Here is a 115343-nt window from a genome sequence, read left to right on the forward strand (position 1 = left end):
ACCTCATTAAGATCGTTTTGATCAGGTCCTCGTTGTATTTTCTTCCATAAAAGAAAGAGGAATAAAGATAAGAGACAAACAAACACTAAACTAAATAAAATAAGAGTTTGAACAACCTGACCTCCACGTATTATAGGAGAAACAGCATTGCTAGTTTTTAATAAACCATAAACTACCCAAGGCTGTCTTCCCATTTCTGCAGCAAACCAACCCACTTCATTACATACTTCAGGGCAGAGAATAGAGAATGAGATTATGGATAAAATGAAGGGTTTTAATGCCCAGCGTCTTTTCTTATAAGCACACCAGGCGATGATGGCGAAGAGAACCATTAATCCCCAAAGGAGAACCATTAGATGATAAAATTGGAAAACTAGCTGCACATTAGGCCACTCATCTTGTGGTATTTGATCTAAACCAACAACGGGAGTTTTAGTATTTCTATGGACTAAGAATGAAAGACCTCCAGGAATAGGCAAACCTGTAACTTTTTGATTCTTTACATCGACATAACCAAATAAATAAATTGGGCTATATTCTTCAGTTTTAAACAAACCTTCAAAAGCCGCTAATTTTGCAGGCTGATTTTTAGCAACACCGCGTGCTGTAACATCTGCAGACCACAATTGCAAAATAAGTACGATAATCCCAGTAATCGCACCTAATTTTAATCCCTGACATGCAAATTCCACATGACGTTGCTTACGCAAATAATACGCACTAACACTGATTACTAGGAAAATCCCTGACAACCAAGTCCCTAACACAACATGAATATAACGATCTATACTTGAAGGAGAGAAAACGACTTGCCAAAATGAAGTCATTGTAGGAACAAGCTGGCCATTATGCATGGCCATTTCATAACCTGAAGGCGTTTGCATCCAAGAATTCGCACATACAATCCAGAAAGCACTCATATGAGCTCCTAAAGCCACCATACAAGTAGAGAAGAAGTGCATTTTCTTAGAAACTTTATGACGTCCAAATAATAAAACGCCTAAAAATCCTGATTCTAAGAAAAAAGCAAAAACACCTTCACTTCCTAAAAGTGTTCCAAAGACATTTCCAGTATAATCAGAAAATCTTGACCAATTTGATCCAAAAGAAAAAATTTGCATGATTCCAGTGACAACACCAACAACAAATGTTAAAGCAAAGACACCAATCCAAAACCAAGTCATCTGTTTATAAATATTCTTCTTCGTAACTAGATATAAGCCTTCCATCAAAACAAGCATCATACTGAGACCCATACTCAAAGGAACAAACAGGTAATGAAAAGCAATAAACAAACCAAATTGTATTCTAGATAAAATCACCGTGTCCATATGTCCGCCAGAAATCCGAGAACAAATAAAAAAGCTGTAATGTGAAGTATATAACAAACTATTGCAACTATAAAATACTTTGCTGTTAACCTTTTTCTCGATATACTACAGTATTATATTACCTTCTTTTAGAAAGCAGTCGCTTGCCTTTAAGGTGAGAATCTCTTCGAGTATTCTATTCTAGGAAACTAGTAAAGCTATGCCCATAGATATTACTTACTATACAACACCCTTGTTAGAAATTATTCTGATTTGGGTAATGTTAAATTATCTTCTGAAGTTCTTTTGGGGAACTCGAGCCATGGACGTTGTCTTCGGCTTGCTTGCCTTCCTGTTTCTATTTGTCTTAGCAGATAAGCTACACTTTCCTATAATCCGACGGCTGATGTTACACGTTGTTAATGTCGCTGCTATCGTTGTTTTTATTATTTTCCAACCAGAGATACGTCTAGCCTTGTCACGTGTGCGATTTCATGGAAGAAAGTTTGTTATTGATTTACAGGATCAATTTATTGAACATCTTACCTCATGTATCTATCAAATGTCAGAGAGACAAGTTGGAGCTCTTGTCGTTCTTGAAAATAAAGATTCCTTTGATGAATTTTTAAGTTTCTCTTCAGTAAAAATTAATGCAGATTTTTCAGAAGAACTTTTAGAAACGATTTTTGAACCCTCTTCTCCTCTTCATGATGGGGCGGTAATTCTCAGAGCAGAAACGATAGCCTATGCGCGTGTTGTTCTTCCTTTAGCTCATGATACCACACAATTATCACGTTCCATGGGAACACGTCACCGTGCAGCTTTAGGAGCAAGCCAACGTACTGATGCATTAATTATCATTGTATCTGAAGAAAATGGCTACGTATCATTATCTCGTGATGGGATTTTGACACGCGGAGTGAAGATGGACAGATTCAAAGCAGTATTGAGAAGTATCCTCACTCTGAAAGAACAAAAACGTAAACCGTTTAGCTCATGGATTTGGAAAAAATGATCGATTTTCTTTCTCGTTTTTTCATGCGCAATTGGCTGAGAAAAGTAGTATCTTTAGGGTTTGCCATCATCATTTGGGTGCTCGTCGGACAAACGGTAACCATTACCCGCACCTTGAATAATGTTCCTGTACGTATTATTGATCTTGATCCCGATCAAACAGTCTTAGGACTACAAAGCAATGGTCTATTAGATAAAAAAGTTTCATTAACCATCACAGGGAATAAAAATACCGTCCACGATCTCCGACCTACGAATCTAGAAGTGGTTATTAGCGCCACAGGACATACGGAAAGTTGGATAGCTGCTATTGACAAGTACAATCTTGTTAGCCTTGACGGTGAAACAAATATTCGTAGAGATATTCAAAGTGTCTCTGCTGATGATATTTTTATTCGTCTGACACAATATGTTACTGAAGACATCACGGTAACCATTACAACTCCTGTAGGAAGTCCTCCTAAAGGCTACGAGTATTTAGACGTTTGGCCTAAGTATCTTATCCAGAAAGTCAGCGGTCCTAAAGAATATGTAAACGCCCTTAAGGAACAAGGATTAGAGCTCACTTTTAATTTAAATAAGGTATCCTTCGAAGAATTAGAAAGAAATCGTATAGCTCAAGGGAATCACGATGAGATCATTTTCCCTATTCCTGAAGAATGGAAAAAAATTCTTATACCTTTTGGCAACACTAATACCTATGAAAATCTGAATGATCCTCAAGCAGATTTCTTACGTTTACTCTTTTTAAAACAGGAATTTATCCCTTTAAATCTCAATCTTCCTGTTTTACTCTTCTTCCCTGTAAAATATAGTAATACCTTCAATCCCCAGGCCTATACTTTAGAACCTTCACATCCTATTATTCTTAACCAAGGTATCTATCAAATAGATATTCCCCTATATGCAAAAGATGTCAGTAAGCTTTTCTTAGATGTTGTTAAAAATAATATCGCTCTGGCTATTGTCATGGCTCCACCACATGGGAACAATTCTGTAAACTGGGCTGTAGAATTTATAGATGAAAAAACTCTTGAAGATACCTTTGTTCAAGCTATCATGGCTCAAGAACATGGAATTCTCCATGACTTTGCTTTAATTGATGAAACTGGAATACGCCATCGATTCCGTGAGTATCTAAGGAAACTATCTTTATTTAGGAAAGATGGTTCTCCATTAAATCTTTCTGCAGAGATTTCCCATAACAAAGTAATTATTCGTTCAAAACCTATAGAAACCTCTAGGCTACATAAAAAAGAATGGTAGAACGTTAGATCCACGCATTAGATGTTCACAAATAGAAGTTTGTGTATTAATAATATAAAAATTATAAAAATAATTAAAAGAGTTATCGAAGCTACTATAGTGTCGATGATGCTAGCTCATTCAACTATGAAAGAGCGTGATCTACCATAAATAAAGAAAAATAGTACCCATTTGTTCCCAATCTCCTGTTATACTGTGTGGAGTAGGGATCCTAAATTATGTTAAAGAACATACGTCGCGCAAAACAAACTATTATAGATTTCTTCGTTTATTATTTAGGAATAACGTTAATCGGGACTTTTAAATATATTCCCCGCCCTATTCTAGGTCGTTTTGGAAGAGCTTTAGGAACTATCATTTTCTATACAATCTCTGATTACAGGAAAACAGCACTTACAAATCTCGCTCTTGCTTTTCCTGATAAGCCTTTTGAAGAAAGAAAACGCATTGCTAAGCATTCTATACAGCATGTCATGATCACTGTTTTAGAACTATTAGCAGTAGAAGGACTGATTGGAAATCTAGATAGTTTAATTTCCATAGCAACTGCGGAAACTCATCCTGAAGGATTCTGTAGCAAGGAAGTTCTTACACAAAAAGAATTAGAAGATACGTTTTCCAAATTAAGTGAAAACGAGGGAATTATTTTATTTTGTGGCCATCAGGCAAATTGGGAACTTCCTTTTCTTTATATTACCCGAGATTATCCTGGTTTAGCCTTTGCAAAACCGATAAAAAACACTCGATTAAATAAAAAAATTTTTTCTCTAAGAGAGACTTTTAAAGGAAAAATTGTTTCTCCAAAACAAGGGATACATTCTGCTCTTCAAGCTCTTCAACAGGGACATGTTATTGGTATAGTTGGGGATCAGGCGTTACTCATATCCTCGTATGCTTATCCCTTATTTGGAAATGAAGCTTTCACAACAACATCTCCAGCACTACTGGCCTATAAAACAGGAAAACCCGTAATGGCCGTATCGGTATTCCGCAATAAAAATGGATATACAATTGTTCCTAGCAAGAAGTTTTACGCTGATAAGTCTTTACCCATTAAAGAAGCAACTTCTTCGCTTATGAACAATCTTATGGGATTCTTAGAAAAAGGCATTGCTCACAAACCTGAACAATGGATGTGGATGCATAAGCGATGGAAACGAAAGCTCTTCAGCAGTCTGAAAAAAAGATATGCTTATAGCCATATTCTCGTTATCGCTAACTATGCAGAACTTAAAAATTATAAAACATTTCTTACCGATCTCGCAGATCTCTATTCAGGAGCTTTGTTAACATTAGCTTTAGAAAATCCTTCCAACAAGAAAATACTTATAGACTATCTTCCCCAATATATTATAAAAGGGTTCTCATCTCCTGAAGCTCTATATGATTTCCCTAATAGTTTCCCTGCTGTTTTTGATCTTGCAGGGCTTCCAACAACCCTACATAAACATTTCAAAACAACAGGCTCCTCGATTCTCTACACAAGAAAAGCACTAGAGAAAAAATTATCCCATCCCCAAGCATCTTTAATTACAGCATTAAGTAAATTCTCAAAAAAATCTTAATGGAAAACGAAAGGAATTTTTTGATTTTTTTCTTAGTTTAAGAGAGAATATTCTCTATAATTTTTAAATTAGAAGAATCTTATGTGCTTAACAGGATGTTTAGGATCTACTTTTGAGTGTACTCTTAACTGTGTTTGCTTTTGTCAGGACTCCCAGAAAAACAAACGTGTACTTGCATTGATTTCAGCATTAGCATTTGCAATATTAGCAATAGTAGGAATTGTTATTTTCTCATTAGTATGCGCAGGAACTATCCATGTTCCTGATACTCTATGGGGGATCAGCAAGTATATTCTCACACCGATACTGCTAGTAATAGCACTTGTTACAGCTTCACTATCTGCCGGGTGTTTTAAAGCAAGAAATCGTTTCGTGACTACCGGATAAAATTAGAGCATCAGCTTATTTAAGTGATGCTGTGATTATATCATTTACCGTTGTCAACGTAAGGTTGTTGGTATCCTTCATTTGAGCACCACGACTCAAAACTAAAATCTTATCATAATTTGATAAAATTCCTCGCTCGATTCCATATACACAAGCCTGATGTCTCCATACTGCGCGATCAGACTCTTCCGTAAGCATAGGATACACTCCCCACTCTAAAGCAAGTCTATAATACACAGATAAATTTGGAGAGACAGCAATAATCGGAAAACGCGGACGGTATTTAGAAAGGAAAATCGGAGATCCTCCCGATTCTGTATACACGATAATGGCTTTAGCATCGGCCTTCTCAGCAATTTGAATTCCTGATAAACCTATAGACTGGAGATAAGGAGATACCTTAACCGCACATTCACTATCATTAAGTTCTAAGAAAGACATGTAATTGAGATTTTTTTCCGTCTCTTGAATTACAGAACGCATAATTTTCACAGCCGCTACAGGATAACTTCCTGAAGCTGTTTCTCCTGACAACATTACTGCGGATGTACCATCATAAATAGCGTTGGCAATATCAGAAACCTCAGCACGTGTAGGTAAGACATTACGAATCATAGATTCTAACATTTGCGTAGCAGTAATGCAAAAACGTCCCGTTTCACGAGATACTTTCGCCATGAACTTCTGTAGACCAGGAACTTCAACAACAGAAAGCTCAATTCCTAAATCTCCACGAGCAATCATGATCCCGTCCGACACTTTAGCAATCTGAGAAAAATTCTCTACTCCCAAGCGATTTTCTATCTTAGCAATAATTGGCATATCCGGATGCCCAACATCTGCCAAGCACTTCCTCATACTTTCGATATCCTCAGCATAACGAACAAAAGAAGCAGCAATAACATCAACGCCCTGGGCAACCCCAAACTTAAGATCATTGATATCCTTATCCGTCATAAAAGGAAGAGCTAAATCAATCTCTCTTATACTTAAAGACTTGTGTGATTTCAATTCTCCAGAATTGATAAATTCTAATTCTAATTGATCATCACTAACAGATGTCACGACAGCTTGAATATATCCATCATCTATCAAGACATCAACACCTTCACGCACATAAGGAAAAATACATTGAGGCTGTAGGGTAATTCCACCTTCGGCAGATCCTTCAATCTCTTTTCCTGTTAAGGTAATTTTCTGACCTCGAGACACTTTAATCGGCGTAGGAATATTCCCTAAACGAATTTCCGGACCTTTAGTATCTAACATAATCGCTAAAGGAGCTCCTTTCTTATCGCGCAATTCCTTAAGAAGACGAATTGTCTCTCCGTGACTTTCATGAGTACCATGACTAAAATTTAATCTAGCAACATTCATACCCGCATCTAAAAGCTTTTCAAGCATTTCTAGATTATTTGTTGCTGGACCTATAGTACAAATGATTTTCGTTCTTGCGATCATACTTCCCTAATTTCTCAAACCAATCAAAAACTTATTTACCCTATAGCTAACAACGCTCTCTTAATACAAAAACAATTTTAAAGACTTGAGCAATATCTGACACGCCTAGCTACACAAGATAAGATACATGATTCGATCTTAATTTGTATGTTGAAATACTTAACATTATACTATTTTATGGAGAACATAGCTTATACTTATTTCTTAATCCTGGGAAATGAGTAGTTTACTTTTTTTCTTTCTATAAAGTTAAAAGTGAATCAAACTAGTTCCTACGTAGTTATACTTATTCGTGTAGAATATCTCTCCTTATTTCCTAAATTATTGTGAGATCTATGCCCAGCCTGCCTATTCATATTTCTGGTATTACAGTTAGAAATCTAAAAAATATCTCCATAGAATTTCTTCCTGGGGAGATTGTCTTATTTACTGGAGTATCAGGATCTGGGAAATCTTCACTAGCCTTTGACACCATTTATGCAGCAGGAAGAAAACGGTATATAGCTACTCTACCGTCATTTTTTGCTACAACTCTATCTTCTCTACCTGATCCTACTGTAGAAAAAATCCAAGGATTATCTCCAACTATTGCTGTTAAGCAAAATCATTTTGCCTACCATGCGCACGCCACTGTTGGAAGCACCACAGAACTTTCTCAACATCTTGCTTTATTATTCTCCCTGGATGGAGAGGCTAGAGATCCTCATACAAAACAAGTCCTTCATTTACAAAGTAAGGAAAAGATTCTCGCCATACTTGCCAATATCCCTGATGGAACACAGGTAACAATTCTCACTCCTCTGATAGATAAAAGCATAAATTCTATTCAAGAATGTGTGAGGCAAGGGTATACAAAAATTCGTATAAACAATGTCATTTCTTCTATTTATCCCTTTCTCTCTTCTCCTTTTACTGAAGATACCCCTGTAGCTATTGTTATTGATTCTTTCATTAAAAATGAAAGTAACAATGCACGTATGAAAGTTAGTTTATTTTCGGCTCTTGATCTAGGGCAAGGGCATTGTTCTGTAAATACCGAGACATCTGAAGAAACCTTTTCAACACAGGTACACATTCCTGAAACCCAACAGACATATACACCATTAACACCACAGCTATTTTCTCCTCACAATCTCGAAGATCGTTGCATGAAGTGCCAGGGATCGGGAATTTATATCAGCATTAAAGATCCCTCTCTCATTCAAAATGACTTATCTATTCGGGAAAATTGTTGTAAGTTAGCAGGAAATTGCTCTACTTATTTCTATCAAGCCCTTTATCAAGCCCTTGCGGACACTTTAGATTTTAGTTTAGATACTCCATGGAGAGATCTTCCTAACTCTATCCAAAACACTTTCCTCTATGGTCAAAAGCATCTCATTCTTCCTGTACGTCTTTTTGATCCTGCATTAGGGAAAAAATCCCTATCACACAAACTTTGGAGAGGCATTCTTAATGATATTGGAGAAAAAGTCCGTTACGGAGCAAAACCCTCAAAATATATTCCTGAAGGCACAACAGCAACACTATGTGCTACATGTCAAGGAACCGGAATTGGAGAATATGCCTGTGCAGCCATATGGCAAGGAAAGACTTTCGTAGAATTTCAGAAAATGCCTCTCGATGAGTTTTTTTCTTTTACATCTTCTATAGCGACTTCATCCAATTCCGTTCGTGAAGTACTAGACGGTCTAAATAACCGCCTTTCTACATTGATCAACTTAGGACTTTCCTATCTTACTCCAGAAAGAACACTAGCAACATTATCAGGAGGAGAGCAAGAACGCACAGCTTTGGCTAAGCATTTAGGAGCTGAGTTATCAGGAATTACCTATATTCTCGATGAACCCTCAATAGGGCTACATCCTCGTGATACACATAAACTGATTCAAGTAATTCAAAAATTACGCGATCAGGGAAATACCATTCTTCTTGTTGAGCATGATGAGCAGATGATCTCTTTTGCTGATCGCATTATTGATATTGGTCCACGAGCAGGGATCTTCGGAGGCGAAGTATTATTTAACGGCTCACCACAAGATTTTTTAAAAACCGGTGATTCATTAACAGCAAACTATCTGCGACATGAACTTACTATAGACATCCCTGCAAGACGTCCTAGATCAAAAGCCACGCTTACACTTTCTCATGCCACGACAAATAATTTAAAAAATGTCACTATCTCCCTACCTCTAGAGAGAATAACGGCAGTAACGGGAGTTTCCGGATCAGGAAAATCTTCTTTAATTAACGATACACTAGTTCCTTCTATGGAACGCTTTATTCAAGGAGATGTAGATTCCCATTTATATGTAGAAGGGCGTGCAATAGAACGTGTTGTACATATTACTCGCGATCTTCCAGGTCGTTCGCAACGTTCTATTTCTCTAACGTATATTAAAGCTTTTGACGAGCTTCGAGAATTATTTTCCCAACAACCTAGAAGTAAACGCTTAGGACTAACAAAAGGTCATTTTAGTTTTAATCTTTCGTTAGGAGCCTGTACAGAATGTCAAGGTATAGGATCTATAATTCTTGATGATCATACCCAAATTCCCTGTCCACTCTGTCATGGAAAACGATTTCAATCTCAAATCTTAGAAGTACATTATCAAGGAAAGAATATCGCTGATATTTTAGACATGACAGCATATGAAGCTGAAAATTTTTTCATGTCTACCCCTCATATTCATGAAAAAATTCATGCATTATGCTCCTTAGGTCTTGATCATCTTCCTTTAGGGAGACCTTTATCAAGCCTATCAGGAGGAGAAATTCAAAGATTAAAACTCACCTATGAACTACTCGCTCCTTCTAAAAAATCCACACTTTATATTCTTGATGAGCCGACAACAGGATTGCATACTCACGACATTTATGCCCTTATTCATGTTCTCCAATCTCTCACTCAACAAGGACATACTGTAGTAATCATAGAACATAATATGCATATTGTGAAAATCGCTGATCATGTTATTGAACTTGGCCCTGAGGGAGGAAATCTCGGTGGATATCTCTTAGCCTCATGCACACCTGAAGAACTGATTGCTCTAAATACACCTACAGCAAAAGCTCTGCAGCCCTATTTTAAAAAGACTAAAGCTCTTCCTAAGCTAACTGAGAAATCTCAAAATAAGCATCTTCTCAAAGATATTTCTATCCAAGATGCCTATCATCACAATCTTAAACACATTGATATGACTCTCGCTCGCAATACTCTGACAACAATTTCGGGGCCTTCAGCATCAGGGAAACATTCTTTGGTCTTTGATATTCTTTATGCTGCAGGAAATATTGCTTATGCCGAATTATTTCCTTATTACGTTCGCCAAGCTCTTATTAAGAAAACCCCCCTACCACAAGTAGAAAGTGTTCGAGGATTGTCTCCGGTTGTTGCAATAAAAAAAACAGGAATACGAAAAAACTCAAGACATTCATTGGCATCATCTTTAGACATTACCAATGGTCTTGAAAAACTCTTTGCTCTACTAGGAAAGCCTCATTGCCCATTAACAGGTAAGCTCCTTGAAAAAATCACTCCACAAATAATTGTAGATAAACTTTTCCAAAAGCATGAAAATTCTTACGCAACAATAACAGCACCTATATCTCCTGAAGAAGACCTGTCCATCGCTTTGGACATGAAGAAAAAAGAGGGGTATTTAAAGCTCTTTGCTAATAATGAGATATATGATCTTGAAGAACGTCTTCCAGAAATTTTAGAAGATCCGGCAATCGTTATTCAACATACAAAAATTTCTAAAAATCATGAATCCTCTTTATTATCCTCATTAACTTTAGCTTTTTCACTATCGCCAACAATACGATTGCATATTCATGATCATGGGAAAGTAAAATATTCTCTATCTTACACTCTAGGTTGGCAAGATTCCTTAGAAAACAGTTATCCAAATATCACACGCAAACTCTTATCCCGAGAACATATTGAAGGACAATGTCAGCAATGTTGTGGATCAGGAAATGTCTTAAAACTCTCTTTAATGAAACATAAAGATAAAATTCTTAACTACTCTCCTACAGATCTCTTTAGGCTATTTTTCCCCGATAGTTCTCCAAAACATGTAGTTGATCTTATTGGAGAACTGAAAATTTCCTCATCTACGCAAATTCAAGATCTTGATATCCTTACTCAGGAAAAATTATTTCAAGGAACTCAAAAGCATGCGGGACTAGAGAGAATTCTCATGGAACAATTTAATCTTGTTCCCTCATGTCCTCTTTTACATCCTCTAATTATATCCGACACATGCCCAGCATGCTCAGGATGGGGAATCCACACTTATGCACAGCATGTGCGCATAGGCAAAACTTCTCTCATAGATATCTACCAAGAAGATACTAGCTTTCTCAAAGATCTTTTAACGACTATCCATGATGATCAAGCACAGCCTATCATTCAAGACCTGCAAAACCGCTTAGCATTCATTGATAAGGTCGGATTGAGCTATATTACTTTAGGGCAACAACAAGACACTTTAAGTGATGGTGAGCATTACCGCCTACATCTAGCAAAGAAAATCTCTACAAATCTTACAGATATTGTTTATCTTCTTGAAGATCCCCTATCAGGACTACATCCTCAAGATATTCCAACAGTAATAAAACTACTTAAAGAACTCGTCGCCAACAATAACACTGTTATTGCCACAGACCGTGATAATCTATTAAAACTTTACGCAGATCATACCATAGATTTAGGTCCAGGATCGGGACCTCAAGGAGGCTATCTAATAGCTCAACCACTATCATCTATAGAAGATTCTGATCGTAAAGAAGTTCTCTTTAAAGAAATTTTAAACGTGCACCTCTCAATTCACAATATTTCTAATCTTCGTGTACAAGCTCCCCTTTATAGTCTTGTGGCCATCGCTGGGGTATCGGGGTCTGGGAAAACTTCACTATTAACCGAAGGTTTTTATAAAAAGGCACAAAAACTTATAAATGCTGGAAATGAGCATTTCTTGAATGTAGTGTTCTTAGATTCTCATCCCCTATCTTCTTCACAAAGATCAGATATCAGTACATATTTTGATATTGCTCCGTGCCTGAGAAACTTTTACGCTTCGCTCACACAAGCAAAGGCCTTGAATATTACAGCAAGCATGCTTAGTACAAATACAAAACAGGGACAGTGTTCAGATTGCTTAGGTTTAGGATATCATCTAATAGATAGAGCTTTTTACGCTTTAGAAAAACGTACATGTCCTACATGTTCAGGATATCGCATTCAACCTCTATCTCAAGAAGTTATTTATGAAGGAAAACACTTTGGAAAGCTCTTACAAACTCCTATTGAACAGATCCTTACTATCTTTCCTTTTCTTCAAAAAATCCAAGCACCTCTAGAAGCTCTGATAGATTCGGGGCTTGGCTATCTTCCATTAGGTCAAAATCTCTCTTCCCTATCGCTAAGTGAAAAACTCTCTGTAAAAATTGCTCGGTTCCTCCATTTATCTCCTAAAGAACCCACGCTATTTCTCCTAGATGAAATAGCCACTTCCTTGGATATAAATAAGAAATGCCAACTGCAAAAGCTATTTCGCAGGCTAATATCCCAAGGACACTCTATTATCTATGTTGATCATGACATACAGTTGTTAAAACATGCCGACTATATTATAGAACTTGGACCTGGATCTGGAAAATATGGAGGAAAGGTGCTCTTTTCAGGACAACCTAAAGATATAGCGACTTCTAAAAAGTCGGTATTAAAAACATATATAGGTGAATTATAAAGGACGCTCTATAGAGAGGAGATCATAAGCAATACGACAATTGTCACGTTCTTCACTATTTCCTAAACAATGGAAAAAGATAAATTTCTGTAAAAGTAGTTGCCGACGTTCTTGATAACTCAGATGCTCTTCACAAATACCTAATGGGCTACAAAACACTCCAATTAATGCTCGCGGGAATACAGAATCTTCTCGACATCCTGAAAGATGTAAATAAGCTAATGAACTGTCCTCAACAAGTGCTAACCAGTAACCATAAAGAACAAAGGCAACGCTATTATCATCTATCCACAAAGATTCGTCATAATTAGATAAGAGATCGTAAACTTTACTCGCATCTTTCATCCACAAATAAGCAAGCACTTCATAAGACAAAAGATATTCATAACGCTGCTGAGGGGAAATATACTTTTCTACTAGTGGGGTAACTTTGAGAATCTCTTCACCTCTACCACGGATCAAAGCGTCTTTCGCAAACACATCAAACAAATATAAAATCAAAACGGGATCCAAATTTTCAATACGGTCAAAAACCTTTTCTGTAGATTCTCTAAGAGAAATAATCTTTAATCCTGAAAGAAAGAGTAGAAGCTGATCAGGGAGAATTTCTACGATTTCTTCAGTAAATGTCGTTGTTTGAATATTCTCACATAAAATTGCTGAGTATACTTTAATGAACTCTTTATTTCCTGAATCTGCAGCTGTATAAAAAATATCTGCAAGAGCACGATAATCTTTTACATCCCAGGATCTTTGAAATAACCCTGGAAGAAATGATGCAAACCCTGACCAATAACTCAATAGCAATTCCATTTTAGAAGAGCGGAAACCTATAGGAGAAATATCTAAGTTACAAAATAAAGTATCTTGAATCTTTCCATGTAAATTTTGAAGGAAACGCTCTTCCTCAGAAGAATTTATAGATTCAGGAGCAACATGAAGAGCAAGAAGCATAAAAACTAAAGAGATACGATGATGGCTATACAATGCTTCATGCAAACGATAGACAACATGATCACGAACACGAGAAATTTCTGGACGTTGACAATAGCGCTTTAAAGCTAATAATAAGCTTTTAACTTCTTCATTATACTCTTCTAATCTTCGATATACTAAAGCTTTACCGAGATACTCTAAAGGAGCTGCAATGCTATTGTGTAAAGTAGAGAACTCCTCGAGAGCTTGAGTAAACCCCGCAGCATCTTTACTTTCTGAGGCTTTTTCTAATAAAGCAATTCCTATACGAAATTGCGCTTCATACCCTTCCTTACGTCGTGGGAAGGATTCAACAATCCTACGATAAAATGTAATTGCACGATCATATAACTTTTCATTAAGAAAGGCATCAGGAACCGCTAAACAACTGACTTGTAAAGATCCGCTACTTTCTAAAACAACAATATTTCCACAAACATCAGCAACATCCTGAATGATCACCCCAATGCGTCCTCCCCGTGCAGGAAGATAATCCATATGAATCATCCAGACGATATTATTGATAATCAATGACAAACGGTGATTTTGCTTTTCAAAAGCTATGAAAAACTTGGCTTTATTTTCATCTATATTTCGGGAAGTTTTTTGTATCTCCAATCCATTTTTCACCAAGGATACAGACAATACATTTTCCTTAATGTGTAGCCAAAAACCATAACCATGATAGAAATCTCCGTGATCCACATCTTCAGAAGGAGGAAGTAAAATTCCAAAGCCCTCTTCTAATCCCTTCCTTAATAATGTATATTCCAGACGGACTTCAGAAAAACTTTCTATCTTGGAAATCGCTAGGCTATACCATAAAGCTGGTGATACCTCTAGCATTGGAAAATACTTAGATAATAAAATAGGTTCATGAAACTTCCAGCACTCTGCATCTTGAGTATGTAAAACAATCTTAGGGGTCCATTCGGGACTTCCTTGTAGATGTTGTTCTATATCTGCTTTCAAAGCACTTACAGAACGATAACGCACTTTAGGATCCGATGCTAAGGCTCTCATGACTACTTGAGAAAGAAAAGGAGGAATCTCTCGATGAGGGGCAATCTCTTCAGGAAAACTAATTTGATGACGAAGACTGATTTTCTCTCCCTTTTTCTTGCGATAGGGAAAAGATAATGTCAGCATCTGATAAAGAATTACCCCTAGAGCATAAATGTCTGTACTTTCTGAAGCTGGAGTGCCTCTCAAACGTTCAGGAGCCATATAGTCAGGAGTACCCACGATCTTACCAGGAATAGTCATATTGGAAAACAACGATCCCTCAATCGGAATATCAATATCTAAAAGGAAGTCTTCCTCCATTTCTTTAGATAATGCAGCTCCCCAATCTAAAATCACCACCTCACTAAAAAGCCCAAGCAAAATATTATCAGGCTTAAGATCTCGATGAAGAATGCCTCGAGAATGTACATATTCTACAGTAGAACAGATCTTATGAAAAATGGAGAGGAAAGTTCCTACTGATGTTTGCTCAGCAAGATCTTTAGGAAGGGAATCACATTGCCATACACTCTTTAGCAAACTCTTAAGAGTGTATCCCTCTATGTAAGGCATTGTGTAATAAACGGGATCACTATCGCTACAAATCGTAAAAACTGGAACAACCCCAGGATGGACAAGATCAGCAGCAATCTTCGCTTCTCTAAGAAAACGTTTTTTTAATAACTCATTATCAGAAAGATCCTCACGGATCCTCTTAAGAGCAACCTTACGAGAACAAACGGGATCATAGGCTAAATAAACCTCTCCCATACCCCCTTTACCGATCATTCTGATAATATCGTAACGCTGCAAAAGTGCTTTGTCCTCTAGTTCTAAGAAAACGACGCTAGCTTATCAAGAATACTTTGTAATTCCATACGATTATTTTTTAAAATTTCTTCTTTAGAACGTACAAGATCCGGATTAGCCTTTGCTCGGAAATTTTCACTATCCAATAAGCGTGAGACACTTTCGATAACGTTTTCCAAACGTGTTTTCTCTTTTTCTAGTCGATTTTTTTCTTTAATAATTTGTTCTATAGGAACAAATACCCCGAGACGAATACCTTCAACAACTCCTAAACTATAGACACGATCCTTAGGCTCTTCTATCAAATACTGAAGAGAAGCTACCCCACCAAGAGCACACATCATAGGCGCATAAGCCTCGATAGAAATTCCCTCAGGGCAAATAACAAATACTTCTAAAGGAGCTCTGGGATCTAGCTGCATTTCCCCACGAATATTCCTAATAGTATAAACTAACCTTTCTGCAAGAGCGAAAGATTCATGAAGATCCTTAGGAATAGGAATATCTATAGTTTGAGGATAAGGAGCCACTACATAAGATTCTGCTCGCAACATATCTAAAGCATGCCCTGTGATAGCATCAGCACATTGCTTATTAATCTCACCTAGCCGTTCCTTCAGCTTTAGAAATAGCGTTTCTGTAACAAAAGGAGTTATAGGATGTAAAACACCTAAAATATTCACCAGCAAAGCTGTTAATAACTTTTGCTTTGTAAGCCGATCTTCCTCTCTACCCTGCCTTCCATAAAGTATAGGCTTGATAATTTCTATGTATGTAGAACAGAAATCATTCCTAAAAAATTCATACGCCATAGTTGTTATCTTATCGAAAGCATAGTTTTGATATGCAGAATCCAACTGTTGCAACAACTGATTGAATCCATCAAGAATATAGTAATCTTCTAATCCTAAAAGAGTCGTATCTATACCGCTAGCAAGGTCTTCACTCGTTATATTAGAAATATGACCAAAGATAAACCTCGCTCCATTCCAAATCTTATTCGCAAAATTTTTGTATTCCTCAAACAGACGATAGTCAAGATCTATTTGCTCACCACGATTCGCACATGAACATAATGTCATACGAACAGCGTCAGCACCGTACTTAGCAATCATCTCTAAAGGATCAATAACATTACCCTTAGATTTGGAAAGCTTTTCCCATTTTGCCACAACATCTTTAGGAAGAGATTTTCCCATATCATAAGCATGTTTTTCTTCCCCAGAAATGTACGTCCATTCCCCAAGATCATTATAACGCTTGTAAGACTTACCAAAAATTAGTCCGTGCAAGAAAACATCATCAAAAGGTTTCTCTTCAACCATAGCACTGCAAAGCAGCACCATACGCGTCACCCAGAAAAATAGAATATCATGTCCAGTAATGAGAACCGCGGTAGGATAAAATTTCTCCAAATCTCCAGATTCCACATCAGGCCAACCTAAACATGTTAATGGCCAGAGCCCGGAAGAAAACCAAGTATCTAATACATCAGAATCTTGATACCAAGAATCAGGATCTTGAGCAATCTCTTCGGGAATTCCTTCACCATCATAACAGAGCATACGATCTTCATCACTCTTATGATACCATACAGGAATGCGATGTCCCCACCACAACTGCCGGCTAATGCACCAATCACGAAGGTTATTCACCCAAGAGAGATAATTCCGTTTAAATTCTGGAGGAAAAATCTTTATAGAAGCACTGGCTACAAATTCACGTAAAGAATCTCGAAAACTATCTATAGAAACAAACCATTGTTTCGATAAATATGGTTCGATAACCGCTCCCGAACGATAAGACACACCGAACCTCAGTTTATAAGGCTCTTTTTTGACAAACAGCCCCATAGCATCCAGTGCTGTAATAATATCTTCACGAGCTTTCTCTTTACTTAATCCTGCAAATATCCCCCCATTCTCATTGATCTCTCCATTAGGAGTCAGAATATTTACCATAGGTAAATTATGATTGATTCCCGTGCGGTAATCATCTCGATCATGGGCAGGAGTGATTTTTACAGCTCCAGTACCAAACAAAGGATCTACGAATATATCTCCAATTATAGGGATCTCGCGATCTACAAAAGGTAAGTGTACCTTAGCTCCTAATAAATGACTGTAACGCTGATCATCAGGGGAAATAGCGATGGCGGTATCCCCAAGTAATGTTTCTGGACGTGTAGTTGCTACAATGATTTCTTCATCACTATCGACTACTTTATAACGAATGTAGTAAAGCCAACCATCTTTCTCCTCATACTCTACTTCATCATCAGCGAGCGCTGTTTGCAAAACAGGATCCCAGTTAACAAGATAGTATCCTCTATAAATATGCCCCTTATCAAAAAGTACCTTGAAAGCTTTTTTTACAGCACGATTCGCTAACGGTTCCATAGTGAAACGTAATCGAGACCAGTCGCAAGAACATCCCAACTGACGCAACTGAGAAAGAATTACTCCCTCACTCTTCTCTTTCCATTCCCAAACATGTTTTAGGAACTCCTCTCGAGAAAAATCTATACGACGTTTACCCAAGGAAGAATATAAATGTCTTTCTACTACCGTCTGTGTAGCAATACCCGCATGATCTGTACCAGGAACCCAACATACCTCGAATCCCGACATACGCTTATAACGAATGAGAACATCTTGAAGAGTATTCACAAGCGCATGTCCCATATGCAAAATACCCGTAACATTCGGGGGAGGCATAATAATAGCGTAAAGGGGCTTATCACTTGCTGATTGAGCATTGAACATACCCGACTCTTCCCAAAAAGCATAAAGCTTTTCCTCTAATCCTTTAGGATCATAAGCCTTGGGAAATTCATCCTCTTCCATAATTCTATATCCAAATCTTTATAATATTTTTAGATGTCGCAATGGTAAAAACCTAGATCTAAGAAGCATCTACAGAAATAACTTCCATCCAAAGATGATGGCGTCTACTGACTATTTCTCTGTCTCCGCTAGATAAAGAAACCTTATAAGAAACAATACCCTGGCGCTCTTCGTAATCATCACCTTTCAGACAGTAAATACGATAACCAGAAAGTTGACGCACTTCATACGTCAATTTTTCTATCTTTCCATCACCATAGTACACCCAAAGATGTAGAGTTGCGGGGAGCATACTCTGCATCCGATAAGGCAGACTCCAGGTAACAACAACCTGCTGACCGAATATCTCATGAACACAGGCTTGTTCTATACCCAGGTGTGCCGCAGCCCTATAATCATTATCTACAAATTCTGTAAACGAGGATAACGAAGGTTGTGAACACGCTGATAAGCATAGTACTGATACCAGAGGAAATAGAACTATGGTCAATAAGATTTTAGAATAATAATAACGCAAAAACAAAAGCAAAGAGTGCAAACGATTCAACTATCCCAATAGATGCAAAAGATTTACCATAAATAGCTGAAGAACGCGCGTATGCTTGGATAGCACTTACACAACACTTCCCCTGCATTACAGCAGATATTAATAATGCTATACCAACAGAAAGCCCCATAGCAATAGCGCCTATAGCACCAACTTTACCATCTTTAACCCCATCTCTGAGTAAAAGCATGAAAATCAGTCCGTAGATAGATTGTGATGATGGCATCGCCGATAAGCCTATAATCTTTCCATGTCCCTCGTCTATTCGGGACATCACAGCATGTGAAGCCACCCCTGCCATACCACAACCAATGGCGCTGCCTATCATTGCTAAGCCCATGGCGAAAACAGGACCAACAACCGATAAATCAATCATTATGTACCTCTATATCTCAATAATAATATCTCAAGAAAACCTCGAAGAATCAGTTCTTTAGTTATCTTGTTTATAATGTAATTTTTCCAAAGATCACGGATTCTATCAAACCGTAGAATTATTACCTAAATCTATCCCTTGGAATCCACAACCTTATGACATACTACTTTCTTTAAAGGCTGTAGGAGCTTCCCACCCCCATCAAAACTGTAGTGATACCACTCAATAAAGTTTAATCTAAGTCCATGAATGACTCCTCCCATAATGGAAAGAAGTATATTCACCGAATGACCGAATAAAATGATAATAAAAGCTATAGCAGGAGGGAAACGGTTGCTAATCTGCACAATTGTTGTTCCTACCATAGCTCCTGCCAATCCTAATGCGTAGATACGCAGATAAGACAGAACATCTGAGAATACCTGAATAATCGCTGTAATCTCATCAATACCGCTAACACCACGTTGTAAAATAGCACCAGCAACTGCAAGAACTATACCTACAAATACCCCGTAATAACCAATTATTCCTCCGAGATCATAAGGAACGTGAAATAGATAATGAATCAGAGACACGGATTGCAAATACAAAGGTAGATATAGATAGGCTCCGCACATAAAAACAATCCATCCTAAGCCTGAATAACGCTGGCGCATATAACGCAACATTCCCAGGGCCATATGAATTACTCCAACAAATAACGCTAACTCCATTAGAATGTTATCTGTAAATTTATCATAGACAACAGCACGTGCCTCCATCTCTCCACTAGATTTTTCCGTGGCAAGAAGAAACTCTTCAGGACTTTGTTTATCTTTCAATAAAGGATGTTCATTGACTAACTCCTTATATCCTTTAGGATGCTTATCCAGATAATATTCTGCCTTTTTTAAAGCCAACATATGGGTAAGAGAATATTCTCGTAAAGGATTCGAAGGACTTATAGAAATCCCAAAAAATGATGTTGTGGCAAATCCCCAGAAAATACATCCCAACCCCAAAATGGAAAACATCTTTAAGAAACGTGCTAAGGACTTAGAACCTTTAAGCGAACGACGCGCTTTAAACGTTATGAAAAGCGAAGTTGCTAAAAAAACAAGTCCATAACCGCCGTCATTGACGATCATAGAGAAGAAGAAGAAAAACGAGATAAACACCCATAATGAAGGGTCTTTATCCGAAGATGCTGGTGTATCATAAATATTCACCAGATCTTCTCCGATACGTCCAAGACCACTGTTTTCTAAATATGTAGGAACAATCTCGTTAGGATCTGGAGCTACTTTATGTAAGCAAATATCAAACTGGTCACATAGTTGCTCCAGTTCTTGAATATGGTCAGAGATTACCCATCCTGAAACAGAAAAAATCTTACCATCAAAGAGCTCTTCCACACTATCTTCAGCATGTCTTAATCGTTGTTCATTATCATAATCACAAATCCCTTCAAGAACATCTTGACGATAAGCATAAAGTTCACAAATTCTCGATTTCTTAAGATGAATATCTCTTAAAAGAACTGATTCTTTAGATCGTAATTCGTTAACAGAGTTCGGAGCATCGATCTCTGTGAACAGATCTTTTGACAAGCCAACCACACCAATCACAGCATAGTAATCGAAATTATATGCCGTAGACAAGTAGAAGACGTTAGATTGCTCTACTTCTATATCTTGACCATCTACATGTTTTCGATAGAAAAATCTGATTGTCAATCCAGTTTTCCTTGTAAATTCGATAATATCATTAGAAGAAAATACCCCTAAAGGTTTAACTCTTAGAATCTCTTTCCTTAAAGCTTTCGTAGCTTCTGTTAAAGAGAGAAGCTCTTGATGGAGAGAAAATACTTCATCTAGTATCTGCTCAACAGTTAAATCCTCAGATTTTAACAAGGATAAATTAACCGAAGGATATTCCCTTTTCAAACAATTTAGAATTTTTAAACATTCAGAAAAACGACGCAATTTTTCAGAAGTAATAAATCTTTTATCAGAGATGAATTCAACTATTCCAAGTTCTCTACAAGCAGTAAAAAATTCTGATCGATTTCTTCCAATAAAGAGATACTTATCAACATTTACGCGCATTCGGATTCCTCCTTACGCTGCTGTATCTTTTTCTTAGCCATTTTTACTTGGCCAACATCTGTAATGCTGCGATCACTTAGGAAAATCGCAATTTTCTTAATCATTCGTGTGGTCTCTGGAATCAACTTTTTCTCGAAGAGATTTACACGAATGGATACATTTCTTAATTCTTCCTCTAGAATTCTTTGCTTTTCTGTAGCCACCTCAGAACGCACTTTATTAATTACAAACTCTCTAGAGTAGGCTACAAGCATATCAATCCAAATGGGAGTATCTAAAACAGAATAGGATGATTCAGCTAGGATTATATTTCTTACTACAGGAACTTCTACTCCTGTAATATTTTCATAATCCTTCTCAACTTTCTCTATCTTAAAACTATTTGTAATCGCATTAACATAAAGAGGAACACTATAAAGTTCTGCGAAAGCATAAATACTTGCTCTGGCTTCTTCACATGCTTGTATGCTCTCACTAGCCTCTCGGATAGCATTGGCAACTTCCACTTGCAACAGCGCTTTTTTTAATTTTAACGTCGGTAAATATGTTTCCAGACGTGAGAGTTTTACCTTCTCTAAACGATAGGCATTCTTTGTTAGCTTTATCTGTGAAGACATGACTTTGGCCAATACTTATTGATCAATTGTTCCTTTATTCCCACTTCTTCGGAATGGAAACTTTGGGCAAGAATTTTCCAACCAATATCTAAAGCTTCTTCTAAAGGAATATTTACCTCTAAACTCATTAATCGTGTTTCGAAAAGCTCAGCAAATGCCAGTAACTTTTTATCCCAATTTGATAACTTAAATCCCATAGACATTCTTTCAGCAGCTTTTCTAGAATCGGCATACAGCCGTATTAAAGAGTTTGCAAGATCTCCATGATCTTCTCGAGTTACCTTACCAATAACTAATTGCTTCAAACGAGATAAGGAACCAAACGGGTCAATACGATTATTTTTCAGATAAAACTGTCCTTCTGTAATGAATCCAGTGTTATCAGGAACAGGATGAGTAATATCATCCCCGGGCATTGTAGTGACACTAATTAAAGTAATAGATCCACCGTTTGTTATATCCACAGCTTTTTCATAACGCAATGCAAGATCTGAATATAAAGATCCTGGATATCCGCGGTTTGCAGGAATTTGATCCATAGTGATGGCAATTTCTTTTAAAGCATCTGCAAACGCCGTCATGTCTGTAAGTAAGACCAACACATTTTTATTATGATCTACAGCAAATTTCTCAGCACATGCTAAAGCCATATCAGGAATTAAAACACACTCTACAGGTGCATCTACAGCTTTATGAATAAACATCACACATTTATCTGCAAATCCCAATCTCTTGGATTCATCAACAAAAAAGCTATAGTCAACGAACGTTAATCCCATACCACCGATAATTACAATATCAGCATCTGTTTGCGCTGCAATACGCATCAATAAAGCATTGTGATTCTCTCCAGAAGAAGAAAAAATAGGAATCTTTTGCGACTTAACTAAACAATTGAAGACATCAATCATAGGAATATTAGTTTTCACCATATCCCTGGGCACAACACGACAAACAGGGTTAAATGTAGGTGTTGAGATTTCAATCGGATCACCGAAGCATTCTCCCTCACCATCAATCGGCTTACCTACACCATTTAAGCGTCTACCTATTAGAGATTCCCCATAAGTCACCTCCATAGAACGACCTAAAAAGATTACCCTATCTCCTGTTGATAATCCGGAAGTGCCACCAAAAACTTGTAAAGTCACTTTCTTAGCATCAAAGCGCAAAACAGAAGCGTATGAAGATCTTCCATCTACTCTTTCGATTTCCGCTAATTCGCCTAAACGCGCTCCCTCAGCTTCTACGGTTATTAAGTTTCCTTTGATGTCGGTAATTTTTGTATATATTGTCTGCATAACCTTACGCTGTTTGTACCATCTTCGTCTCTAATAACCTAAGAACTACTTCCATCCCTTCTTTGTATTCTTCAGAAAGAAACTTCTGTCCATTTAAGGTTTTGATTTTACTTTGCAGTTCAAGGAAAAAACTCCTCGCATTATCGGGACAATCAAAGCTAAATTTCGCTTCAAAAATACGACTCATTAATGAAAATAACTCAATTTGCCGATCAAAAGGACAATAACAATCTACAGCATCAAAAGCATTCTGTTGGAGATAACAAAAATCATATAACTCAGCTTTTAGGTAGATCTCCATATCATCCATGGGGATACCTTCTTCTCCAACGACTTCCATACGTTTACCAATTTCGGATCCTTCGCGAAGGAAGTAATTTGCTTTTTTGACTGCCTCTCCCCAACCTTGAATCTTATTCTCTAATATATCCCCAACTTGATCTAAATATTTTGACCACGAAATCATCGGATCAATAGAAGGATAACGTCGAGCATCAGCACGAGTCTTAGAAAGACCACAAAAAGCTCCTACTACAGATAAAGTGGCTTGTGTTACAGGCTCTTCAAAATTTCCTCCTGCAGGAGATACAGCACTACATATTGTCAAAGAACCTTCTGACCCATCTTTCATACGCACAGCACCACCACGCTCATAAAAAGCGGCTATTCTTGATGCTAGATAAGCTGGGAAAGCCTCTTCTCCTGGAATTTCTTCTAATCTTCCTGAGATTTCTCTCAATGCTTGAGCCCATCGCGACGTCGAATCAGCAAGTAAAAGCACATGTAGACCCATCTGTCTATAATATTCTGCAATAGTAATCCCCAGATAGATTGAAGATTCCCTAGCTGCTACAGGCATGGAAGAAGTATTACAAATAATACACGTTCTATGCATTAAAGACTTTCCGGTATGAGGATCTGTAAGGTGAGGGAATTCTTGTAATACCTCCACCACTTCACCAGCACGTTCTCCACATGCACAAAGAATAACAATATCTACAGCAGCATACTTAGATAAATGGTGTTGCAAAACTGTTTTTCCCGCACCAAACGGACCGGGAGTACAAAATGTCCCACCCTTCAATACAGGAATTTGCGTATCCAAAATACGTACACCTACGTCCATAATCTCATGACAGGGCACCTTATCTCCTTGGATAAATGCCTGCTTAATTGGCCACTTCTGAACCATAGTAAAGCTGTATTCTTTCCCATCTGCATCTCGAGCTTTAGCAATTACCGTATCAACGCTATAGCTACCTTCGGAAATTACCCAAGTAATGGTTACATCTTTAAAACAAGAAAACGGCACCATAATTTTATGGTTAAAGTACCCTTCTTTCACAAAACCTAGAGCATCCCCACGAAAAAGAATATCCCCTACAACAGCTTTTGGCGTATATTCCCACAATGTATGCTTACAAAGAGCATTAACATACTCTCCTCGTTTCAAAAAGAAGCTATTCTCTGCCAACACCTGTAGACGGTTTTGCAATCCGTCAAAAATTCCTTGTAACAATCCTGGACCTAATTCTGCTTCTAATAAGTGCCCTGAGAAAGTCACTAAAGCTCCTCGGCAAACGTCTTGAGTATCTTCAAAAACCTGAATTTTAACCTCTTGACCAATAACCTCAATAACTTCAGCTTTTAACCATGTGTCATTAACGCTAACATAAGCAACTTCTCCTTGACGCACGTGTCCATCAAAACGCACACGCAATAAATTGCCGTAGGCCTCTACAACATATCCCTGAGTTGTTTGTCCTGAAGTTGCTACCATGTGATTGCCTTTTCCATAGAATTAATAATGTTTTTGCCTTTCTCTAAATTTACCATACTATTGCGAATGGCAAATAAATATGCTGCAACCCTTGCTAAAACTGCATTTGCATCAAAATATTTATCACGATACATCTCCTCAATTTTATGAAACTCGTAAAGAGACAAGGTACGGTTCAATGTATGAGGTAAACGTCCATAATCTTGTAATACATCATTCAAATCTGAAAATTCTCCTGGAAGCTCGTAATTAGGAGCATCTTTTTGCATCAAAACTTGAAGTACTACAGGATCGGAGCTATCTTCATCTCTCAATACATAAGAGACATCAAGTTTCATAATTCGAGAGCGAAATCCTGCTAGAATAATGCGTAAATTTTGCTTGAACGTAAAATACGTACGAAGAAACTCAGAAGAGCTATGTTGGTAATGTGATAGAAATTCCCTAACTAATGAAGAAAAATTGTCCACACGCTCTTTAGGAGTCTTGTATTGCAAGAGAAAGTCCTTAAAAAAATCCTCAAATTCACAATCATCCGACCATTGTTGAAGATTCACCATACTCTCAACATTCTCTTGTGTTACGATACCATAAGAATGCGGCAAAGGTTTCCCGGACCAAAAAAAGGCAAAATTTTCAAAATCAAAAAAGCGTTTTAAAATAACGTAATACCCTAGATCTTGATCAGATAAATTTAAATGAAGTAGATCATCAAGAATATCAAAAGAATAGACGGGCCGAGACTCAGGAAACTGAGGAAGAAAAAACGACGATAAAAAGTAGTATTGAGTCATGGTAATAACTCTAAAATTGGTTAGGACTCCGCATTTGAGAAAAAAAACTAAGAGCCCTGAAATATCATTTCACGAAAATCTTTTTGCAAATAACGCATTAAAAGATCAAGCAAGGTATCCGAACTAAGATCTAAAACCCAGTTCTTGTCTTCAACTTTTAATTGAACACCGCCGATAAATTTACCGATAGCTACTCCCTTACCTTTGAGTTTTGCTAATACGGATTTTCCTAGGAGTTCATTAACAGCTCTTGTCGCCACGTGTTTACCGATATAAGCTGTAAGATCCCCGGAAATGCCTTGGTCTTCTATAGCCTGTATCAACGCTGCAACAAGTTTAGCAGACGCCTCTGGATCAGCTAAAGCATTGTCTAGCCATTCCGCTAAGGATTCTTTAAAGACTTTGTTTTCTATAGCTTGTTTTAAACTTTCTAAGGAACGCTTTCCTGCTTGAGCTAAAGCAGACTCTCCTTGTTTTAGCTTACTGTCAACTTCTTGTTGAGCTGAAGCAATAACCTGAGCAGCTCGTTCCTGAGCTTCGTCAATTATCCTTTTCGCCTGTTCCTTTGCATTACGCACAATAGCGTCCGCTTCATCTTCAGCAGGCTTTAAAGTTTCTATTCGTAGAGCATCGCAGATTTGCTTTAATTTGTCTTCTGCACCGAGATCTGCCATATCATTGCTACCATGAGAAAACAGCGTTTATCTTAAAAAAAAATTCGATTATAATCCAACAGGTTATAGCATTAGATCATTTAAATAAAATTAAATAAAAGATTCCCATGAAACTTCATGCTCTTATTTCTTTTCTGTTTGCTAGTTTTTCTCTCATAGCAAGTGCAAATCCTCAAATACAAAGAATACCACAAAACAACGCAAAACAGTCTTACAGATCTCCCTCAAGCGTTTCCCAACGAAGAGCATTGAAAAGATCACAAACTATTGTTCCTAATGGAACTGCTTCACGCTATGTTGCAAAAAAAGCGAATAAAAATAGAAGAACAACAAAGACAGAAGAAGCAAAACACTTAGTTTCATGGATTTCTTATTCTAGTGATGCGTATTCAATTCGCATTCCAAATAACTGGCAATGTATAAATGATAAAACACAACTCCCTGAAAAACTGGATGTAGTGTTTATTGGACAAGGAATAGGCTCGTTAACTCCTACGATCAATATTTCTCAAGAAATTACATCTAAAAATCAAACTGAATATATTGGAGAGATCCTTGCATATCATAAAGCTAATGAAATGACGTTAGAATCTTCTGTATTCACTCACATTCAATCTGCTAACGGGGAATTCACTATTATTAAAACAGAAAAAAATTCTTCTTGGGGCAAGGTTTTTTGCCTGCAAGGAGTTGCGGTTATCAACCATAAAGCCTATATTTTTACAAGCACAGCCACCTTGGATGATTATCCCAATGTGTCTTTGATTTTCTTAAAAACAGTTTCTTCATTTAAGATTTCGGCAAAAGAAGCAACTTCTGGAGACGCAATCCTCGAAGAAGCTTTGAAAGCTCTTCAAGCAGAAATAGAATAATATTCAGAATTTTTAAACTAAGTACGCATTCTCTTTATGTAAGACTTCTCTTTTAAGAGCATCGAAAATAAAGCGAATTGCTATCTTCTTCCCTTCATCAATAGTTAAATTGAAAACCACGGGGAATCTTGAAAAGAGCAGTTGGAAAGGGATCTCTACAGCACTATCTTGAATAGAGACAGAAACAGCAGCATTTCCTAAGATAGATGAGGCTTCATGAATCCTCAAACATAATGCAGCGAATTGACGAATAGAGTTTCGCATTGATGGGTCGAAGGTATATGTAGAAGAACAACAACTACAAGCTAGGACTTCCTCCAAGCTAAATACAGAAAAAGAAACTTCTCCTTCGCAGCAGCACGGACAGGAAAAAACAAGTAACGAGTTATAGTTCATCTTATCTTCTTTAATTTGCCTTTAAAGTACTTATATCAACTCAAAGACAGTTTTTCTTACGCATCTTGGGCAGCTATTTGCTTAATGAATTCTGTAACCGCTGCTTCAAGAATTTGAGTATCACCAGAAAATATACGAATACCCTCAGCAAGTTTCTCGGTAGCCATAGCATCTTCATTCATTAAGAAACGAAATACACTTTCTGTCAATTCAACAGATTGAACATCTAATTTCTTAGCAGCTGTAACATCTAATTTTTTTGTAACCGCTGATTGATCCTTTTTCAATTCATCTAACAACTTCGGAGAAACTGTTAGCAAATCACATCCTGCTAGAGCTAATACCTGTTCTTTAGAACGGAAAGAGGCCGCCATGATTTGTGTAGGAATATCAAACTTCTTATAATATGTATAGATATTGGACACAGAAGCTACACCTGGATCGGCTTCTATAGAGTAACCCTCGTCTCCATAAGCAGCTATCCACCAATCATAAATACGACCAACAAACGGTGAAATCAATGTTGCTTTTGCTTGAGCAGCAGCAATAGCCTGAATCAAATTAAAAACAAGAGTGACATTACAAGCAATACCTTGTTTTTCTAGAACTTCTACAGCTTGAATTCCTTCCCAAGTACCAGGAATTTTAACTAAAAGACGTTTCTTATCACCACCAGCAGCAGCAAATAATTCACTTAGGAAAATAGCTCTTTGAATCATTGCTTCTGTATTAAACGAAAGGCGCGCATCAATTTCCAAAGAAACCCTACCCGGAATACAGTTAAGAATTTCCAAACCAAAATTCACCTGTATTTTGTCTAAAACAAAAGTTAAAGTTTGAATGTCATCGCCGTTTTGTCGAATTCCCCAAGCAATCGCTTCGGTTAGCAATTCTTGATACTTCGGCTCTTGCGCAACTTTAAGAATAAGAGATGGATTCGTCGTTGCATCTTGAGATCCTGAAAACTTAACTAACTCTGGATCACCAGTATCACAAACAAGAACACTCAAGAGTTTTAGTTGCTCGAATTGGCTAGACATAAGCACCCTATTATCACTATTCGTCTTTCGGTGAGGCTACCAAAAAAAAACATTACTATCAAGGAGGTTATGAATCAAAACTTAACCTCCTACTCCGATCATTAAAGCCTAAAGCCTAGCTAACAAGCGCATTCAGATTCGCTTACAAAGTCAAAAACAAGATCCTCTTGTTCTTTTTCTAAGTATTGTTTAATCCGCTTATGCGTATCGAACCCAGTACCGCCAGGAATCATATGCCCCATAATGACATTTTCTTTGAACCCTAAGAGATAGTCAGTTTTACTACTGCAAGCAGCATCAGTTAATACCCGAGTCGTATCTTGGAAGGATGCCGCAGAAATAAAGGATTCTGTACCCAACGAAGCTTTGGTAATTCCTAACAATACAGGAACAGCTTGAGCTGGTTTACCACCATCTTCTTCTGTACGTCTATTTTCTTCGTAAAACTCTTTCTTATTAACTTCTTCACCAAAGAGTAAAGTTGTATCGCCTGGATCAGTAATCCGAACTTTTTGTAACATCTGACGAACAATAATTTCAATATGTTTATCATTAATGTCCACACCTTGTAGACGATAAACTTCTTGAACTTCGTTTACCAAATACTTCTGTAATTCACGAACACCACAGATTTCTAAGATTTCATGAGGAACAACCAAACCATCTGTAAGCTGTTGCCCTTTCATCACATTATCTCCACGTTGAACAATCAAGTGTTTGGTCAATGGAATAAGATGTTCTTCTTCCATTCCTGTGATTTCATCACGAACAACAAGAATACGTTTATTCTTCTGAATTCCTTTAAAATCTACAACACCATCAATCTTAGCAATATCTGCGGCATCTTCGGGCTTTCTAGCTTCAACCAGTTCAGCAACCCTAGGTAAACCACCAGTAATATCCTTAGTCTTAATTGCTCCACGAGGTAATCTAGCTAACAACATACCCGGATCGACTTGTTGGTTTTCTTCCACAGAAATAATAGCTCCGGAAGGAATCGCGTATGTTCCAACCAATTCTGTTAAGCCAGCATCAGAGTAAATAGCAATTTGAGGATGTAATTCCCCACGATGTTGTTTAACAATAAGTTCAACTAATCCTGTATTTTTATTGACGACTTTCTCTGTAGAAATACCTTCTACTAAGTCTTCATATTTTATAAAACCAGGTTTATCGCAGATAATTGGGATATTATGTAGTTCAACTTCCGCTATTCTTTGACCCGAAGATATCTTCTCACCATCGCCAACTAAAATCTTCACACCAACCTCTACTGGATAAGTCTCTAAACTTTCTATAGATTTGGTACTTAAAAGTTTCTTATATTCTTCTAGATTACGTCCTTCGTCACGAACAATATGAATAGCTCCCTTCTTGTTCAATACAAGATGGTTTCCATCTTGACCTACAACCACTCGTAGATCCATATACACCAAAATACCGTCATTATCTGTAACAATTTCTGGAGTTGAGGATGTCGCAGCAATACCTCCAAGGTGGAACGTTCTCATTGTCAACTGTGTTCCCGGTTCCCCAATGGATTGGGCAGCAATAATACCTACAGCTTCCCCTAAACCAATAAGACGACCATTAGCGAGATTTAATCCATAGCATTTAGCGCAAACACCACGACGGCTTTCACAAGTAAGTGTGGAACGAATTTTAATGCTTTCAATACCAGCATCGTCGATAAGCTCTGCTTGAGCAGATGTAACAACATCTCCGTTCTTAGCAAGAAGCTTGCTCTTATCTCCTGGCTGATAAATATCTTCCGACACTGTACGACCATAGATACGATCTTTCAAGGGTAAAAGCTCTTCAGAGCCTTGGCGAATCGCAGAAATTTCAATATGATTCAAGGTTCCACAGTCTTTCTCTGTAATAATCACATCTTGAGCTACGTCAACAAGTCTTCGAGTTAAGTATCCGGAGTCCGCTGTTTTTAAGGCGGTATCGGCTAAACCTTTTCTAGCACCGTGAGAGGAAATGGAGTATTCAAGAACTGTTAATCCTTCGCGGAAATTCGAAGTAATAGGTGATTCAATAATTGCTCCGTTTGGCTTCGCCATCAAACCACGTAAGGCTCCTAACTGTTTTAACTGAGACTTATTACCTCGAGCTCCAGAGTCAATCATCAAGAATAAAGGATTGTGCTTACTCTTCGCTTGTTTGCTGATCTCAACATAAAGAGCGTCTGACAATAACTCGGAAACTTCTGTCCAAATACTAATAGTTTTGGAATGACGTTCCCCATCCGTGATAATACCATCATCATATTGCTTCTTAACAACTGCAACTTTATCGTAAGCTTCTTTAAGAATATCACTCTTAATTTCAGGAATTCTAACATCCTTTAATCCCATAGAAATCGCAGCTTTCGTTGCTTGGATAAATCCTAAATCTTTAAGATCATCTAAAAAACGCACAGTAGCTTCAAGACCGACTTTCTTATAACATTGTAAAATTAATTCACTGATACGCTTACTTGGCATACTATAATTTTGAAATCCTAATTCCTTGGGAACAATTCTATTAAACAGAACTCTTCCTGGGGTGGTTTCAATAATCTGACCATCGATACGCACTTTAATTTTTTCATGAATATGGATACCGCGTCCGGTTTCATCACAACGATTACCTATACGTTCATCGAGAAATCCACCTGTATACAATGCTCGCAATACTTCAGTAAGATCTCTGAAGATCTTAATTTTCCCTCCGTGATCTTCTGGGAAATACGTAGGATCAGCCATTAGATAATAAATACCTAATGTCATGTCTTTAGAAGGTGTTGCAACAGGTTTTCCTGAAGATGGTAAAAAGATATTATCAGGAGCCATCATCAAAACCTTAGCTTCTAGCTGTGCTTCGATAGATAATGGCACGTGAACAGCCATTTGGTCTCCGTCAAAGTCAGCGTTGAAAGCTGCGCATACTAATGGGTGGACACGAATCGCTTTACCTTCAATCAATACGGGTTCAAAAGCTTGTATCCCTAAACGGTGAAGAGTGGGTGCTCGGTTAAGCAATACGGGATGACCTTTAATAATTTCTTCTAAAACATCCCAAACTTCAGGAGCTCCGCGTTGAATCATTTTCTTAGCAGAACGGATAGTATAGACACTACCTTGATCTTTGAGTCTTTTAATGATAAACGGCTCGAACAATTCAAGAGCCATTTCTTTAGGCAGACCGCATTGATTAAATTTCAATTCAGGACCAACGATAATAACAGAACGTCCAGAATAGTCGACTCTCTTACCCAAGAGGTTTTGTCGGAAGCGTCCATTTTTCCCTTTCAACATTTCAGAAAGAGATTTTAAAGGACGATTTCCTGCTCCCATTACAGGATGTCCGTGACGACCATTATCAAATAACGCATCCACTGCTTCCTGTAGCATACGTTTTTCATTACGAACAATCACTTCCGGAGTTTTTAATCTTAAAATAGCCTTCAAACGATTGTTACGATTGATTACACGACGATATAAATCGTTTAAATCAGAAGTAGCAAACCTTCCACCATCTAAGGGAACTAATGGACGAAGATCAGGTGGAACAACAGGAACGCTTTTTAAAACCATCCATTCAGGATGATTAGAAGAGGAAACAAAACCTTCAATAATCTTTAATCGTTTAGCAAGTTTCATTCTAGCTTGCTGAGATTTTGTTTTTCGCAAACGATCCTTAAGCTCTTTTAATAAACTTTGAAGATCCTCTGATTTTAATAAATCATAGATAGCTTCTCCACCCATTTTAGCTACAAAAGCATCTTTACCCCACTTCTCAATGACTTCTCGATATTGAGCGTCATTTAAAAGCTGTTTCTTATTTAGATCTGTCTTACCTGGATCGATAACTACGTATTCTTCATAATAGATAATCCTTTCAAGATCAGATGCAGTCATTCCTAAGACATTACCTATTCTTGAAGGTGTAGTCTTGAAAAACCATATATGCACAATAGGTACTGCTAGCTCTATATGAGCCATACGTTCACGACGCACTTTAGAAAGAGTCACCTCTACTCCGCAGCGATCACAAACAATCCCTTTGTGTTTTATCTTCTTATATTTACCACAACAACATTCCCAATCCTTTGTAGGACCGAAAATCTTTTCGCAAAATAGTCCACCCTTTTCAGGTTTAAACGTACGGTAATTGATTGTTTCAGGCTTCTTAATTTCCCCACAAGACCACTTATCGCGAATAGTAATATCTGAGGCAATCCCAATTTCTAATTTATCAAATAGCCCCTCTTTAGATAGAGCGACATTGTCTCGAGAACCTTCTCCGAACATTATTGTTTTTCTCCAATAAGTGATTTGTTAAGCATCTACTACCATAGGACGGACATCAAGTCCTAAACCTTGCATTTCTTTAATTAAAACGTTAAACGACTCAGGTGTACCTGATTTAAGAAGATTTTCTCCTTTAACAATAGATTCGTAAATCCTTGTTCGTCCAGAAACGTCATCAGATTTTACTGTGAGAATCTCTTGGAGCATATGAGCTACCCCATAAGCTTCTAAAGCCCACACTTCCATCTCCCCAAATCTTTGCCCTCCCATCTGAGCTTTACCTCCAAGAGGCTGCTGAGTTACTAGAGAATAGGGCCCAATAGATCTGGCATGAATTTTATCTGCAATCAAGTGGCTGAGTTTCAACATATAAATGCAGCCAATAACTACAGTATTATCGAATCTCTCTCCCGTCTTTCCATCATATAGGTAAGACTTGCCGTCTGCAGGTAATCCTTGCTCGATCATCATGTCCCAAATACGAGATTCTGGGAATCCTTCAAACACTGGAGTTTTTACATGAATGCCAGCAGTTTTTGCAGCATAACCAAGATGTGTTTCTAATACTTGGCCTAAGTTCATTCTCGAAGGCACCCCAAGAGGATTTAAGATCATCTGTACAGTTTCACCATTAGCTAAATATGGCATATCAGCTTCAGGAACGATCTTAGAAACAACGCCTTTGTTTCCATGACGTCCAGCCATTTTATCTCCAACCTGAAGTTTTCTTTTTGAAGCTACATATACTTTAACCTGACGAATCACGCCGTGATCAAGATCAGCATCTCCCTCACGGATATGCTCAACTTCTGTTTTATAATTGACTTCCAGACGTTGTAGAGAAGTCTCATAATCGGAAAGCAGACCTTTTAAGACATCGTACATTTCACAAGGAGGCATAAGAAGGTCGACTAAAGACTCTTGTTCAAGAAGTTCTATAGTCTCTTGATCAAATACTGTACCTTCTTGAACCAAGATATCTGCTGTACGACGGTGAATAATCGAAGCTGGAGCTTTCTCATTAAGCAATAACGCTCCGAGTTTCTCACGATATTCAGTCTTCAATACTGAAACTTGATTCTTATAACCTTTCTGTAAATCTTTTAAATGAACGGCTTCTTCTACAAGTTCATCATCACTCTTAGAAAGCCTGTCTTTTCTACTAAAGACCTTAACATCCATGACGACCCCTTCTGTACCTGGAGGCACAGTCAAAGAAGCATCTTTGACATCAGCAGCTTTCTCGCCAAAAATAGCTCGTAGCAGACGTTCTTCAGGAGCGAGTTCTGTTTCTGATTTCGGAGTGATTTTACCGACAAGAATATCGCCTGGTTTTACTTCAGCACCAATCCGAATAATTCCGTCTTCACCTAAATTTGCCAAAACTTCCTCAGAAACATTAGGAATATCACGAGTAATCTCTTCTTTTCCTAATTTTGTATCTCTAGCTGTCAGTTCGAATTCTTCAATATAAATCGAGGTATAGGCATCTTGCTTAATGAGCTTTTCAGAAATAATAATCGCATCCTCAAAGTTGTATCCATACCACGGCATAAAGGCAACCAAGATGTTCTTTCCTAAAGCAAGTTCTCCTTGATCTGTAGCAGGGCCGTCAGCAATAACATCACCTTTAACCACTACATCTCCAACCCTACATAAAGGTCGTTGGTTGATGCACGTACCTGAATTTGATCTTAAGAACTTTTTAAGATCATAAGTACGTTTTAATGTCGGATTATGTCTAGCGGCAATAACTATCTTATAACCGTCAACATAGTCAACAACTCCGTCTTCTTCAGCAACAACAATAGCTCCAGAATCCTTAGCGGCACGAGATTCTAATCCCGTTCCAACAATAGGAGCTTCAGTTTTTAACAAAGGTACAGCTTGACGTTGCATGTTTGATCCCATGAGAGCACGGTTAGCGTCATCATGTTCTAAAAATGGGATCAGACCTGTAACAATTGACACCAATTGTTTCGGAGAAACGTCCATATGTGTAACGGTACTTGTATCAGCTTCAAAAGCCTCTCCTCGACACCTTGCCCAACATACAGGATCCACAAACATATTATATTCATCTAAAGTTGCCGAAGCCTGAGCAATCACACATTCTTCTTCAACATCAGCAGTCATGTATTCGATTTCATCTGTAACAATACCATCTCTAACAATACGGTATGGAGTCTCAATAAATCCAAATTCATTAATTTTTGCGAAAGAAGAAAGCGAAGTAATTAAACCAATATTCGGTCCTTCTGGAGTCTCAATTGGACAAATACGTCCGTAGTGACTCGCATGCACGTCACGAACTTCAAATCCAGCTCTTTCCCTATTTAAACCTCCAGGACCCAAAGCTGATAAACGACGCTTGTGCGTTAATTCCGCTACGGGATTAGTTTGATCCATAAATTGAGAAAGTTGAGAACGACCGAAAAAGTCTTTCAAAACACTTGCAAGACCCTTAGCTGAGATAATCTTTCCAGGAATTAATGTATCGGAAGAAAAATCAAATAAATTCATTCTCTCACGAACAATTTTTTCCATTCTAGCCAAGCCTGAGCGACATTGGTTTTGAATTAATTCCCCTACAGAACGCACACGACGATTTGCTAAATGGTCAATATCATCAATGGAAGCTTTTTCATCACCCATTTTTAAACGGATAAGATACTTCAAAGCACCAATAACATCTTCTTTTCTTAGCGTAACTTGTGATAGAGACTCATCATCCATTGGGAATCCAAGTTTTCTATTCAACTTATAACGACCCACTCTTCCTAAGTTATAGCGCTTAGAATCGAAGAATAGACGCATAATTGTAGATCTGGCATTCGCTAATGTTGCAGGCTCGCCTGGACGCAATCTTCGATAGAAATCTTTTAAAGCAGCTTCATAAGAGTCTGTTGGATCTTTTGCCAACATTTTGATGATAGGGTGATTCTCATCTGCCTCTAGAGCTATCTTTAAAGTTGAAATATCGGCGTCCAGCATGCGTTTTAACATTGCTGTGCTAAGTTTTTCACCAGCTTTTCCGTAAACCAGTGAAGAAACTTCGTCAAGAACATTGTCAGCTAAAATCTTACCAACTAAAAGAGTAAAATCTTTTTCACTCTTTAAAGAGCGTTCTTCTATTTGGAAAAATTCTTCAATAATATCAGCATCGGACGAATACCCTAAAGCACGAATAAACGTCATAGCTAAAATTTTGCGACGACGTTTTTTTCTATCAATATGAATATAAATTAAATCGTTGATATCAAAAATAGCTTCTAACCAACTACCTCGATAAGGAATAATTCTAAAAGAAAATAAAATATTTCCTTTAGAATGTTTTTCTTGTTCAAAGTTAATTCCTGGAGATCTGTGTACCTGAGAAACAACGACTCTTTCAGCACCGTTAATAATAAAGGTACCTTTATCTGTCATAATGGGTATAGTTCCCATATAGACTTCTTCTTCTTTGATTCCTGTTTCATCAGTCAAACGGAAACGAACTTTTAGAGTTACGCTATAGGTGATTCCTCTACGAATACACTCATCAGGGGAGTATTTTGGCACACCTAAATTATAAGACAGATACTCTAAGATAGTAGCTTCGTTATAAGATTTAATTGGAAAAATCTCTCTGAAAACTTCTTCAAGGCCGACATTATCGCGCTCTTCCGCAAGCTTCCCAATCTGAAGAAATTGCTTGTATGACTTAATTTGAATTTCAATAAGATTTGGAAGATCTAAGATATCTTCCTTTTTTTTGACGCTAACCCGCTCCGGGCATTTGAACATGCGAGCTCTCCTAAGACTATTGTGATGCCAAAAGACTTCCCTTAAACAAGCCTACGTATGCTTGTTAAGGGAGTATTACGATTGTATACATGATAAAAAAAGAAAAGAAAAATCTTATAGATTTTTCTTTTCTATAGATTACAAGCCTTTAAAAGAAGCTTTTGCTCCAGCATCTTGTAATTTTTTAACAGTATCCTCAGCATCAGACTTAGAAGTTTTTTCCTTAACAGTTTTAGGTAAGCCTTCTGTCATTTCTTTAGCTTCTTTTAAAGCTAATCCAGTAATTTCTCGGACAACTTTTAAAACACCGATTTTTTTATCTGCAGGAACATCTTCTAAGGTCACAGCGAATTCTGTTGGCTCAGCAGGAGCGGCATCACCACCTCCAACAGCAGCGCCAGCAGCAATAGCCATCATAGGAGCAGCGGCAGTGACATCCCATTTTTCTTCTAACAATTTTTTTAAAGCAGCTAGTTCTAATACTGTTAAGTTGCTTAATGTCTCTACTAAAGTTTCCAAACTTTGTGTCGTCACTTTTGTCACCCTTACTTAATTTGAGAGTTTTAACATTCTTCTTAGTTTTTTTGTGTTTTCTGGTCGATACAGGAGATAACACCAGAAAGAGCTGAACCCATAATTCCAACAACCTGAGACATAGGAGCAGCTAACAGTCCTACAATTTGTTGTCTCAATTCTTTTACTGAAGGTAATTTGGCAACAGCCTCTACTTCCTTACCCGACAAGTTAGCGCTATCAATTCGCCCGGCTAGAAAAACTAGTGAATCGTTATGTTGTTTATTAAAATCTAATACTTGTTTTGCTGCAGAAACAGCATCATCATAAGCAAATACTACGCCTAGATGTCCTCCGGCATCCGAAGAATCTATGTCAAAACCAGCACTTTCCATGGCTTTGAAAAAAATTCTCTTTTTCAACACTTCAAATTCTGCAGAAACTCCGGAGAGTGAATTGCGAAACTCTCTAGAATATGCTGCAGTAAATCCAAGATATCTTAATAAAATAAAACCCTGGGATGCGGAGATTTTCTCTTCTACCTCTTGAAGGAGTAATTTCTTTTCTTCTTTCATTTTCCCTCTTGAATTAAGACGCCATTAACTCTCTAGTATCTATAGAAATACCCGGCCCCATAGTTGAAGAAACGGTGAATGATACTAGATACTGCCCCTTAGCTGCCGGCGGCTTAGCTTTGATTAAAGCAGAACATAAAGCTTCGATATTTTCTTTAAGAAGGTTTCCATCAAATGATAGCTTACCTACACCAGCGTTGCACACTCCCGCGCGATCTGCTTTAAATTCAATTTTTCCCTTGCGCAATTCAGCAATGGCTTTAGCAACATCCATAGTTACTGTACCAGCTTTAGGTGTAGGCATAAGATTTCTAGGCCCTAAAACTTTACCTAATTTTCCAACTTCACGCATCATATCTGGAGTAGCTACAGCGACATCAAAGTCAACCCAACCACCCTTGATTCTTTCAACAAGATCATCACTACCCACGAAATCAGCTCCGGCATCCAACGCCTCTTTAGCTTTTTCTCCAGCAGCAAATACAAGAATTTTTAAAGTTTTTCCTGTGCCATTAGGCAGGGAAACAGATCCACGAATTTGTTGATCACTTTTCTTTGGATCTATGCCCAATTTGATAGATACGTCAACAGTTTGATCAAAGCGCACTGTGGGGCATTGTTTTAAAATGTCTATAGCTTCTTGCAAAGAATATGACTTTGAAAAATCATAGCTTTTTAAGATGCCTCGTATACGTTTTCCATGTTTTGTCATAATTATGCAGCCCTAGTTACAATTTACTCGACGTCTATACCCATACTTCGGGCTGTTCCTTCGACCATCCGTTTTGCTGAGTCAAGAAGAACGACGTCCATATCTTTCATTTTTTGTTCGGCAATAGCTATCACCTGTGCCTGAGTCAATTTTCCAACTTTATTTCTGTTAGGAATTTTAGATCCAGACTCTAGATTCAATGCCTTTTTGATCAAAGAAGATACGGGAGGTTGTTTGGTTATGAATGTAAAAGTTTTATCTGAATAAACAGTAATTACTACAGGCAATAAGTCTCCAGGACGATCCTGCGTTGCAGCATTAAACTCTTTACAAAATCCCATAATATTTACACCGGCGGCACCTAAAGCAGGTCCTATAGGAGGAGCTGGATTGGCTTTACCACCAGGAATTTGCAGTTTAATTAACTTAATTACCTTTTTATTCGACATACTAAACCTTACTCTATCTTGACGTCCCTCTATGAATAAAGGGGAAGAAACGAAAAACTAAAATTATAAGAAGATAGAGAATAAGAATACACAGATTTTCTTACTCTTATTCACTTTCTTGTTCCAGAGCAACCTCTTCCACTTGCCAAAACTCTAAATCATCAACACGAGTTTCTCTTCCAAAGATGGATACCATAACGCTGAGACGCCCCTTATCATGGAAAACTTCAGAAACAACACCAATGAAGTTTACAAAAACACCATCATTAATTTTAACCCTAGAGCCCACATCAAATTTATGTTTTTGTACAACGCCAGCTTTCTTCTCTTCGATATCCTTTAAAATATTTCTTACTTCATCTTCAGATAAAGCTAGAGGAACTCCTCCACCTAAAAATTCCACAACACCAGGATTATTCTTTACATATAACCAAGACTCATCCGTGAGATGCATTTTAATTAACAGGTACCCCGGCCAGATGAACTTCTCGACTACTTTATGTTCACCTTTTTTTACTTCCATAACGTTTTCTATAGGCAAGACAATTTCTTCTATAAAATCCGTCATTCCACATGATTCTTTAAAATCTTCTAAAGCTTTTTTAACTTTTTTTTCTTGAGCCGTAAAAACTTGAACGACATACCACTTAAACATGCAACTAACCAAACAAAAAGCCTGTTATACTACTTAGCAAGGTAAGTAGCTTACGAAACACTAGATCCACACAATATATAGAAAAGCCTAAGCCAAAAATACTTGCTATCACGATTTTAACGTATCTTTTTAGATCGCGCTTACTGACCCATTCAATTTTTTTAATTTCGTCTAGAAAGCCAGCCCCTGCTTGCTTTTTAGCTTTAGAGATTTTTTTAGAGAGTGTCTCTTGATGATTGCGTTGTTTCATAAGCGAATTTCTAGATCAAAAATTAAGTCTATACGGGTGCGAAGGGAGTCGAACCCCCGACCGGCGGCTTTGGAGGCCACTGCTCTACCAGCTAAGCTACACACCCAAAAAAGCATGATTAAGACCTGAGACCTCAATCATGCTTATAAATTTACCTATAATTAGGCAATAATTTTTGAAATCGTTCCAGCACCGATTGTACGACCACCTTCACGAATAGCAAATCTCATGCCTTCTTCTAGAGCTACTGGGCTAATTAATTGAACATCGAATTCAACGTTATCGCCTGGCATAACCATTTCTGTACCCTCTGGAAGAGTTACAACACCTGTCACATCTGTTGTACGGAAGAAGAATTGTGGTCTGTATCCAGTGAAGAAAGGTTTATGACGTCCGCCTTCTTCTTTTTGTAGGATATAAACAGCACCTTTAAATTGTGTATGAGATTTTACACTGTTAGGCTGGCAAATAACCATACCACGCTCAACATCATTCTTACCGATACCTCTGAGAAGCAGACCAACGTTTTCACCTGCTTGTCCCTCTGGAAGTTCTTTTCTGAACATTTCCACACCAGTAACAATAGTCTCTCTAGTATCCCTCAAACCAACGATCTGTACTTTATCACCAACTTTAACAATTCCACGCTCAATACGTCCTGTTACCACAGTACCACGACCTGAAATAGAGAATACGTCTTCAATTGGCATCAAGAAAGGTTTATCCACTTCACGTTCTGGCGTGGGGATGTTATCGTCTACAGCCTGCATTAATTCACGAATTTTTTCGACGTAGCTCGCATCGCCTTCTAAAGCCTTTAAAGCAGAACCACGAATGATTGGACAACCCTTATAGCCTTTTTCCTCTAGAAGCTCAGCTAATTCCATTTCAACTAAATCTACAAGCTCAGCATCTTCTTGAGAAATCATATCGATCTTATTAAGGAAAACAACGATGTAAGGAACGCCAACCTGTCTTGCCAAAAGAATATGTTCTTTTGTCTGAGGCATCGCACCGTCAGTAGCTGAAACAACAAGAATTGCACCGTCCATCTGGGCAGCACCCGTAATCATGTTTTTAACGTAGTCGGCGTGACCCGGGCAGTCTACGTGGGCATAGTGACGACTAGGGGTTTCGTATTCAACGTGAGATGCGTTGATAGTAATTCCTCTAGCTTTTTCTTCAGGAGTATTGTCAATAGAACTGTAATCGCAAAAATTAGCCAACCCCTCTGCTGACAGCGCACGTGTAATCGCAGCTGTTAGCGTAGTTTTACCGTGGTCAACGTGTCCAATGGTCCCTATATTGATATGGGGTTTATTACGTTGAAAAGTTTCTTTTGACATTTCAGAATCCTCATTAAATTAGTTTTACTCCAACCATTGCTTCTGCCCAGAATAGGAATTGAACCTACGACCGCTTGCTTACCATGCAAGTGCTCTACCACTGAGCTATCTGGGCCTATATTCACTGTTTCATAATAGCTCAGAGAATTGCCTAGTCTATGTCACTTATTTTAAAACATCAATAGAAAACAGTTAACGATGCCTGTATACAACCCTAGCTTTTGTTAGATCGTAAGCTGACATTTCAACGGTAACGCGATCTCCAACAAGTAAACGGATATTACTCATACGCATTTTACCGCATAAATGAGCTGTGACCGGCATGCCATTCTCTAATAATATTTTGAAATGCATCCCGGGAAGGAGTTCTTGCACCCTACCCTCAAGCACGATAGTGTCTTCTTTTTTTGCCATGTATTAATTACCCTTAAACAAAATCCTCTCGGCCACAGACATCTTAGTATTGAAGACTAGCCAGACGGGCAGATTTGGTCTTTTTTAAAGAATAGAGCTTATCCCATTCCGCTCCATCCATAAATGCAGCAGAATTATATTCAGTGTGAAGAAAAAGTCAAACGCCTTTCACGGATAGTCGAAATATTATAAAAAAATTATTGAACGCTTAGGATCAGGTGAAAAAATTTATTACAATATTTACAACTAAAATCAATTTACTTTACTATGTAGCGAGTTAATTATCTTTAATAAATATAGAATGACATCTTCTGTTACTTTTAGAGCTCCTTCTCCTAGTAGCTTGGAGGGTATCGTAAGCGTGCAAAGTCATAGTGAAACAGATATTCCTATAGAGAATCCTCAGATACCTGACAGCAAGATTAATGGAATTGCTATATCCTCTTCTATTCCACCTCTTTCCTCTTTAAAAATTTTACCCTACCGACCTGCTCCAAAAACATGTTTAGACCATGTACGTTCTGTAGGAGAAAAAATTAGTTCCTTCTTAAGGGATAATTGGAAATATATTCTATTATATATTCTTGCCTGGGCTCTGATATTAGCTTGCCACCATACTATGGCATTAACCTTAACCATCTGGCTAGGTATAGGGCTAGGCATTGGGGTAATTTTTGGTGTTTTTACCGCCAATGTTTTAGATAGAAAAAATAAATATAAGAATACGAATAGTCTTTGGAATTTGATGAATTACGGGTTAAAACAACTTGACCCAAATGGAACACGTCAAATTCTGTTAGCCACAATCATTGCCTCTATTTCTGCTCTAATTTATGCCATTCCAGAGGCTGTTGGAATCACCATTGGTGCCTGTATAGGGAATCAAATTAGTATTCTTACCTGCTATGGATTACGTTTAGGAGATGATGATAATTATGTGGCCGATCAAGAAGCTTTTGATAAAAAAGTGGCAAATATTCAAAAAGCAATTAATCAATACCAATTAATTAAAAATCAAATGATCATGCAAAAGCAGATCTCTGCAATTGCAGCACAGCAGAATAATCCTCAAATGACCAGTACCCTACATACACTGCAATTAGAGATGAATGCGCCTTTGCCTTATGTATTCGACGTCCCTACAACACAATACCAGGATCACTTACATTTCAGTGATCCCGATCTTGTTATCGCCTCAGCAAATCAAAGAATTCTTGCCCTATCGCAAACTTTAACCTACCTAAGACAAGAGCCTAATCGTGTTGTTGAGGAATAGTTTTGGAACCCTCTGTATGCCCATTACACCATTCTGGATGTTTGAAAAAACAGCATCGAATTTCACAGATGTTATTTCCTGAAAAATTTCATAAAGATGCGTTATACAACTCTCTTTTAGATATTGGATCACAATCTAAAGCTTTCGATAAAAGTAAAATTACAAGAGAAAATCTTGTATTAGGCTGTCAGAGCGATTTATACCTCTATGAGATACAGCAAGAAGGTCGGTTATTCTTTTTTACCTATACAGAAGCTTTGATCTCTTCAGGAATTGCTGGACTATTTGCTGAGGTATATTCTGGGGAAACACCTGTTACCATATTAACATGTAGACCGATATTTTTTGACCAACTCAGCCAATATCTATCCATTGGAAGGATAAATGGTGGGGAATCTCTATATATGCGTATGAAGCAAATCTCTGTACGTTATCTAAAATCTTCAGAATAGATGATGGATATCACTTGCTTGTCAGAAGGTTATATGCTACTATTCGTTCTCTTAATCACGGGGCAGTAGCTCAGCGGTTAGAGCCACGGACTCATAACCCGTTGGTCACAGGTTCGAATCCTGTCTGCCCCATGTTCTTTTTATTCATAACTCTCTTTTTTAAGTTCATTTTCTATACCACAATCTATTACAACTTGTTCATAGTGTTTGACTTATACAAAACTCCTGTCTAGCATGTATAAGCTTAATAAACAAGTCTCTTATCTTCATGCGACGAACAACCTATTCCACATCTGCTGATTTATCACACGAAGACTCTAACCCCCCCCCCCCCAACGGGAAGTTGTAAGCCCGTAAAATCAAGAATAATTCTTGCTTTAATCGTATTGTCGACATGTTTAGCATTGGCAGCATGTTTAGCAGGAGTAATCATTTTTTCTACACCGCCTAAATTTATTGTTATCGGCGGAATATTTACAGCGCTAATCAATACCCTCTGTTTATGTATATTAATCTTACTCACGCGTAATTCTGCAGTTAATTTGCATCGAGATGTGGATATTAAGTTGTACCTGTTATCTCAACACTATAGGAACTTCATCAACGAACATGACGCTTTTGTTGAAGAATATAATGCTTTCCTAGAGGAATACCGGCTCTACATTATAAGCGAGACAATAACTAATTATCAATCTCACCTCATTAAACAACCTGAAAAAGGATCTAAAAAAATGAGAAACAGAAAATAAAATCTTAATTAAAAGAGATTCCTATTGTTTTGTATGGAAACCTTTTTTGAATTATGCCTATTCTTTTGACCATAAGAAAGTTATTCTATTATTATAGCTAGATTTTAATAATAACCTTCTAGTGTTATGAAAATTCTCACTCTTCTTGAGAAGACGGGTCTTTTTCAATTAGATTTCTTAGATCCTCAGATAAGCAGACCTTCTATTGTTGTGCAAAACACAGCTCTGGTTATAACAGGTTTACTTGCCTGCCTGGGTATAACTATGATCATCATTGGCGCACAATAAGTTCTCCTACATTAAGTCCTGTTATTGCGATACTCTCTATGTTAGGAATAAGTTTTTTACTTGCCTATTTGTTTAAAAAAACAGCTGATCAAAATCTAAAACTCCCTATAGAAAACAACTCTTTACCTATAGCAAAAGCCTGAGTGCTAATCTCGAAAAATCCAGAGAACTGCATCAAAACACATCTCCGCAAGAATAAATAGGTTACAACACACCCCTCAGGCTATTTTCTTCTTATTGACTTAATAGAAAATTCTAAATTAATCTGATTTTAATCTTTCAAAATTACATACAATTTTTTCTATGAGTCAAGTTATAAATCTTAGATTATCAAGGACTTCAGCTGAAAATGCTCCTATGTTATCCCATCTAAAGTTTAAACTAATGATCACCCTGGTCGCCTTATCAATTTGCGCAGGTCTTGCAGGATGTATCGCGGGAGCTATCTTATTACCCACATTACCTATTCTGATGATTTCTGGAAGTGTTATCATCTCGTTAATTTCTATTATCTGTTTATGCTCTTTTCTTATGATCTCCAGTAAAACAAATAAAGAAATTCAACAAATTAACTACATTCTATTAAAGCAAAATCAAGAACTTTTGGAAGCTCAGGCAAATTCTCAGAACAATTATAATAATCTTAAACAGATTGTCACAAGCTCTAAGAGCCCACCGAGTATACCTACTTCAGAAAATTCAAACAGCAATGAAGAGCAATCTAACTAAAGAAAAGGTTTCTACAAATGTAGAAACCTTTTCTATAAAGAATCTTTACTAAGAAACTAAAAATATCATTTTTCGAAGAACTGAAGAGCCTTTCTTCCTTGAACAATCAGAAGTATCTTCAACGTCTCTCCAATAACAAATGGTGCAGCGCCTAATTGTAAACCCAGAACAAGATCCACTTTGTCTGTTATTGATGTCATATAAAAGTAACAAGCGAGCCACAATGATCCTAATAATAGTGTGATAAACGCTGCTCCTGCAAGGATAGATCCCAAGACATAACTATTAGGATTCTTAAATCGACGATAAAGTAGTGATATGAATAGTGCGACTAGAGGAAACGCGTAGAGGTATCCTGCTGTTGGTCCAAAAAATGTAGCTACACCATACTCTGAACTATAAAATACGGGAAAGAATAATCCTTCTAGTAGATAGGCGATCACACTACTAACAGCAATCGTCGGAGAGCACGCCACACCAATACAGTAAATTCCTAAAGTTTGGAAAGTAACAGGAATAGGAGTAAATGGCAGAGGTAAGGTAATTTTTGCTAATAAAGCTAAGAAAAGTGATCCTTCTAAAATGTTAACTACTGGACTACTTAATACCCCAAAAAGCCAAGATTTCTTCGTCTGACTATAACTCATCTCTCCCTCCTATTCGTGATATCTGATGTTCCGGGTTATTTTGTAACTTTATACCTACTCTTGTCAATTTCTGAATTTAAAAAGACATCTTTATTAAGATATGAAAAGGAAACATAACTAAAATATAGATAAATTAATTCTTTTAACAATAAATCGTAAGCAGTTAATTGTGAAATTATTATGTTTTGAATTAAAATGCGTGCGAAGGCTTTTCATTTTAGAACATATTGCTCATGTTTTACTCCTTATCTTCTACATCTATCTACCCTTTTAGTCTCTCTTCCCGTGGGGGGGGGGGGGGTTAGCTCCTACCGCCATTTTTCTTACCGACACCCTTCATGTTTCTGAATGAAAGTCGGAAAGAAAAAGGGGTAATTTTACATGTCATCATCATCAAGTAGTTCGTCTGCGGGATCCCCAGCGCCTACACCACAGTGTCCATTTCGAAATTCGACAGCTCTGGATACTAAACCATCAAATGTTATGAGTTTATCACAACGTATTGAAGGTTTCGTAGAAAACGCCATTCCTTTAACGGGTCTTCCTGGCAGCAGTGACAGTAGAGACGGATTCCCCCCGACACCTACAATAAGTCCAAGAAGATTGAGTTCTTCTGCAGGATACTCTTACGGTGATTTTAGTGAGGATTCCAACTCTTCAGGATCAAGCACTATTACACTAGCTAGCCCAGGAGTTTCACCATGCTCTCCTCTAGAACCCATATCACCAGTCTCTGGTTCATCAAGAAAACGTTCCGCAGATAGTGAAAGTAGCCAAGAAGGAACATCTACTCAGCCAACTGATGGTCCTGCTAGAGGCTCCACAACAACTCCAGGAGACAGCAACCTACCTCCTAAAAAACGCTGGAGAAACTGGCAGCCCATGTAATCGCAGATACTGAGAACAAGAACCTTTAAAAATAGCCTCGATGGGGAAAAACATAAATAAAAGGCTTACTTACAATGAAAAGACAAAGAATCTTATAAAGTCATTCTAAGATGCAAATAATAAAAATCATTTTTACAGTATTGATTATCAAAGATTAACGTTTATCTTTTCAAACTGATTCCCTAAGGTGAAAATCTACAATTTAGCTACATAAGACATGATCAGGGTATTCACAAATATTTTCCCAAAACTCTCTTTGTTGATATTTTGTATCTAAAGAACCGTAAACTAGGTAGCTCGAAGAAAAATGATTGTAGACAACAACGCCTCGAAGAAGGAAAAGGATGCTCATAATATAGAGACAAAAACCTATGACACCAGTTGTTATTGAACCAAGTGCCATGCCCACGATACTACAAATTACACCGAATACAACAAAAACAACAGAAAATACTACACCGATACGTTCCACCAAAGGGAACTCCTTCCATAAATTGATCTGTTGTTGATTTTGCACACATACATGTGTGGTAAGCGCTGCTGTCATAACCATTATCTTCTCTAGCTTTGAGGAAGCAAAGCGTAAACTGAAGTTAAAAAAAATACTATGCAGTTTATCGTCGTTGATTTCTACGTACTAAATTCACCATAATCATAATATTTACTGCTAATACGATCATACATATAAACAGACTTACTGTCTGTGATACTGCTAAAACATCCCCAGTTCGCCAGGCAACCGAAGCATTGTGCAATTGATTAGAATACACACCGGTATCTGTAGTAGAGTTTCTTCCTAGCGTGCTTGGAAGGTTAATAGTTACACCATTTAAAACTCCGATAATACAAGCTAAGAATATTCCATGCACCGTTCCTATCATCATCTGAACAGAGCTTATCCTATTTCCTTCTTGAGAACGGATAATCACCCTAGATTCTTCAGATGATCCTGTCAATCTTCGTAAAATTGGTTGTTGAATACGTCCACGTAATCCTCTCCAACAATTTCTCAACAGCTCCATAAAAAGAACACTACCACTTAATGTGGATGCCAGAACAAATATAGCTGTTAAAATTGAGGGAGATCGTCCGTATCTTCTTAAGTAGTTGATATTATCAAGTAAGGTCACTAAGAAAATCACAGGCGTTAGACCATGAGCTGCCAGTCTTGCTCCCCTAAACATATCCCGAGCAGAGCGGTAATTTGTAAACAATAAAAAAAGATAACGAACTAAATTCATACTGTAGCCGCAAACAATCACATAAGAAACTTCGACATCTGGAGATGGAAGAACAGAGAGAATAATGATCTCTTGCAGCAGACCATTAATTCTAAATATACTGAATATACTCGATAAAACCACGTCGGTTGCTGCCGTTGGAGCAAAGTTAAACTCCGCCTCTGCAGAAGTATCCCCAGCTCTTAATAATTCAGATAATCTCTCAAACGCTCCACCTCCACGACCAATCTCCACCAAAGAAATCTGATTTGAATTTCTTTCAACCTCTGTGGGGGGGGGGGGGGTTGCTGTTAAACACAAAGCCGAAAGATAGCTCGGGCAGCGTATAGTTGGGAAAAATAAACCCTCCGTTCCTGATGAGTAAGGAACAGTCGTTACATTAGTTTGTGTAAATCCATCACAGTCGAAAAGAGTGGTGAGATCTCCAGATACTCTAAAATGATGCGCATCATTTCCTCTAACGTATACCGTTGGAGCAATACCAATCACACAAATTCTATCTGCATATGGAGTTTGATCTAATACTTGCTGAACTACACCTCCCCCATCTCCGTAAAATATAATTATATGTCTTCTGTGCCGATTCCCTGGATGAGAGAAGAAATGATTCAAAGAATCTGATAAAGCCCGACACAAGGGATTGGATAGAGAAAAAATAGGTCTGCGAGATAACCGCGAACAGAAGCTCTCAGAGCCTGAATTATACAACAGGCGTACAGCTACATTACGCACTTCACTAATGTATAAGGATTCAAGCTGCGCTTCTGGTAGAGTCTGACCACTACCATTAATATAGGTAACATCAATATCGTATGCCGGAGGCATTTCTCTATTGTTATCGAAAAGACTTACGGCTTCAAATACCTCATCTAATTCCGTGACAAATGGGGTAGGCTCCCCATGAATAAATACATTTACTTGTCTAGTAGTCTGTTCAAAAAAGTGTTGCTCGGCACCATTAGAATTGATTGGCTCATCTTCTAAACTGATACTTTCTAAAGACAGATTGCTGCCAAGATCGACAGGTAAAACCATAAAACCATCCAGCCTTATAGGCATATATAGGTATTCATCAACTCTCTTGCCAAGAAAAAGATAATCCTATTTCCCAACAAGCCTTTGTACTATGCGTAGCACTTCATTCTGTAAAATCAAACCTAGAGATGTTTCCACGACGAGATCCCAATACTTTATACAAATATAATTACCACAAAGTAATGAGAATGAACGAATTTACAGACAATATTGTATCTGACGATTTGTATCTGTGAAAAAATTGACATAAGTTTTGATTCATTAACTTTATTGTATCTACTGCTTCAAAATTGTTTGGGCTTAAAATAAAAAAGTATCTGTGAAGAAAATCACAGATACTTTTATAAGCTTGCCAAACGATGGTGTTTGTTATTATCTCTTATGCGTCACCATATCTCTAGCGTACCTCTCGCGCTTCCACGCGAGTTCCTTATCTGCTTTCTCTTTCTGCCAAGCAAGAAGATCTTTTTTAAAATCCAATTCTTTTTCTCGCATTTCGAGATCTTTATAAGCATATTCCATATCTTTAGAATGGCGATAATAACGCCAGATATTGGCAATCTCATCGAGCTTCTGTAGCAAAACATCAAAAGAAAGATTCTCATTATTCAATTCTTCAGAAGATATGTGAAGACATGAGAAAATATTTCTACATGCCTGTAAAATTCTCTGCCCAGAGGGTGATTCTTTCATTAGCTCTATAGCCTGTTCGTTACTTTCTAATTCTATATTCTCGTTCTTACATACAAGAGCAAGATCATGGTATAATTCCTGACCTTCCTCTACCAAAACTTGAAATAAAGAATCTAGCTGATCCGCTAGGCATTCTCTATCTCCATCACTTATAGAATCAAAACAACAATCCATTCTAGAACTTCGTTTCTCAACAGGTTCTTGCATAATAGTCTCTATAGTCTCAGAAAAAATATGACTACAGCATATTAAAGAAAGGAATGCGGTGGTTAAACTATAAATAAAAAATCTCTTAATCATACCTACTCGTGTTCTTGCTTAATTTGAATCAACCCAGTCAAATTCATGAAGAAGTAGTATAAGAAATAAAAATCCAAAAGGCAAACAAATGTGCAAAAAAAATCCACCTTAAAATTGTTATAAATAAAAATATAAAAATTAAGATAAATATCAGTGAATATTAATATATCTTATAGATAAAAAGAGCTCTCAATAATTCCACAACACGATTTTCAATATCTGAAATATTTTCTCTGCTCTTTGTACTCTAAAGGATTGTGCATGCATAACACATGTAAAACACAAGAAATCGATATATAAACTACTGTGATAAATATCAGCATAGCATGATAAATGAACATAGAGAACCGTGTTAGCCCGATTCTTGAGAAAAACTTATAAATCCTATCTAACTTAAGCATTTCTAAAATAAAATTCAGAAAATTCGATTTGCAAATTACCTGATTTTGCTCATTTTTTAATGCAGCTACAGGTTGAACAGCTCGAATAGGTAGTAGAGGAATTTTAGTATGTCGATGCATTTGTAATTAAGTAGAGGAAAATCGCTAACAAGCAAAGGAAAATGCAATACAAATCATTTAAAATCAACAGGAAAGGGCAGCTGTGTTTTACAATACACCCTATTGAAAATGTATGCTTTCTTACCTCAAATCTATGTGAGAGTCTGCTGACACGCTGGCAACCAGTGCAACATTTTTTTCACAATGATCGGCAAAGATTCTGCATTTTGCAAGTCTCTAATAGATAGTGGCAAACGCAAAACACTGTGAGCAATATCTTGCTTATAAGCTAGCAATGCCTTGATTGCGATGGGATTTGTCGTATGAGCAAGCCAAAGAGAAAGCTCTTGCCACAATGATGCATTGCTTTCTTGATAAGGATTATCTACATAGCTACGCGCCTCTCCTGGCCAACCATTAGATAAAACAGAAACGAGCCCATGAGCTCCTGATAGATGCATTTGCGGCCACAAACCATCATCGCCACAATACAAAATAAGATCGGGATGTATCTGCACATATTCGCGACATTTTTCAACAGACCCTCCAGAATCTTTCACTCCATAAAAAGAAGGATGTGTGGATAATGCACGTACAGCTTCTAAATATAACGGTGTTCCTGCCCTAGAAGGAATGTTATATAAAATTGCAGGTTTATTCGTAGCGTTCAAAAGATGCTCAAACCATAACGTCTGACCATAAACCCCAGGTTTTGTATAAATAGGACTAGTGATTAAAAAACCATCAACAGAATACGTAGAGCATATCCTTATCCATTCTAAAGCATCATTTAGTGAAATGCCAGACACCCCAATAACTATAGGAACCTGCAGTTTCAAAGAACAAGCGAAAGAAACTAAGGCTTCTTTCTCTTTTACTGTTAACGCTAGGCTTTCTCCAGTACTTCCAAGAAGAACAACACCATTTCCTTCTTTTTCTTGAGAACGTAAAATCTTCTCAAAACTTGGAAAATCAATTGCATAATTAGGAAGAAAAGGAGTAACGCACGCAGTGAGTAATTTCATAATACTTGTTATTATACTACAGAAAACCTCTGCTTAACATAATCATTATGGAGTTGTTCTACAATATTTCCTGCTAGATTTTCAGGAACTACTAAGCTCAATGCCATGCAACTTTGACAACAGCAAAAAATGGGAGAAGGATAATTACGTAATTTATCTGTAACGGTAGTTACAACCTTTGTTGAAGCTAATCCAGAACCAATCATAGTAATCAACGCCAAATCATAAAGCATGTGTACAGTTCCTATATTAGATAGCTTGCTATAGAGATCTTGAATGATTTCTTCAGAAATATCATCATCATCTGTCGTAAAAGATACCTTAGTATCCTGAGAAGTTATCAAACCAGGAAGAATATGATAGGTATCTAGTATAGGTAAAATCTTATCTAGGTTAACGGCACCTAAAACACCACAATCTACAGACCATAATCGTTGACGTTGACGTAAAGAAAGCGCTTTTACACGAGGTGCATAGCTTACAGTTTTATCCATAGCATAGATCCAAGTACCTCCTTTAGAAACATCAAAAGTAGAGGTTACGAAAATAGGGATTCCTGCACGCACGCATGGAGAAAGCATAGGAGGATAGAGAATTTTAGCACCGAAGGTGGCAAGGTTTTGCATTTCTTCAAAACTCAACTCTGGGATGAGTTGCGCATCTTCAATGATTCTCGGGTCCATAGTATAAATACCATTCACATCAGTATAAATACGCACTTCTTGAGCATTACTCATTTCAGCAATTAATGCTCCGGAATAATCACTTCCTCCTCTGCCCAACACCGTGGTTTTCCCAAAAGCATCTGCTCCTATAAATCCCTGAGTGATATAACAAATATCACTTTTGAGGTTAAGAGCACGCCAGTTTTCTCGCATACGCGAAATATCAGGAGCAGCACGATGGTATTCACCATTTGTCAATATGACAGTTCTTGCCTCTAAAAACTCTATAGGAAAGTTATTGCTATCACAGAAAGCTTGAAATAAAGCAGCCGATATATCCTCACCTAAAGCAAGAATTTCGGCTCGATCACTAGGAGCAATTTCTTCTTTATCTACATAACTGTTCAACTTTTCTATCCAAGAAGATAGGGAAAATGTGATTTGAAGTTCATGGATAATTTTATTGTGTCTCTTTACAATATCAAAAACAATTTGTTCACGATACTCACTAGAAACACAGCAAAACATATCTAGTAAGTCTGTAATTCCCGCTACAGCACTAACAACAATAAAATGCGGTGTATTTTTAGAGACAATAGCATAGACCTTGCGTATACTTTCTGCTGTTCCTAAACTAGTCCCGCCAAATTTATATACTACTGGAGGCATGTATATTCTCCAGAATTCTGACAACAATAGTTGTGCATATTTGTCAATAAAGCTCCTGCAGCACCCCGAACAAGATTGTGTATCAATACATTCATTTTTATTGTTCGAGAATCACTCCCATGAGTAATGGGTCCTATATGCACACGCATGTCATCATCTGCAAGATCTTTTCTTGCTTGTGGATGCCAAGGAGAATCATAAAGTTTATACGTACCTGGAAAGGCTTCATTTCTATGATGATAGCAATGAAGAATATCCTCTATATCGACAGGATCAAGAAAAGTCACATGTAAAGTTAGAGTATGTCCATAAACTACAGGAACACGATGTACAGTAACCGTTATGGAAAACTCTGCAGGTTCATCACATTTGCCTAAAATCTTTAGTGTTTCTCTAAGGATTTTTTCTTCTTCCCCTACTATATGAGGAATCGTATTTCCTAAAACATCCATGGAAGAAACTCCAGGATGACCAGCACCACTTGCCGATTGCAAAGTGACAATATTCACACGGTCAATCCTAAATTCCTTCAATGGAGCTAAAGCTAAAGCAATGCCAGAGACACAACAATTAGAATTAGTGATGATTCTTCCCGGGAAAGGCTGCGCAGCAATAAGACTAAGATGATCCTGATTTACTTCAGGAATAATAATGGGAACCGCGGGATGCATTCTAAAGGCAGATGAATTAGAAAAAATCAATTTTCCCTTAGATAGACAATATGACTCTAATGATTCCGCTATCTTTTCAGGCAAGAAGGATACAATAATATCCGATTCGATCTCTTCGATTCTACGAACAGGCAGATGGACCATACTTTCCGGCATAGGACTCAAAGACTCTTGCCAAACACACGCAGAACCATAAGTCTGACTATATTTTGTCTCGGAGGCAACAACTTCACAAATATGCCAAGGAAACCATTTATGCAAAAGAGCTACGAATTTTTGACCAACCAGCCCGGTAGCTCCCAAAACAGCTACACGCATGTGTTGCCTCCTGAAATCATACTATATCATCACTGATAGTGAATAAGAAAGCAGGTTAACAAAACAGCCACTTAATCTAGAGTATCGGCAAGACAAAATACGCACTCCTCTTATTCAAAAATCAAGGAATCTTAGAGGCCGCATTGTAATAACGGTTTTGTTTTTTAAGCAAGAACTGTTCATTCACACAGAAACCTTTAGCCCTACTTCAGGTCCATAACATCCGGGAGGCGGGGATTCGTTTAACAACCAATCTAAAATTCTCACAACTCCCTCAGCAAAGACTTCACGGGAAAAGACAGTATGCCGTAAAGTGATTTGCTCTTTATCACTGATAAAAGCTATTTCATGCTCCCCCGAAATATTGCCAACACGTGAAGCATGTAACTCAATATTTTTTACATTGTCACAGTTAGACCCGACACTATAGTTCTGTTGCCACTCCTTCTCTTTAGCATCACAAAGAACAGAGACTAATTCATTAGCTGTTCCTGAAATCAAATCTTTTTTCTTTCTATGATGCACCTCAGTAATACGGATATCGTAGGTATCATCGAAAACACTAGCGAGTATAACAGCTAAACGTTTCTGCACATACGCTCCTAAGCTCGTATTTGAACAAACAATAACAGGAACATAAACAGCTAAATCTTCTATTTTTTTATCTATAGATAAAGATACTGCGGGTTTAGTCGTAGCAAAAATTAAAGGTTTGGGATTACAAAGCAAAGCCAGAAGAAGTTCCTCAGAAAAAGATGAAGAAGAAAAATCTACAAGAACATCATTACTGTCTATAACAGAAGATAAAGTATGAGCACTTGTTCTGGAAAATCCTGGGCCTAAAGTGAAGCGTGCGATTGATTTCAATGAAGTACCGAGCAACGTTCCCATTCTTCCTGAACATCCGATAATACCAACACGCATAAATTCATCTCAAAATATAGAAAAACATCATCATTTATAGCTCTGAGAGAGCTTAGCTTCCTATCGACAAAAATCCTAAAGAATCCTAGAATTTAAATCTCTTTGATTCTTTTCAATGCGCATCTCTCTTTAATCTGTAATAATCAATAAATAGAAAGCCTTGTTAATTAAAGTAGCTCCTAAACTATAAAATTCCGCTCATTCATGGCTCATCATATTGCCACAATATTTTCTAATTCTGCAAATCATTCGGACACCCTCTTAAACTCTCGACTTCCTTTATGGGAAGCTTATTGCCCTCAAGTCTTTTTTGAGTATTTAGAAGTCCTGCACTTAGTTAAAGGATCGCCTATAGACTTCAACCATATAAATAATATCTTATTATCAAAATCAGGATTTACGTTATCACCAACGGAAAATTACCTTCCACCGCACAATTATTTATTTGAGTTAAGTGAAAAGTGTTTTCCTATAGCCACACAAACACGCCCCTTGGATGACGATGGCTTTTCTACTCTTCCCGACCTGATTCACGATTTATTTTGCCACGTTCCTTGGCTGTTGCACCCTGAATTTATGAAGTTTTTCTTTACTATGGGACAGCTGTTTATAAAAGCTATACATAGGGCAAAAGAGATCTACCCTATCGAAGATCAACCGCGTATCCTTAATAGCAATGCTCTTGCTATTTCGCGATGTTTTTGGTTTACGGTAGAAAATGGTCTTATTGAAGAACAGGGGAAAAGAAAGGCTTACGGAGCTGCTATATTAAGCTCGACTGAACAACTAGCCTATACTTTTAATAACAAGGTGTTTGTTTCTCCATTTAAAACGGAACACATTATACAACGTCCTTGCAACCCAAATTCACTACAAACAACACTTTTTGTCATTCATGAGTTTAGCGAATTAAATGATATCTCAGAAAAAATGCAGCTCTTTCTAGAACAAGGACAACTTGATTTCACGGTCTTTGGTCCCCACGACATATATTATCAAGATATCATCCTCTTTTTAAAAGACCATGTCCTCTCATAAAAATAAGACATTTTTTAATCTATCCCTTACCTTCTCATTAATTCTGATCTTATCGAATCTGGTAGCAGCTTCTAGGCTCATCGTAACGCCTTACTTTACTATTCCCGGGGGATTGCTTTTCTATCCTCTAACTTTTGTGATTTCTAACATCGTTAATGAGATCTTTGGTCCTGAAAAAACCCGACACATGGTATTTTCAGCATTTGCTGGTAATATGCTCTGCCTAATATTTCTCCAAATTGTATCTCTTCTTCCAGCCTCGTCCATAGAAATCGCAAATGCCTGGCATATTCTATTTGATGTCAGTCCAATAGCTTTTATTGCCTCATTTACTGCTTTCTCCGTTTCACAACAGCTCGATATTATTTCCTTTCATTTTTTTAAACGACGCTTTCCTAAATCATCTCCTTGGATACGCAATAACGCATCTTCTATGCTCTCACAAATGGTCGATACCCTTATTGTTGATCTCGGCGTTGTCTATATAGGCATGCATCTATCCTTTACAAAAACTTTACAAATTATGACTTGTTCATATCTCTATAAAGTTTTCTTTATCCTAGCTACCACTCCGATTTTTTATCTGGGAATAAGAAGAATACCTCGCATTTATAAAGACAATATGGAAACAAAACACGAGACATTAATATAAAATAACTAATTATACAAAAAAAATTAAATGATTTATTTTCCTAAAAGAATTATAATCTTTGTCAAAAAAAATAATTTTATGGCTAATTTCCTTCTTTCACCGCCAAATATGCAATCGGGGTCGATCTATACCTTATGCAACCCTACCCCACTCCTTCCCAAAGATCAAAAATCCAAATCTATAGGAGAAAAAACGCCTATTACCGGCCCTGGATCATTTGACAATGCCTCATTTTTAAGTAAATTAGCCCGAGTTATCCTTGCGGCCATACTTATTATAGTTACTCTAGGGTTAATTCTATGCTTTATGTCTACACAAAATCTCTTGGATCTCAACACCCATGAAATCTGTGTAGATTATTTAGATTACGATTATCCCCCGTATTTCCCTTACAGATACGATACGATATACCGAAGTATACCCTATAGTCCAGAACCGACAATCACATTTGCAACTTGGGATAATGGGGAAATTTTTACTCATTTTCTTCGATTGACGGAAACGTACTCAAAATTATTCATTACTTCTTTTTTGGATACACCGTCCTGTTTTTCCATAGAACGTCATATTCTTCAAGACCAGCACATGCTCAATCTAGTTAATCAGGAACCCCTCGACCAACCCGACTCAAGCCAATGCCCCCACAGGGATCTTACTAATTACCCCCATTTAGAAGGAAAAAACTGTCAAGATTTTCGTATATTTGCTTATCCCATGTGGCATCATCCCTTTGCCGCCAATCAAGAGGAAATAACCACGAGGATGACGGCAACAGTACAAGCTGGATACGCAGGATTATCCCATTGGACATTAGTCATTGTAAATCTGGATAGAAAAGAAATTCTTTACTTCGATAGCCTTGCGCATTTTGTACCGAACAATGAGATTGATCCCGCTCTGAATTCTATCGCAACTAGATTAGGAAACTGTCACCCCGATGCTAATGGAGCAGGTTCTCCATTTACTGTGAAAAAAGTTGTCGAAACCCCCATACAAAGAGATGGTTCCTCTTGCGGAATTTGGGTTTCTTTATTCCTTGAAAAATATTTAGAAAATCCTAACTATACGATTCCGCCTATGGGGGATACGGAAACAGAAAACTACTTACAAAGTTTCTTGAATACCATCCCACAACGCCCATTAACCCAACATAATCGCCGTATCCTAACTTCTCTATGTATAGATTCACCAAATTAATTCGCCGCACCGCAATCCTCCTAACTCTGTTTTCTTCCTACGCATTAGCAACAACAAAGGAAAATGGGTCATTTATTGTAATCACAGGAGCTTCAGGTCAATTAGGATCAGCAATCACACATTACCTACACGATCGAGATTATTATCTATTGCTTGTAGGAAGACAAAAGAGCAAACTGTCTGCCCTACACGAGCAAAATCCCAACTCCTCAACTCTAGCCATAGACTACTCTCTACCGGGATATCTCACCGATTATAAAAAAACACTTAAAGACTTAAATCGTCCTGTTCACGGGCTCATCATTTCTACCCCACGTCCTCTTTGGGGCGGTATACTACAATCTCCAGAATCTTGGGAAGCTATACTGAGAACAACCTTTATAGCACAGACAGCTTTGATTCAAGCCACTCTTCCTTACATGGCTCCCCAAAGTTCTATTGTTATTATAGGGGGAACCACATCAGTACAACTAATTCCTTCCTACGGTCTTTCCTGTGTTATTCGTCGTATGTGGACAACATATACAAAAGCACTGGCGCACGAACTAGGACCAAAAGGAATTCGCGCGAACGTTGTTTCTCCAGGAGTCGTACGCACTCCATTCCACCAAGAAAGGATCCGAGAAAAAGCAAGGGTAAATCACTTTAGTTATGTAGAAGAATATAATAAAGAGACCGAGTCCATACCTTTACGACGTTTTTGTGAAACTGAGGAACTAGCAACAACCATAGAATTCCTTTTATCCTCATCATCATCCTTCATTTCAGGAACCAATTTAATTCTTGACGGAGGATGTACAACTTCTTTCCGCTAGCTATCCTTTCTTATTTAAAATTAGTTAATTCACTTATATCTAATAAAATAATAGAAAGTTTCCAATCCTATCTTATTAAAATCACTTATCAACAAGTATGTTTTCGATTTTTTAACTAAAACCAACACTTATCTTTCTAATTTCAAATATTTTAACATAGATTTTCAAAAATCCGTTAATATTGACTTTCTAGAAATTCTGTGTTAAGAATTGCCTCCTTTGTCTACGTTTTCAACCTCTTTCTAGAAAAATATTATTTATGGATGAATGCCCTGAACAATGGTCACTAGAAGCTATTAAAGAAGTATACGACACGCCTGTTTTTGAATTAATTCATAGAGCGAATGCTATACTAAGAAGTAACTTCCCCCATTCAGAATTACAAACTTGTTATCTAGTTTCGATAAAAACAGGAGGTTGCACTGAGGATTGCGCCTATTGTGCACAATCTTCCCGCTACCAAACTAATGTTAAACCCGAACCAATGATGAAAATTACCGAGGTTATGGATCGAGCAAAACATGCTGTAGACTCCGGAGCCACACGTGTCTGCCTAGGCGCTGCTTGGAGAGAGGTAAAGGATAATCATCAATTTGACCGCACCTTAGAAATGATCAAGGGCATTACAAACATGGGAGCTGAGGTTTGTTGTGCTTTAGGAATGTTAACTGCTAGCCAAGCAAAAAAACTTTATGAGGCTGGTCTGCATGCCTATAATCATAATTTAGACTCTTCTGAAGGATTTTATAAAACTATCATTACTACAAGAAAATATGAAGATCGTTTGAAAACTTTAGATGTAGTTGAGAAATCTGGAATAAGGACGTGTTGCGGTGGGATTGTTGGTATGGGAGAAACTTCCGACGATCGTATTGGATTACTCCATACTTTAGCTTGTAGAGAGCGCATGCCAGAATCTGTGCCTGTAAATGTCCTCTGGCCTATAGAGGGAACGCCTCTTCAAGATCAAGAATCGATATCCTTTTGGGAAATATTACGCACAATAGCTACAGTACGTGTTATATTTCCTCATTCTATGGTACGCCTTGCTGCAGGACGTGCTTTCCTATCCGTAGAACAGCAAACACTATGTTTTATCGCTGGAGCAAATTCTATTTTCTATGGAGAGAAACTCCTAACCGTAGATAACAACGGTATAAACGAAGATACCGAAATGCTGAATTTACTTGGAATGCGTCACCGTTCAGCATTCTCAGTGAAAAGAGGGCAGTCATGCCAATCTGCGACCTGCTAACCGAAAGATTAGAGAAACAAAAATATAGAAATAAATAGCGAACTTTAAAAACTACTGCTTATGTACTTGTAACTTCTGCTATAGAAATGCGTGCTTCCAAACTCTATCATAATGTCTTAAAAGACGCGGGAAGCAAAATTACGATAAAATCCATAATCTTAGAAGAACAAGAACATCTAGCAGAAATGGAATCAGAATTAGCAACAACACCTCATGCAAAAGAACTTTTTTTCTTACGCTTGTGAGTTTGAAAGTACACTATGCTTGCAATTACTAAGCTATTTAGAAAAACTAACAGAAACAATCTGCACAGTTTAACCTTATATAGAATTACATTTTCTTAGACGATAAATAGCGATTCAGGCAAGCTTTTGGAAAACTAAAAATAAGTTAGCCAAAATGCTTGCTTATAAGATTTCTCCCTCCTCCATTTCTGGGAATGTTTGTATTCCCCCATCTAAGTCTCATACTCTACGAGCAATTTTTTGGGCTTCCGTATCTCATGGCACTTCAATAATAGATAATGCTTTAGAATCTCCTGACTCAGCAGTGATGATTCAAGCTTGTAAGCAACTTGGAGCAAAGATTCATAAAAGATCCTCATCTCTTGAGATTACAGGAACCTCCAATCTTAGATTGCCAGAAAATACAGTTATCAATGCAGGAAGTTCTGGGATTGTCTTTCGTTTTTTCACAGCAATTGCAGCTATATTCTCTGAAAAAATAACAATTACAGGATCTTCTCAATTACAAAGACGTCCCATAGCTCCATTAATCAAAGCCTTAGAAAATTTCGGAGCTACGTTTTCATATCAAGGAGATCTATACACAATCCCCTTCTCCGTTTCAGGACCTATTTCTTCAGGATATACTGAAGTCTTAGGAGACGATTCGCAATATGCCTCAGCCCTTGCAATGGCGTGCTCTTTAGCAGAAGGTCCTTTCTCCTTTACTATAATCAATCCTAAAGAACGCCCCTGGTTTAAATTGACCTTATGGTGGTTAGAACAATTAGCTATCCCCTATGCACAATCAGAGGATACCTATTCATTTCTAGGAAAAGCTCGCCCGAAAGCTTTTTCCTATACTGTTGGGGGTGATTTTAGTAGTGCAGCATTTCTTGTCGCTGCTGCACTACTTTCCCAATCCCCACATCCCACATACTTAAAAAATCTTAATATCGATGATGTCCAGGGGGATAAAAAATTATTCTTTCTCCTTCAAAAGCTGGGGGCAAACATTATTTTTGAAAACAATACGGTTATTGTTTTCCCCTCTACACTTTCTGGTGGGGATATAGATATGGATCCCTTTATTGATGCTCTTCCTATCCTCGCAGTTATCTGTTGCTTTGCTACCTCCCCTTCACATTTATATAATGCTCGAGGAGCTAAAGACAAAGAAAGTGATCGCATTATTGCTATTACCCAAGAACTTCAAAAAATGGGTGCATGTATTCAACCTTGTCATGATGGTTTACTCATCAATCCTAGTCCTCTATACGGAGCTTCTATGCAATCCCATAATGATCACAGAATAGCCATGGCATTATCTATAGCGGCGATGTATGCCTCTGGAGATAGTATTATCTCTGACACTGAATGTATAAAAAAAACTTTTCCAAATTTTATACAAATTTTAAATTCATTACACACAAACATTCAGGAATACTATGAACCTATTTTTCTGCGGACTACCAACAGTGGGCAAGACCTTGCTGGGTCGAGCCTTTGCTAATTATCTATCGATTTCTTTCTTCGATATCGATGATTTAATTGTAAGTAACTATGGCAACGAGCTATATTCCTCAGGGTGCGAGATATTTCAAGCTGTTGGAGACGAGGTGTTTGCATCTTTAGAAATAGAAGCCCTACGCTCTTTACCTCTAGATAATAGCGTCGTAGCTTTAGGTGGGGGCACAATCATGCATCAAGAAGCTTGTACTATAATTAAAAACAGGGGGATTTTGATTTATCTATCCCTTCCTCTTGTTGAAATTCATAAACGACTCTTGAAACGCGGTCTTCCTGAAAGATTAAAGCGAGCTACGAATGTAGAAGAAATTTTACAACAACGTATAGATCATATGCAACGTGTAGCGAATTATAGTTTTCCTTTAGATGATGTGGATCTCTTAGACGAGCATTCGTTGTTATCTGCTTGTAAATCTCTTAATACTTTACTAAATCAATGAGAAATCGATTCGGTTCTTTATTTTCTCTAACCACATGGGGAGAATCTCACGGGCCCTCTATTGGGGTTGTTATTGACGGTTGTCCTGCAGGTTTATTGCTTAAGCCTGAAGATTTCATACCCGCAATGTCGCGTAGATCTCCGGGAAGACCTGGAACATCTCCTCGCAAAGAAAGCGATATCGTACATATTCTTTCTGGAGTATATCAAGGAAAGACAACGGGAGCACCTATTGCCCTCCAAATTTTCAATACCGATGTAAAAAGCGCTGTATACTATAAGCAAGATGATCGTTATCGTCCCGGTCATGGACAATTTGCTTATGAAAAAAAATATGGTATTGTAGATCCCTTAGGAGGAGGAAGATCATCTGCCCGGGAAACAGCGTGTCGCGTAGCTGCAGGGGTTATCGCAGCAAAGATTCTCACTCACTATGATATTTATTGTTTAGCCTTCTTATCCAAAATCGGAAAAGAATCTATTGAAGAATATCCAAAATTCTCTAAAGAATTTGCGCAAAGTATCTATAACTCTCCTTTTCTTTCTCCTCTCGATAATGATTCTATTTTCCAAATATTGACTAATCTACAAAATGAAGAAGACTCTTTAGGTGGAATAGTATCTTTTATCACTTCGCCTATTCATGAAAGTCTTGGCGAGCCAGTATTTAATAAAGTGCAGGGAGTTTTAGCCTCAGCACTTATGAGTATTCCCGCTGCTAAAGGATTTGAAATAGGCTTAGGATTTGCTTCTGCAGATAGGTTCGGATCAGAATATATTGATCCATTTATCATTGAGAATGGGAATATCTCTATGAAATCGAATAACTGTGGAGGCTCACTCGGAGGAATTACTGTGGGAATGCCTCTCAACGGACGCGCAGCATTTAAACCTACATCCTCAATTAGGAAACCCTGCTTCACAGTAACAAAATCTGGAGAATCAACTATTTATGCTACAGAAAAAGAAAGTCGCAATGATCCTTGTGTAGCTATAAGGGCTGTTAGTGTTGTAGAAGCAATGGTAAATCTTGTTCTTGCTGATTTATTACTACAACAACGGTGTGCTAGGCTATGATAGAGAATTTTATCTCCGATCCGCATAACGTTAAACTCGTGGAAAATTTCTTTAACAAGAAGTTATTTTCTTCAATATCTACAGACTTTCCTATTGTAATTATTAGTGATCTCCATGTAGCAGAAGAAATTCTTCCTCCCATCTTAGATTTCATGGATTCTTTAGATTATAAGGTAATCCTACTAACATTCCCTCCTGGAGAGAAAAATAAAACATGGGAAATCTTTATTTCTCTACAAAATCAGCTTGTTGATCAAGATGTTTCTTTAGGATCTACAATCATCGGTATCGGTGGAGGTATAGTTTTAGACATGGCCGGATTCCTGGCTTCTACGTATTGTCGAGGAGTTCAGCTATTTTTGATTCCCACAACAATGACAGCAATGATTGATGCAAGTATTGGTGGAAAAAACGGAATCAATCTACGGGGATTAAAAAATCGTCTAGGAACTTTTTATCCTCCGAAAGATGTATGGATATGTCCTGAGTTCTTAGCGACATTACCAAGGAGAGAGTGGTTTCACGGAATTTCTGAATCCATAAAGCATGGATGTATTGCCGATGCATATATATGGGAGTTTTTGCATAACTATAGCGATATGCTCTTTTCTTCTCGGGAAATTCTGAATGAGTTTATTAAAAGAAACTGCATGATTAAAGCTGCTATCGTCACTAAAGATCCTAAAGATAAAAATCTAAGAAAAATACTCAATTTCGGTCATACGATTGCCCATGCAATAGAAACACTATCTAAAGGCTATATCCCTCATGGATTGGCAGTAAGTGTGGGAATGATGGTAGAAATGAAAATTTCTCTAGAATCAGGAATTATGAAAAATCCTTATCTTATCGAGCAGTTATATAACTTATTAAAACATTTCTGTTTGCCTACAACTTTTGAAGAACTACGATCTCTGATTCCACAACATCTTCATAACGGATTTTATAATCCGGAAAATATTATCCACACACTCGGTTATGATAAGAAAAATCTATCGAAAAAAGCCCTAAGAATGGTCATGATAGAACATTTAGGAAGAGTCGCTCCATATAATGGCGCCTACTGTGCAACACCAAAAATGGATATTCTTTATGAAGTTCTAAAAAGTGAATGCCATGTTATGTGCAACAATTAGCGGTCCTTCTTTTTCTGAAGCGAAACAACAACTTTTGCACTCGTTATCGCTAGTAGATAGTATAGAGTTGCGTATCGATTGTCTTTTATCTCTATCATCAGATCAGCTGAAACATTTGGTTTTTTTAGCAAAGAAACCTATTCTTACATTAAAAAAGCACGCTAGCTTATCTGAGTCGGAATGGGTAGAACGCACCATGGAACTAGCAAAATTACAACCTGATTATCTCGATATCGATAAAGATTTTCCTAAAGAAGCTTTAAGAGATATCCAAAATCAATATCCTAATATAAAAATTATTCTTTCTTATCATAGCCAAACCTCAGAATACGTTCCGAATCTTTATAATGACATGCTAAAACAACAAGCGGATCATTATAAAATCGCAATCACTTCAACCAAATCCGTGGATACCCTCCGTTATATACAAATAAAAAAACATCTTCCCGAAAACACTACGCTACTTTGCATGGGAAATGAAGGAATCGCTTCTCGCATTCTTTCGCCAGTAATGAAAAATGCTATTAATTATGCTTCAGCAATAAACGCTCCCAAAGTAGCTCCAGGGCAACTTTCTATAGAAGATCTATTAGCATATAACTATGCCAACCTCTCTTCAGAAGCGAGTATCTATGGTCTTATTGGTAATCCTGTAGATCGCAGTATCAGTCATCTTTCCCATAATAAACTATTCTCAGAACTGAATATGAAGATGAGTTACATAAAAATTCTTCTAACATCTCAAGAGCTTAAAGAATTTTTCTCCCTAACGCGAAATCTCCCTTTTCGAGGACTTAGTGTAACTATGCCCTTTAAAACCGATGTTCTTGACTATATCGATGTTTTTGATGTTTCTGTAAAACATTGCCAGTCTTGCAATACTCTGGTTTTCAATAATAATAAGATCACGGGATACAATACAGACGGTTTAGGACTATTAAATCTCTTGAAACGCAAAAATATTGCCTTACAAAATACACACGTAGCTATTGTAGGTTCTGGAGGAGCAGCAATGGCTATAGCAACGACATTTGCTTATGCAGGAGCTCGTATTAGTATCTTCAACCGGACAGAAGCTAATGCTAAAAAACTCGCTGAGTTATGTAATGGGCATGCATTTCCTTTAAACTCTCTATCAGAAAATCATAACATAGATATTCTAATTTTATGCCTTCCTCCTAATGTGGAAATCCCAGAAGTCTTATCTCCTGTAATTATCGATATCAATACATTGCCTAAAGAATCCGACTACACAAGAAAAGCTAAAACGCAAGGATGCCGTATCCTTTACGGATATGAGATGTTTGCAGAGCAAGCTCTACTACAATTTTCTTTATGGTTTTCTGAAAAACTCTCTGAAGAGGATAGCCAGAAATTCCGTATTAGCGTGGAAAATATTGTTAATGCGATGTAAAAAATCCTTGTTTTGCTCTATACTTGCTAAAATTTTTTATTTGAAAGTATATGCAAAAATATTGGCTATTTTTCTTTTTTCTTCTTCCTCTAGCTATTCATAGTAGCGAAACTACACGTTATGTAGAGGTAAAATCCATTCATGAGATCGCAGGTGATATCCTTCATGATAGCAGTGACTTTTGGTTAATACTTGATCTCGATGACACTTTATTAGAAGGAGCCCAAGCGTTAACACAATCATTGTGGTTACAGAAAACAATAGAAGGATTCCAACAGTTAGGGCTTTCTGAATATGAAGCTTGGGAAACTACCTACCCTTACTGGGAAGAGTTTCAAAAAAAAGGATCTGTAAAAACTATAGAAAACGCTTTGCAAATTCTCATCACAAAGATCCACGAAAAAAAGAAAACACTTTTTGCTTATACGGAACGTAAGTTCTCTTCAAAAAATATCACTTTGCAACAATTGAAAAGCTTAAACCTAGAATTAGAGAGTACAGCTCCTACTATACCTACTCATTTACCAAAAGGGATTCTCTTTGCTTCAGGAGTGTTATTCGGAGAAGAACTACATAAAGGACCAGGACTGCAACTATTTCTAGATACTATAGAGGCTCATCCTGAAAAGATCATTTATATTGATAATCATAAGGAAAACGTTTTGCGTATCGGTGAGTTATGCAAATTAAAAAACATTTCCTATCTAGGAATCACCTACAAAGCTCAGAAGTTCTTACCTCCCATATATATCCCTGAAATCTCTGAAGTTCAATATACATACTCTCAAAAACTCCTTAGCAACGAAGCTGCAGCTTTACTCTTAAGACATCAAATGACAGAGTAGTATTAAGATAATAATTCCTTAACTTCCACCAAAAATGATGGCATAAAAAAACTTCTTTTTTTTAGAGTCACAACAAAGAGCAGCGTATCTTTTCTTTTGGTAGTTCATGGCGTCTTTTCGTTCTTCTCTATTAACCACTCTATGTGCTTACGGTACGTTGACGACGCCTGCTTATGGAATCGATCCAAACCATCCTGAGCATCATCATCATAGATACTCTGAGAGACTAAAAAAAAGTAACGCTAAAGATTCTAATATCTCCTCCTTACCTGCAACATCAGAATCATCTGAAACCTTAGGCCAAGAACCTCGTCATCACATACTTACCCCTGTACGTAATGTCCTAGAAGATCACCCTTGCGATGAGGGGTTGTCAATCTCAAAATTATTGCACTCGATAGAAAAAGAGACTAACTCTCAGATATCTGTGGATTTTACCATACTCCCTCAATGGTTTTATCCTAAAAAAGGTCCCCTAGCAGCAATCGATGAGAAGCAGCCGACTTGGCAATTTTATATGAGTCCTAGTATCTCTTGGCAGTTATACAATAGCCCTACAGCAGGGGTAGGGAGTATTGATTTCTCCTATACATTAATACGTTATTGGAGAAACAACGCGCAAAATGCCAACAATGCTACAGGCATCGCCGGCGGGATCAATGATTATAGCTCTCGAGCAAACACATTATCACAACTTACATTCTCTCAGACATTCCCTGGAGAAATGCTTACCGTTTCGTTAGGCCAATACAGCTTATATTCTATAGATGGAACTTTATACGATAACGATCAGCAATCTGGATTCATAAGCTATGCCCTATCACAAAATGCTAGCGCGACATATTCCTTAGGGAGTGTTGGTGCCTACGTACAATTTACACCTACACCTTCTATAAATATCCAGGCTGGTTTTCAGGATGCCTACAATATTTTGGGCACCTCTTTTGATGTCTATAACCTCACAAGAAATCGATACAATTTCTATGGTTATTTCTCGTGGGCACCACAAAATTCTCTTGGTAGTGGGCAATATTCCGCATTAATCTATTCTACAAGAAAGGTTTCCCAACAACCTACTCAAACAACAGGATGGTCATTGAACTTCGGTCAACACCTCGGAGAAAAACTCTATGTATTTGGAAGATGGAATGGGGCCACAGGAACAGCAGTAAATCTTAATCGTTCGTATGTTTTTGGATTAGCGTCAGCAAATCCAATAAATCGTAATTCTCAAGATCTTTTTGGAGCCGCTTGCTCGATGAGTAAAGTGAATCCTAAAGTCGTTACGGAAAGAAAAATTCGCAAATATGAAACTGTAATAGAAACATTTGCAACTATAGGATTTGGACCTCATATTTCTCTAACTCCAGACCTACAAATTTATATTCATCCAGCACGAAGACCTGATAAACGTTCTGCGAAAGTTTACGGTGTTCGGGCTAACTTTTCTACCTAATCCCACAACTTCATTATCTACATTTTTAGGAGTTTACACATGCCTTACGGGACACGTTACCCAACATTAGCTTTCCATACGGGAGGAGTAGGAGAATCCGATGACGGAATGCCTCCTCAACCTTTCGAAACTTTCTGCTATGACTCCGCTCTTTTACAAGCCAAAGTCGAAAATTTTAATATCGTTCCCTATACATCTGTACTACCTAAAGAACTTTTCGGGAATATTGTTCCCGTAGATCAATGTGTTAAATTCTTCAAACATGGTGCTGTTTTAGAAGTGATTATGGCTGGACGCGGGGCCGCGACAATAGATGGCACTCATGCAATTGCTACAGGTGTTGGCATCTGCTGGGGACAGGACAAAAATGGTGAGCTTATCGGTGGCTGGGCCGCAGAATATGTAGAGTTTTTCCCTACATGGATCAATGATGAGATCGCAGAATCACATGCAAAAATGTGGTTAAAAAAATCTCTACAACATGAACTAGACCTTCGCTCCATTGTCAAACATAGTGAATTTCAATACTTCCATAACTACATCAATATTAAGCAAAAGTACGGTTTCTCATTAACTGCATTAGGGTTTCTCAACTTTGAAAATGCCGATCCGGCAACAATTAGGTAAGGAGAATTCATGATTTCTAATGGGGGTAAAACGAGGAAAAATCTTGGCGCCATAGCTTTAGCAGGTATGGTAATTAGCTCCATGATTGGGGGAGGAATTTTTAGTCTTCCCCAAAATATGGCAGCATCCGCGGGAGCAGGAGCTATTATCTTAGCATGGATCCTGACAGGCGTAGGCATGTTTTTTATTGCCAATACTTTTAAAATTCTCTCATTAGTACGCCCTGATTTAACAACAGGGATCTACATGTACAGCCGAGAAGGATTTGGACCTTATGTGGGATTTACTATTGGTTGGGGGTATTGGCTATGCCAAATCTTTGGTAACGTCGGTTATGCCGTCATGACCATGGATGCATTAAATTATTTCTTTCCTCCCCATTTTAAAGGGGGAAATACTATCCCTGCAATTATTGGAGGCTCTATCCTTATATGGGTTTTCAATTTCATAGTCCTTAAAGGAATCCGTCAGGCATCTTTCATCAATATTATTGGAACAGTATGTAAACTTGTTCCTCTTATTGTATTTATTGTTATCACAGCATTCCTTTTCAAACTTGCTATTTTCAAAACTGATTTTTGGGGGCATACAGCTACAAAAGCTCAACCGTTGTTAGGATCAGTAACTAGCCAATTAAAAAGCACAATGTTAGTGACTTTATGGGCTTTCATTGGAATCGAAGGTGCTGTCGTTATGTCAGCACGTGCGAAAAACTCTAGTGCTGTTGGAAAAGCTACCCTACTAGGTTTTGTAGGATGCTTAACTGTTTATATACTTTTATCCATCCTACCTTTTGGCTCCCTATTTCAACATCAACTTGCTGATATTGCTAATCCTTCAACTGCTGGAGTATTAGATATTCTCGTGGGGAAATGGGGTGAGGTCTTAATGAACATAGGTCTTCTTGTAGCCATACTCTCCAGTTGGTTATCTTGGACTATGATTGTTGCAGAAATTCCTTATTCTGCAGCAAAAAATGGTACGTTCCCAGAGATCTTCACAATAGAAAATGCTGCGCATTCTCCTAAAGTCTCGTTATATATAACGAGTGCTCTTATGCAAATCGCGATGCTTCTCGTATATTTTTCAACAAATGCATGGAATACGATGTTGAGCATCACAGGAGTGATGGTTTTACCTGCCTATTTAGCAAGTGCCGCCTTTCTTTTTAAATTCAGCAAAGATAAAAAATATCCCAATAAAGGACCCATTAAATCTGCCACCGCAAAATACACAGGAATTTTCGGTGTTATTTATTCTATCTGGTTGATCTATGCTGGAGGTTTAAATTATCTATTTATGGCTATCATTCTCTTAGCCTTAGGTATTCCATTCTACATAGATGCTGGAAAGAAAGGTAAGAATGCGAAAACTTTTTTTGCAAAAAAAGAGGTTACAGAAATTACAATAATTGCTTTGTTGGCGTTATTAGCGATTTTCCTCTTTTCAACGGAAAAAATCCGTTTATAATGATCCCAATCACCCTTTGGGAGAAGCCTTCGGGCTTCTCTCATTTTTTCTTTAGTTCTCCTTTATTTTCTTCTACATTCCCCTCTGTTATTTAATACATTATTTGCTTATCCTCAGAAGTAGATATAGAGACAAATTCTTATTAAGATCGTAGATTTCAAGGTAAACGTATGCGTATAGCAGTTTTAGGAGCAGGTTATGCTGGGCTTTCTGTAACTTGGCATTTGCTACTACACTCTCAGGGAACAGCAACAATAGATCTTTTCGATCCCGTTCCTCTAGGTCATGGCGCATCAGGATTATCTTCAGGTCTCCTTCATGGTTTTACTGGGAAAAAAGCTAGTAAACCTCCACTTGCGGATTTAGGAATTACCTCTACTCACGGATTAATCACAGAAGCTAGCAAAGCATTGAATATTCCTATTGTTCTTTCTCGAGGAATAATCCGCCCAGCCATAGACGACCAACAGGCGGAAATTTTTATGAAACGCGTTGAAGAATTCCCTAATGAATTAGAATGGTGGGAAAAAGCACGTTGTGAAATGACAGTTCCGGGTATAGTTGCTAATCTTGGTGCTCTATTCATAAAGAACGGCGTAACTATAAATAATAACGCCTATATCAATGGTCTTTGGGATGCTTGTGCTAATCTTGGCACACAGTTTTATGACGAGCTTATAGAAAATATTGAAGATATTGAAGAGTTTTACGATCACATTATTGTAACTCCAGGAGCTAATGCTCATGTTCTCCCCGAATTAGAGAAACTTCCTCTATCTAATGTAAAAGGTCAGCTTATAGAAATTTCTTGGCCTGAAGACCTAGCAATGCCACAATTTAGCATCAATGCACATAAATATATGGTGGCAAACACAGAAAATAATACCTGCATTTTAGGAGCAACTTTCGAACACAATCAGACTGAACCTGTTACTGACGAAACTAGTGCTTATAATGAAATTATGCCTCCTATTCTTTCGTTATTTCCTGCTCTTAAAGAAGCAAAGATCCTCAACTATTATGCAGGAACGCGTTCGTCAAGTTCTACTCGCCTACCTTTAATTAGTAGAATAAAAGAAAACCTTTGGTTCCTAGGAGGCCTAGGATCCAAAGGTCTACTTTATCACGGTCTTACCGGAGATATGCTCGCTCAAGCTGTATTAAAACAATCTACAGCCTACGTAGCTAAAGAGTTTCTATTCACTCTTTAATTAATTTTTCTTTCGAGATCTGCTTCTCTAAATAAAAATCAAAAGAGAAATTAAAGAAAAAGGAAACTGCAGGTGTAAGGATTAATGCTATTGGCATAATCAATACCAAGACTTCCATCAAAAATGATCCTGTATTCATATCTGATAAACAAACTAAATGCGACATCAAATAAAACGAATCTAAAGCTAACCAGCTACACAAAGCTAAAGGTATTGCTGCTATGATAAATCCAATAAATTGATTTAAGATATTCCCCTGGAAACAACGAAGTAAGTGCATATAGTCAATGCTATCATGATCACTCAAAGCAGGTATGCAGAAAAATAGAGATACGAAAGCACCTAGAAATAGCAAGATCAAAGTTGTTGCTGAAAGGTAAGGAATAAAAATTAGCAGGGTATGGAAGAACTTACCAATCCAAGGTAAAGAGCTTAGAAATACTGAAAGTAAAATTATCGTGCTCACTACAACCATAGCTATAAAAAACGGCATGGACACAAGTAGTGATAACCAAAGCGATTTCCAATTCTTATGAAATGCTGAAATGATTTTACCCTCATTTCCCACAGATTCTTGTTTTAAAAGTGCCTGTACAATTACAGCAGAAGCACAAACAATACTGAAAGAAGAGAAAAAAGCTCCCAGTCCTAACGTTGATAACGAAAAACTAAGAACAAACTGTGAACATAGTTTTAAAAATATGGCAAAAACAAAACCAAAACAGCACAAACTAGAAAAAATAAAAAGAAATCGCTGTTTATTAAAGATCTTTTTAAAAGCATTTTGACTTAATACATCAAAAGATTGAGTCATAAATCACCCCCACTAACTTGCGCTATAACAAAGAGACATTGGCTTTTTCCTGAGAAATTTCATCCAAGGATATTTGAATCTTATTTTTTATAAAGGCATCCCAAGATAATCCAGGAACAATCTCGTAATCCCCAGAGGGCAACATACGACATGGGAAACCAAAAATTAAATCTTCAGGAATACCGTAAGGATTATAATCAGAACATACTCCAGTAGAGAACCACTCCCCATCTTTAGGAAGAAAAATAGAGCGTGCAGCTTCAGCTAAAGCACGAGCAGCAGATCCCGCGGAAGACTTTCCACGAGCTTCAATCACAGCACTTCCTCGATTTTGAATAGAGGGCAGCATGATGTTTTCAAGCCAATCACGATCGCTTATAACCTCTACAGCAGGTTTGCCTGAAATCAATGCCTGAGTGAAATCAGGAACTTGTTTTGCGGAATGATTCCCCCAAATAACAACATGAGTCACTTCATCCAAAGGTACTTCCGCACGATGTGCTAACATCGTATGCATACGATTTTGGTCCAAACGAAGCATAGAATGAAAATTCCTTCTATTCAATTTTGGAGCCTGATTCATAGCGATCCAGCAATTGGTATTTACAGGATTGCCGACGACCAAAATCTTTGCATCTCGTTTAGCAGAAGTGTTTAGCACTGAACCTTGAAGAGAAAAAATTTCTCCATTACGTTTTAAAAGATCCGAACGTTCCATTCCAGGACCTCGGGGTACTGCTCCTATTAGAAAAGCCGCATCAATACCATCAAAAGCATCTTCCAAAGAAGTTGTGACACGTAGAGATTGTAAAAGAGGATAAGCGCAATCATCGAGTTCCATACGCACACCGGAAAGCACTCTTTCTAAGCCTGGGAGGTCATACACACGTAGATCGATGCCACAATCATTACCAAAAACATCACCATGAGCTAGAGCAAATAAAAAACTATAGGCGATTTGCCCTGTTCCACCCGTCACAGCAACACTAACCGTACGTGTTAGTTTCATAATCACGCCTCCCTAAAAAAAATCACTATAATCTTTAAATAAAAACAAAATCAAGCGCGTCTATTTTTCGATAGCTAAAGAAAGAAAATCCCCCAGCTAAAACCGTGTTAAGAGGCGAAATACATAAAAGCGCTTGGCTCTTATCCACAATACTCCGCATCTGAATTCTATACCAAGACTTATGCTTTACTAACGTTTCTGTCAAACCATAGTTCCCATCCCAAACTCTTATAAAAGATAGGAATGTCCGAGTAAAAAACAAATTAGAAAAATCTCAAAAAAATATTCGTGTATGAAAAAAGACGAGGGGAGGCATTACTGCTTCTTAAAAACAGTTGTAAATTAAAAAAATGACAATGAAGAAGGGCTTAAAAGGCTATACGGTAGAAAACGGCTCCTCGAGCTCCTACCCAAACCCCCGTACCAGATTTGATGACCTGCTCTCCCTTACGAGTAGATAAAACACCGTGAATATCTAAAAATCCTGCTGAACGCACACGAATAAAAAACATAGCGTTTCATCCATCGCTTAGAAAATGAAAGCACTAATTATACCATAAAAACTATTAAAATATTCAGGAAAAACGATTCTTATCTCCCTGAAATTCCTAGATCTGGTCACTTTTATTTTTAGTATCATTAAAAAGTCTTAACAATACTTCTGCTTCAAGAAGGGTTCCTTCTTTGCCATGCCCTTGCATAATCTGCAGAACCTGATTTGCCAGGTCTTTCCCCAGGGTAACTCCTTCCTGGTCGAAGGAGTTAATTCCCCAGCAAAAGCCCTGAAAGACTATTTTATGTTCATAGAAGGCTAAAAGTCCTCCCATAGTGTAGGGAGTGAGTCTCTCAGACACAAGAATAGAGGAGGGACGATTTCCTCTAAAATTTTTATTCGGATTAGTATCTCCCCTTCCTTTTGCTAACGCTATAGACTGAGCTACCATATTAGCAAAAAGCTTTTGAGAAGAACTAGATCCAGCTATAACTATATCCTTTCCCCTTTGATTCTCAAGAAAACCAATGAATTCCACAGGAACAATATCACTACCTTGATGAAGACATTGGAAAAACGAGTGTTGGCTATTTGTTCCTATCTCACCCCAAATAATCGGACTTGTGGAAAAGCTTATTATCTCTCCATTCTGAGCAACACTCTTCCCATTAGATTCCATACCGCATTGCTGTAAATGGGCGGGAAAATATTCTAATCCTGTAGCATAAGGAACCACAACAGAAGTAGGATAACGTAAAAAATTACGATTCCAGATACCTAACATTGCTGATAATAAAGGGAGATTCTCATTCATACGAGGTTCTAAAGCTGCCAAATCCATAGCCGCAGCTCCTTCAAGGAGCTGTAAAAACGTATCAAAGCCATAGGCAAAGCCTAAAACAACTCCACCAACCATAGATGTGGAAGAATAGCGTCCCCCGATACTATCCCAAATATGGAAAACTTCAAGATATTTATCCGTATCATCCATAGGACTACCCTCACAGGTAACAGCAATGAAATGTTCTCTGAAACTCAATCCTTGTTTTAAGAAATGATCTGCTAGTAATTCTTCATTAACAGCAGTCTCTAATGTAGTTCCTGATTTCGATACAGTAACAACCAAAGTCTTTCGGCAATCTATCTCTTGTAAAACTTCTGCAGCATTGTCGGGATCTACATTAGAGACGAAATATACTCTCTTATCTGATAGACAACAGCCTTTTAAAGCACAATGTAAAGCTTTAGGTCCAAGTTCAGAACCTCCTATTCCAATTTGTACAATAGTTGTAAAAGCATCCCTATATTTATTAAGAAAATCTTTTAAACGTTGCGCTTCGATTTTTGATCTTAAAGAAATATCCTCGGCATTACCTTTTAAAGAGATTTCTTTAACCCATGCACGTGTCGCAGTATGTAAAGCAGGTCGAGATTCACTAGGAAAATTATCGATATAGTTAACAACTTCTCCATTTTGCATTGCCTGCATAGATTCGATAAGACCACGTTCAGAAGCTAAATCCGTTAACGCAGATAAAATACCCTCATCGATACGTTCCGTAGCGTAACTTAGTGTAAAGCCTTCTACAGACAAGGAAAATCTTTCTATACGCTCTTTAGAAATCACTCCGGGGATTGTCAAATCTATAGGCGCCACAGCTAAATCTTGTAATATCTTTGTTGAGGAGCTCTCTAAAAAGCCTTTTCTATCCATCGTCTACCTCGTCCTAGCTTAAAAACTATCTAAATATCTATACTCAAAACTATACCAGCCGAAGTTGGATTTTATGGCCTCAGCCCAGTTTTGTGATGTTATTCTTGAACAATTTGTTCTTTTTCTCTCGGTAGATCGCGGTCTTTGCCGCAATTCTATTTCTGCATATTATCAGGACATTACCTTATTCTTAAAAATAAGTGCCATTACATCAATCAAAGAAATTTCCCAAGATAGCGTATATCTGTTTGTTCAGCAGCTACATAAACGTAAAGAAGCTGAGTCTACTTTAGCCCGTCGTTTGATTGCCTTAAAAGTATTTTTTCGATTTCTTAAAGAGGCAAAGCTTCTTGATCATCCTCCTCTTATTGAACATCCAAAAATTTGGAAACGTCTTCCTTCTGTTTTAACACCAAAAGAAGTTGATGCTCTTTTATCTGCTCCTCAACAAACCAGAATTTCTCCTATCATTTCTACTAGAGATACCGCAATTCTCCATACATTATATTCCACAGGTATTCGCGTATCTGAGCTCTGTGGTTTATGCATTGGTGACGTTAGTGATGATTTTCTACGTGTTACGGGAAAAGGTTCTAAAACACGACTTGTTCCCCTAGGAAAACTCGCCTGTAAAGCTATCGATATCTATCTATGTTCTTTTAGAGAGAACTTTCAAAAGAAAAACCCAAAAGAACCTCACCTATTTCTCTCTGTACGCGGGCGCAAATTAGAGCGATCCTGTGTGTGGAGAAGAATCCATTACTACGCAAAGCAAGTAACCCATAAACGCGTCTCACCACATTCCCTAAGACATGCTTTTGCCACACATCTATTAGACAATAAAGCAGACCTCCGAGTGATTCAAGAAATGCTCGGGCATGCTCGTATTGCTTCTACAGAAATCTATACTCATGTAGCTGCGGATACCCTAGTAGAAAACTTTCTTTCCTATCACCCAAGAAATCCCTAGTCACAATGATAGAAAAACGTACCATCCTCAAATCGAGAATAACAATCTTCATTACTTTGTGATGTCCCGGTATAGCCTCCGTAAGTCTCAGGATAATAGTATCCATAATCATAAGGATAGTAGAAACTATAGGGAACATGACCGTTTTGTTCTTGAAATTGTAATCCCGATACAGGCACTGCCTTTACTAAGGACACAGACTCCAAAGCAAGGGAATTTTCTCCAAAAGCTACAGAAAAACAACAACTTAGGAAACAAGCGAAAACTAGAAGCATTTTCTTCATGAAATTCCTCAAAAAAATCTAAAACTCTAGATTTTATTTTACTACGAACGGGAATTTAATGATTTTCCTAGAGAAGAGATGTTGAAATGCCCAGGATAGGACTTGAACCTACATGCCGCGAAGCACTGGATCCTAAATCCAGCGTGTCTACCAATTTCACCACCTGGGCAGAAAAACACTCTATGGTGGTTAGCAGATTCATTTTGATTCCTATTACTGTTTTTGTAAATAGAAAATTCCTATATTCTCGAGTATTCTCTCCTAACTTCTAACCCTTTTATAATCAAACTTGCAGGAAAATGGGGTTTTATATAATTTTCATCATTTCTATGTCCCCATAACTTACTCGTGCGAAAATTAGTATGAACACTCCCCTGCCTTCAGCAGTCCCATCTACCAACATGACTTTAAAGGAAGATGCTTCATCTTCAGCATCAACAGCTTCCAGTATTTTAAAAACGGCAGCCGGAGATGTTGCGCTTTCTGTATTTACTTCAGAAGGATCAACGCCAGCCTCTCTAAGTTCTCTTGCTGCTTTTGCTCTTGCGCAAATTTCTGCAATTTCTGGAGAAAATGCTAATCTTCTACAAGATTGCTCCTACAATCTTGTTTTTCTTCCTCCGGAAACCGTTGAAGTTGAGATGCTCATCTCTGATCTCCTACAAGCTTTAGAAACTACAGATCCTACGAAAGCACAGGAACAATCAACAGCTTTAGGAAAACAAGAACAATTTCTTCCTCAAGAAGGAGGCAAACCTCAGGATGTGGCGCCAAGATCTACAAAAGAAACATACGCGACGCCGAAAGAATCACAACAATCCTCGAAAGCTTCCACTAACTATTCCTCTGTGAAAACTTCTGATTCTCGACCTTACACTCCCCATTCTTCAACCCAACATACCTTGGGACAATCTGCACAACGTGCTGTTCATACAACAGTATCCCAGCAATCTCGAACAGAAAAGGATGGAGAACACGTTTCTTCTCAATCTTATGGTTCCTTCGTTACAGAGAAAAAAGAACAGCAAATCTTCACAACAAAGTCTCAAGAATCTAAACAAGATCGCGAAAAGCGAGATCAAAAACAAGATCGACAACATGAGGGACAACATCAAGAAGATAATTCTCAAGAAAAAGAGCGAGGAAAAAAATACAAAGCTAAGGTTTCCTTCGAGGAAATTGAGGAAGTGTCTCACGAACTCTCTATAGCACATTTACGCTATCTTAATGATGCGCGGCAGTCTCGAGAGATTAACGTTGAGGAAGAAAAAACATTTAAAAGAAAAGCACAATCTCCCATGGCACTTTTCACGGCAGGAGCCCCCCTAAAAGGATTTGCGCCAATTCCCACTCCAAAAGTTGAAAACGTATTTATACGTTTTATGAAACTTATGGAAAGGATCCTCGGACAAGCTGAAGCCGAAGCTCAAGAATTATATCTGCGCGTTAAAGAACGCACTGATAATGTAGATACATTAACGCTACTTATTTCTAAAATCAACTCTGAGAAGGGTGCTATTGATTGGAGAGAGAATTCAGAAATGAAAGCTCTCGTAGATCAAGCTAGAAAACTTGGGGTAACGATAACAGACACGTTACAATGGTCTGAAGAAGAGAAAAAGCTTCTGAAAGAAAATATTCAGATGCGGAAAGAAAACATGGAGAAAATTACGCAGCTTGAGCGAACAGATATGCAAAGGCATCTTCAAGAAGTCTCACAATGTCATCAAGCACGCTCCAACGTATTAAAACTTCTTAAAGAACTCATGGATACCTTTATTTACAATTTGCGTCCGTAATGTCATATTTAGTTTATTTATTAGAAAAGATAGCTTCATCGAGCAAAGAAGATTATCCCTTTCCGGATGATTTAGAAAGTTATTTGTCAGGATATTTTCCAAATAAAGATCTGCCGTTAGATACGTATCAAAAACTCTTTAAAATTTCCTCTGAAGAACTGGAACGTGTTTATAAAGAAGGTTATAACGCCTATCTGAATAGAGAATATCAAGAAAGTAGTGAAACTTTTCGCTGGTTAGTCTTTTTTAATCCTTTTGTATCTAAATTTTGGTTTTCTTTAGGAGCATCGCTGCATATGAGCCAGCTTTATCCTCAAGCTCTACATGCCTATGCTGTGACTGCATTATTACGCGATAAAGATCCCTATCCTCATTATTACGCCTACGTCTGTTATACCCTCATGGACCAACATGAAAATGCGAGTAAAGCTTTAGAACTTGCATGGGAAAGAGCAAAACATCATAGCGCTTATCAAGAACTGAAAGCAGAAATCTTGGATATAAAAAACCATGCATAATCCCATAAATCTAGGGAACTGACTATGTCCTCCTGGCTAGCACAATCTACAGAGATTCTCTTAAATCAACAGCCTTATATTCCAGATAGTCCTAAGCAATCTGAAGGAATATCTAGTATAAAATATTCAATTACTCTAGCTCCAGAATCTTCAGGAAAATCTCTACAGAAATTCTTCACAGATAAATTTAGTAAAACCTTATTTATAAAAAGTGAAGGGCAGGTTATTACACATAAACAACTAACTCCTGCAAGTCCTAGAGAAAAAATCTTACAATTTGGAAGTTCTCCAGCATCACAATTACAAAAAAAAGAACAGTCATCAACATCTTCACCTTGGAACCTTTTTTCGCAGAAGAATTCCAAAGAATCGATGAGAATTTTGCTCAAAGATTTAATGATGCCGCAATCTCAGGAAAAAGCATCTGAAAAAAACTCTTGCTCTGAGAAATTCCTAGCCACACCAACAGCTAAACGATCTGAAGAACAAACAAAAACGCAAGATAGTTTAGATAAAGCTGAAATCTTCCGTGAATCTGCAGAAGATTTAGAACATAAAATCCAGTCTGAAAAGAAAACATTTTCTTCTCAGAATACTGATTTACATAGCAAAGAAGAAGACCGACTAAATCTAAAATCGCCACAAGGAAAATATAATAAAGGATTATCACAAGATGAGCATCCAGGAAAACAGCAGCAGCAAGAATGTATCTTTAAAAAATTCCAAAAAAATAAAAAAACACGAGCAGCTTCTGTTGTTCCTATTATTAGCCCTCCTTCTGTTGGTGTATTTACCTTGAGTTACCTCTTAACAAAACAAGGAATTCTTTCAGATTTTTCTGCCTATGCGTCCTACAAAGATTGTGTGGAAACGACCCAAAGGGAGTTAGAAGCAACACATGAAGAACGCATAAAACAAATCCAAAAATCCATAGAAAAAGAAGAACAGGCAAAACGCTGGGGTTCATTAGCTACTATTGTAGAGTGGATTACTCCATGGATCTCCATAGGATTAGCTTCCGTTGCTATAGTCATGGGTGGAGGTATTTTCTCTTGGGTAAGTTTACTTGCAGGTCTTATCGCCTTAACATTAACTTTATTAGACGCTTTAAATGGCTGGGAAGCTATTGAAAAACTTCTTCCGGGAAAAAATAAGCAATTAAAACAAAAAATATTGAAAATAGTGCAAATTGTTCTTTATGTCATAGCTGCCTTACTCTCTATCGCCACTTTAAGCATGGAAAATCTTGGGCTTTCTCCAATCGCAGAAGGAGCTATGCGAGGTATAGGCCCTGCTTTAGAAGGAGCTTTGGCTCTTTTACGCGGAGCTATGCTTTGGGTGCGATCCAGTCTATTTAAAATTAAATCCCACTACGTATCTCTTGAAACAAAAATAGAATTATTAAGTTTAGAAAGAGATGATTACCTTGCTCGCACTCAAGAACTCATAGAAAGTATTCATGATTCTTTCGAAAATCTCGCACGCGTGTTACAGTTATGCAGAGAAATGGATAGAACGTTTCTGGAAGCTCTAAGATAAATTCTGTTTTAAGGAATGTTATGACAGCATCTTGTTCAACAACAACGAGTACAACTTCAGAAAGTGCCGACCTTGATTTGTTAATGATAGAATCAGGATCAGAGGCATCTTCAACAACTGATGCTGAGGTTAGCGTTCCTGATTGTTGCCAAATGGCTATCTTACGTTCCATATCGGATACTTGCTTGAGTTTACTGAATCAATCAGGATCGGTATTTTCACAACTTCCTCCCCAAAACAAACCAGCACCTTCAGAGACTTTAATGGCAAAGAATGGTATGTTGATGAAATCTTCATCTCTACCGAATCTGTCATCACAAAAATCTCTAGATACATTTTCCTCTGCTAATAAAAATCCTGCTTTGCGACAAGCTAATCCATCCTCGTCTTTTTCCTCTGTAAAAGAACAAAAAGCGGAAACAAGTATGGGATTTTCTTCTTGCCTAGCTCCTAAAGACGAAAATTCCATAACAAAAACAACAACACTTGTCTTAAATCTACCAGAATCTAAAGATGATGGTCATGGAGAAAAATCATCCGTTCTCTTATGTACAACACAAGTTGAAGTTCAAACTTATGATAAACAAACCATAAAAGAGCACAGTCTAAAAGATACTGCTAAAACTTCTGAAGAAGCTACAAAATCTGCACCATCTTCACCAAAACCTTCCACATCTTCTCTCAGTCCTATGGCACTATTCAGCCATGTACAGAAAGAGACTACAGAAACACGTCTCGATACAAAATCTCAAGAAAAAGAAGAAGGAAAAGGAGAACAAGGACAGCAAGAACGTCAGGATCAGGAACAGCAACATCATAAACAGAAAAGAGACTTCGCTATTGAAGAGTTTTCTAATCAAATGTCTGTTCACTATACGCAGTCTTGTAGCTTACCTGACGAAATTATTGACTTCGCTCTTACAGAAGCACAGCTCAGCTCTCTGATGCGCATGCGTGTATCAAATCTGGATGTCCTTAGAATCTGTGCAGAAATTATGAAGCTCATGTTGAATAGCAGAGAACAAGATAATCTTTCTCGTTTAGAAGCTAGAAAGCATCTTTTAGAAAAAGCTAAAGAGCTTATTGAAAGTTATCAAAGTCAAGCCCAGATTTCACAATGGTTAGGAATTGCTACGGCAACTTTAGGTATCATAGGAGCTGCAACTCCGATTATTGGTGAAATCTCCGGAAAACGCATTCTAGAATTTATCCAAAAACATACAGGATTATGGAAAGGAGCAACAGCACGAACATTCTTTAAAGGTGCTGGTAAAATTTGTACTTCTCTATCACAGCTTACAGAGGCCTCATCAAAAATTTATGAGTTGAAAGAAACTGCATCACGAACATTTGCAGAAAATTATAAAGAGATATTCCGTATGGAACATGATGAAATCACCCGTTCTATCGAAGAGGTGAAAGATCATTGGAAAAATATGGATAATTTCTTACTACAGGTACTACAAACAGAACACGACGCTGTTCGTAGTCTTTATCAATAAAGAGTGCTTACCTTCGTATATTTTTATATGCTTTTGTCTTACCCCAAGGAAAAGTAACATCACAGCTTTTCTCTGTAACAAACATTGTATCTCCATCGGGCAACGAATCTAAAGAAAAGGAAATAGTGATGACTATATTCCCTGATTTTAGCTTTGCTAAAGCGGTTAAAACACCTTTCAATACCTTCAAAGAATACGACGAACCGTAAAAATAGACACAGGAAGCTTGAGATAATTCTGTTTCATAAAAATACTCTTTAAAAAATATTGTTGGCTGTGGAGATAACAGCTTATGCATGCGTGAAGCGAAGTTAATAAAAGCAGATTGATTATCTATACCCACAACCTGACATTTCAGAATATCGGAAAACCAAAAACACACTTTTCCTAATCCGCAACCTAAATCATAAACAATATCTTGAGAGGTAACTCCGAATTCTCTACTCACTTTATTTAATACTGACCAAGGGGTCTCTCCGTAAACATTCCCCTCCTTGAGCAAGGAAGATTGTGGCGAACGACGTAATCTCTTGTAGGGATTCCTGAATAAAGAATAAAAAAACTTCGCTAGATCATATACGATTAGTTTTGGGTATTTAATGTAGAGCGAGAAGAACAGATAAACATATTCTCTAATAGAGAAGACTATTCTATGAATTCCTACTCGCAATACATGTAAAAATGAAGACTTTTTAATTGCGAAGCTCTTTAGGCGGTTGGAATACGACATCTTCTATAGCAAATATATCCTCTTCAACTTGTAAATCGGGTATTAACTCTTTTAACCTAGAAATACAAGATTGAACAATATGCTCAGGAGTTGATGCTCCTGCTGTTATTGCAATATCACCGGAATAATTTAAAATCTCATCAGAAATATGATCCGGGCTGTTCACTAATCTAGCGGGAATATTTCGTTTTTCAGCAACTTCTCGCAAACGATTGGAGTTTGAACTTTGCACATCTCCAATAACATAAACAAAATTTACCTTAGGCAACACCGAGCGTAGAGCTTCTTGGCGATTTTGCGTAGCATAACATACAGAAGAACTAGGTAAGGTAACAATATTCGGATAACGCACCTTTAATGCTTGGGTAATTTCAGCAACATCATCCAAACTCAATGTTGTTTGAGTCACAAAAAATAAAGGTATCTCCACTCCGAAAGGAAGGTTAGCGACATCTTCCACCTTTTCCACTACCGTAACACTTTCAGGAGCTTCTCCACGAATCCCAATAACCTCTACGTGTTTTTTCTTTCCTATCAAAATAATTTGATAACCTTTACTTGCATAAAGCTTAACTGCTGAATGAATCTTAGTTACCAGAACACAAGTTGCATCAATATCAAAAAGATTCCGAGTTTTTGCTTCTTCACGAACTTCCGGAGGAATACCGTGAGCAGAATAGATAACCTTTTCTCCACAAGGAACATCACTAAGATCTTCAATAAAGATAGCCCCTCTCCTTTTGAGATCATCTACCACATGACGATTATGAACAATTTCATGTTTCACATAAATCGGAGGCCCCCATTTTTCTAAAGCAGCCTCTACCACTTGGATAGCACGAACTACCCCAGCACAAAATCCTCTAGGATTACTTAATATAACCCTACGCATACATCTCACCTCCAAAATTGAGCACGATGCTTAATAAAAAAACCTTTAGAAAAAGATTTTGCACTTTTTCTAAAGGTTATTAATATAACAGAAGATTTTTATATTGTTATATTTATTACGAGCTAGTTCTTATATTCTATGTTTCTTCCGAATGAGAGACAGTTTTATCCGCTTCTTTCTCAATGAGATCAAGAACTAAACCTTTCACATTATTAATGTAATTAGAATATTTGCCTGTTTGTAGGTCCGTATCTGTAACATCTAAAAATACATCAGGAGAGACTCCTAAATTCTCTATGAAAGAACCATCTGATCTCACTGCTAAAGATCCAGTTAAAGAACAATGTTTAATTCCTGTTCTATTAGGGAACTCTACGTTAAAGACAAAACCTCCAGCTCCTGCTGTAGTCATTCCTACAATCAAGGCTCGATTATTATCTTTCATAATCGCAGGGAATAAATCTCCACAGGAGAAATCTTCTTCGTTAATCATGACACATATAGGATGTGAATAATGATTATCAGGATGTGGGTGCACTTTAGCAAATCCTAATAAAGGCATAGGTATAGAGAGATTAATATCTCCATTTGCCCAGCATTTTAAAACGGTATTAGAAAATGTCTGTAAATAGCCTACAGCATTCATATCGATAGGATAACCTTCCATATCATCACCGAGAGCATTTCTTGCTTGCTCATCAGTTTCAACACCATCAAGAAGGTTCAACCATTTTACTGCAGATTGAACTTCACTTTGGGTTAAAATCATCCTATGCTTAGGTGTTTCTAAAGGTCTGTCTGTTAATCTAGAGATCAACCCATAAAGATAGAATACACTACCACCAGGATTGTTTGTCTGATCAATAATCAAAGCTTCTGTTTTCTCTTCCATCACCTTAATAATATCATCGAAGTCATTCCATGGGGATTCCATATTCATAACACTACGGTCTTCCATGTCTGTCCAAGAATATGTAGAAATTCTAAGAAATCCAATATTGTGAGACTGTCCACGATTATCTGTACATGTGAATATATAGGCATGATAAGGACCACTGTTAGCTCTCCATGTCACATGTCCGAAATCAGGGAAAAAGCCTTTTTTACTCCCAATATTATAATCACTATTTAAACCGCGTTTATACTGCTCACGTAGTTCACGCCAGAAATAAGGAACCATTTCGTTTGTGAATAAGCAACTTTCAGAAGCGTTAGATATTAACGGTAAAGCACGTCCTGATCTCATCTCGATTACAGGCTCTTTTATCAAAGGAGCTATTAAAGATAGATCCTGAATATGTTCAGGAGTATGGCGCCATTTAACTTTTACAGTACGGGTTAAACCACTGGGACGACGAACTTTTAACGTAGCTATTCCTACAGGAACTTGATGACCGAGGGCAGAAGAGCGAGAAAATAGTGTTCTTGCGGCTGCGGCGTAATCAGAAGGAGCACCTCTACCAGTACGCACGCTTTCGATCGCCTGCATAATCGGCATACCGTCCATTTCTAAAATCTCATCATTTACAGAAATATCGGAACTATATGTATGTACATCAACAACAAAGCACTTATGAGAACTGCTTAACTTGATTGTATAAGGTAAATGAGAGTTCTCCGTAGCGAAGAAAGTAATCCCAGCATGAAAGTCATTTAAATCAGAGATATATTGCGCAAGAACTGTTTGGCAATGCTTGGTTGAAGGATTTTCCTCGATACACAATTTTAAACGCGCTTGATCCGTTGCATCCTTCAAATCCCAACGAAAAAGCTTATGCTTCCACTCTTTAGGAGCGTATTTAACATCAAGTAAGTGTTCTAAAAAATCCAAATCTGAACATGCATTTTTTTGAACTAAGGTCTTAGCAGAACCTGAAATTTGAAAACCTAATACTAGGGAGCAAATCAAAGCTGTAATTTGTTTTACTTTCATATTTACCTCTCTTCCAAATAGAGAATGTTTATAAGGAGGCGGTATGATAGAGGTACAAAGATTTTATTAAAACAAAGTTTTAAAAAAAAATTTTTACTCGAGAATAACCAACTCAAAAAAACATAGCGATACGCTCGAGCATAAAATATGAAATAAGACCGCCAAAATAACTAGCTAGTGCAATCCAAGAGATCTTCTTAAAATACCATAGGAAATCAACTTTCTCGATACCCATGAAGGCAACTCCAGCAGCTGATCCAATGATTAAAATACTTCCCCCGGTACCTGCTGCATAAGCAATCAACTTCCATAAAGTATCGTCCATTGGGACTTGATACATACCCATAGTCGCAGCAACAAGAGGAACATTATCCAATACGCTTGAAATAAGACCAATAAAAATAGCCACAATATTCCTAGAAAATATCCTGTCCATGCTCATTGAAAGTTCAGAGAGAACATTAGAAAAAGTCAAAGCATTAACAGCTAATAAGATACCTATAAAGAAGGTAATAGAGGAAATATCGATCTTCGTTAAAATATGAGGAATACGTAAGTGATAGCGATCTTCCCCGTGGGGAGAATGAATCCAGTCGCTAGCCAACCAAACAAGCCCGAGTCCTAATAAAGCTCCAATAAATGGTGGAACACCTAAACAGGCTTTCCAAATGGGAACCATCAATAAAGATCCCAAACCAATACAAATGATTAAACCACTTTTTTTAGGAGACCCTTCCATCTCAACATCCTTAGAGATCATTCCCGTGGTTCTCTTCTTAAGCATAAATTGTGCGCAAATTCCGGCTATAAGAACACAAACTAAACTAGGAACAAATAAAGCACGAATGATTCCCCAAGAGGTCACTTTATTATTAATCCACAGCATTGTTGTCGTTACATCTCCTAAAGGGGTCCAAGCACCTCCAGCATTTACACTAATGACGCAAATCGCTCCTAAAAGTAGACGATCTTCTCGAGACTTAACTAAACGCTTCAAAATAGAAATAATGATGATGATAGATGTTAAATTATCCAAGGCAGCGGATAGGAAGAAAGAAAGTCCTATCAAAACCCAAAGAAGCAAGGTCCTAGATTGTATATAACAACATCGCACTATAATCGAAAACCCCTTGTGTGCGTCTATGAGTTCAACAATGGCCATCGCTGCGAATAAAAAAAAGATTACCTGAGCCATATCAGCAATTTCTTCAGCTAGAATCATGTGATCCGCATGTTGCATATGAGAAAAATAAACTAGCCACATTAAACCTCCCATAGCTAAAGCTACAGCAGATTTATTCACTCGCACAATATGCTCGAAAACAATCGCGATATATCCAAATAAAAACAGAGCACACAATTGGAATTTCAACATAATGACCTCAAAAATAATTCTACGAACTAGTGTACTCCTATTTACAGGTTAGGTAAAGTAGGAAAAATCTTTCTAAATTAAGAAAAGCGTTTCTTTTTATACACTAAAATCAAAAATTTGTTATTTAGCACCGTTTTATACAGCAATTCTATATTCTTGAAGCTTAGATTTGAAGAAACAAAACGTCTATAAACAGAATGAACTATTTGACAAAGATACTAAAGAACAGAACAATAATAAAGTTCTCTAGTTCTGAATCCACGTTAGGAGTCTAGTGAAAGTCGCCTTATCGTTTAAACACCTTGTTCCCAAGCTTTATACTTGTATTAAGGAAGGTTACACCTTCAATACATTTAAAAAAGATTTCTTAGCCGGACTTACTGTAGGCGTTCTAGCATTTCCCTTCGCTATTGCTATTGCAATCGGTGTGGGCGTATCCCCTATTCAAGGTTTGCTAGCCTCGATCATTGGAGGTTTCATAGCCTCTGCTTTAGGTGGTAGTCGTGTTCTTATATCGGGACCAACAAGCGCTTTCATCTCTATACTTTACTGTATCTCAGCAAAATATGGTGTTGAGGGGTTATTCACAATTACCCTAATGGGAGGGGTATTCCTAGTAGCCTTTGGACTCACTGGGCTTGGCACTTTCATTAAATATATGCCATATCCAGTAGTTACAGGATTAACAACAGGTTTAGCTGTTATCATTTTTTCCTCTCAAATTAGAGACTTTTTAGGTCTACAAATGGGAGACAGCGTTCCTACAGATTTTATTGCTAAATGGATAGCTTACTGGGATTATCTGTGGACATGGGATAGTAAGGCTTTTGCCGTAGGGTTATTTACCCTACTGATCATGATTTATTTCCGCAATTATAAGCCACGATATCCAGGAGTAATGATTGCTATTATCTTAGCTTCGACACTAGTGTGGTTGCTAAAAATCGACATTCCTACGATTGGTAGTCGTTACGGAGCTCTCCCACAGTCAATACCCTTGCCTTCATTTCCACATCTTAGCCTGACAAAAATTTTACAGCTTATGCCGGATGCTTTAACTATTGCTGTTCTTTCCGGTATCGAAACTTTACTTTCAGCTGTAGTTGCTGATGGTATGACAGGATGGAGACATCAATCCAATTGCCAACTTGTTGCCCAAGGTATCGCAAATATCGGTACATCATTCTTTGCAGGAATGCCTGTAACAGGTTCCTTATCAAGAACCGCAGCAAGTATTAAATCTGGAGCTACAACTCCTGTAGCAGGATTAATTCATTCAGCCTTTATCTGTGTTATTCTTTTAGCTTTAGCACCGCTAACCGTAAAAATCCCCCTTACCTGTTTGGCCGCTGTTCTTATTCTTATTGCTTGGAATATGAGTGAAATCCATCACTTTATTCATTTATTCACTGCGCCTAAGAAAGATGTTGTTGTTCTCTTAACCGTCTTTATTCTTACAGTTATGACAACCATCACCTCTGCAGTGCAAGTAGGTATGATGTTAGCCGCATTTCTATTCATGAAACAGATGAGCGATCTATCTGACGTGATATCTACAGCAAGATATTTTGATGAAAATAAGCAAGCAAAAGATGATGATCTATTTTCAAAATCTGAAGTTCCTGCACATACAGAAATCTATGAGATCAACGGTCCTTTCTTCTTTGGAATTGCTGATAGATTGAAAAATCTTCTCAATGAAATAGAAAAACCCCCAAAGATTTTCATACTATGTATGAGCCGTGTACCTACAATTGATGCATCGGCTATGCATGCTCTAGAAGAGTTCTTCCTAGAATGTGATCGTCAAGGAACGCTTTTACTTTTGGCAGGAGTAAAAAAAACACCGCTAAGCGATCTTAAACGCTATCATTTAGATGAGCTTATCGGTGTTGATCATATCTTTTCAAATACGAAGAGTGCTCTTTTATTTGCTCAAGCTTTGATCAATTTAGAGAGCAAATCCTCTCATTAATGTTTCCCTACCATAGATTCGGGAACAACAAAACGATCGAACTCTTCCCCAGATAGGTATCCCATCTGTATACAAGCTTCCTTTAAGCTTATATTGTCATGGAAAGCTTTTAAAGCCATTTTAGAACATTTATCATATCCCAAAACTGGAGTTAAAGCTGTAACAAGCATTAAAGAATTATCCAAATATTCTTTAAGACGATATTTGTTCACACGCAAGCCTGAAACAAAGTAATCCGCGAAAGCTTGCATAGCTCCCGAAAGAATATCTACAGATTGTAAAAAATTATAAATTATCAATGGTTTCATGACATTAAGTTCAAAATTTCCTCGACTTCCACCAACGATTACTGCCTGGTTGTTTCCTATGACCTGAGCACAAACCATTTGTAAAGCTTCACATTGTGTAGGATTGATCTTACCAGGCATTATTGAAGACCCGGGCTCATTCTCAGGAAATAGTAATTCTCCTAAACCACATCGAGGACCCGATCCTAAAAAACTCAGATCTGTAGCTATCTTTGTTAAAGCACAAGCTAAAGTAGCTAAAACACCATGAGCATTCACTAGTGTATCGTGATTAGATAATGCTGAGAAATAATTCGATGCAACAATAAAAGGCTCTCCTGTTTCCTGACGTAAATAGTGGATAACTTTATCTATAAATCCATCAGGAACATTCAATCCTGTACCTACTGCGGTTCCCCCTATAGCCAACTCATACATGTGTGTAAGGGAAAACGCGACTCTTTCTAAAGATTGACGTATCTGATTACTATAACCAGAAAACTCCTGTCCTAATGTCATAGGAACAGCATCCATTAAATGTGTTCTCCCTATCTTTACACAATCGCGAAATTCAGCAACCTTAGCATCCAATGCCCTTTGCAGATGATCCATAGCAGGAATGAGCTTTTTCTTAAGACTGATCACCGCAGCAATATGCATCGCTGTGGGGAAAACATCATTAGAAGATTGGGATTTATTTACATGATCGTTAGGATGTATTGGTATTTTGCTACCTAGAACACCTCCATGACGTTGAATAGCTAAATTAGCAATAACCTCATTTACATTCATGTTGGATTGCGTACCGCTACCTGTTTGCCACACTTTTAAAGGAAAGTGCGCGTCAAACTTGCCTTCAAGAATCTCATCAGTAGCAGAAACAATCATGTCACAATATTTTGAATCTAGAAATCCTAGATCACGGTTTGCTTTAGCAGCACACTTTTTAATCCTAACTAAAGCACGAATAACTTCTTGAGGCATAACCTCAGGAGCCCAAGAAAAATATTTTTGAGAACGCGCAGTTTGCGCGCCATATAATTTATCTTCAGGGACTTCCACAATTCCTAAACTGTCATTTTCTTGCCGCATATATTCTATTCCCTTATGATTCCTTCATTATGTCTTCCCACTACATTTACAAAATGAAAAAAAAGTTTTTATGTTACTTTCTAACTATTTCATTTTTAATTTTATTTTGGGAATTTTTTACTAAAAATAACGCATCATTTTCCTTTCTCTGTCCACCTCCATCAAAAATAGCAGTGAATTTTTCAGATTCTATGAATCTTATTCTTTCTTCTTCCTGGTATACTTTGCGAGGTATTTTAGGGGGATTCTTTTTAGCGCTATTATTGTCGATAGGATTAGTAATTCTTATGCTGACCTATAAGCCAGCAAAAGATCTCTTAAATCCATTTTTCATACTAGTACAATGCACTCCTATGTTCACCCTAGCACCGTTAATTGTGCTATGGTTCGGTTGGGGACTAAATGCTGTTATTGTCCCTACAGCACTTACGGTCTTTTTCCCTCTAACGATAACGATCTATCAAGGAATCACATCTACTCCTGAAGAACTCTTAGAACAATTTATCTTACATCAAGCAACGAAAAAACAAATCTTCATTAAACTACGCCTTCCCTATGCTCTTCCTCATATATTTTCCGGATTAAAAATTGCTATGGGATCCGCAGGATTCGCTGCTATTGCTGGAGAATGGGTAGCTTCACAGTCCGGTCTGGGTATTCTCATTCTTGAAAGTCGAAGAAACTACGATATGGAAATGACCTTTTCAGGATTATTTGCCCTAACAACAGTAACTTTCATCCTATTTCAATTAATTCTACTAAGCGAAAAACTTACCTTTGCTCTATTTCGCATAGAGAAAACAACGAAGAGATTTAGATTGCCAAGTAGAAAATTCGCTTTCCTACTCATTCCTTTGCTTATCCTACCTATATGGAAAGTCAAGACTAAACAGATAAATCCAAGTAACCTCACCCCTATAACCCTACTTTTAGATTGGACTCCTAACCCTAACCATATTCCTCTATATGTAGGGGTTTCTAAAGGATTTTTCCGTAATCAAGGTATAGATTTACATATTCAAAAAAGTACGGATACCGGCGCTGTTATTCCTCATGTTCTATTTGAACAAGTTGACTTGACTCTCTATCACGCAATTGGAGTAATAAAAACGTCTCTTCAGGGAGCCTCTATACAAATAGTAGGGTCTTTAATTGATTCTACCCTACAAGGGTTTATCTACAGAAAAGAAGACAATATTTCAAAATTTGAAGACTTAAATAATAGAGTATTGGGTTTTTGTCTAAACAACTCGAGAGACCTTTCCTGTCTATTAGAAACGTTGCGTCTACGCGGAGTTATTCCCTCGGACGTAAGAAATGTAAGCTCTGATTTAATTTCACCAATGTTATTGAAAAAAATCGATTTCCTCTACGGAGCGTTTTATAATATTGAAGGTGTTAAACTAGATACTTTGGGAATGCCTGTAGGCTATTTCCTCTCTGATTCTTATGGGCTTCCTACCGGTCCTCAACTTCTTCTATGTGGCAAAAAAAATACAAAAGCTACATCTCCTGAAGTTGTTGAAGCTATACGAATAGCTCTTCAACAAAGCATTGACTACTGTCAAAAATATCCTAAAAAAGCTTTTCAAGCTTATCTTAAAGCAACACCCGATACACCTAAAATTGTTAAAGATGAAATTCTTCAATGGGAAGCCACACTTCCTCTACTTGCAAAATCTCAAGAACCCTTAAGTCAAGAATTAGGGAACACGTTATTAGAAGCTATAGCACACCGTTATCCAAATTTTGCAGATAAGATCAGTAATTTTTCTCTAAATGAGATATACCCGTCTAATTCGCAGGTTTGCCTGGGTGAGAAAACACATGAGCAAGTCGAGATAAAACATCTCGAAGTACTTCCATCGGTTTCTGGTCAGCACTGATACGAGAAATCTTATGAATAGGATAGTGTTGAATGATAGCGTCAATATCTTTTTGATATGACTGCAAACGCTTTTGCAATACTTCAATACCAACCTCGTTAATTCTCCCCTTACTATAAAGAGATTGTTGCGTACGTTCAAGTAACTTAGCCTCTTCATGCACATCTAAAATAATTACATGACGTACTGTGATATATGAATCTAAAAGCTTCGCTTGTCCTACTGTTCTTGGAAGACCGCTAATGAGCAGATCTTGACAGTCTGGTAGAAATTTTCCAGTAGCAATCAATCCTTGAACATAATAATTCCATACGGCAACAACATCTTCATCAGGAATCAAGGATCCAGAAACTGCGTATTTATGAAAAAGCTGTCGAATAGGAGATCCTATAGGATAACAACGGAAAATATCCCCAAGAGAAACATAAACCTGACTATCCCCATGGGCTATGAAATTTCCTAATAAATCTTTACCTGCTCCGGGAGGACCAAATAAAAGAATGGAAGAGAAGGGTTTAGTATACAGCTTTATGCTATTTGCTATGGATTCATCTATCATAAGATAATTTAGCTACCGGTATCGTAATTTCGATGTTTCTCCGTACTTTAGTTGATTACCTTGAAAAATAATAGCCCTAGCATATAAAAATTCTTCCCATGGACACTATTTATTTTTTATTACCCCAAGCTTGCATATTATTATTAGCAGCTGATGCTTTAACTAATGTTTTAGTATTAAATCATGTACTTACTCATTACTCCAGAAGAGAGCGTTTATTACTATTAGCCAGAGAAAGTATATTTGCCCTCTTTAGTATGTTCGCTCTTTATGAGGCAGCTTTAGGTACTCTATATGTATTAAAGACTCCTTTATGTGCAATACAGGTTGTTGGGGGTATTGCTGTCACTTTGACAGGAATGCGTGCTATTTTAAATTTAAGTAGAGAAAATAGTTGGAAAGGCTTTACATCTCCTTCCGCTTTATCTTTGGTAACACCTATAGCTTTACCTCTTATGATCGGACCTTCTTGGCTAGCAGCTTGCTGCATTTTAATAGGTAAACGCTATAGCTTCGCTTCTGTTTCTCTTATTCTCGTTCTTTCTTGGATCCTCATTTCTTTAGCAACGATTATCCTGCAAGTTTTTGTCGGCGGAGGCAAGGAAAAGGCTAAAGTACTCCTCGCTACACAAACGGTACTCGGTCTTTTCGCGACAATCGTAGGTACACAGCTACTTATGTCTGGATTACAATTAGCCTTCTTATAAAAGAGACGTTTTATGCTATTAACTCTGATTAATCTTAGCTTACTATTCTACGTGCTCTTTGATGCTCCAGGCTCTGTTCCTGTTTTCGTGTCTTTATTGAAGCACTACTCGGCAAAAAGGCAACAACGCATCATCCTTAGAGAATGTATCTTTGCTCTTGTTACCTTATTACTTTTTGTTACCTTTGGAAGAAAATTCTTTCAATTTCTTGACATCTCGCTATATGCGTTTCAATTCATTGGTGGTGTTTTATTGTTTTCAGTATCCTTGAAAATGATGTTGGTACCTCCACCTGTAGAATCCGATTCATCCGAACCTCAATCAGAGCCTATCTTTTTTCCTCTAGCCTTCCCTGTAATCACCGGGCCTGCCGTTATTACCTCATTGCTTAGCTATATGGAAGAAGATCTGTTTTCTAAAGAACTCATTCTTGGTGCTATGATTATCGCTTGGGTACTATCTGTATTCACCTTGTTAAGTTCGAGTTTCTTCAACCGCATTCTCGGATCTTCCGGTTTAGTTGCCTTAGAAAGATTGTTCAGTATTGCCTTATTATTAATGTCTGCAAACCTCATGCTCAAAGGTATTTCAATAGCATTTAACATAGGTTTTTATATTAAATAGTGTAATTAGATGAAAAGAAACGATCCCTGCTGGTGTGGAAACAAACGCAAGTGGAAACATTGCCACTATCCCCAGGCCCCTCAAGTATCTTGGGAACAACAAAAACAATATTACGCGTCACAATATGACATTACTTTAAAAACTCCTGAGCAAGTTGAAAAAATTCGTCATGCCTGCCAAATTACCGCTTGCATCCTTGATGCTCTCTGTAAAGCATCTAAAGAAGGTGTAACCACAGAAGAATTAGACCAACTCTCACGGCAACTACATAAAGAATATAACGCTATCCCCGCACCTCTAAACTATGGGTCTCCACCTTTTCCAAAAACGATTTGCACTTCACTTAATGAAGTAATCTGTCATGGAATTCCGAATGATATTCCTTTAAGAAATGGCGATATTATGAACATCGACGTTTCTTGTATTGTTGATGAATACTATGGTGATTGTAGTCGTATGGTTATGATCGGTGATGTCTCTGATATCAAGAAACGCGTCTGTCAGGCATCTTTAGATTGTCTCAATGCAGCTATAACCATATTAAAACCTAATCTACCCTTATATGAAATTGGCGAAGCTATAGAAGCTTGTGCTGATACTTATGGGTTTTCTGTGGTAGATCAGTTCGTAGGTCATGGTGTAGGAATAAAATTCCATGAAAATCCTTATGTGCCTCATTATAGAAACCATAGTAATATACCCTTAGCTCCTGGAATGACATTTACCATAGAACCTATGATCAATGTTGGGAAAAAAGAAGGAATTGTTGATCCAAGAAATCATTGGGAAGCAAGAACTTGCGATAATCAGCCTAGTGCACAATGGGAGCACACTCTATTGATTACTGAGACAGGTTATGAGATATTAACCCTTCTAGAGAAGTAATCTCTTCTTCTAAGCATTCTATATGTGCGAGAAGGTTTTGAATCATCTCAATATCTTTCATATCAACAAAATTTGAGGTCATTTCCTCTTGTTTTTGTAAGGCAAGATAATCTTCACGCACCAAAAAAAGTTCTTTACGAACTTCTGCTAATGCTTCTGTCTTTTCAGCAAACTGCATCTTTAACTGTAAATACTTATCCTTATAAGATTTGAATTCATCAGCAACAGGAGTTTTAACAAGAGCTTTTTGTTGATTCACAAGAGCGTGTAATTGCGTGAGTTCTTTATCCTTCTGACTTAAAAGATTCTGAAACTCTTCTAATCGAGAACGTAACTGGTCTATTTCTTCAATATCAGATTTAAGACTATGACATTCATTTTCTAAGCTTTTCCTTGATAATTTTTCTTCAATAAGCTCATTTTCTAAAGAGGCCATCTTTTCGTCTTTTTCATGCAAAGCTCGGAGCCATAATTCAGCATCCTCACTTCTTCCTTCACTATTAGAGAAAGTTTCTTTTCCTGATACCCAAGAAAATACAGAAGTAGTTTCATCCCCAGCTACAAGACGAACGTATTCATTATGTAAAATGGCGTAGTCTTCTAACCAACTATTTTTTTGATCAGCAAGAATTTGCAAATCTAAAGCCATATGCTCCTGCTTCTTACAAGAATCTTGCAGCAAAGTTCGACTCTCCTGAAGCTCAGATTCTAAAGCATGTGCACGTTTTTCTAAAAATTCACACGCCATAGCTTTATCGTGAACCGCTTTATCATAAGATACTTGAATCTCAGCATATTGATTCGACAGCTGATCGTATTTTTGTTTTTGTTCCTGATTTTCTTCATCAATAAGGGTTATACCTAAAACAAAAATACCCCAAGATAACAAAAAGGCTGTAGATAGTCCTAAAGCCCATAATAATGAAGAACAAGTACCTATGTGCTTATAGTAGTATACAAATAGAAATAAACAAGAAACTACACCATATCCCCAAAAACGGAAATATATAGAAGCAACTAATGCTAAAATAGAAAAACACATTATCAACAAAAGTAAAGTTGTGTCCACAATAGAAGCACAACCTAGTCCACCGAAAATCAAAACTATAGATGATAGAAATACCCATTCTATTGAGAAAGACCTATATCTACCCAATAAGGTTTCCCATCTAAATCCTTGATAGACTTTCTGATAAAGATGCTTATTAAAAACGTGCATGGCCTCAAATCCCATACAAGAATACTCCTAAGACTCTTCCAGAGAATCTTGAGCTTTAGTTAATAAATAGCTAATTACAGCAGGATCTCCTTCATAGGTCATCTCTACTTTCATCTTGCCATCTGAAGACGTATGCCCACAAGTCACCAGTACATAAGCACTCACATCCTCATCGAAAGTTCCTGTACTGTCATCACATTCGTTTCCAGACACTTCCTTCTCCTCTCTAGCTAAAGGCCCCTATTTTCAATCCAGTGATCTCTCATTCATCGATTGATAACAAGTCCTTTATTTTCTTTAGAAACTCTAAATTTTAGAGATCAAAACTTTTTTACTTTCCTTGCAAAATTTTTTAATTCTATTTGTTATTAAAGGAAAACAACTTACTAAACAAACCAATTATTAATTGAATTTATTATTTAATAAAACGCTTTGTTTATTGATAAAATAAAACTAAACAAAACTAAAAATTTTTCCATTATGACAGTACAACCTATAAGCACCACATCTACGGCTTCGATAACAACTAGAGAAGCGACGCAGGCTGCTCAACTTCCCCCACTGGATCCATTAAACACACCTCCTATTGGCGCATTGCTTTTTAGCATTTATGAGCTTCTTTTACAAGCGATTGAAATTCGACAACAAACAGTTCTGACTCAATCACAACAATTAAATGATAATACTAATATTCAACAACAATTAAACCAAGCAACTAATCAAATCAAATTTGCTGTAGTAAGTGCTGGGGGTAAAGAAGACGAAATTACTCGGGTACAAAACCAAAACCAAAACTACTCCGCTCAAAGATCAAACATTCAAGACGAATTAGTGACTGCTCGACAAAATGGACAAATTATTCTCTCACACGCATCTACGAACATTAATATCATCCAACAACTAGCTTCTCAAGACTCCTCATTCTTAAAAATGACAAGTTCCATTGGAAGTACAGTAAATCAACTGAATAAACCTCCTTCATAAGCAAGTAGGAAAACAACTTAAAGTTAATCGAAGAAAATAGGTAGGAAATTATGTGGTTCTCTTCTCCAGCACTTCAAACTAGTCCCAGAGCCGCTATTGACGTTCCTGGAACATCCATTACAGGTGGACCCAATACAGCAACAGCTGACGAAATTATTGCAAAATTTGCTAAAGATTCCAACCCACTGATTGTTACCGTGTATTATGTATATCAGTCTGTATTGGTCGCTCAGGACAATTTATCTATTATTGCTCAAGAACTTCAGTCTAATGCTTCTGCTCAAACATTTTTAAACAACCAAGAAGCTTTATATCAGTATGTGACTATCCCTAAGAATAAATTAAATGATAACTCATCAGCATTCTTACAGGATGTTCAGGCAACAAATCAAGCTGTTGGAGCCTCTCGACAAGCACTGCAAAACCAAATTTCAGGACTAGGAAATGGTTCCCAAGTGATTTCAAGTAACTTGAACACTAACAACAACATTATCCAACAGTCCTTACAAGTAGGTCAGGCTTTAATTCAAACGTTCTCACAAATTGTGAGTTTGATAGCAAACATTTAATCTTAAGGAATTTAGCATAATGAACATCCTATCTACAGTATCAAATGTTGATAAGGTCACAACAGTTGTTCCCCCAAGTACAAAAGTTGTTCCCAATAATATTGTGATTAACAAACCTTCGGCTATCTATTTTTGCATTTCTGTAATGCTACAATTATCTACATCAACTACAGAATTTGGAAAATCAATTATGACAGTACTACAAGACAATACTGTAGTACAACAAAAGAAAACAAAAGAGCTTATGAACTTGCCTTTATTGAAAGTTCCTGACCTTCAAAAAGTTGATAACTTTGACGAAACTAAGCCCGAATATAAAAACCAAACAGAAATTCAAGCTTATCAAACGTCGAATCAGCAAATTTCTGCTAACCGACAGTTAATCCAACAAGAGCTTTCTGCCGCACAACAAAGAGCTCAAGCAAACCAAAAGGCTGTAAATGCTACATCTACGGAGTCTATGAAGTTATTACAAGCAACTAACGCTCTCCTATCTTCATTAAAAGAATATACTATTAAAGCAAATCTAACGACATCTCCGTCTGATTAATTATTTAGATAAGGACTTCTAATAAAACAATCCATGATCTAATATAAGGCATTACTGAAAAGAAAAGAATCAGGTAAAACCTCCATGAGGGTTATCTTCCCAGATAAACATAACAAAAACCCGTTTCTCACTCAGGTACTTAGACAACTTCCTTCGTTTATCTTAATAACCTCGTGTATCTCTCCTTTACTTTCCTACCTGATAAAAAAACTCTTTGGTATTCCAGGGATTATTGAAACTTTAGCACTATCCACAGCGGGAATACATAAACATAAATTTTGGCAATTTATTACTTATCCCCTGATTACCGCGGATTCTCTTTGCATCCATAAAGAAGGATGCATGGACATCACTCAACGCCTACTTATTCGAAATGTACTTGGTTTTACCTTCTTTTATAAAGCAACCAATCATATTATTCGAAAACTAGGATCTATGACTTTCCTAGTCCTTATTGTTAGCCAGACTCTTATTATAGGATGCGTAATTTGGGCATGTCTAAAATTATTTCACAGTTCACAAGCTCTATTTGGTCCAGAATGTTTAATTAGCACGCTAGTGCTAATTTGGGTTTTTCTTGATCCAGAAAAACGCCTAGGACTCAATCCCTTTCCCATTACCCTATCACGTAAATGGGGATTCGTCATCTTAGCAACCTTCTACTTTTTTATTCTTCTGTTCTCAGGAGCCTTTGCGCTATTCTTTGGATCAATGTTATCAATAATGTTAGGAGTCCTCTTTTGCTATAAAGAAAAAATTCCTAATCCTTATAGAATATCTCGAATGTTTTAAACTTCGTCAGCAAATAACGCTAAAATTGCTGCCCTCGCTTCTCCTAATCCAGAAAGAACACCCTCTTCAAACCTAAAAATAGGATTTTCTTCCAGTATAGAGAAATCCATTGGCTGCAATATATCATCCGAGGTTAAGTTTGGAATGATTTGTTCTCCCACACTTTGCAAACGAGATTTTTGATTCTCATAAAGCTGATTTAATAAATCGTGTATTTTATTTTTCATTTTTCTCTTTTCGCTTCTCTATAAAGAATTGTTTCATCAGTCGTTCGGACTCTTCACAGCAGATTCCAGAAAAACATTCCACCTGGTGAAATGGATGTTTTTCTGTAAAAACATTTATCCAACTTCCTCCTGCACCTAAACGCAAATCTGAAGCTGCCCAGACAATTCTACGAATACGAGCCAACTGAATAGCTCCGGCACACATTAAACACGGCTCTAACGTACAATAAAGCACAGCATCTACCAAACGCCAATTGTCTAAATATTGTGCTGCAGCCCCTATACATAAAATTTCAGCATGAGCTGTAGGATCTTGTAGCTTTTCCGTAGTATTATGACCACGAGCAATTATTTTATTATCTTTAACTATAACACAGCCTACAGGAACTTCGTCTTCGTCATATGCCTGGCGAGCTTCCTTTAGAGCTTGATTCATAAAAAATATATCTTTGTCTATATCCATCGGCTTTATATTAAATAACTCATAACTACTTTTTGAATCAGATTATAAAAAAAAGACTCCTAATAAGAAACAGTAAAAAGTCCTCATATTAGTTTAACAACCATTTTTGAATCAGATTCAAAATGTGGAATTTTTATTTACAAATCAAAAAAACCCGTCTCACCATACCAAAAGGTGTACATTAACAATCTTCTCAAGTATAATTGGCTTTTGCGGCAATTATTTTATTTTAAGGAGACATCCAATGTCTTTGGATAAGGGAACTAAAGAAGAAATTACAAAAAAGTTTCAACTTCATGAAAAGGATACCGGTTCAGCAGATGTGCAGATCGCTATATTAACGGAACACATTACAGAACTAAAAGAACACCTCAAGAGATCTCCTAAAGACCAAAATTCTCGACTAGCCCTACTAAAACTTGTAGGACAAAGAAGAAAGCTCTTAGAGTATCTTAACTCTACAGACACCGAAAGATATAAAAATTTAATTACAAGATTAAATCTAAGAAAATAATCTTTCATTAATTTTCCCCGAACATAAGATCTAATCAGGAGACCTTCATGACATTTGAAACTATTTCCGTTACCCTTGAAGAAGGCAAAACATTAGTATTTGAAACGGGGAAAATTGCTCGTCAGGCTAACGGAGCTGTTCTTGCTCGCATGGAAGAAACTTGGGTTTTCTCATCTGTTTGCGCAGCTAATCTCGAGGAACCGGTAGACTTCCTTCCTTTAAGAGTTGATTATCAAGAAAAATTTTCTTCTATAGGAAAAACTTTAGGTGGGTTCATTAAAAGAGAGGGTCGCCCAACTGAAAGAGAAATTTTAACTTCTCGTCTAATAGATCGCTCTATGCGTCCTTCTTTGCCAAATCGGTTAATGCAGGATGTTCAAGTTTTATCTTATGTATGGTCATATGATGGAGTGACTCTCCCCGATCCTATAGCTATTTGTGGTGTTTCTGCTGCATTGGCTATTTCTGATATTCCTCAAATTAGTATTGTAGCCGGTGTTCGTGTTGGCTTTGTCAACAATAGTTGGGTAGTCAATCCTACAAAAGCTGAAATGGATGTTTCTAGAATGGAACTTGTTTTAGCGGGAACTGAAAATGCTATTTTAATGATAGAGGGTCATTGTGATTTCTTTACAGAAGAGCAGGTTATCGAAGCTATTGAATTTGGTCATAAACATATAGCAACAATCTGCGGAACAATCAAAGATTGGCAAAAGAAGATAGGTAAGGAAAAGAACACTAATGTTATTGTCCCTCTTCCAGAACAAGTACAATCTTCTGTAAATGCATTTGTTGAAGGTAAATTTTCTGATCTTTTGAAAATCAAAGATAAGAAAGCTTTTGAGGCTGCTTCAAAACAGTTAGAAAATGAAATTGTAGAGAGGTTTTTAGAAGAAAATGAGATCTTCACAGCATTGAATATTAAGACAGCCTTTAAACAAGCTAAATCAAATTATATGCGTACTTTAATACGCGAACAAAGTGTTCGTTCTGATGGACGTTCAGCAACAACAATCCGCCCTATTTCTATTGACACATCCTTCCTACCACGAACGCATGGAAGTTGTTTATTCACTCGTGGAGAAACACAAACTATGGCCGTTTGTACTTTAGGTAGCGAAGCTATGGCACAACGCTACGAAGACTTGAACGGAGAAGGGTTAGCTAAATTTTATTTACAATATTTCTTCCCCCCTTTCTCTGTTGGAGAAGTAGGAAGAATAGGCTCTCCAGGAAGAAGAGAAATTGGTCATGGCAAGCTTGCTGAAAAAGCTTTAAGCCACACTTTACCTGATCCCGCAAAGTTTCCTTATACTATCCGTATAGAATCCAATATCACTGAATCTAATGGTTCTTCATCTATGGCTTCTGTTTGCGGGGGGTGTTTAGCTTTAATGGACGCCGGAGTTCCGATTAAAACTCCTATAGCTGGTATTGCTATGGGTTTAATCTTAGATAATGATCATGTAACTATTCTCTCTGATATCTCTGGATTAGAAGATCATTTAGGAGATATGGACTTTAAGGTTGCTGGGAATACTCAAGGAATCACAGCATTCCAAATGGATATCAAGGTAGAGGGTATTACTCCTGCCATTATGCAATCAGCTTTAGCTCAAGCTAAAGCTGGTCGTCAACATATCCTTGACACCATGAAAGAAGCCCTTGCAGCTCCCAAAACAGATTTATCGCAATATGCTCCTCGTATTGAAACAATGCAGATTAAACCAAACAAGATCGCTACTGTTATTGGACCTGGAGGGAAACAGATTCGTCAAATTATTGAAGAAGCTGGAGTTCAAATTGATATTAACGATTCAGGTCTTGTCAGCATCTCAGCATCTTCTCCAAAGGCAATAGAAAAAGCTAAGTCTATTATTGAAGGTCTAGTTGGCGAAGTTGAAGTTGGTAAGATCTATGAAGGTCGTGTGACATCCATCGTTCCTTTTGGAGCTTTCGTAGAAATTCTCCCAGGTAAGGAAGGGCTTTGCCATATTTCTGAGTTCTCTAAACAACGTATAGAAAACGTTGGTGATTTCGTTAAGCAAGGAGACATTCTAGCTGTTAAGCTGTTAAGCATTAACGAAAAAGGCCAATACAAACTCAGCCACAAAGCTACTCTTAGCGAATAACCTTGAAGCTATTTGAGGAAAATAAAAAAGCCACATAATTTATGTGGCTTTTTTAATATCATTACTAAATTCAAAAACTAGCTTAAGTAGTCGTGTTATTTAGTTTTAATGTACCATCTTTCATAGCATCTTCTTGAGGTGGTGGTGGTGGCAAATCATCAGATACCTTTTTAAACAACATCCCCTCTTCTTTCAAACGCGCTCTTTTCTTTTCAGGATCCCATGTATGATCCATGATTTCTTTAACATCTTTAGCATCTAAAGTTTCAAACTCAATTAACATTTGAGTCATAAGCTCTACTTCATCTCGATGCTCTCTTATAATTGTTAAAGCACGCTGATAGGCAGCATCTAACAATGCTCTTAATTCGCCGTCAATAGCTTTTGCTGTTTCGTCTGAGTAACTCTTTTCATGATACGATCCATAACCCGTAGAAGCATCCGAACGTTCGTCGTAAGTTACAGTACCTAATTGTTCACTCATTCCCCATTCGCAAACCATACTACGGACTAATTTTGTAGCCTGAGAAATGTCTTGCTGAGCACCACTAGAAATATCTCCTAAAAAGATATCTTCTGCGGCGCGACCTCCCATGAGAACAGCTAATTGATCGAAAAGTTCTTTTTTCCAATAGCTAAGCTTATTCTTCTCAGGAAGAAAATGTGTAGCTCCTAAAGATAAGCCTCTAGGAATAATCGTGACCTTATCTACAGGATCCGCATGTTGCACACAAAGACCTACAACAGCATGTCCTGATTCATGGTATGCCGTAGTTTTTCTTTCTTCAGCATCCATTTCTAAACTACGACGTTCTTTACCATAGAGAACCTTATCACGAGCCTCGGCAACATCTACAGCAGTCACTGCAGTACGATCCTTACGAGCAGCAAGAAGGGCTGCTTCATTTAATAAGTTCTCCAAATCAGCTCCGGAAGCTCCTGGAGTACTTCGTGCTACCGCCATAAGATCTACAGTAGGATCTAATTTGATTCTCTTAGCATGCACAGCTAGGATTTCAAATCTACCTTTAATGTCAGGTAAATTCATAATTACACGACGATCAAAACGGCCAGGACGTAATAACGCCTTATCCAGTACGTCAGGACGATTAGTTGCAGCCATAAGGATAACACCCTCATTCGTACCAAAACCATCCATTTCAACGAGTAATTGGTTCAATGTTTGTTCACGTTCATCATGACCGCCACCAATACCCGCGCCTCTATGACGACCTACAGCATCAATCTCATCGATGAAAATGATACAAGGAGCGTTTCTCTTAGCTTGCTCAAACATGTCGCGAATACGACTAGCGCCAACACCAACGAACATCTCTACAAAATCCGAACCTGCTATTGAGAAGAATGGTCGGTCAGCTTCCCCAGAAACCGCTTTGGCTATTAAAGTTTTCCCTGTTCCAGGAGGTCCGATTAATAATACACCCTTAGGGATTCTTCCCCCTAAACTCGTGAACTTTGTAGGATTTTTTAGAAAATCTACAATCTCTATTAATTCTTCTTTAGCTTCTTCAATACCTGCGACATCAGCAAAAGTAACTTTATTTTGTCCTTTCATTAACAAACGTGCTGGAGATTTGCCGAAAGACATCGCAGAACCATTCATACCACGCACTTGTCTGGAAAAGACAAAATAAACAAAGACAAGCACAAGGATGATGGGTAAAAACGTAAACAGGTATCCTATATAATGTGGAGCAGGCTCCTCGCTTTTAAATGTTTTCTCTAATACCAAATTACGTGGCTGATCAGGCGCTTTAAAAGTTAAGGTACGGTTATGAGAAAAACCTTCCCATTCTTGTTTTGCTCCAGAAAACCAATGAGCAAATACCTCGGGATCTTGTTTTTCTAAAGCTCGAGAAGATAATTCCTGATTATTGAAATACCAAACTACCTGGCTAAGTTCCCCTCGAAGCTTATCCAGCTGCACTTGATTAATCTGACTATCTTCAACAAGTTTCTCATATTTACTACCTTCTTCACGATATAGACGCACTGAACGCAGCTGACCAAAACGCTCACCGTTATCAGACAAAGCTAGTGATGAAGAAATTCTCTGTAAAGAACCTAAAACTTTCTGATAAAGAATACCAAGCTGCTCAGCATCCATAGATTGAGTTAGAGAAAGCTCTACTTGTTGATAGAGATCTTTTAATTCGCGTTTCAAACTCTCAGAACCCACGCCTAAAGCTGGAGACAAATACTTTCCAATCAGTTCATATAAATCTGAACCAAATGTACGTAGACTCTCACTAGATCTAGGAAGAGTTTGATAACGCTGTTCCAAAGAACGTAAGTTGATAATTTGGAAATTATTTGAACCTTCAACTACAAGGGCTGGTAAAGAAGATTTTCCTAACTCTACGCTAGGAGAAATTAAATATCCTGTTTCAGGAATAGGCGATCCGGAAATTGCAGAAAACCATAAAACAGAACTCTCAACCTCTTTTGAAAGGTTGTCTAAATTCTTATTTATTTCCTGAAGATCAAATTCTAATTGATGTCTTTGATTTATCAATTCCAAATAATGATAACGTAGTTGGCTTTCAGCTGTTGGAGATTCACGAAAACGTCCACTAAATGAAACTAAATTATCATTCAGGGCAATCTTTCGGCTATCTTCCGGATAAATCAATTTTAAGTTTACTAAATGCTCTAGCTGATGGCTAAAACTGACCCGGGCTTTCTTGGCGACCAAAAAATTCTGAACGGCAATCACACCGAAGATTACACCAAATAGAAGGAAAAAAAATACCGTAGGAAAATTTTTTTTCGATTCGGGCTTCATTTTTTTATCTTTAGACATAAACTACACAACTAAGCTAATCAATCAGACAGGTAATTATTTAATATAGCATATTTTTATTATTTTGTTTATAAAACCTAGTTATAAAATAAAAAAAATATGAAACACTGTATATACAATGACCTACTACTCATCATCTTCCAATATACAATGAGAATCATCATTATATACTTTCTATTCTATCATTACTACCCCAGCTTTTACGATCACTCTTTTATCTCGAAGTCGCATTTGCGCTGGCAAATTACGACGTAAATGATCATAAATCATTTGCAAGAAATGCCTTGAGACAACTACTCCAGCCCTAAGAAAAAATTCCTTACAAACCCATTTTGCTAAAAAAACTTGTTCCATCAATGCTTTAGGAATCTCAATAGACCATATTGCGTTTTCTTTTTGTATATTTTCAAGAAATGGCTCAGCTTGCAGTTTCATATAACATGAAAGTTCTTCAGAATCTTGAGCTAATGTCAATAAAGGCTGTGTAATATTCTTACCAAAAATCTCTTCTAACCAAGGGAATATCTTCTTACGCATTCTGGCACGCAAATAGCGCTCATCTGTATTGGTTACATCTTGAATGTAAGAAATATTTTCTTCCTCTAAAGCATTCACTAAAACTTGTTTAGGGATATGCAATAAGGGCCTAAAAAGTGGGATATCTTCGTAATATGTCTCTTGAATCATGCCTTTTAAATTACTTAAGGATGCCCCTTCCAATAAACGTTTTAACACAGTTTCAGCTTGATCATTAGCATGATGTGCTAAAAATATCCCCGATAAATTTTCTTCCTTACATATCTTATGAAACAATGCATAACGATAACGACGCGCAGCATTTTCTGGATCTTTCGAAGTTCTACATTCGGAAGGAACATGGTCTACAACAATAGGAATCCCTGCTTCCTCACATCTAATTTTAAGTTCTTCGGCCTCACAATAGGAAGATTCTCTCCATCCATAATCTACATGGACTGCGATAAAAGAGACCCTTCGAGACTTAAGGAGATATGAAAGAAATAGTGAATCACTTCCTCCTGACAGAGCAAGTAAGTAGCTTTTTTTCATATCTAAAGCAGAAAAAAAAACTTCTAATCGCTTATCATTTCTGAGTAGACAAGATAACATAATCTAAATACATGTCCGTGTAAATTCATTACAAATAAGTTAAGGCTTATTGACTTGAAGAAATATTGTCACAATATCCTTAAACTTGAAGAACTCCTGATACCAGGTATGCTATGCCTATTTTATGGAAAGTCTTAATTTTCCGTTATTTAAAAACCGTTACTTTTTGTACGCTTAGTCTTATCTGTATTTCTATCATTAGTTCTCTTCAAGAAATCGTCAGTTATATAGCAAAGGACGTTCCCTATCCGACAGTTTTGCGGCTAACAGCTTATCAGATTCCCTACTTATTGCCTTTCATTCTTCCTATTTCTTGTTTTATTTCAGCTTTTGCGCTTTTTCGAGGTCTTTCCGACAATAACCAAATCACCTTCCTTAAGGCATCTGGAGCTTCTCAAGGAATTATTACCTTCCCTGTCCTCATGGTTTCCTGCGCTATATGTTGTATAAATTTTTATACATGTTCTGAACTCGCTTCTATTTGTCGATTTCAAACCTGTAAAGAAATTGCTAATATGGCGATGACTTCGCCAACACTTCTACTTCAGACTCTGCAGAAAAAAGAAAACAACCGTATTTTCATTACCGTTGATCATTGTGCAAAAAGTAAATTTGATAATGTGATCATTGCTTTAAAAAGAGATAAGGAAATTGCTAATGTAGGAATTATCAAAACTATTATCCCCGATGTAGCAAATGATACTGTACAAGCCAGGGATGTTGTGATGATTTCAAAGCTTCCTTCTACATTAACAGACCAACAATCTTCAAATTCTAAGGAATACTATATAGAAACTTTGGATGAGATGCTAATCCCTAAAATCACTTCAACATTATTCGCGGGAAAGTCTTACATGAAAACGCGAACAGATTATTTACCTTGGAAGCAACTTGTTAAACAATCATTCAGTCATGCTCATCTACCGGAAACCTTAAGAAGAATTGGTATAGGTTTGCTTTGCATCACATTGACATATTCGGGAATGGTCTTAGGGACCTATAAACCAAGATTTCGCAAATCTATAGCTCTCTATTGTATTTTTCCTGTGATGGATTTAATTTTATTAATAGTTGGCAAAAACACTACTACATTATTTCCTGCGCTTATGTTGTTTATTATACCACAGATAATCTCTTGGATAGTTTTTGCTATCCGTGCGTATCGAGAAAGCAGAGGCTATGCGTAGATTATGTATATTTGGAAACGTTATGTATTAACTAAATTTTGGTTATCTTTAATATCTTTAATAGTACTTGCCTTTGTTTTTTATGCCTCAATTCATCATTCTCTGCATGCTATCAAAGGAAATACAACCTCACTAGCTTCAGGTGCCTCTTTAAAACTTTCCATCCTATATTATCTATCCCAGATAGCTCTTAAAGCAGAATTTCTAATTCCTCAGCTCGTTGCTGTAGCCACAACAATTACATTATTTTCAATGCAAAACAAACGGGAGGTCCTTCTCCTTCAGGCATCAGGACTCTCATTGAAATCTCTAACAGCTCCTTTAATTCGTTCAAGCTTCATTATCACCTTACTTCTATATGCGAATTTTCAATGGTTGCATCCTATATGTGAAAAAATATCTACAACCAAAGAACATATGGATCGCGGAACATTAGACAAGGTACAAGATAAAGTTCCTGCTCTGTATCTTAAAGATCAAACAGTCTTATTGTATTCTTCTATTGAACAAAAAGCCCTAACTCTTAACAAAGTATTTTGGATTAAAAATCCAAAAACTATTTACACAATGGAAAAACTAGCGTTTACAACGCCATCCCTTCCTATTGGCCTTGATGTTATACGTTTTTCAGAAACAGAATCTGGTAATATGGAACTTAGTGAATTCTCAGATATGAAAGAATTTCCTGAGATTGAATTTGGATTCTATGATAATCCTTTTTCTAAGATTTTCACAGCAGGAGGGAAAAATCGCCTTTCGGAATCTTTCCGAGCGATTCCTTGGAATGCTACAGGATTAGGACTATCAACAACTATTCCCCAGCGTATTTTATCTTTGTTATCTACATTTTATTATATGTTGATTTCGCCTTTAGCTTGTATATCAGCAATGATTATCTCTGCTTATCTTTGTCTAAGATTCAGTCGTGTATCTACAGTAACTCTTGCTTATTTTGTTCCCCTAGGTACAATAAATACCTTTTTCGTCTTTTTAAAAGCAGGGATGGTATTATCTAATAGCAGTGTTTTGCCAATATTACCTGTAATGTTATTCCCTCTGCTAGCTTTAGCGATATTTACAAACTATGCTTATGCTAAACTTCAGTAATTTCGTTGAGATAACCTGAGAAATCCCATTTCTCTAAATCATAACTAAAGAAGGATTTGAGATTAGACAAGTTTTGTCTATTTTTCCTCAAACAATTGAGAAATTTACTCATTAGTTCTACATGATTTACAAATATCAAACGGTCTCTAGCTACTAAAGTAGGTGCAAGAACTTTTACCATGAGTAATTTTAGTCTATGCTCATCCCACGAATCTTCTCCAGCAAAGAAAGTAAATCCTGCGATGAATATCGATGCGTAATCCAAACCATCTTTAGACATAACTATAAGGTTATTTGGATCTATAATTTCTATAAACTTAAAGACAAGCAGATAAGAAATGATATGCAGAAGTAATAGCTTATCATTTTTAAATAAGATCTTTTTCTTAGAGAAAAAAGTATCTTTCAAAACAGATAAACTGTTGTCTAGAAATTCATGAATTTCCCCTTTAGATATATTAGGGAGAGAAAAAATAGATAAAGATCCCGATTTATTGAATTCTTCTTTCAATACCGAAAAGAATCCAAAAAAAGTTTCTTGCTCTCCGTGCACTCTTTCTATGCTTTTCAGAAGATCTTCGGGTTCTGGAAATGAAAATATGAACGTTCTATCGATTCTATCTAAGCTCTCTTCTATCACACGACTCCGCGCACGATCTTTCCTAGATAAACGATTCTGTATATTTAAAATGAAGGTAGTATCTCCTAAATCTGCTTTAGCGTTAAGAAATCCTATAAATTCTTCATTACAATTAGCGTACAATATGGAACTTTGCGTTATGGGACTCGGAGATCGTATAACTGTTATCGATTTATCTCCTAATTTTAAAGTGCCTTCCATTCCAGGAAACATACCTAAAACAATAGGATCAAATACTGAGGAATTCGGATCGAGCATTCTGTCTATAGCTTTAAATAATGGCCCATTTGGATACTTAGAAAGCAATCGATATAACTCCTCATATACCTCAGAAACATATTGTCCCGAAGACAAACGTTTTTTATCCCCCTCTAATTGCAATTTCGTATGTATATGAAAATATAAATACCGAGCAGCTTCTGTAAACACGAGTTTACCCTCAAAGATTCCACTACTTAATGCTGACATTAACGTATGAGAATGTCGATAATGCATCTGATCATGAGTATTATTACTCAAAGCCTTCCAGGCATCTCTAAGGAAATAGAGAAAATCATTGAAATAATGGATATTATCTTTTTTAGGATTATTAGAAACTAGAGTGGCCTCATATCTAGAAAAGAACAATCCCATAACAGCATTATGTATCTTTTCCGTAGATTCTGTTTCTAAATCACTCAGAGCCTTTTGATAGAATAACCGTATAGGCATATCATGGGTAAATACTAATGAAGAAGCTAGATTGTGGAGTTCTTGACTATTCCATAAAAGCGTTTTTGTTAAAGGATCGCCTTCATGAGCTGTTTCGTGGATTTTTCCCTGCTTACAAATAAGCCGAGTGAGGGTATCAGTATAGAAACGCTTATTTTCTTCATCAGACATATAGAAAAGTTCATAAGAACGATCTCGTTTAACCTCTACTAGGTTATTTAAGAAACGCTCTTCCTGATGCATGTCTTCCAATTCTCGTTCTACCAAATCCTCTTCTTCTTCCTCTTCCTCCTTGATGATTTTTCGGCTAAGATTTGCTTGAGTCTTACTATAGACCTTACTTAACTCGGAATAGTCGTGAACTAAGCTCTGGTATAGCTCTCTCTCTCGACTCTCTAAAAACGAAAATACATTTTGTACACCGGCAATAAGGAAATTAGATTCTTGTAACGCCTTATTCGCCTCGCTTCTTGGTAAAGAACCTGCTTTCTTGAGATAATCTTCTATATTCTTCAAGGCTTGCTTCATTTCACCGACATGATGATCAACAGAAAACATGTCATCCAGTTTAGCGTTCTCTATAAAAGATGATGGGGAACTATAAGAAATCTTTTTTAATTTCTCTAAATGCTCCAATGCTTTTTCAAAATTATAACAAGATCTTCTCATATTCCCCCATAAAGGAATCAAAAAATTAGATTATTATCTGACAATCGTTTTATTAGTTTATTATAAAAATAATTTAACTATCAATTAATTTTATAAGACAAATAAAACTATAATTAATAAAACGCTGAATCAAAGAAATTAAAAACAAATAAAAATAAAAGAAGATAAAAACTAGGTGATAGAAGCTCGAATAAGCTAAAGGACTGATACCTAAAAAGAAACGGAAGAAGAGGGATTCGAACCCCCGGACCCTTTCAGGTCTCCTGTTTTCAAGACAGGTGCATTAAACCGCTCTGCCATTCTTCCTTAAGAAAATTGCTGTAAAAACCTTAGGTCGTTTTCACAAAAAAGACGGATATCAGAAATTCCATGTTTTAACATGGCCAATCTTTCAATACCCATGCCAACAGCATACCCTGTATAGATCTCAGGATCAACACCGCTGTTACGCAAAACTTGAGGATGTATCATACCAGCTCCGGCCACTTCCAGCCAACCAGTATGTTTGCATAAGGCACATCCTAATCCTTGACATTCACAAGAAACGTCAACTTCTATTCCAGGCTCAACAAAAGGAAAGTAGCTGTGACGTAAGCGCAACTCTATTTTCCTTTCAAAAAATGTATGGTAAAACTCGGTCAACATCCCTGTCAAGTCAGAAAGTGTTACATTATAATTAACGTAGAAGGCCTCTACCTGATGGAAAATAACATGTGAACGTGCCGAAATATCTTCATTACGAAAACACAAGCCTGGAGCTACAACTTTAATAGGCGACTGGGCTTTACTAAGTTCTCTAACTTGAACATTAGACGTATGCGTGCGCAACACGGTTTTAGCATCGAGATAAAAGGTATCGTGCATTTGTCTAGCTGGGTGATCCTCTTCGAAATTCAGTAAAGAAAAGTTGTTTTCTTCACTCTCAATATTCGGAGCCTCGCGAACACAAAATCCTAAATGAACAAAGATATCCACAACATCGTCTAAAACTTTTTTAACAATGTGCTTGCCTCCAGGACACGAAGGTTCACCTGGTAATGTAACATCGATCTTTTCTTTGAGAAATTCTATAGATTCTTCTTCTAGGAAAATAGAGTGACTTTTATCTCGGATTAAATCCTCAATATAAGTTTTGCAATCATTTATGGAAGCACCCACTAGAGCCTTTTGATCTGGAGGACACTCCCTTAATTTATCTGCAAAAGAACGAAAAAAACCTTTCTTTCCAAAATAGCGAACCCTTAGCTCGAAAAGATCTTTTGAAGAGTTAACTTGATTTAATTCAGTACAAAATTGTTGCTTTGTAGCTTCAAGCTCCTCTCGAATCGTCATGAGATTAGTTTCCTAAACAATTGCCTCTAAAGCTTTTTTTGCTTGATTGGCTACTTCTGTAAAACCCATTGGATTATGAATAGCCATTTCGGATAGCATTTTTCTATTTAAATCAATCCCAGCACATTTTAAGCCATTAATTAAACGACTATAGGATAGACCGTTTATTCTAGAGGCCACGTTAAGACGAGCTATCCAAAGACTACGGAAATCGCCTTTACGATCTTTTCTATGCATATAATTGAATGCCATAGCTCTCATTACAGAGGATCGGCTTTGACGAAAGTGGCCTTTTCTATCTCCCCAAAAACCTTTCGCTTGTTTCAATATACGCTTACGACGGCGTCTGGAAGCTACTGAACCTGTTGCTCTCACCATAATAAAATCCTTTTATCCTTAAACAACCATCATTCGCTTATACATTCCTACCTGACCCTTATCTACTAAAGGTTGCTTAGATAGGTTGCGTTTTTCTTGCGAAGATTTTTTTGATAACTTATGCCTCTTCCCTGGGCGGGTTCTTTTTAACTGACCAGAACCTGTCAACTTAAAACGCGCCGCAACGGACTTATTGCTTTTCATCTTGGGCATTGATTTTGTCCTGCTTTTTCTTAGTTTTTACCGCTCCTGGAGCCATTACGCAAATTAAGGAACGGCCGTTTAATTTTGGCTCAGATTCTATGAATCCTACGTCTTCGAGACCTTGACTCATCTTTTGCACAACTTTGTGCCCATGTTCTGGGTAAGCAAGTTCACGACCTCGGAACATACATGTAATTTTTACTTTATTTCCTTTTTCAATAAAAGCTCTAGCCTGCTTTAACTTTGTGGAAAAGTCATTCTCGTCAATATTTGGCTTTAACTTGACTTCCTTAATACGCACTTGATGCTGAGCTTTCTTAGAATCTTTCTCTTTCTTCGTTAGATCATAGCGATACTTGCCGTAATCCATGATTTTACATACGGGGGGTTCGCTATTTGAAGCAACTTCCACAAGATCTAAATCAGCTTCTCTAGCCAAATCTAGGGCATCTTTGGTATTCAATATGCCTAATTGTTCACCAGAAGAACCTATAAGGCGGACCTTAGGAGCTCGTATCTGTCTATTAATTTTTAAATTTAATGCCACACTCTATCCCGATTACTCGTTAACACGATTCTTTAAATGATCAGAGGCCAGTACCTTGCCACGGGAAAAATCCATAGAAATAATCTTCCCCTTACCTAGACAAGAAAGCTAAGATCTTAGAGTATCCATAAAAGAAAAGCAATTGAAATCCCATTCTCTGGTACTTTATCCAGCAACTTTTTATCGCTTTATTTAGAAATTTTTAATTTTTTCAAAACTTATCTTTACAACGCTTTTAATAAAAATTGCTCTAGGAGCAAATTGGAAGGCATCATTTTTTGTTGCATTTAAAACTTTCTAAAATATAACCTTAATGCTTTCTCACTTCGCATCTTTCTATACTAAGTTCTTAATTTGGCAAACTGAAAGTGTATTTTTATAACTAATAAATGATCGTTGTTTTGGTGTCATAATGTCTACGCTGACCCCTGAAAGCTCCTTAGGGTCTTACGTCAAGATTTCTCGTCCCCTCCCCAAACAAAAAATGCGGGAGATTGTGCTACAGATCCTTTATGCCTTAGGTATGGATCCCACATCTGAAGAAAGTCTTGTTCCTCTTTTAATGTCCGAGACGGCTGTGACTCAAAAACACGCTTCCTCTGCTTTAAGTTTTTCAAAAGAAATCCTTGCGAAATCTCCTGAATTGGATTTATTAATTGCTCAAACGGTTAAAAATGCTTCTTTTGAGAAATTGACTTTGATGGAGAAAAATGTTTTGCGTTTAACGCTTTTCGAACATTTCCATGGTCAATCTATAAATACTGCTATTTTAATTGCTGAGGCAACAAGGCTAGTAAAAAAATTTGGCTATATTGAGGCTTGTACTTTTATCCACGCAGTTTTAAATGATATTTTTCGTTTACCTATACCGGAAACACATCCAGAAACTTCATTAGTATGTTGTTAGACCTAACTATATCTTAAACTTACCTGGAATCCTAAACGTGAAAGAATCTACTGTCATTCATTTTCCTTTCTCAGTTCGTCGTAGTGTTTGGTTAAATAAGTATTCTACATTTCGTATTGGAGGCCCTGCGAATTACTTCAAAGAGGTTCATTCAGCAAGTGAAGCACAGCAAGTTATTCAATTTTTACATAGTCAAAACCATCCCTTCATTATTGTAGGCAAAGGCTCTAATTGCTTATTCGACGATCAAGGATTTGATGGCTTTGTCTTATATAATAGTATTCAAGGAAAGGAATTTCTCTCAGAGACTACTATTAAAGTGTATTCGGGGATGTCTTTTTCTTTTCTAGGAAAAACCCTCGCCACATCAGGATATTCGGGACTAGAATTTGCCGTAGGCATTCCTGGATCTGTTGGTGGTGCAGTATTTATGAATGCTGGTATCGGCAATCAAGATACAGCCTCAATAATTGAAAGCGTTGAAGCAATTAATTCTAATGGAGAAATCGTTTCATACCAAAGGGAAGAACTAGAATTCGGTTATCGAAAATCACGTTTTCAAAATCATAACGAATTTATCTTATCTGCAACCTTCCGTATATCAAAAAACACTTCGTCAGTGCAAATAGCTAAAGACCTACTTCAAAATAGACTACTCTCTCAGCCTTACCAACAACCCTCTGCTGGATGTATTTTCCGTAATCCTCCAGGAAACTCTGCTGGCAAGCTAATAGATGAAGCGGGTTTAAAAGGCTTTTCTTTAGGAGGAGCACAAATATCTTCGAAGCATGCAAATTTTATTGTGAATACGGGGAGAGCCACTTCTTACGAAGTTAAGGAGCTTATCCAGATGGTTCGAGATAAATTAAAATCTCAGGGAATTAGCTTAGAAGAGGAAATCCGTATTATTCCCTATCGTCTACCTTAAGAGAGCGGAAGATTAGGAGTCTTGGAGCTTTATTTCTATTCATAATATAGAAAGATCCTACTTCCCATAATTTAGAATCTAATCCACATGCAAGTCTCTCAACAGAGACCATCTCATTCTCTCCCTCTTCATGACCAGGATAACATACGACTGTAATCACACCTTGAGGTGCCACTAAATCAAGTGCCCTTTGAACACTAACAAGAGTTGATGTCTCTAAAGTAGTAAGACTCTTATCACCGTTGGGAAGATAGCCTAAATTATAGTGAAATAATTTAGCACCCGCTTCATTGATATATTCATGAGACATCTCTTTAAACTCTATAATAGATCTTTCTTCAAAAGAGAGAGAACTGGAACATAAAAGAGAAGCCTTGTCCAAGGCTTCTCTTTGTACATCATAGGCTA

The 115343-nt window shown here is 37.3% G+C and carries 103 protein-coding genes, 5 tRNA genes and 1 pseudogene (2 of these 109 running past the window's edge); 48 read left to right on the top strand and 61 right to left on the bottom strand.

Going from position 1 to position 115343, the window contains the following annotated elements:
• Window positions 1-1331, bottom strand: partial view of a cytochrome ubiquinol oxidase subunit I gene (locus tag C10C_RS03380; protein ID WP_117274435.1) — the 5' portion only. Its footprint begins 10 nt before the window's first position; only the first 1331 of its 1341 coding nucleotides appear in the window; its start codon is at window positions 1329-1331; the stop codon falls past the left edge of the window.
• Between the two features lie 199 nt (window positions 1332-1530).
• Between C10C_RS03380 and cdaA the strand changes: the two genes are divergently transcribed.
• The 4 genes from cdaA (at window position 1531) to C10C_RS03400 (ending at window position 5542) form a co-directional block, all read left to right on the top strand.
• Window positions 1531-2325 (top strand): diadenylate cyclase CdaA, encoded by a 795-nt coding sequence (gene cdaA, locus C10C_RS03385; RefSeq protein WP_117274436.1) that lies wholly within the window; start codon window positions 1531-1533, stop codon window positions 2323-2325.
• Entirely contained in the window at window positions 2307-3590 is a 1284-nt protein-coding gene (locus tag C10C_RS03390; RefSeq protein WP_162496153.1) for a CdaR family protein, read from the top strand. Before cdaA ends, C10C_RS03390 begins: the two co-directional genes overlap by 19 nt.
• Before the next feature lie 218 nt (window positions 3591-3808).
• A complete protein-coding gene (locus tag C10C_RS03395) occupies window positions 3809-5155 on the top strand; it encodes an LpxL/LpxP family acyltransferase (protein WP_117274437.1) in 1347 nt (448 codons plus the stop codon).
• An 81-nt stretch (window positions 5156-5236) separates the two neighbouring features.
• Window positions 5237-5542 (top strand): hypothetical protein, encoded by a 306-nt coding sequence (locus tag C10C_RS03400; RefSeq protein ID WP_117274438.1) that lies wholly within the window; start codon window positions 5237-5239, stop codon window positions 5540-5542.
• Window positions 5543-5557: 15 nt separating this feature from the next.
• Here the strand turns inward: C10C_RS03400 and pyk are convergent, their stop codons facing one another.
• Window positions 5558-7003, bottom strand: coding sequence for a pyruvate kinase (pyk, locus tag C10C_RS03405; protein ID WP_117274439.1), 1446 nt, complete (start codon window positions 7001-7003; stop codon window positions 5558-5560).
• 335 nt (window positions 7004-7338) lie between these two features.
• Between pyk and uvrA the strand changes: the two genes are divergently transcribed.
• Window positions 7339-12759, top strand: a complete 5421-nt coding sequence (gene uvrA / locus C10C_RS03410; protein WP_117274440.1) for an excinuclease ABC subunit UvrA — start codon at window positions 7339-7341, stop codon at window positions 12757-12759.
• Here uvrA and pknD read toward each other — a convergent pair.
• The 10 genes from pknD to C10C_RS03460 all read right to left on the bottom strand — a co-directional run bounded on the left by pknD (window position 12754) and on the right by C10C_RS03460 (window position 26571).
• Window positions 12754-15552: a serine/threonine-protein kinase PknD gene (gene pknD / locus C10C_RS03415; protein ID WP_117274441.1), complete on the bottom strand. Its 2799-nt coding sequence runs from the start codon at window positions 15550-15552 to the stop codon at window positions 12754-12756. The two genes, uvrA and pknD, sit on opposite strands and share 6 nt — an antisense overlap.
• Window positions 15553-15572: 20 nt before the next feature.
• Window positions 15573-18395 carry a valine--tRNA ligase gene (locus C10C_RS03420; RefSeq protein ID WP_117274442.1) on the bottom strand — a complete coding sequence of 941 codons (2823 nt, stop codon included), beginning with the start codon at window positions 18393-18395 and terminating at the stop codon, window positions 15573-15575.
• Window positions 18396-18453: 58 nt separating this feature from the next.
• Window positions 18454-18933 (bottom strand): hypothetical protein, encoded by a 480-nt coding sequence (locus C10C_RS03425; RefSeq protein ID WP_117274443.1) that lies wholly within the window; start codon window positions 18931-18933, stop codon window positions 18454-18456.
• Window positions 18893-19318, bottom strand: coding sequence for an ATP synthase subunit C (locus tag C10C_RS03430; protein ID WP_117274444.1), 426 nt, complete (start codon window positions 19316-19318; stop codon window positions 18893-18895). Before C10C_RS03430 ends, C10C_RS03425 begins: the two co-directional genes overlap by 41 nt.
• A gap of 131 nt (window positions 19319-19449) precedes the next feature.
• The gene (locus C10C_RS03435) at window positions 19450-21405 is read right to left on the bottom strand and encodes a V-type ATP synthase subunit I (RefSeq protein WP_117274445.1); all 1956 of its coding nucleotides are present in this window, start codon (window positions 21403-21405) and stop codon (window positions 19450-19452) included.
• On the bottom strand, window positions 21396-22022 hold the full coding sequence (locus C10C_RS03440; protein WP_117274446.1) for a V-type ATP synthase subunit D: 627 nt from the start codon (window positions 22020-22022) through the stop codon (window positions 21396-21398). Before C10C_RS03440 ends, C10C_RS03435 begins: the two co-directional genes overlap by 10 nt.
• On the bottom strand, window positions 22007-23323 hold the full coding sequence (locus tag C10C_RS03445; protein WP_117274447.1) for a V-type ATP synthase subunit B: 1317 nt from the start codon (window positions 23321-23323) through the stop codon (window positions 22007-22009). The genes C10C_RS03440 and C10C_RS03445 overlap by 16 nt, the downstream gene beginning before the upstream one ends.
• 4 nt (window positions 23324-23327) lie before the next feature.
• The gene (locus tag C10C_RS03450; RefSeq protein ID WP_117274448.1) at window positions 23328-25103 is read right to left on the bottom strand and encodes a V-type ATP synthase subunit A; all 1776 of its coding nucleotides are present in this window, start codon (window positions 25101-25103) and stop codon (window positions 23328-23330) included.
• Window positions 25097-25897, bottom strand: a complete 801-nt coding sequence (locus tag C10C_RS03455) for a DUF2764 family protein (protein ID WP_117274449.1) — start codon at window positions 25895-25897, stop codon at window positions 25097-25099. The genes C10C_RS03450 and C10C_RS03455 overlap by 7 nt, the downstream gene beginning before the upstream one ends.
• A gap of 47 nt (window positions 25898-25944) precedes the next feature.
• Window positions 25945-26571 carry a V-type ATP synthase subunit E gene (locus C10C_RS03460; RefSeq protein WP_117274450.1) on the bottom strand — a complete coding sequence of 209 codons (627 nt, stop codon included), beginning with the start codon at window positions 26569-26571 and terminating at the stop codon, window positions 25945-25947.
• Window positions 26572-26678: 107 nt separating this feature from the next.
• Here C10C_RS03460 and C10C_RS03465 point away from each other — a divergent pair, with 107 nt between their 5' ends.
• Window positions 26679-27443: a hypothetical protein gene (locus tag C10C_RS03465; RefSeq protein ID WP_117274451.1), complete on the top strand. Its 765-nt coding sequence runs from the start codon at window positions 26679-26681 to the stop codon at window positions 27441-27443.
• A gap of 12 nt (window positions 27444-27455) precedes the next feature.
• On the opposite strand, the gene C10C_RS03470 is transcribed toward C10C_RS03465, so the two are convergent.
• The 14 genes from C10C_RS03470 to infA form a co-directional block, all read right to left on the bottom strand.
• Window positions 27456-27839 carry a ferredoxin gene (locus tag C10C_RS03470; protein WP_117274452.1) on the bottom strand — a complete coding sequence of 128 codons (384 nt, stop codon included), beginning with the start codon at window positions 27837-27839 and terminating at the stop codon, window positions 27456-27458.
• Between the two features lie 56 nt (window positions 27840-27895).
• A complete protein-coding gene (gene tal / locus C10C_RS03475; protein WP_117274453.1) occupies window positions 27896-28879 on the bottom strand; it encodes a transaldolase in 984 nt (327 codons plus the stop codon).
• Between the two features lie 119 nt (window positions 28880-28998).
• Window positions 28999-33180: a DNA-directed RNA polymerase subunit beta' gene (gene rpoC, locus C10C_RS03480; protein WP_117274454.1), complete on the bottom strand. Its 4182-nt coding sequence runs from the start codon at window positions 33178-33180 to the stop codon at window positions 28999-29001.
• Window positions 33181-33207: 27 nt separating this feature from the next.
• Window positions 33208-36966 carry a DNA-directed RNA polymerase subunit beta gene (gene rpoB / locus C10C_RS03485; protein WP_117274455.1) on the bottom strand — a complete coding sequence of 1253 codons (3759 nt, stop codon included), beginning with the start codon at window positions 36964-36966 and terminating at the stop codon, window positions 33208-33210.
• 138 nt (window positions 36967-37104) lie between these two features.
• A complete protein-coding gene (gene rplL, locus C10C_RS03490) occupies window positions 37105-37500 on the bottom strand; it encodes a 50S ribosomal protein L7/L12 (protein WP_117274775.1) in 396 nt (131 codons plus the stop codon).
• 41 nt (window positions 37501-37541) lie between these two features.
• Complete coding sequence (gene rplJ / locus C10C_RS03495) at window positions 37542-38054, bottom strand: 50S ribosomal protein L10 (RefSeq protein ID WP_117274456.1); 513 nt, start codon at window positions 38052-38054, stop codon at window positions 37542-37544.
• A gap of 13 nt (window positions 38055-38067) precedes the next feature.
• Window positions 38068-38766, bottom strand: coding sequence for a 50S ribosomal protein L1 (gene rplA / locus C10C_RS03500; RefSeq protein ID WP_117274457.1), 699 nt, complete (start codon window positions 38764-38766; stop codon window positions 38068-38070).
• A 23-nt stretch (window positions 38767-38789) separates the two neighbouring features.
• Entirely contained in the window at window positions 38790-39215 is a 426-nt protein-coding gene (gene rplK / locus C10C_RS03505; protein WP_117274458.1) for a 50S ribosomal protein L11, read from the bottom strand.
• A 106-nt stretch (window positions 39216-39321) separates the two neighbouring features.
• A complete protein-coding gene (gene nusG, locus C10C_RS03510) occupies window positions 39322-39870 on the bottom strand; it encodes a transcription termination/antitermination protein NusG (RefSeq protein ID WP_117274459.1) in 549 nt (182 codons plus the stop codon).
• A 4-nt stretch (window positions 39871-39874) separates the two neighbouring features.
• Window positions 39875-40120 carry a preprotein translocase subunit SecE gene (gene secE, locus C10C_RS03515; protein WP_117274460.1) on the bottom strand — a complete coding sequence of 82 codons (246 nt, stop codon included), beginning with the start codon at window positions 40118-40120 and terminating at the stop codon, window positions 39875-39877.
• Window positions 40121-40153: 33 nt separating this feature from the next.
• Window positions 40154-40226 (bottom strand) — tRNA-Trp (locus C10C_RS03520).
• Between the two features lie 55 nt (window positions 40227-40281).
• On the bottom strand, window positions 40282-41466 hold the full coding sequence (tuf, locus tag C10C_RS03525; protein ID WP_117274461.1) for an elongation factor Tu: 1185 nt from the start codon (window positions 41464-41466) through the stop codon (window positions 40282-40284).
• Between the two features lie 43 nt (window positions 41467-41509).
• Window positions 41510-41581, bottom strand: a tRNA-Thr gene (locus C10C_RS03530).
• Window positions 41582-41658: 77 nt separating this feature from the next.
• Complete coding sequence (gene infA, locus C10C_RS03535) at window positions 41659-41880, bottom strand: translation initiation factor IF-1 (RefSeq protein ID WP_006343365.1); 222 nt, start codon at window positions 41878-41880, stop codon at window positions 41659-41661.
• A gap of 301 nt (window positions 41881-42181) precedes the next feature.
• On the opposite strand from infA, the gene C10C_RS03540 reads away from it, so the two are divergent.
• From C10C_RS03540 to C10C_RS03550, 3 genes are all read left to right on the top strand, one after another.
• Window positions 42182-43156 carry a hypothetical protein gene (locus tag C10C_RS03540; protein WP_117274462.1) on the top strand — a complete coding sequence of 325 codons (975 nt, stop codon included), beginning with the start codon at window positions 42182-42184 and terminating at the stop codon, window positions 43154-43156.
• Window positions 43157-43158: 2 nt separating this feature from the next.
• Window positions 43159-43608: a SufE family protein gene (locus tag C10C_RS03545; RefSeq protein WP_117274463.1), complete on the top strand. Its 450-nt coding sequence runs from the start codon at window positions 43159-43161 to the stop codon at window positions 43606-43608.
• Between the two features lie 59 nt (window positions 43609-43667).
• Window positions 43668-43740 (top strand) — tRNA-Ile (locus C10C_RS03550).
• 172 nt (window positions 43741-43912) lie between these two features.
• Here C10C_RS03550 and C10C_RS03555 read toward each other — a convergent pair.
• On the bottom strand, window positions 43913-44131 hold the full coding sequence (locus C10C_RS03555; protein ID WP_117274464.1) for a hypothetical protein: 219 nt from the start codon (window positions 44129-44131) through the stop codon (window positions 43913-43915).
• 352 nt (window positions 44132-44483) lie between these two features.
• Between C10C_RS03555 and C10C_RS03560 the strand changes: the two genes are divergently transcribed.
• Entirely contained in the window at window positions 44484-44645 is a 162-nt protein-coding gene (locus C10C_RS03560) for a hypothetical protein (protein ID WP_158543023.1), read from the top strand.
• Window positions 44646-45029: 384 nt separating this feature from the next.
• The gene (locus C10C_RS03565; protein ID WP_145980455.1) at window positions 45030-45374 is read left to right on the top strand and encodes a hypothetical protein; all 345 of its coding nucleotides are present in this window, start codon (window positions 45030-45032) and stop codon (window positions 45372-45374) included.
• 65 nt (window positions 45375-45439) lie between these two features.
• On the opposite strand, the gene C10C_RS03570 is transcribed toward C10C_RS03565, so the two are convergent.
• Window positions 45440-46021 carry a biotin transporter BioY gene (locus C10C_RS03570; protein WP_117274466.1) on the bottom strand — a complete coding sequence of 194 codons (582 nt, stop codon included), beginning with the start codon at window positions 46019-46021 and terminating at the stop codon, window positions 45440-45442.
• A 381-nt stretch (window positions 46022-46402) separates the two neighbouring features.
• Between C10C_RS03570 and C10C_RS03575 the strand changes: the two genes are divergently transcribed.
• Window positions 46403-46909 (top strand): hypothetical protein, encoded by a 507-nt coding sequence (locus tag C10C_RS03575; protein WP_117274467.1) that lies wholly within the window; start codon window positions 46403-46405, stop codon window positions 46907-46909.
• Between the two features lie 202 nt (window positions 46910-47111).
• On the opposite strand, the gene C10C_RS03580 is transcribed toward C10C_RS03575, so the two are convergent.
• The 8 genes from C10C_RS03580 to C10C_RS03615 form a co-directional block, all read right to left on the bottom strand.
• Complete coding sequence (locus C10C_RS03580; protein ID WP_420808131.1) at window positions 47112-47456, bottom strand: hypothetical protein; 345 nt, start codon at window positions 47454-47456, stop codon at window positions 47112-47114.
• A gap of 67 nt (window positions 47457-47523) precedes the next feature.
• On the bottom strand, window positions 47524-49185 hold the full coding sequence (locus tag C10C_RS03585) for a DUF687 domain-containing protein (RefSeq protein ID WP_117274776.1): 1662 nt from the start codon (window positions 49183-49185) through the stop codon (window positions 47524-47526).
• A gap of 372 nt (window positions 49186-49557) precedes the next feature.
• On the bottom strand, window positions 49558-50085 hold the full coding sequence (locus C10C_RS03590; protein WP_420808138.1) for a hypothetical protein: 528 nt from the start codon (window positions 50083-50085) through the stop codon (window positions 49558-49560).
• Window positions 50086-50390: 305 nt separating this feature from the next.
• The gene (locus tag C10C_RS03595) at window positions 50391-50699 is read right to left on the bottom strand and encodes a hypothetical protein (RefSeq protein WP_117274469.1); all 309 of its coding nucleotides are present in this window, start codon (window positions 50697-50699) and stop codon (window positions 50391-50393) included.
• Between the two features lie 131 nt (window positions 50700-50830).
• Window positions 50831-51703, bottom strand: a complete 873-nt coding sequence (dapA, locus tag C10C_RS03600; RefSeq protein ID WP_117274470.1) for a 4-hydroxy-tetrahydrodipicolinate synthase — start codon at window positions 51701-51703, stop codon at window positions 50831-50833.
• A gap of 11 nt (window positions 51704-51714) precedes the next feature.
• Window positions 51715-53037 carry an aspartate kinase gene (locus C10C_RS03605; protein ID WP_117274471.1) on the bottom strand — a complete coding sequence of 441 codons (1323 nt, stop codon included), beginning with the start codon at window positions 53035-53037 and terminating at the stop codon, window positions 51715-51717.
• Window positions 53025-54026: an aspartate-semialdehyde dehydrogenase gene (gene asd, locus C10C_RS03610; RefSeq protein ID WP_117274472.1), complete on the bottom strand. Its 1002-nt coding sequence runs from the start codon at window positions 54024-54026 to the stop codon at window positions 53025-53027. The genes C10C_RS03605 and asd overlap by 13 nt, the downstream gene beginning before the upstream one ends.
• 183 nt (window positions 54027-54209) lie before the next feature.
• Entirely contained in the window at window positions 54210-54950 is a 741-nt protein-coding gene (locus tag C10C_RS03615; protein WP_117274473.1) for a 4-hydroxy-tetrahydrodipicolinate reductase, read from the bottom strand.
• Between the two features lie 204 nt (window positions 54951-55154).
• Here C10C_RS03615 and C10C_RS03620 point away from each other — a divergent pair, with 204 nt between their 5' ends.
• The 16 genes and pseudogenes from C10C_RS03620 (at window position 55155) to C10C_RS03695 (ending at window position 71336) form a co-directional block, all read left to right on the top strand.
• On the top strand, window positions 55155-55988 hold the full coding sequence (locus C10C_RS03620; protein ID WP_117274474.1) for a phenylalanine 4-monooxygenase: 834 nt from the start codon (window positions 55155-55157) through the stop codon (window positions 55986-55988).
• On the top strand, window positions 55975-56640 hold the full coding sequence (locus C10C_RS03625; RefSeq protein ID WP_117274475.1) for a queuosine precursor transporter: 666 nt from the start codon (window positions 55975-55977) through the stop codon (window positions 56638-56640). Before C10C_RS03620 ends, C10C_RS03625 begins: the two co-directional genes overlap by 14 nt.
• 78 nt (window positions 56641-56718) lie before the next feature.
• Window positions 56719-57837 (top strand): Ulp1 family isopeptidase, encoded by a 1119-nt coding sequence (locus tag C10C_RS03630; protein WP_117274778.1) that lies wholly within the window; start codon window positions 56719-56721, stop codon window positions 57835-57837.
• Window positions 57816-58652 carry an SDR family oxidoreductase gene (locus C10C_RS03635; protein WP_117274476.1) on the top strand — a complete coding sequence of 279 codons (837 nt, stop codon included), beginning with the start codon at window positions 57816-57818 and terminating at the stop codon, window positions 58650-58652. The genes C10C_RS03630 and C10C_RS03635 overlap by 22 nt, the downstream gene beginning before the upstream one ends.
• Window positions 58653-58911: 259 nt before the next feature.
• Window positions 58912-59907, top strand: coding sequence for a biotin synthase BioB (bioB, locus tag C10C_RS03640; RefSeq protein ID WP_117274477.1), 996 nt, complete (start codon window positions 58912-58914; stop codon window positions 59905-59907).
• A gap of 38 nt (window positions 59908-59945) precedes the next feature.
• Window positions 59946-60225 (top strand): annotated as a pseudogene (locus C10C_RS05275) (hypothetical protein); the annotation flags it as partial.
• Between the two features lie 81 nt (window positions 60226-60306).
• Window positions 60307-61644 (top strand): 3-phosphoshikimate 1-carboxyvinyltransferase, encoded by a 1338-nt coding sequence (gene aroA / locus C10C_RS03650; RefSeq protein ID WP_117274478.1) that lies wholly within the window; start codon window positions 60307-60309, stop codon window positions 61642-61644.
• Window positions 61580-62101: a shikimate kinase gene (locus C10C_RS03655; protein ID WP_117274479.1), complete on the top strand. Its 522-nt coding sequence runs from the start codon at window positions 61580-61582 to the stop codon at window positions 62099-62101. The genes aroA and C10C_RS03655 overlap by 65 nt, the downstream gene beginning before the upstream one ends.
• Window positions 62098-63177, top strand: a complete 1080-nt coding sequence (gene aroC, locus C10C_RS03660) for a chorismate synthase (RefSeq protein WP_117274480.1) — start codon at window positions 62098-62100, stop codon at window positions 63175-63177. The genes C10C_RS03655 and aroC overlap by 4 nt, the downstream gene beginning before the upstream one ends.
• The gene (aroB, locus tag C10C_RS03665; protein WP_117274481.1) at window positions 63174-64313 is read left to right on the top strand and encodes a 3-dehydroquinate synthase; all 1140 of its coding nucleotides are present in this window, start codon (window positions 63174-63176) and stop codon (window positions 64311-64313) included. Before aroC ends, aroB begins: the two co-directional genes overlap by 4 nt.
• Entirely contained in the window at window positions 64294-65727 is a 1434-nt protein-coding gene (locus C10C_RS03670; protein ID WP_117274482.1) for a bifunctional 3-dehydroquinate dehydratase/shikimate dehydrogenase, read from the top strand. The genes aroB and C10C_RS03670 overlap by 20 nt, the downstream gene beginning before the upstream one ends.
• Before the next feature lie 50 nt (window positions 65728-65777).
• The gene (locus C10C_RS03675; protein WP_117274483.1) at window positions 65778-66572 is read left to right on the top strand and encodes a DUF2608 domain-containing protein; all 795 of its coding nucleotides are present in this window, start codon (window positions 65778-65780) and stop codon (window positions 66570-66572) included.
• A 106-nt stretch (window positions 66573-66678) separates the two neighbouring features.
• Window positions 66679-68028 (top strand): porin AaxA, encoded by a 1350-nt coding sequence (aaxA, locus tag C10C_RS03680; protein ID WP_117274484.1) that lies wholly within the window; start codon window positions 66679-66681, stop codon window positions 68026-68028.
• Window positions 68029-68067: 39 nt separating this feature from the next.
• Window positions 68068-68655, top strand: coding sequence for a pyruvoyl-dependent arginine decarboxylase AaxB (gene aaxB, locus C10C_RS03685; RefSeq protein WP_117274485.1), 588 nt, complete (start codon window positions 68068-68070; stop codon window positions 68653-68655).
• Window positions 68656-68664: 9 nt separating this feature from the next.
• Window positions 68665-70125, top strand: coding sequence for an arginine/agmatine antiporter AaxC (gene aaxC / locus C10C_RS03690; protein ID WP_117274486.1), 1461 nt, complete (start codon window positions 68665-68667; stop codon window positions 70123-70125).
• 170 nt (window positions 70126-70295) lie between these two features.
• Complete coding sequence (locus tag C10C_RS03695) at window positions 70296-71336, top strand: FAD-dependent oxidoreductase (RefSeq protein WP_117274487.1); 1041 nt, start codon at window positions 70296-70298, stop codon at window positions 71334-71336.
• On the opposite strand, the gene C10C_RS03700 is transcribed toward C10C_RS03695, so the two are convergent.
• The 4 genes from C10C_RS03700 to C10C_RS03715 all read right to left on the bottom strand — a co-directional run bounded on the left by C10C_RS03700 (window position 71326) and on the right by C10C_RS03715 (window position 75366).
• A complete protein-coding gene (locus C10C_RS03700) occupies window positions 71326-72150 on the bottom strand; it encodes a hypothetical protein (RefSeq protein WP_117274488.1) in 825 nt (274 codons plus the stop codon). The two genes, C10C_RS03695 and C10C_RS03700, sit on opposite strands and share 11 nt — an antisense overlap.
• A gap of 22 nt (window positions 72151-72172) precedes the next feature.
• Window positions 72173-73159 carry a malate dehydrogenase gene (locus C10C_RS03705; protein WP_117274489.1) on the bottom strand — a complete coding sequence of 329 codons (987 nt, stop codon included), beginning with the start codon at window positions 73157-73159 and terminating at the stop codon, window positions 72173-72175.
• 368 nt (window positions 73160-73527) lie between these two features.
• Window positions 73528-73671 (bottom strand): protein LtuA, encoded by a 144-nt coding sequence (gene ltuA / locus C10C_RS03710; RefSeq protein ID WP_117274490.1) that lies wholly within the window; start codon window positions 73669-73671, stop codon window positions 73528-73530.
• Window positions 73672-73767: 96 nt separating this feature from the next.
• Window positions 73768-75366: a glucose-6-phosphate isomerase gene (locus C10C_RS03715; protein WP_117274491.1), complete on the bottom strand. Its 1599-nt coding sequence runs from the start codon at window positions 75364-75366 to the stop codon at window positions 73768-73770.
• 73 nt (window positions 75367-75439) lie between these two features.
• On the opposite strand from C10C_RS03715, the gene C10C_RS03720 reads away from it, so the two are divergent.
• The gene (locus C10C_RS03720; protein WP_117274492.1) at window positions 75440-76336 is read left to right on the top strand and encodes a site-specific tyrosine recombinase XerD; all 897 of its coding nucleotides are present in this window, start codon (window positions 75440-75442) and stop codon (window positions 76334-76336) included.
• Here C10C_RS03720 and C10C_RS03725 read toward each other — a convergent pair.
• Both C10C_RS03725 and C10C_RS03730 read right to left on the bottom strand, forming a co-directional pair.
• Complete coding sequence (locus C10C_RS03725; protein WP_174222234.1) at window positions 76333-76620, bottom strand: hypothetical protein; 288 nt, start codon at window positions 76618-76620, stop codon at window positions 76333-76335. The genes C10C_RS03720 and C10C_RS03725 overlap by 4 nt on opposite strands.
• An 87-nt stretch (window positions 76621-76707) precedes the next feature.
• Window positions 76708-76789 (bottom strand) — tRNA-Leu (locus tag C10C_RS03730).
• Window positions 76790-76982: 193 nt separating this feature from the next.
• Here C10C_RS03730 and C10C_RS03735 point away from each other — a divergent pair.
• The 4 genes from C10C_RS03735 to C10C_RS03750 are packed head-to-tail and all read left to right on the top strand — an operon-like array spanning window position 76983 to window position 81978.
• Window positions 76983-78419 (top strand): hypothetical protein, encoded by a 1437-nt coding sequence (locus tag C10C_RS03735; protein WP_117274494.1) that lies wholly within the window; start codon window positions 76983-76985, stop codon window positions 78417-78419.
• Window positions 78419-78937, top strand: coding sequence for a SycD/LcrH family type III secretion system chaperone (locus C10C_RS03740; RefSeq protein WP_117274495.1), 519 nt, complete (start codon window positions 78419-78421; stop codon window positions 78935-78937). Before C10C_RS03735 ends, C10C_RS03740 begins: the two co-directional genes overlap by 1 nt.
• 24 nt (window positions 78938-78961) lie before the next feature.
• Window positions 78962-80476 carry a hypothetical protein gene (locus C10C_RS03745; protein ID WP_117274496.1) on the top strand — a complete coding sequence of 505 codons (1515 nt, stop codon included), beginning with the start codon at window positions 78962-78964 and terminating at the stop codon, window positions 80474-80476.
• Window positions 80477-80496: 20 nt separating this feature from the next.
• Window positions 80497-81978 carry a hypothetical protein gene (locus C10C_RS03750; RefSeq protein ID WP_117274497.1) on the top strand — a complete coding sequence of 494 codons (1482 nt, stop codon included), beginning with the start codon at window positions 80497-80499 and terminating at the stop codon, window positions 81976-81978.
• 7 nt (window positions 81979-81985) lie between these two features.
• Here the strand turns inward: C10C_RS03750 and C10C_RS05270 are convergent, their stop codons facing one another.
• The 4 genes from C10C_RS05270 to C10C_RS03770 form a co-directional block, all read right to left on the bottom strand.
• Window positions 81986-82426, bottom strand: coding sequence for a class I SAM-dependent methyltransferase (locus C10C_RS05270; protein ID WP_275667689.1), 441 nt, complete (start codon window positions 82424-82426; stop codon window positions 81986-81988).
• Window positions 82427-82670: 244 nt separating this feature from the next.
• On the bottom strand, window positions 82671-83600 hold the full coding sequence (gene ispH, locus C10C_RS03760; RefSeq protein ID WP_117274499.1) for a 4-hydroxy-3-methylbut-2-enyl diphosphate reductase: 930 nt from the start codon (window positions 83598-83600) through the stop codon (window positions 82671-82673).
• 136 nt (window positions 83601-83736) lie between these two features.
• Window positions 83737-85533 carry a protease-like activity factor CPAF gene (locus C10C_RS03765; protein ID WP_117274500.1) on the bottom strand — a complete coding sequence of 599 codons (1797 nt, stop codon included), beginning with the start codon at window positions 85531-85533 and terminating at the stop codon, window positions 83737-83739.
• 112 nt (window positions 85534-85645) lie between these two features.
• Window positions 85646-86908, bottom strand: a complete 1263-nt coding sequence (locus C10C_RS03770) for an NhaD family Na+:H+ antiporter (protein WP_117274501.1) — start codon at window positions 86906-86908, stop codon at window positions 85646-85648.
• 274 nt (window positions 86909-87182) lie between these two features.
• Between C10C_RS03770 and C10C_RS03775 the strand changes: the two genes are divergently transcribed.
• A complete protein-coding gene (locus tag C10C_RS03775) occupies window positions 87183-88883 on the top strand; it encodes an SLC26/SulP family anion transporter (protein WP_117274502.1) in 1701 nt (566 codons plus the stop codon).
• Here the strand turns inward: C10C_RS03775 and fumC are convergent.
• Window positions 88880-90262, bottom strand: a complete 1383-nt coding sequence (gene fumC, locus C10C_RS03780) for a class II fumarate hydratase (RefSeq protein ID WP_117274503.1) — start codon at window positions 90260-90262, stop codon at window positions 88880-88882. The two genes, C10C_RS03775 and fumC, sit on opposite strands and share 4 nt — an antisense overlap.
• A 53-nt stretch (window positions 90263-90315) precedes the next feature.
• Here fumC and C10C_RS03785 point away from each other — a divergent pair, with 53 nt between their 5' ends.
• On the top strand, window positions 90316-92148 hold the full coding sequence (locus tag C10C_RS03785) for an ABC transporter substrate-binding protein (RefSeq protein WP_117274504.1): 1833 nt from the start codon (window positions 90316-90318) through the stop codon (window positions 92146-92148).
• Here the strand turns inward: C10C_RS03785 and C10C_RS03790 are convergent.
• Complete coding sequence (locus C10C_RS03790) at window positions 92057-92707, bottom strand: nucleoside monophosphate kinase (protein ID WP_117274505.1); 651 nt, start codon at window positions 92705-92707, stop codon at window positions 92057-92059. The two genes, C10C_RS03785 and C10C_RS03790, sit on opposite strands and share 92 nt — an antisense overlap.
• 98 nt (window positions 92708-92805) lie before the next feature.
• On the opposite strand from C10C_RS03790, the gene C10C_RS03795 reads away from it, so the two are divergent.
• The 3 genes from C10C_RS03795 to C10C_RS03805 are packed head-to-tail and all read left to right on the top strand — an operon-like array spanning window position 92806 to window position 94923.
• Entirely contained in the window at window positions 92806-93414 is a 609-nt protein-coding gene (locus tag C10C_RS03795) for a MarC family protein (protein ID WP_117274506.1), read from the top strand.
• Window positions 93415-93426: 12 nt separating this feature from the next.
• A complete protein-coding gene (locus C10C_RS03800; protein WP_117274507.1) occupies window positions 93427-94038 on the top strand; it encodes a MarC family protein in 612 nt (203 codons plus the stop codon).
• A gap of 9 nt (window positions 94039-94047) precedes the next feature.
• On the top strand, window positions 94048-94923 hold the full coding sequence (locus C10C_RS03805; RefSeq protein ID WP_117274508.1) for a methionyl aminopeptidase: 876 nt from the start codon (window positions 94048-94050) through the stop codon (window positions 94921-94923).
• Here the strand turns inward: C10C_RS03805 and C10C_RS03810 are convergent.
• Entirely contained in the window at window positions 94880-96031 is a 1152-nt protein-coding gene (locus C10C_RS03810; protein ID WP_174222246.1) for a hypothetical protein, read from the bottom strand. The two genes, C10C_RS03805 and C10C_RS03810, sit on opposite strands and share 44 nt — an antisense overlap.
• A gap of 138 nt (window positions 96032-96169) precedes the next feature.
• Window positions 96170-96355 (bottom strand): hypothetical protein, encoded by a 186-nt coding sequence (locus C10C_RS03815; RefSeq protein ID WP_117274510.1) that lies wholly within the window; start codon window positions 96353-96355, stop codon window positions 96170-96172.
• 267 nt (window positions 96356-96622) lie between these two features.
• On the opposite strand from C10C_RS03815, the gene C10C_RS03820 reads away from it, so the two are divergent.
• The 4 genes from C10C_RS03820 to C10C_RS03835 all read left to right on the top strand — a co-directional run bounded on the left by C10C_RS03820 (window position 96623) and on the right by C10C_RS03835 (window position 99037).
• Window positions 96623-97126 (top strand): DUF720 domain-containing protein, encoded by a 504-nt coding sequence (locus C10C_RS03820; RefSeq protein WP_162496154.1) that lies wholly within the window; start codon window positions 96623-96625, stop codon window positions 97124-97126.
• Between the two features lie 50 nt (window positions 97127-97176).
• Entirely contained in the window at window positions 97177-97695 is a 519-nt protein-coding gene (locus C10C_RS03825) for a DUF720 domain-containing protein (protein ID WP_117274511.1), read from the top strand.
• Window positions 97696-97714: 19 nt separating this feature from the next.
• Window positions 97715-98245 carry a CT847 family type III secretion system effector protein gene (locus tag C10C_RS03830; protein WP_117274512.1) on the top strand — a complete coding sequence of 177 codons (531 nt, stop codon included), beginning with the start codon at window positions 97715-97717 and terminating at the stop codon, window positions 98243-98245.
• Window positions 98246-98329: 84 nt separating this feature from the next.
• A complete protein-coding gene (locus C10C_RS03835; RefSeq protein WP_117274513.1) occupies window positions 98330-99037 on the top strand; it encodes a hypothetical protein in 708 nt (235 codons plus the stop codon).
• On the opposite strand, the gene C10C_RS03840 is transcribed toward C10C_RS03835, so the two are convergent.
• Together C10C_RS03840 and tadA are read right to left on the bottom strand one after the other, a co-directional pair.
• Window positions 99034-99264 (bottom strand): hypothetical protein, encoded by a 231-nt coding sequence (locus C10C_RS03840; protein ID WP_117274514.1) that lies wholly within the window; start codon window positions 99262-99264, stop codon window positions 99034-99036. The genes C10C_RS03835 and C10C_RS03840 overlap by 4 nt on opposite strands.
• Window positions 99254-99727, bottom strand: a complete 474-nt coding sequence (tadA, locus tag C10C_RS03845) for a tRNA adenosine(34) deaminase TadA (RefSeq protein WP_117274515.1) — start codon at window positions 99725-99727, stop codon at window positions 99254-99256. Before tadA ends, C10C_RS03840 begins: the two co-directional genes overlap by 11 nt.
• 244 nt (window positions 99728-99971) lie before the next feature.
• Here tadA and rpsO point away from each other — a divergent pair, with 244 nt between their 5' ends.
• Together rpsO and pnp are read left to right on the top strand one after the other, a co-directional pair.
• Window positions 99972-100241, top strand: a complete 270-nt coding sequence (rpsO, locus tag C10C_RS03850; RefSeq protein ID WP_011006716.1) for a 30S ribosomal protein S15 — start codon at window positions 99972-99974, stop codon at window positions 100239-100241.
• A 47-nt stretch (window positions 100242-100288) separates the two neighbouring features.
• Window positions 100289-102373 (top strand): polyribonucleotide nucleotidyltransferase, encoded by a 2085-nt coding sequence (gene pnp, locus C10C_RS03855; protein ID WP_117274516.1) that lies wholly within the window; start codon window positions 100289-100291, stop codon window positions 102371-102373.
• 82 nt (window positions 102374-102455) lie between these two features.
• Here the strand turns inward: pnp and ftsH are convergent, their stop codons facing one another.
• On the bottom strand, window positions 102456-105197 hold the full coding sequence (ftsH, locus tag C10C_RS03860; RefSeq protein ID WP_117274517.1) for an ATP-dependent zinc metalloprotease FtsH: 2742 nt from the start codon (window positions 105195-105197) through the stop codon (window positions 102456-102458).
• 174 nt (window positions 105198-105371) lie between these two features.
• Window positions 105372-106325 (bottom strand): tRNA lysidine(34) synthetase TilS, encoded by a 954-nt coding sequence (gene tilS, locus C10C_RS03865; RefSeq protein ID WP_117274518.1) that lies wholly within the window; start codon window positions 106323-106325, stop codon window positions 105372-105374.
• A 113-nt stretch (window positions 106326-106438) separates the two neighbouring features.
• Here tilS and C10C_RS03870 point away from each other — a divergent pair, with 113 nt between their 5' ends.
• Together C10C_RS03870 and C10C_RS03875 are read left to right on the top strand one after the other, a co-directional pair.
• Window positions 106439-107512, top strand: a complete 1074-nt coding sequence (locus C10C_RS03870; RefSeq protein ID WP_117274519.1) for an LptF/LptG family permease — start codon at window positions 106439-106441, stop codon at window positions 107510-107512.
• A gap of 3 nt (window positions 107513-107515) precedes the next feature.
• On the top strand, window positions 107516-108619 hold the full coding sequence (locus C10C_RS03875; protein ID WP_117274520.1) for an LptF/LptG family permease: 1104 nt from the start codon (window positions 107516-107518) through the stop codon (window positions 108617-108619).
• On the opposite strand, the gene C10C_RS03880 is transcribed toward C10C_RS03875, so the two are convergent.
• The 6 genes from C10C_RS03880 to infC all read right to left on the bottom strand — a co-directional run bounded on the left by C10C_RS03880 (window position 108606) and on the right by infC (window position 113100).
• The gene (locus tag C10C_RS03880; RefSeq protein WP_117274521.1) at window positions 108606-110639 is read right to left on the bottom strand and encodes a calcium-binding protein; all 2034 of its coding nucleotides are present in this window, start codon (window positions 110637-110639) and stop codon (window positions 108606-108608) included. The two genes, C10C_RS03875 and C10C_RS03880, sit on opposite strands and share 14 nt — an antisense overlap.
• A gap of 221 nt (window positions 110640-110860) precedes the next feature.
• Window positions 110861-110945: transfer RNA gene (locus tag C10C_RS03885), tRNA-Ser, on the bottom strand.
• Complete coding sequence (gene pheS / locus C10C_RS03890; protein ID WP_117274522.1) at window positions 110946-111971, bottom strand: phenylalanine--tRNA ligase subunit alpha; 1026 nt, start codon at window positions 111969-111971, stop codon at window positions 110946-110948.
• A 12-nt stretch (window positions 111972-111983) separates the two neighbouring features.
• Window positions 111984-112349: a 50S ribosomal protein L20 gene (rplT, locus tag C10C_RS03895; protein ID WP_117274523.1), complete on the bottom strand. Its 366-nt coding sequence runs from the start codon at window positions 112347-112349 to the stop codon at window positions 111984-111986.
• Window positions 112350-112367: 18 nt separating this feature from the next.
• A complete protein-coding gene (gene rpmI / locus C10C_RS03900) occupies window positions 112368-112562 on the bottom strand; it encodes a 50S ribosomal protein L35 (RefSeq protein WP_117274524.1) in 195 nt (64 codons plus the stop codon).
• Window positions 112540-113100, bottom strand: a complete 561-nt coding sequence (gene infC, locus C10C_RS03905; RefSeq protein ID WP_117274525.1) for a translation initiation factor IF-3 — start codon at window positions 113098-113100, stop codon at window positions 112540-112542. Before infC ends, rpmI begins: the two co-directional genes overlap by 23 nt.
• A 412-nt stretch (window positions 113101-113512) precedes the next feature.
• On the opposite strand from infC, the gene nusB reads away from it, so the two are divergent.
• Entirely contained in the window at window positions 113513-114007 is a 495-nt protein-coding gene (gene nusB / locus C10C_RS03910) for a transcription antitermination factor NusB (protein WP_117274526.1), read from the top strand.
• A gap of 37 nt (window positions 114008-114044) precedes the next feature.
• Window positions 114045-114935: a UDP-N-acetylmuramate dehydrogenase gene (gene murB / locus C10C_RS03915; RefSeq protein WP_117274527.1), complete on the top strand. Its 891-nt coding sequence runs from the start codon at window positions 114045-114047 to the stop codon at window positions 114933-114935.
• On the opposite strand, the gene mnmM is transcribed toward murB, so the two are convergent.
• A protein-coding gene (gene mnmM, locus C10C_RS03920; protein ID WP_117274528.1) for a tRNA 5-(aminomethyl)-2-thiouridylate-methyltransferase MnmM crosses the window boundary here: on the bottom strand, window positions 114913-115343 show its 3' portion. Its footprint extends 163 nt past the window's final position; only the last 431 of its 594 coding nucleotides appear in the window; its start codon lies beyond the right edge, outside the window; its stop codon occupies window positions 114913-114915. The two genes, murB and mnmM, sit on opposite strands and share 23 nt — an antisense overlap.

Origin of the sequence: Chlamydia poikilotherma (assembly GCF_900239975.1) — a bacterium.
GTDB classification, from domain to species: domain Bacteria; phylum Chlamydiota; class Chlamydiia; order Chlamydiales; family Chlamydiaceae; genus Chlamydia; species Chlamydia poikilotherma.

Excerpts from the sequence above, each read along its gene's own strand:
- cdaA (WP_117274436.1), top strand. The coding sequence starts at position 1,531 with ATGCCCATAGATATTACTTACTATACAACACCCTTGTTAGAAATTATT.
- C10C_RS03390 (WP_162496153.1), top strand. The coding sequence starts at position 2,307 with ATGGATTTGGAAAAAATGATCGATTTTCTTTCTCGTTTTTTCATGCGC.
- C10C_RS03395 (WP_117274437.1), top strand. The coding sequence starts at position 3,809 with ATGTTAAAGAACATACGTCGCGCAAAACAAACTATTATAGATTTCTTC.
- C10C_RS03400 (WP_117274438.1), top strand. The coding sequence starts at position 5,237 with ATGTGCTTAACAGGATGTTTAGGATCTACTTTTGAGTGTACTCTTAAC.
- pyk (WP_117274439.1), bottom strand. The coding sequence starts at position 7,003 with ATGATCGCAAGAACGAAAATCATTTGTACTATAGGTCCAGCAACAAAT.
- uvrA (WP_117274440.1), top strand. The coding sequence starts at position 7,339 with ATGCCCAGCCTGCCTATTCATATTTCTGGTATTACAGTTAGAAATCTA.
- C10C_RS03420 (WP_117274442.1), bottom strand. The coding sequence starts at position 18,395 with ATGGAAGAGGATGAATTTCCCAAGGCTTATGATCCTAAAGGATTAGAG.
- C10C_RS03430 (WP_117274444.1), bottom strand. The coding sequence starts at position 19,318 with ATGATTGATTTATCGGTTGTTGGTCCTGTTTTCGCCATGGGCTTAGCA.
- C10C_RS03435 (WP_117274445.1), bottom strand. The coding sequence starts at position 21,405 with ATGCGCGTAAATGTTGATAAGTATCTCTTTATTGGAAGAAATCGATCA.
- C10C_RS03440 (WP_117274446.1), bottom strand. The coding sequence starts at position 22,022 with ATGTCTTCACAGATAAAGCTAACAAAGAATGCCTATCGTTTAGAGAAG.
- C10C_RS03445 (WP_117274447.1), bottom strand. The coding sequence starts at position 23,323 with ATGCAGACAATATATACAAAAATTACCGACATCAAAGGAAACTTAATA.
- C10C_RS03450 (WP_117274448.1), bottom strand. The coding sequence starts at position 25,103 with ATGGTAGCAACTTCAGGACAAACAACTCAGGGATATGTTGTAGAGGCC.
- C10C_RS03455 (WP_117274449.1), bottom strand. The coding sequence starts at position 25,897 with ATGACTCAATACTACTTTTTATCGTCGTTTTTTCTTCCTCAGTTTCCT.
- C10C_RS03460 (WP_117274450.1), bottom strand. The coding sequence starts at position 26,571 with ATGGCAGATCTCGGTGCAGAAGACAAATTAAAGCAAATCTGCGATGCT.
- C10C_RS03465 (WP_117274451.1), top strand. The coding sequence starts at position 26,679 with ATGAAACTTCATGCTCTTATTTCTTTTCTGTTTGCTAGTTTTTCTCTC.
- C10C_RS03470 (WP_117274452.1), bottom strand. The coding sequence starts at position 27,839 with ATGAACTATAACTCGTTACTTGTTTTTTCCTGTCCGTGCTGCTGCGAA.
- tal (WP_117274453.1), bottom strand. The coding sequence starts at position 28,879 with ATGTCTAGCCAATTCGAGCAACTAAAACTCTTGAGTGTTCTTGTTTGT.
- rpoC (WP_117274454.1), bottom strand. The coding sequence starts at position 33,180 with ATGTTCGGAGAAGGTTCTCGAGACAATGTCGCTCTATCTAAAGAGGGG.
- rpoB (WP_117274455.1), bottom strand. The coding sequence starts at position 36,966 with ATGTTCAAATGCCCGGAGCGGGTTAGCGTCAAAAAAAAGGAAGATATC.
- rplJ (WP_117274456.1), bottom strand. The coding sequence starts at position 38,054 with ATGAAAGAAGAAAAGAAATTACTCCTTCAAGAGGTAGAAGAGAAAATC.
- rplA (WP_117274457.1), bottom strand. The coding sequence starts at position 38,766 with ATGACAAAACATGGAAAACGTATACGAGGCATCTTAAAAAGCTATGAT.
- rplK (WP_117274458.1), bottom strand. The coding sequence starts at position 39,215 with ATGTCGAATAAAAAGGTAATTAAGTTAATTAAACTGCAAATTCCTGGT.
- nusG (WP_117274459.1), bottom strand. The coding sequence starts at position 39,870 with ATGTTTAAGTGGTATGTCGTTCAAGTTTTTACGGCTCAAGAAAAAAAA.
- secE (WP_117274460.1), bottom strand. The coding sequence starts at position 40,120 with ATGAAACAACGCAATCATCAAGAGACACTCTCTAAAAAAATCTCTAAA.
- tuf (WP_117274461.1), bottom strand. The coding sequence starts at position 41,466 with ATGTCAAAAGAAACTTTTCAACGTAATAAACCCCATATCAATATAGGG.
- infA (WP_006343365.1), bottom strand. The coding sequence starts at position 41,880 with ATGGCAAAAAAAGAAGACACTATCGTGCTTGAGGGTAGGGTGCAAGAA.
- C10C_RS03540 (WP_117274462.1), top strand. The coding sequence starts at position 42,182 with ATGACATCTTCTGTTACTTTTAGAGCTCCTTCTCCTAGTAGCTTGGAG.
- C10C_RS03560 (WP_158543023.1), top strand. The coding sequence starts at position 44,484 with ATGAAAATTCTCACTCTTCTTGAGAAGACGGGTCTTTTTCAATTAGAT.
- C10C_RS03565 (WP_145980455.1), top strand. The coding sequence starts at position 45,030 with ATGATCACCCTGGTCGCCTTATCAATTTGCGCAGGTCTTGCAGGATGT.
- C10C_RS03570 (WP_117274466.1), bottom strand. The coding sequence starts at position 46,021 with ATGAGTTATAGTCAGACGAAGAAATCTTGGCTTTTTGGGGTATTAAGT.
- C10C_RS03575 (WP_117274467.1), top strand. The coding sequence starts at position 46,403 with ATGTCATCATCATCAAGTAGTTCGTCTGCGGGATCCCCAGCGCCTACA.
- C10C_RS03580 (WP_420808131.1), bottom strand. The coding sequence starts at position 47,456 with ATGACAGCAGCGCTTACCACACATGTATGTGTGCAAAATCAACAACAG.
- C10C_RS03585 (WP_117274776.1), bottom strand. The coding sequence starts at position 49,185 with ATGGTTTTACCTGTCGATCTTGGCAGCAATCTGTCTTTAGAAAGTATC.
- C10C_RS03590 (WP_420808138.1), bottom strand. The coding sequence starts at position 50,085 with ATGCAAGAACCTGTTGAGAAACGAAGTTCTAGAATGGATTGTTGTTTT.
- C10C_RS03595 (WP_117274469.1), bottom strand. The coding sequence starts at position 50,699 with ATGCATCGACATACTAAAATTCCTCTACTACCTATTCGAGCTGTTCAA.
- dapA (WP_117274470.1), bottom strand. The coding sequence starts at position 51,703 with ATGAAATTACTCACTGCGTGCGTTACTCCTTTTCTTCCTAATTATGCA.
- C10C_RS03605 (WP_117274471.1), bottom strand. The coding sequence starts at position 53,037 with ATGCCTCCAGTAGTATATAAATTTGGCGGGACTAGTTTAGGAACAGCA.
- asd (WP_117274472.1), bottom strand. The coding sequence starts at position 54,026 with ATGCGTGTAGCTGTTTTGGGAGCTACCGGGCTGGTTGGTCAAAAATTC.
- C10C_RS03615 (WP_117274473.1), bottom strand. The coding sequence starts at position 54,950 with ATGCGTGTTGGTATTATCGGATGTTCAGGAAGAATGGGAACGTTGCTC.
- C10C_RS03620 (WP_117274474.1), top strand. The coding sequence starts at position 55,155 with ATGGCTCATCATATTGCCACAATATTTTCTAATTCTGCAAATCATTCG.
- C10C_RS03625 (WP_117274475.1), top strand. The coding sequence starts at position 55,975 with ATGTCCTCTCATAAAAATAAGACATTTTTTAATCTATCCCTTACCTTC.
- C10C_RS03630 (WP_117274778.1), top strand. The coding sequence starts at position 56,719 with ATGGCTAATTTCCTTCTTTCACCGCCAAATATGCAATCGGGGTCGATC.
- C10C_RS03635 (WP_117274476.1), top strand. The coding sequence starts at position 57,816 with ATGTATAGATTCACCAAATTAATTCGCCGCACCGCAATCCTCCTAACT.
- bioB (WP_117274477.1), top strand. The coding sequence starts at position 58,912 with ATGGATGAATGCCCTGAACAATGGTCACTAGAAGCTATTAAAGAAGTA.
- aroA (WP_117274478.1), top strand. The coding sequence starts at position 60,307 with ATGCTTGCTTATAAGATTTCTCCCTCCTCCATTTCTGGGAATGTTTGT.
- C10C_RS03655 (WP_117274479.1), top strand. The coding sequence starts at position 61,580 with ATGAACCTATTTTTCTGCGGACTACCAACAGTGGGCAAGACCTTGCTG.
- aroC (WP_117274480.1), top strand. The coding sequence starts at position 62,098 with ATGAGAAATCGATTCGGTTCTTTATTTTCTCTAACCACATGGGGAGAA.
- aroB (WP_117274481.1), top strand. The coding sequence starts at position 63,174 with ATGATAGAGAATTTTATCTCCGATCCGCATAACGTTAAACTCGTGGAA.
- C10C_RS03670 (WP_117274482.1), top strand. The coding sequence starts at position 64,294 with ATGTTATGTGCAACAATTAGCGGTCCTTCTTTTTCTGAAGCGAAACAA.
- C10C_RS03675 (WP_117274483.1), top strand. The coding sequence starts at position 65,778 with ATGCAAAAATATTGGCTATTTTTCTTTTTTCTTCTTCCTCTAGCTATT.
- aaxA (WP_117274484.1), top strand. The coding sequence starts at position 66,679 with ATGGCGTCTTTTCGTTCTTCTCTATTAACCACTCTATGTGCTTACGGT.
- aaxB (WP_117274485.1), top strand. The coding sequence starts at position 68,068 with ATGCCTTACGGGACACGTTACCCAACATTAGCTTTCCATACGGGAGGA.
- aaxC (WP_117274486.1), top strand. The coding sequence starts at position 68,665 with ATGATTTCTAATGGGGGTAAAACGAGGAAAAATCTTGGCGCCATAGCT.
- C10C_RS03695 (WP_117274487.1), top strand. The coding sequence starts at position 70,296 with ATGCGTATAGCAGTTTTAGGAGCAGGTTATGCTGGGCTTTCTGTAACT.
- C10C_RS03700 (WP_117274488.1), bottom strand. The coding sequence starts at position 72,150 with ATGACTCAATCTTTTGATGTATTAAGTCAAAATGCTTTTAAAAAGATC.
- C10C_RS03705 (WP_117274489.1), bottom strand. The coding sequence starts at position 73,159 with ATGAAACTAACACGTACGGTTAGTGTTGCTGTGACGGGTGGAACAGGG.
- ltuA (WP_117274490.1), bottom strand. The coding sequence starts at position 73,671 with ATGTTTTTTATTCGTGTGCGTTCAGCAGGATTTTTAGATATTCACGGT.
- C10C_RS03715 (WP_117274491.1), bottom strand. The coding sequence starts at position 75,366 with ATGGATAGAAAAGGCTTTTTAGAGAGCTCCTCAACAAAGATATTACAA.
- C10C_RS03720 (WP_117274492.1), top strand. The coding sequence starts at position 75,440 with ATGGCCTCAGCCCAGTTTTGTGATGTTATTCTTGAACAATTTGTTCTT.
- C10C_RS03725 (WP_174222234.1), bottom strand. The coding sequence starts at position 76,620 with ATGAAGAAAATGCTTCTAGTTTTCGCTTGTTTCCTAAGTTGTTGTTTT.
- C10C_RS03735 (WP_117274494.1), top strand. The coding sequence starts at position 76,983 with ATGAACACTCCCCTGCCTTCAGCAGTCCCATCTACCAACATGACTTTA.
- C10C_RS03740 (WP_117274495.1), top strand. The coding sequence starts at position 78,419 with ATGTCATATTTAGTTTATTTATTAGAAAAGATAGCTTCATCGAGCAAA.
- C10C_RS03745 (WP_117274496.1), top strand. The coding sequence starts at position 78,962 with ATGTCCTCCTGGCTAGCACAATCTACAGAGATTCTCTTAAATCAACAG.
- C10C_RS03750 (WP_117274497.1), top strand. The coding sequence starts at position 80,497 with ATGACAGCATCTTGTTCAACAACAACGAGTACAACTTCAGAAAGTGCC.
- ispH (WP_117274499.1), bottom strand. The coding sequence starts at position 83,600 with ATGCGTAGGGTTATATTAAGTAATCCTAGAGGATTTTGTGCTGGGGTA.
- C10C_RS03765 (WP_117274500.1), bottom strand. The coding sequence starts at position 85,533 with ATGAAAGTAAAACAAATTACAGCTTTGATTTGCTCCCTAGTATTAGGT.
- C10C_RS03770 (WP_117274501.1), bottom strand. The coding sequence starts at position 86,908 with ATGTTGAAATTCCAATTGTGTGCTCTGTTTTTATTTGGATATATCGCG.
- fumC (WP_117274503.1), bottom strand. The coding sequence starts at position 90,262 with ATGCGGCAAGAAAATGACAGTTTAGGAATTGTGGAAGTCCCTGAAGAT.
- C10C_RS03785 (WP_117274504.1), top strand. The coding sequence starts at position 90,316 with ATGAAAAAAAAGTTTTTATGTTACTTTCTAACTATTTCATTTTTAATT.
- C10C_RS03790 (WP_117274505.1), bottom strand. The coding sequence starts at position 92,707 with ATGATAGATGAATCCATAGCAAATAGCATAAAGCTGTATACTAAACCC.
- C10C_RS03795 (WP_117274506.1), top strand. The coding sequence starts at position 92,806 with ATGGACACTATTTATTTTTTATTACCCCAAGCTTGCATATTATTATTA.
- C10C_RS03800 (WP_117274507.1), top strand. The coding sequence starts at position 93,427 with ATGCTATTAACTCTGATTAATCTTAGCTTACTATTCTACGTGCTCTTT.
- C10C_RS03805 (WP_117274508.1), top strand. The coding sequence starts at position 94,048 with ATGAAAAGAAACGATCCCTGCTGGTGTGGAAACAAACGCAAGTGGAAA.
- C10C_RS03820 (WP_162496154.1), top strand. The coding sequence starts at position 96,623 with ATGACAGTACAACCTATAAGCACCACATCTACGGCTTCGATAACAACT.
- C10C_RS03825 (WP_117274511.1), top strand. The coding sequence starts at position 97,177 with ATGTGGTTCTCTTCTCCAGCACTTCAAACTAGTCCCAGAGCCGCTATT.
- C10C_RS03830 (WP_117274512.1), top strand. The coding sequence starts at position 97,715 with ATGAACATCCTATCTACAGTATCAAATGTTGATAAGGTCACAACAGTT.
- C10C_RS03835 (WP_117274513.1), top strand. The coding sequence starts at position 98,330 with ATGAGGGTTATCTTCCCAGATAAACATAACAAAAACCCGTTTCTCACT.
- C10C_RS03840 (WP_117274514.1), bottom strand. The coding sequence starts at position 99,264 with ATGAAAAATAAAATACACGATTTATTAAATCAGCTTTATGAGAATCAA.
- tadA (WP_117274515.1), bottom strand. The coding sequence starts at position 99,727 with ATGGATATAGACAAAGATATATTTTTTATGAATCAAGCTCTAAAGGAA.
- rpsO (WP_011006716.1), top strand. The coding sequence starts at position 99,972 with ATGTCTTTGGATAAGGGAACTAAAGAAGAAATTACAAAAAAGTTTCAA.
- pnp (WP_117274516.1), top strand. The coding sequence starts at position 100,289 with ATGACATTTGAAACTATTTCCGTTACCCTTGAAGAAGGCAAAACATTA.
- ftsH (WP_117274517.1), bottom strand. The coding sequence starts at position 105,197 with ATGTCTAAAGATAAAAAAATGAAGCCCGAATCGAAAAAAAATTTTCCT.
- tilS (WP_117274518.1), bottom strand. The coding sequence starts at position 106,325 with ATGTTATCTTGTCTACTCAGAAATGATAAGCGATTAGAAGTTTTTTTT.
- C10C_RS03870 (WP_117274519.1), top strand. The coding sequence starts at position 106,439 with ATGCCTATTTTATGGAAAGTCTTAATTTTCCGTTATTTAAAAACCGTT.
- C10C_RS03875 (WP_117274520.1), top strand. The coding sequence starts at position 107,516 with ATGTATATTTGGAAACGTTATGTATTAACTAAATTTTGGTTATCTTTA.
- C10C_RS03880 (WP_117274521.1), bottom strand. The coding sequence starts at position 110,639 with ATGAGAAGATCTTGTTATAATTTTGAAAAAGCATTGGAGCATTTAGAG.
- pheS (WP_117274522.1), bottom strand. The coding sequence starts at position 111,971 with ATGACGATTCGAGAGGAGCTTGAAGCTACAAAGCAACAATTTTGTACT.
- rplT (WP_117274523.1), bottom strand. The coding sequence starts at position 112,349 with ATGGTGAGAGCAACAGGTTCAGTAGCTTCCAGACGCCGTCGTAAGCGT.
- rpmI (WP_117274524.1), bottom strand. The coding sequence starts at position 112,562 with ATGCCCAAGATGAAAAGCAATAAGTCCGTTGCGGCGCGTTTTAAGTTG.
- nusB (WP_117274526.1), top strand. The coding sequence starts at position 113,513 with ATGTCTACGCTGACCCCTGAAAGCTCCTTAGGGTCTTACGTCAAGATT.